101 protein-coding genes and 1 pseudogene (1 of these 102 running past the window's edge) are annotated in these 115,343 nt (G+C 68.8%); 66 read left to right on the top strand and 36 right to left on the bottom strand.

Going from position 1 to position 115,343, the window contains the following annotated elements; genetic code table 11:
• Together AB0N89_RS02065 and AB0N89_RS02060 are read left to right on the top strand one after the other, a co-directional pair.
• Positions 1–1,820 carry the 3' portion of a M36 family metallopeptidase gene (locus AB0N89_RS02065; RefSeq protein WP_364199229.1) on the top strand. 916 nt of this gene lie to the left of the window's left edge, so 1,820 of the gene's 2,736 nt are visible here — the last part of the coding sequence; its start codon lies beyond the left edge, outside the window; its stop codon occupies positions 1,818–1,820.
• 351 nt (positions 1,821–2,171) lie between these two features.
• Complete coding sequence (locus AB0N89_RS02060) at positions 2,172–3,587, top strand: MFS transporter (RefSeq protein WP_364199227.1); 1,416 nt, start codon at positions 2,172–2,174, stop codon at positions 3,585–3,587.
• Positions 3,588–3,639: 52 nt separating this feature from the next.
• Here the strand turns inward: AB0N89_RS02060 and AB0N89_RS02055 are convergent, their stop codons facing one another.
• On the bottom strand, positions 3,640–7,932 hold the full coding sequence (locus tag AB0N89_RS02055; protein WP_364199225.1) for a GH92 family glycosyl hydrolase: 4,293 nt from the start codon (positions 7,930–7,932) through the stop codon (positions 3,640–3,642).
• Between the two features lie 239 nt (positions 7,933–8,171).
• Here AB0N89_RS02055 and AB0N89_RS02050 point away from each other — a divergent pair, with 239 nt between their 5' ends.
• Positions 8,172–9,815 (top strand): tannase/feruloyl esterase family alpha/beta hydrolase, encoded by a 1,644-nt coding sequence (locus AB0N89_RS02050; RefSeq protein WP_364199223.1) that lies wholly within the window; start codon positions 8,172–8,174, stop codon positions 9,813–9,815.
• Positions 9,816–9,896: 81 nt separating this feature from the next.
• Here the strand turns inward: AB0N89_RS02050 and AB0N89_RS02045 are convergent, their stop codons facing one another.
• The 4 genes from AB0N89_RS02045 to AB0N89_RS02030 all read right to left on the bottom strand — a co-directional run bounded on the left by AB0N89_RS02045 (position 9,897) and on the right by AB0N89_RS02030 (position 17,159).
• Complete coding sequence (locus AB0N89_RS02045) at positions 9,897–10,559, bottom strand: ATP-binding cassette domain-containing protein (protein WP_364199221.1); 663 nt, start codon at positions 10,557–10,559, stop codon at positions 9,897–9,899.
• Entirely contained in the window at positions 10,559–11,251 is a 693-nt protein-coding gene (locus tag AB0N89_RS02040; RefSeq protein ID WP_364199219.1) for an ATP-binding cassette domain-containing protein, read from the bottom strand. Before AB0N89_RS02040 ends, AB0N89_RS02045 begins: the two co-directional genes overlap by 1 nt.
• Entirely contained in the window at positions 11,244–13,823 is a 2,580-nt protein-coding gene (locus AB0N89_RS02035) for an FtsX-like permease family protein (RefSeq protein ID WP_364199217.1), read from the bottom strand. Before AB0N89_RS02035 ends, AB0N89_RS02040 begins: the two co-directional genes overlap by 8 nt.
• 147 nt (positions 13,824–13,970) lie before the next feature.
• Entirely contained in the window at positions 13,971–17,159 is a 3,189-nt protein-coding gene (locus AB0N89_RS02030) for a BTAD domain-containing putative transcriptional regulator (RefSeq protein WP_364199215.1), read from the bottom strand.
• Positions 17,160–17,264: 105 nt separating this feature from the next.
• On the opposite strand from AB0N89_RS02030, the gene AB0N89_RS02025 reads away from it, so the two are divergent.
• Both AB0N89_RS02025 and AB0N89_RS02020 read left to right on the top strand, forming a co-directional pair.
• Positions 17,265–18,143: an NAD(P)-binding domain-containing protein gene (locus AB0N89_RS02025; RefSeq protein WP_364199213.1), complete on the top strand. Its 879-nt coding sequence runs from the start codon at positions 17,265–17,267 to the stop codon at positions 18,141–18,143.
• A 10-nt stretch (positions 18,144–18,153) separates the two neighbouring features.
• On the top strand, positions 18,154–19,014 hold the full coding sequence (locus AB0N89_RS02020; protein WP_364199211.1) for an NAD(P)-binding domain-containing protein: 861 nt from the start codon (positions 18,154–18,156) through the stop codon (positions 19,012–19,014).
• A 101-nt stretch (positions 19,015–19,115) separates the two neighbouring features.
• Here AB0N89_RS02020 and AB0N89_RS02015 read toward each other — a convergent pair whose 3' ends face one another.
• Positions 19,116–19,991 (bottom strand): LysR family transcriptional regulator, encoded by an 876-nt coding sequence (locus AB0N89_RS02015; RefSeq protein ID WP_364199209.1) that lies wholly within the window; start codon positions 19,989–19,991, stop codon positions 19,116–19,118.
• Between the two features lie 79 nt (positions 19,992–20,070).
• Here AB0N89_RS02015 and AB0N89_RS02010 point away from each other — a divergent pair, with 79 nt between their 5' ends.
• A complete protein-coding gene (locus AB0N89_RS02010; RefSeq protein WP_364199207.1) occupies positions 20,071–20,973 on the top strand; it encodes an EamA family transporter in 903 nt (300 codons plus the stop codon).
• Positions 20,970–21,590, top strand: coding sequence for an NAD(P)H-binding protein (locus AB0N89_RS02005; RefSeq protein ID WP_364199205.1), 621 nt, complete (start codon positions 20,970–20,972; stop codon positions 21,588–21,590). The genes AB0N89_RS02010 and AB0N89_RS02005 overlap by 4 nt, the downstream gene beginning before the upstream one ends.
• Here the strand turns inward: AB0N89_RS02005 and AB0N89_RS02000 are convergent.
• Complete coding sequence (locus tag AB0N89_RS02000) at positions 21,574–21,822, bottom strand: hypothetical protein (RefSeq protein WP_364199203.1); 249 nt, start codon at positions 21,820–21,822, stop codon at positions 21,574–21,576. The genes AB0N89_RS02005 and AB0N89_RS02000 overlap by 17 nt on opposite strands.
• A 60-nt stretch (positions 21,823–21,882) precedes the next feature.
• Between AB0N89_RS02000 and AB0N89_RS01995 the strand changes: the two genes are divergently transcribed.
• The 3 genes from AB0N89_RS01995 to rraA are packed head-to-tail and all read left to right on the top strand — an operon-like array spanning position 21,883 to position 23,543.
• Positions 21,883–22,482, top strand: a complete 600-nt coding sequence (locus AB0N89_RS01995; RefSeq protein WP_364199201.1) for a helix-turn-helix domain-containing protein — start codon at positions 21,883–21,885, stop codon at positions 22,480–22,482.
• A 45-nt stretch (positions 22,483–22,527) separates the two neighbouring features.
• On the top strand, positions 22,528–23,067 hold the full coding sequence (locus AB0N89_RS01990) for a hypothetical protein (protein ID WP_364199199.1): 540 nt from the start codon (positions 22,528–22,530) through the stop codon (positions 23,065–23,067).
• Entirely contained in the window at positions 23,064–23,543 is a 480-nt protein-coding gene (gene rraA, locus AB0N89_RS01985; protein ID WP_364199197.1) for a ribonuclease E activity regulator RraA, read from the top strand. The genes AB0N89_RS01990 and rraA overlap by 4 nt, the downstream gene beginning before the upstream one ends.
• A gap of 6 nt (positions 23,544–23,549) precedes the next feature.
• Here rraA and AB0N89_RS01980 read toward each other — a convergent pair whose 3' ends face one another.
• Positions 23,550–24,443, bottom strand: coding sequence for an NADP-dependent oxidoreductase (locus AB0N89_RS01980; RefSeq protein WP_364199195.1), 894 nt, complete (start codon positions 24,441–24,443; stop codon positions 23,550–23,552).
• Positions 24,444–24,513: 70 nt separating this feature from the next.
• On the opposite strand from AB0N89_RS01980, the gene AB0N89_RS01975 reads away from it, so the two are divergent.
• Positions 24,514–25,083 carry a helix-turn-helix domain-containing protein gene (locus AB0N89_RS01975; RefSeq protein ID WP_364199193.1) on the top strand — a complete coding sequence of 190 codons (570 nt, stop codon included), beginning with the start codon at positions 24,514–24,516 and terminating at the stop codon, positions 25,081–25,083.
• A 6-nt stretch (positions 25,084–25,089) separates the two neighbouring features.
• On the opposite strand, the gene AB0N89_RS01970 is transcribed toward AB0N89_RS01975, so the two are convergent.
• From AB0N89_RS01970 to AB0N89_RS01960, 3 genes are read right to left on the bottom strand one after another with little or no spacing between them, the layout of a single operon-like run.
• Positions 25,090–25,701 (bottom strand): class I SAM-dependent methyltransferase, encoded by a 612-nt coding sequence (locus AB0N89_RS01970; protein ID WP_364199191.1) that lies wholly within the window; start codon positions 25,699–25,701, stop codon positions 25,090–25,092.
• A 10-nt stretch (positions 25,702–25,711) separates the two neighbouring features.
• Positions 25,712–26,365, bottom strand: coding sequence for a cation transporter (locus AB0N89_RS01965; protein ID WP_364199190.1), 654 nt, complete (start codon positions 26,363–26,365; stop codon positions 25,712–25,714).
• Positions 26,362–26,694: a metalloregulator ArsR/SmtB family transcription factor gene (locus tag AB0N89_RS01960; protein WP_364199188.1), complete on the bottom strand. Its 333-nt coding sequence runs from the start codon at positions 26,692–26,694 to the stop codon at positions 26,362–26,364. The genes AB0N89_RS01965 and AB0N89_RS01960 overlap by 4 nt, the downstream gene beginning before the upstream one ends.
• A gap of 495 nt (positions 26,695–27,189) precedes the next feature.
• On the opposite strand from AB0N89_RS01960, the gene AB0N89_RS01955 reads away from it, so the two are divergent.
• The 4 genes from AB0N89_RS01955 to AB0N89_RS01940 are packed head-to-tail and all read left to right on the top strand — an operon-like array spanning position 27,190 to position 32,078.
• A complete protein-coding gene (locus AB0N89_RS01955) occupies positions 27,190–28,611 on the top strand; it encodes a family 2B encapsulin nanocompartment shell protein (protein WP_364199186.1) in 1,422 nt (473 codons plus the stop codon).
• Positions 28,608–29,996: a family 2B encapsulin nanocompartment shell protein gene (locus AB0N89_RS01950; RefSeq protein WP_364199184.1), complete on the top strand. Its 1,389-nt coding sequence runs from the start codon at positions 28,608–28,610 to the stop codon at positions 29,994–29,996. The genes AB0N89_RS01955 and AB0N89_RS01950 overlap by 4 nt, the downstream gene beginning before the upstream one ends.
• A 53-nt stretch (positions 29,997–30,049) precedes the next feature.
• Positions 30,050–30,913: a geranyl diphosphate 2-C-methyltransferase gene (locus tag AB0N89_RS01945; protein WP_364199182.1), complete on the top strand. Its 864-nt coding sequence runs from the start codon at positions 30,050–30,052 to the stop codon at positions 30,911–30,913.
• A gap of 25 nt (positions 30,914–30,938) precedes the next feature.
• Positions 30,939–32,078 (top strand): family 2 encapsulin nanocompartment cargo protein terpene cyclase, encoded by a 1,140-nt coding sequence (locus AB0N89_RS01940; protein ID WP_364199181.1) that lies wholly within the window; start codon positions 30,939–30,941, stop codon positions 32,076–32,078.
• Between the two features lie 66 nt (positions 32,079–32,144).
• Here the strand turns inward: AB0N89_RS01940 and ligA are convergent, their stop codons facing one another.
• The 3 genes from ligA to AB0N89_RS01925 all read right to left on the bottom strand — a co-directional run bounded on the left by ligA (position 32,145) and on the right by AB0N89_RS01925 (position 35,890).
• Positions 32,145–34,136 (bottom strand): NAD-dependent DNA ligase LigA, encoded by a 1,992-nt coding sequence (gene ligA, locus AB0N89_RS01935; protein WP_364199179.1) that lies wholly within the window; start codon positions 34,134–34,136, stop codon positions 32,145–32,147.
• A gap of 54 nt (positions 34,137–34,190) precedes the next feature.
• The gene (locus AB0N89_RS01930) at positions 34,191–35,288 is read right to left on the bottom strand and encodes an ionic transporter y4hA (RefSeq protein ID WP_364199177.1); all 1,098 of its coding nucleotides are present in this window, start codon (positions 35,286–35,288) and stop codon (positions 34,191–34,193) included.
• A gap of 65 nt (positions 35,289–35,353) precedes the next feature.
• Entirely contained in the window at positions 35,354–35,890 is a 537-nt protein-coding gene (locus tag AB0N89_RS01925; protein ID WP_364199175.1) for a helix-turn-helix domain-containing protein, read from the bottom strand.
• Between the two features lie 78 nt (positions 35,891–35,968).
• Between AB0N89_RS01925 and AB0N89_RS01920 the strand changes: the two genes are divergently transcribed.
• Complete coding sequence (locus tag AB0N89_RS01920; protein WP_364199173.1) at positions 35,969–37,420, top strand: aldehyde dehydrogenase; 1,452 nt, start codon at positions 35,969–35,971, stop codon at positions 37,418–37,420.
• A gap of 13 nt (positions 37,421–37,433) precedes the next feature.
• Here the strand turns inward: AB0N89_RS01920 and AB0N89_RS01915 are convergent, their stop codons facing one another.
• Complete coding sequence (locus AB0N89_RS01915) at positions 37,434–37,685, bottom strand: hypothetical protein (protein ID WP_364199171.1); 252 nt, start codon at positions 37,683–37,685, stop codon at positions 37,434–37,436.
• A 279-nt stretch (positions 37,686–37,964) separates the two neighbouring features.
• On the opposite strand from AB0N89_RS01915, the gene AB0N89_RS01910 reads away from it, so the two are divergent.
• From AB0N89_RS01910 to AB0N89_RS01885, 6 genes are all read left to right on the top strand, one after another.
• The gene (locus AB0N89_RS01910; protein ID WP_364199169.1) at positions 37,965–38,462 is read left to right on the top strand and encodes a hypothetical protein; all 498 of its coding nucleotides are present in this window, start codon (positions 37,965–37,967) and stop codon (positions 38,460–38,462) included.
• 368 nt (positions 38,463–38,830) lie between these two features.
• On the top strand, positions 38,831–39,751 hold the full coding sequence (locus AB0N89_RS01905) for a hypothetical protein (protein WP_364199167.1): 921 nt from the start codon (positions 38,831–38,833) through the stop codon (positions 39,749–39,751).
• Positions 39,752–39,813: 62 nt separating this feature from the next.
• Positions 39,814–41,643, top strand: coding sequence for a hypothetical protein (locus AB0N89_RS01900; RefSeq protein WP_364199165.1), 1,830 nt, complete (start codon positions 39,814–39,816; stop codon positions 41,641–41,643).
• Positions 41,644–41,859: 216 nt separating this feature from the next.
• Positions 41,860–43,557 carry a hypothetical protein gene (locus tag AB0N89_RS01895; RefSeq protein WP_364199163.1) on the top strand — a complete coding sequence of 566 codons (1,698 nt, stop codon included), beginning with the start codon at positions 41,860–41,862 and terminating at the stop codon, positions 43,555–43,557.
• Position 43,558: 1 nt separating this feature from the next.
• Positions 43,559–44,347, top strand: coding sequence for a hypothetical protein (locus AB0N89_RS01890; RefSeq protein WP_364199161.1), 789 nt, complete (start codon positions 43,559–43,561; stop codon positions 44,345–44,347).
• Positions 44,348–44,373: 26 nt separating this feature from the next.
• Positions 44,374–46,404, top strand: coding sequence for an AbfB domain-containing protein (locus tag AB0N89_RS01885; protein ID WP_364199159.1), 2,031 nt, complete (start codon positions 44,374–44,376; stop codon positions 46,402–46,404).
• Positions 46,405–46,467: 63 nt separating this feature from the next.
• On the opposite strand, the gene AB0N89_RS01880 is transcribed toward AB0N89_RS01885, so the two are convergent.
• The 3 genes from AB0N89_RS01880 to AB0N89_RS01870 all read right to left on the bottom strand — a co-directional run bounded on the left by AB0N89_RS01880 (position 46,468) and on the right by AB0N89_RS01870 (position 49,852).
• The gene (locus AB0N89_RS01880; RefSeq protein ID WP_364199157.1) at positions 46,468–47,943 is read right to left on the bottom strand and encodes a trypsin-like serine protease; all 1,476 of its coding nucleotides are present in this window, start codon (positions 47,941–47,943) and stop codon (positions 46,468–46,470) included.
• Positions 47,944–48,068: 125 nt separating this feature from the next.
• Positions 48,069–48,305, bottom strand: a complete 237-nt coding sequence (locus AB0N89_RS01875) for a hypothetical protein (RefSeq protein WP_364199155.1) — start codon at positions 48,303–48,305, stop codon at positions 48,069–48,071.
• A 716-nt stretch (positions 48,306–49,021) separates the two neighbouring features.
• Entirely contained in the window at positions 49,022–49,852 is an 831-nt protein-coding gene (locus AB0N89_RS01870) for a helix-turn-helix transcriptional regulator (protein ID WP_364199153.1), read from the bottom strand.
• 102 nt (positions 49,853–49,954) lie between these two features.
• Here AB0N89_RS01870 and AB0N89_RS01865 point away from each other — a divergent pair, with 102 nt between their 5' ends.
• Positions 49,955–50,227 carry an Atu4866 domain-containing protein gene (locus tag AB0N89_RS01865; protein WP_364199151.1) on the top strand — a complete coding sequence of 91 codons (273 nt, stop codon included), beginning with the start codon at positions 49,955–49,957 and terminating at the stop codon, positions 50,225–50,227.
• Positions 50,224–50,985, top strand: coding sequence for a glucose 1-dehydrogenase (locus AB0N89_RS01860; protein ID WP_364199149.1), 762 nt, complete (start codon positions 50,224–50,226; stop codon positions 50,983–50,985). Before AB0N89_RS01865 ends, AB0N89_RS01860 begins: the two co-directional genes overlap by 4 nt.
• Before the next feature lie 10 nt (positions 50,986–50,995).
• Here AB0N89_RS01860 and AB0N89_RS01855 read toward each other — a convergent pair whose 3' ends face one another.
• Positions 50,996–52,036 (bottom strand): DUF2891 domain-containing protein, encoded by a 1,041-nt coding sequence (locus AB0N89_RS01855; protein ID WP_364199147.1) that lies wholly within the window; start codon positions 52,034–52,036, stop codon positions 50,996–50,998.
• Positions 52,037–52,073: 37 nt separating this feature from the next.
• On the opposite strand from AB0N89_RS01855, the gene AB0N89_RS01850 reads away from it, so the two are divergent.
• Positions 52,074–52,757, top strand: coding sequence for a class I SAM-dependent methyltransferase (locus AB0N89_RS01850; RefSeq protein WP_364199145.1), 684 nt, complete (start codon positions 52,074–52,076; stop codon positions 52,755–52,757).
• A 1-nt stretch (position 52,758) separates the two neighbouring features.
• On the opposite strand, the gene AB0N89_RS01845 is transcribed toward AB0N89_RS01850, so the two are convergent.
• Positions 52,759–53,220, bottom strand: coding sequence for a nuclear transport factor 2 family protein (locus AB0N89_RS01845; RefSeq protein WP_364199143.1), 462 nt, complete (start codon positions 53,218–53,220; stop codon positions 52,759–52,761).
• Positions 53,221–53,307: 87 nt separating this feature from the next.
• Between AB0N89_RS01845 and AB0N89_RS01840 the strand changes: the two genes are divergently transcribed.
• A complete protein-coding gene (locus AB0N89_RS01840) occupies positions 53,308–53,886 on the top strand; it encodes a TetR/AcrR family transcriptional regulator (RefSeq protein WP_364199141.1) in 579 nt (192 codons plus the stop codon).
• Here the strand turns inward: AB0N89_RS01840 and AB0N89_RS01835 are convergent.
• The 3 genes from AB0N89_RS01835 to AB0N89_RS01825 all read right to left on the bottom strand — a co-directional run bounded on the left by AB0N89_RS01835 (position 53,867) and on the right by AB0N89_RS01825 (position 57,929).
• Positions 53,867–55,876, bottom strand: coding sequence for an acyltransferase family protein (locus AB0N89_RS01835; RefSeq protein WP_364199139.1), 2,010 nt, complete (start codon positions 55,874–55,876; stop codon positions 53,867–53,869). The two genes, AB0N89_RS01840 and AB0N89_RS01835, sit on opposite strands and share 20 nt — an antisense overlap.
• Positions 55,877–55,948: 72 nt before the next feature.
• Positions 55,949–57,235, bottom strand: a complete 1,287-nt coding sequence (locus AB0N89_RS01830) for an ArsB/NhaD family transporter (protein WP_364199137.1) — start codon at positions 57,233–57,235, stop codon at positions 55,949–55,951.
• Positions 57,236–57,395: 160 nt separating this feature from the next.
• Complete coding sequence (locus AB0N89_RS01825; protein ID WP_364199135.1) at positions 57,396–57,929, bottom strand: CBS domain-containing protein; 534 nt, start codon at positions 57,927–57,929, stop codon at positions 57,396–57,398.
• A gap of 194 nt (positions 57,930–58,123) precedes the next feature.
• On the opposite strand from AB0N89_RS01825, the gene AB0N89_RS01820 reads away from it, so the two are divergent.
• From AB0N89_RS01820 to AB0N89_RS01805, 4 genes are read left to right on the top strand one after another with little or no spacing between them, the layout of a single operon-like run.
• Positions 58,124–59,071 carry a HAMP domain-containing sensor histidine kinase gene (locus tag AB0N89_RS01820; RefSeq protein WP_364199133.1) on the top strand — a complete coding sequence of 316 codons (948 nt, stop codon included), beginning with the start codon at positions 58,124–58,126 and terminating at the stop codon, positions 59,069–59,071.
• A gap of 3 nt (positions 59,072–59,074) precedes the next feature.
• Positions 59,075–59,728 carry a response regulator transcription factor gene (locus AB0N89_RS01815; RefSeq protein ID WP_364199131.1) on the top strand — a complete coding sequence of 218 codons (654 nt, stop codon included), beginning with the start codon at positions 59,075–59,077 and terminating at the stop codon, positions 59,726–59,728.
• 13 nt (positions 59,729–59,741) lie between these two features.
• Complete coding sequence (locus tag AB0N89_RS01810; protein WP_364199129.1) at positions 59,742–60,197, top strand: NfeD family protein; 456 nt, start codon at positions 59,742–59,744, stop codon at positions 60,195–60,197.
• Positions 60,176–61,186 carry an SPFH domain-containing protein gene (locus AB0N89_RS01805; protein ID WP_364199127.1) on the top strand — a complete coding sequence of 337 codons (1,011 nt, stop codon included), beginning with the start codon at positions 60,176–60,178 and terminating at the stop codon, positions 61,184–61,186. The genes AB0N89_RS01810 and AB0N89_RS01805 overlap by 22 nt, the downstream gene beginning before the upstream one ends.
• 277 nt (positions 61,187–61,463) lie before the next feature.
• Here AB0N89_RS01805 and AB0N89_RS01800 read toward each other — a convergent pair whose 3' ends face one another.
• A complete protein-coding gene (locus AB0N89_RS01800; protein ID WP_364199125.1) occupies positions 61,464–62,462 on the bottom strand; it encodes a hypothetical protein in 999 nt (332 codons plus the stop codon).
• Positions 62,463–62,656: 194 nt separating this feature from the next.
• On the opposite strand from AB0N89_RS01800, the gene AB0N89_RS01795 reads away from it, so the two are divergent.
• The 6 genes from AB0N89_RS01795 to AB0N89_RS01770 are packed head-to-tail and all read left to right on the top strand — an operon-like array spanning position 62,657 to position 69,961.
• Entirely contained in the window at positions 62,657–63,658 is a 1,002-nt protein-coding gene (locus AB0N89_RS01795; RefSeq protein WP_364199123.1) for a LacI family DNA-binding transcriptional regulator, read from the top strand.
• A gap of 8 nt (positions 63,659–63,666) precedes the next feature.
• Positions 63,667–65,289, top strand: coding sequence for an FAD-dependent oxidoreductase (locus AB0N89_RS01790; RefSeq protein WP_364199122.1), 1,623 nt, complete (start codon positions 63,667–63,669; stop codon positions 65,287–65,289).
• A 22-nt stretch (positions 65,290–65,311) separates the two neighbouring features.
• Positions 65,312–67,450, top strand: coding sequence for a hydantoinase/oxoprolinase family protein (locus AB0N89_RS01785; RefSeq protein WP_364199120.1), 2,139 nt, complete (start codon positions 65,312–65,314; stop codon positions 67,448–67,450).
• The gene (locus tag AB0N89_RS01780; RefSeq protein ID WP_364199118.1) at positions 67,447–67,959 is read left to right on the top strand and encodes a hypothetical protein; all 513 of its coding nucleotides are present in this window, start codon (positions 67,447–67,449) and stop codon (positions 67,957–67,959) included. The genes AB0N89_RS01785 and AB0N89_RS01780 overlap by 4 nt, the downstream gene beginning before the upstream one ends.
• Positions 67,960–67,961: 2 nt before the next feature.
• On the top strand, positions 67,962–69,233 hold the full coding sequence (locus AB0N89_RS01775) for a transporter (RefSeq protein WP_364199116.1): 1,272 nt from the start codon (positions 67,962–67,964) through the stop codon (positions 69,231–69,233).
• Positions 69,230–69,961, top strand: coding sequence for an alpha/beta fold hydrolase (locus AB0N89_RS01770; protein ID WP_364199114.1), 732 nt, complete (start codon positions 69,230–69,232; stop codon positions 69,959–69,961). Before AB0N89_RS01775 ends, AB0N89_RS01770 begins: the two co-directional genes overlap by 4 nt.
• On the opposite strand, the gene aztA is transcribed toward AB0N89_RS01770, so the two are convergent.
• Positions 69,958–70,668: a zinc ABC transporter ATP-binding protein AztA gene (gene aztA / locus AB0N89_RS01765; RefSeq protein ID WP_364199112.1), complete on the bottom strand. Its 711-nt coding sequence runs from the start codon at positions 70,666–70,668 to the stop codon at positions 69,958–69,960. The two genes, AB0N89_RS01770 and aztA, sit on opposite strands and share 4 nt — an antisense overlap.
• 47 nt (positions 70,669–70,715) lie before the next feature.
• Between aztA and aztB the strand changes: the two genes are divergently transcribed.
• From aztB to aztD, 4 genes are read left to right on the top strand one after another with little or no spacing between them, the layout of a single operon-like run.
• On the top strand, positions 70,716–71,567 hold the full coding sequence (gene aztB, locus AB0N89_RS01760) for a zinc ABC transporter permease AztB (protein WP_364199110.1): 852 nt from the start codon (positions 70,716–70,718) through the stop codon (positions 71,565–71,567).
• Complete coding sequence (locus AB0N89_RS01755; protein WP_364199108.1) at positions 71,564–72,760, top strand: hypothetical protein; 1,197 nt, start codon at positions 71,564–71,566, stop codon at positions 72,758–72,760. The genes aztB and AB0N89_RS01755 overlap by 4 nt, the downstream gene beginning before the upstream one ends.
• On the top strand, positions 72,757–73,656 hold the full coding sequence (gene aztC, locus AB0N89_RS01750) for a zinc ABC transporter substrate-binding protein AztC (RefSeq protein ID WP_364199106.1): 900 nt from the start codon (positions 72,757–72,759) through the stop codon (positions 73,654–73,656). The genes AB0N89_RS01755 and aztC overlap by 4 nt, the downstream gene beginning before the upstream one ends.
• A gap of 27 nt (positions 73,657–73,683) precedes the next feature.
• Complete coding sequence (gene aztD / locus AB0N89_RS01745) at positions 73,684–74,850, top strand: zinc metallochaperone AztD (RefSeq protein ID WP_364199104.1); 1,167 nt, start codon at positions 73,684–73,686, stop codon at positions 74,848–74,850.
• Between the two features lie 181 nt (positions 74,851–75,031).
• Here aztD and AB0N89_RS01740 read toward each other — a convergent pair whose 3' ends face one another.
• Together AB0N89_RS01740 and AB0N89_RS01735 are read right to left on the bottom strand one after the other, a co-directional pair.
• Positions 75,032–75,667: a response regulator transcription factor gene (locus AB0N89_RS01740; protein ID WP_364199102.1), complete on the bottom strand. Its 636-nt coding sequence runs from the start codon at positions 75,665–75,667 to the stop codon at positions 75,032–75,034.
• Complete coding sequence (locus AB0N89_RS01735; RefSeq protein ID WP_364199100.1) at positions 75,664–76,839, bottom strand: sensor histidine kinase; 1,176 nt, start codon at positions 76,837–76,839, stop codon at positions 75,664–75,666. The genes AB0N89_RS01740 and AB0N89_RS01735 overlap by 4 nt, the downstream gene beginning before the upstream one ends.
• 171 nt (positions 76,840–77,010) lie before the next feature.
• Here AB0N89_RS01735 and AB0N89_RS01730 point away from each other — a divergent pair, with 171 nt between their 5' ends.
• From AB0N89_RS01730 to AB0N89_RS01660, 15 genes and pseudogenes are all read left to right on the top strand, one after another.
• Positions 77,011–78,093, top strand: a complete 1,083-nt coding sequence (locus AB0N89_RS01730; RefSeq protein WP_364199255.1) for an FtsX-like permease family protein — start codon at positions 77,011–77,013, stop codon at positions 78,091–78,093.
• Positions 78,090–78,773 (top strand): ABC transporter ATP-binding protein, encoded by a 684-nt coding sequence (locus tag AB0N89_RS01725; RefSeq protein WP_364199098.1) that lies wholly within the window; start codon positions 78,090–78,092, stop codon positions 78,771–78,773. Before AB0N89_RS01730 ends, AB0N89_RS01725 begins: the two co-directional genes overlap by 4 nt.
• Positions 78,774–78,928: 155 nt before the next feature.
• Positions 78,929–79,726, top strand: coding sequence for a hypothetical protein (locus AB0N89_RS01720; RefSeq protein WP_364199096.1), 798 nt, complete (start codon positions 78,929–78,931; stop codon positions 79,724–79,726).
• Positions 79,727–79,881: 155 nt separating this feature from the next.
• A complete protein-coding gene (locus AB0N89_RS01715) occupies positions 79,882–80,808 on the top strand; it encodes a universal stress protein (RefSeq protein WP_364199094.1) in 927 nt (308 codons plus the stop codon).
• A gap of 13 nt (positions 80,809–80,821) precedes the next feature.
• Positions 80,822–81,193 (top strand): annotated as a pseudogene (locus tag AB0N89_RS01710) (CBS domain-containing protein); the annotation flags it as partial.
• 80 nt (positions 81,194–81,273) lie between these two features.
• Complete coding sequence (locus tag AB0N89_RS01705; RefSeq protein ID WP_364199092.1) at positions 81,274–81,504, top strand: universal stress protein; 231 nt, start codon at positions 81,274–81,276, stop codon at positions 81,502–81,504.
• Positions 81,501–82,295, top strand: coding sequence for an HPF/RaiA family ribosome-associated protein (locus tag AB0N89_RS01700; protein ID WP_364199090.1), 795 nt, complete (start codon positions 81,501–81,503; stop codon positions 82,293–82,295). Before AB0N89_RS01705 ends, AB0N89_RS01700 begins: the two co-directional genes overlap by 4 nt.
• Positions 82,296–82,361: 66 nt before the next feature.
• On the top strand, positions 82,362–83,390 hold the full coding sequence (locus AB0N89_RS01695) for a hypothetical protein (protein ID WP_364199088.1): 1,029 nt from the start codon (positions 82,362–82,364) through the stop codon (positions 83,388–83,390).
• A gap of 38 nt (positions 83,391–83,428) precedes the next feature.
• Entirely contained in the window at positions 83,429–83,653 is a 225-nt protein-coding gene (locus AB0N89_RS01690) for a DUF3105 domain-containing protein (protein WP_364199086.1), read from the top strand.
• Between the two features lie 742 nt (positions 83,654–84,395).
• Positions 84,396–85,664, top strand: coding sequence for an aspartate kinase (locus tag AB0N89_RS01685; RefSeq protein WP_364199084.1), 1,269 nt, complete (start codon positions 84,396–84,398; stop codon positions 85,662–85,664).
• On the top strand, positions 85,661–89,725 hold the full coding sequence (locus AB0N89_RS01680; protein WP_364199082.1) for a Pls/PosA family non-ribosomal peptide synthetase: 4,065 nt from the start codon (positions 85,661–85,663) through the stop codon (positions 89,723–89,725). The genes AB0N89_RS01685 and AB0N89_RS01680 overlap by 4 nt, the downstream gene beginning before the upstream one ends.
• Positions 89,722–91,086, top strand: coding sequence for a diaminobutyrate--2-oxoglutarate transaminase family protein (locus AB0N89_RS01675; RefSeq protein ID WP_364199080.1), 1,365 nt, complete (start codon positions 89,722–89,724; stop codon positions 91,084–91,086). Before AB0N89_RS01680 ends, AB0N89_RS01675 begins: the two co-directional genes overlap by 4 nt.
• A 79-nt stretch (positions 91,087–91,165) precedes the next feature.
• Positions 91,166–91,987 carry a type I methionyl aminopeptidase gene (map, locus tag AB0N89_RS01670; RefSeq protein ID WP_364199078.1) on the top strand — a complete coding sequence of 274 codons (822 nt, stop codon included), beginning with the start codon at positions 91,166–91,168 and terminating at the stop codon, positions 91,985–91,987.
• Between the two features lie 168 nt (positions 91,988–92,155).
• Positions 92,156–92,506: a beta/gamma crystallin domain-containing protein gene (locus tag AB0N89_RS01665; protein WP_364199076.1), complete on the top strand. Its 351-nt coding sequence runs from the start codon at positions 92,156–92,158 to the stop codon at positions 92,504–92,506.
• A 134-nt stretch (positions 92,507–92,640) separates the two neighbouring features.
• A complete protein-coding gene (locus tag AB0N89_RS01660) occupies positions 92,641–92,790 on the top strand; it encodes a hypothetical protein (protein WP_364199074.1) in 150 nt (49 codons plus the stop codon).
• Positions 92,791–92,807: 17 nt separating this feature from the next.
• Here the strand turns inward: AB0N89_RS01660 and AB0N89_RS01655 are convergent, their stop codons facing one another.
• Complete coding sequence (locus AB0N89_RS01655; RefSeq protein ID WP_364199072.1) at positions 92,808–93,476, bottom strand: hypothetical protein; 669 nt, start codon at positions 93,474–93,476, stop codon at positions 92,808–92,810.
• Between the two features lie 272 nt (positions 93,477–93,748).
• Between AB0N89_RS01655 and AB0N89_RS01650 the strand changes: the two genes are divergently transcribed.
• Positions 93,749–94,114 (top strand): metalloregulator ArsR/SmtB family transcription factor, encoded by a 366-nt coding sequence (locus AB0N89_RS01650; RefSeq protein ID WP_364199070.1) that lies wholly within the window; start codon positions 93,749–93,751, stop codon positions 94,112–94,114.
• A gap of 291 nt (positions 94,115–94,405) precedes the next feature.
• Here AB0N89_RS01650 and AB0N89_RS01645 read toward each other — a convergent pair whose 3' ends face one another.
• The gene (locus tag AB0N89_RS01645) at positions 94,406–95,533 is read right to left on the bottom strand and encodes a helix-turn-helix domain-containing protein (RefSeq protein ID WP_364199068.1); all 1,128 of its coding nucleotides are present in this window, start codon (positions 95,531–95,533) and stop codon (positions 94,406–94,408) included.
• A gap of 121 nt (positions 95,534–95,654) precedes the next feature.
• Between AB0N89_RS01645 and AB0N89_RS01640 the strand changes: the two genes are divergently transcribed.
• Both AB0N89_RS01640 and AB0N89_RS01635 read left to right on the top strand, forming a co-directional pair.
• The gene (locus AB0N89_RS01640) at positions 95,655–96,245 is read left to right on the top strand and encodes a cysteine hydrolase family protein (RefSeq protein ID WP_364199066.1); all 591 of its coding nucleotides are present in this window, start codon (positions 95,655–95,657) and stop codon (positions 96,243–96,245) included.
• 125 nt (positions 96,246–96,370) lie between these two features.
• Complete coding sequence (locus tag AB0N89_RS01635) at positions 96,371–98,527, top strand: DUF6461 domain-containing protein (RefSeq protein WP_364199064.1); 2,157 nt, start codon at positions 96,371–96,373, stop codon at positions 98,525–98,527.
• 7 nt (positions 98,528–98,534) lie between these two features.
• Here AB0N89_RS01635 and AB0N89_RS01630 read toward each other — a convergent pair whose 3' ends face one another.
• Complete coding sequence (locus AB0N89_RS01630; protein WP_364199062.1) at positions 98,535–99,113, bottom strand: TetR/AcrR family transcriptional regulator; 579 nt, start codon at positions 99,111–99,113, stop codon at positions 98,535–98,537.
• Positions 99,114–99,209: 96 nt separating this feature from the next.
• Between AB0N89_RS01630 and AB0N89_RS01625 the strand changes: the two genes are divergently transcribed.
• The 3 genes from AB0N89_RS01625 to AB0N89_RS01615 are packed head-to-tail and all read left to right on the top strand — an operon-like array spanning position 99,210 to position 102,114.
• A complete protein-coding gene (locus AB0N89_RS01625) occupies positions 99,210–100,490 on the top strand; it encodes an NADH:flavin oxidoreductase/NADH oxidase family protein (RefSeq protein WP_364199060.1) in 1,281 nt (426 codons plus the stop codon).
• A complete protein-coding gene (locus tag AB0N89_RS01620; protein ID WP_364199058.1) occupies positions 100,487–101,185 on the top strand; it encodes a type 1 glutamine amidotransferase domain-containing protein in 699 nt (232 codons plus the stop codon). Before AB0N89_RS01625 ends, AB0N89_RS01620 begins: the two co-directional genes overlap by 4 nt.
• A 17-nt stretch (positions 101,186–101,202) precedes the next feature.
• Positions 101,203–102,114 (top strand): acetoacetate decarboxylase family protein, encoded by a 912-nt coding sequence (locus AB0N89_RS01615; protein ID WP_364199056.1) that lies wholly within the window; start codon positions 101,203–101,205, stop codon positions 102,112–102,114.
• Here AB0N89_RS01615 and AB0N89_RS01610 read toward each other — a convergent pair.
• Positions 102,059–102,931 (bottom strand): alpha/beta hydrolase, encoded by an 873-nt coding sequence (locus AB0N89_RS01610; protein ID WP_364199054.1) that lies wholly within the window; start codon positions 102,929–102,931, stop codon positions 102,059–102,061. The two genes, AB0N89_RS01615 and AB0N89_RS01610, sit on opposite strands and share 56 nt — an antisense overlap.
• 81 nt (positions 102,932–103,012) lie before the next feature.
• A complete protein-coding gene (locus AB0N89_RS01605; RefSeq protein WP_364199052.1) occupies positions 103,013–103,588 on the bottom strand; it encodes a TetR/AcrR family transcriptional regulator in 576 nt (191 codons plus the stop codon).
• A 223-nt stretch (positions 103,589–103,811) separates the two neighbouring features.
• Here AB0N89_RS01605 and AB0N89_RS01600 point away from each other — a divergent pair, with 223 nt between their 5' ends.
• From AB0N89_RS01600 to AB0N89_RS01590, 3 genes are read left to right on the top strand one after another with little or no spacing between them, the layout of a single operon-like run.
• Positions 103,812–104,264 carry a (2Fe-2S)-binding protein gene (locus tag AB0N89_RS01600; protein ID WP_364199050.1) on the top strand — a complete coding sequence of 151 codons (453 nt, stop codon included), beginning with the start codon at positions 103,812–103,814 and terminating at the stop codon, positions 104,262–104,264.
• Positions 104,251–105,210 carry a xanthine dehydrogenase family protein subunit M gene (locus AB0N89_RS01595; RefSeq protein ID WP_364199048.1) on the top strand — a complete coding sequence of 320 codons (960 nt, stop codon included), beginning with the start codon at positions 104,251–104,253 and terminating at the stop codon, positions 105,208–105,210. The genes AB0N89_RS01600 and AB0N89_RS01595 overlap by 14 nt, the downstream gene beginning before the upstream one ends.
• Positions 105,210–107,384, top strand: coding sequence for a xanthine dehydrogenase family protein molybdopterin-binding subunit (locus AB0N89_RS01590; protein ID WP_364199046.1), 2,175 nt, complete (start codon positions 105,210–105,212; stop codon positions 107,382–107,384). The genes AB0N89_RS01595 and AB0N89_RS01590 overlap by 1 nt, the downstream gene beginning before the upstream one ends.
• Positions 107,385–107,518: 134 nt before the next feature.
• On the opposite strand, the gene AB0N89_RS01585 is transcribed toward AB0N89_RS01590, so the two are convergent.
• The gene (locus tag AB0N89_RS01585) at positions 107,519–107,764 is read right to left on the bottom strand and encodes a bacterial transcriptional activator domain-containing protein (RefSeq protein ID WP_364199045.1); all 246 of its coding nucleotides are present in this window, start codon (positions 107,762–107,764) and stop codon (positions 107,519–107,521) included.
• A 92-nt stretch (positions 107,765–107,856) separates the two neighbouring features.
• Between AB0N89_RS01585 and AB0N89_RS01580 the strand changes: the two genes are divergently transcribed.
• Positions 107,857–109,191, top strand: a complete 1,335-nt coding sequence (locus tag AB0N89_RS01580; protein WP_364199044.1) for a class I SAM-dependent methyltransferase — start codon at positions 107,857–107,859, stop codon at positions 109,189–109,191.
• Here AB0N89_RS01580 and AB0N89_RS01575 read toward each other — a convergent pair.
• Genes AB0N89_RS01575 through AB0N89_RS01565 form a run of 3 tightly spaced genes read right to left on the bottom strand, consistent with a single transcriptional unit; the run spans position 109,175 to position 114,497 of the window.
• A complete protein-coding gene (locus AB0N89_RS01575) occupies positions 109,175–112,522 on the bottom strand; it encodes a molybdopterin-dependent oxidoreductase (RefSeq protein ID WP_364199042.1) in 3,348 nt (1,115 codons plus the stop codon). The genes AB0N89_RS01580 and AB0N89_RS01575 overlap by 17 nt on opposite strands.
• A 5-nt stretch (positions 112,523–112,527) precedes the next feature.
• Entirely contained in the window at positions 112,528–113,460 is a 933-nt protein-coding gene (locus AB0N89_RS01570; RefSeq protein ID WP_364199040.1) for an ornithine cyclodeaminase family protein, read from the bottom strand.
• 20 nt (positions 113,461–113,480) lie between these two features.
• Positions 113,481–114,497, bottom strand: a complete 1,017-nt coding sequence (locus AB0N89_RS01565; protein ID WP_364199038.1) for a proline racemase family protein — start codon at positions 114,495–114,497, stop codon at positions 113,481–113,483.
• A 55-nt stretch (positions 114,498–114,552) separates the two neighbouring features.
• Between AB0N89_RS01565 and AB0N89_RS01560 the strand changes: the two genes are divergently transcribed.
• Positions 114,553–115,230, top strand: a complete 678-nt coding sequence (locus AB0N89_RS01560; protein ID WP_364199036.1) for a GntR family transcriptional regulator — start codon at positions 114,553–114,555, stop codon at positions 115,228–115,230.
• Positions 115,231–115,343: the final 113 nt, after the last annotated feature.

Genomic DNA, 115,343 nt, shown 5'->3' with positions numbered 1-115,343 from the left:
CCTTCCGGTACAGGTTCACCGACTTCAACTCCGCCGTCGGCCCGCCGTGCTCGGCGGCGAGGCCGTGCTCCTGGGACCCGAAGACACCGGGCTCGTGGGCGAAGAACCGGGAACAGAACGCCGTGCAGGCGCTGGCCTACGTCGGGAGCTTCCACGACCACCTGGCCTCGTTCCCGATCGGATTCACCCGCCAGGCCGGCAACTTCGAGAAGGTCGACGGCGACGCCGTCCAGGTCCACACCCTGCTCGGCGCACAGACGCCGGGCTACTACGACAACGCGTTCATGGGCACCCCGCCGGACGGGCAGGCGCCGTTGATGGGGATGTTCCTGTTCCACGACCCCCGGGACCCCAACGACCCGTTCCTCGCGGCGAACTCCGCCGACGACGCCACGATCATCCACCACGAGTACACCCACGGCCTGTCCAACCGGCTCGTCGTCGACGCGCAGGGCAACTCGACGCTGAACACCTTCCAGTCCGGCGCGATGGGGGAGGCGTGGAGCGACTGGTACGCCTTCGACTACCTCGTCGGGCGCAACGCGATCAAGGACACCTCGGCGCCCGGTGAACTCCTCGGCGGCGACTACGTCAGCAACGGCGTCCCCCTCGCCCGCACCCAGCCGCTGGACTGCCCGGTCGGCGCCGGTGCGCCGCAGTGCCCCGGCACGCCCGGAGCGGGCCCCGGCGGGTACACCTACGGCGACCTCGGCCGGATCATCGGCGGCCCCGAAGTGCACGCCGACGGCGAGATCTGGGCGAGCACGCTGTGGGACGTCCGTTCCGCGCTCGGGGTGCCGCTGAGCCGCGCACTGGTCACCCGCGCGATGGAGCTCTCGCCCGCGTCGCCGTCCTTCCTGGACATGCGGAACGCGATCCTGCAGGCCGACACGGTGATCAACGGCGGCCAAGCGCACGCCAAACTGTGGAAGGCCTTCGCCGCCCGCGGCATGGGCTACTTCGCCGCGACGATCACCGGCGCCGACACCCAGCCTGCCGAGGACTTCTCCACCCCGCCGCCCGCGGGCACCCCGACCGGGACCGTGACCGGCAAGGTCACCAACCGCGAAGACGGAACCCCGATCGCGGGCGTCGCCGTCCGGTTCGGCGGGCACGACTCCGGTTTCGGCGGCTCGCTGTCCGCGGTCACCGACGCCGCCGGCGCGTACACCATCCCCGGTGTGCTTCCGGGCACCTATCCGAAGGTTTACGCCTCCGGAGGCGGCGCGGACAGCGAGACCCGCGCGGTCTCGGTGCGCTCGGGAACCACGAAGGTCGACTGGTCACTGAGGTTGAACTGGGCCTCCGGCACAGCCGGTGCCGCGGTCGCCGGGTTCAACGGTGTCGACTTCACGCCGTACGGCTGTGGCCCGGGTGACCTGGCGACCTCGTCGGTGCTTGGCGGTGGCGGCGGCTGGTCGACCGACAAGGTCGTCCGCCCCGACGGCACGGTCGAGACGCGGTTCGTGACGATCAAGCTGGGCAAACCGGTCAACGTCAGCGCCATCGAGATCGACCCGTCCAACACCTGTGGCGACGACCCGCCCGCCGCGGCCAAGGACGTCACCGTCGAGACCTCGGTGGACGGCACGAACTGGGTGAAGGCGGGCGTCGGCGACTTCAAACCCGCCGACCTGAACAAGCTCACCGCGCTCCAGCTCGCGCCGGGCAGCGCCACGGGGGTGAAGTTCGTGCGGCTGACCGTCTCGTCCAACCAGCTGTCGTTCTATCCGGACAAGACGTGCTCGCCGCAGCCTTCGACGGCCGGGTGTCTCTACCTGGACGTGCAGAAACTGGCAGTGCGGGGCGCTCCCGCCTGACACCGGATGTTGCGAAAGTGGCTTTCACAACCTTCAACGTCGCGAAAGCCACTTTCGCAACGCCGAGCCCACGGTGCGCGAAGGCGTGACTCGCGTGATCAGGAACGGAACTCGCGTGATCAGACGCCGAACACGGTGAACGTCCTCTGATCACGCGAGTCACGTCTCTGATCACGCATCATCGCCCTCTAATCACGCGAGATCGCCCAAGTGGTGACGACGCTTACTGTCCCCACCACTCACGAGTGTCGTATGATCACGGCATCGGGGTAGAAACGTGCTCGCCGTCGGCGGGCACACGTATACGCGGTATCGAATGATCCGTCACTCCTTCATCCCGAAGGAGTGTTCGTGACGCGTTCCCGCACCCTCGCCAAACCCCGCTCTCTGATCGAAGTCTGGCCCGCGCTCGCCGGTCTCTCGGCCGTGTTCCTGTTCGAGATGCTCGACAACTCGATCCTCAACGTCGCGTTGCCGACCATCGGCCGCGAACTCTCCGCCTCGGCGTCCACCCTGCAATGGGTGACCGGGGCGTATTCCGTCGTGTTCGGCGGTCTGATGCTGGCCTTCGGCGCGCTGGCCGACCGCGTGGGCAGGCGCAAGATCATGCTCATCGGACTCGTGCTCCTCGCGGTGGCGAGCCTGGCCACGGTGTTCGTCACCGTCGCGTGGCAGCTCATCGCCGTCCGGGCCGTAATGGGGGTCGCGGCGGCGATGACCACCCCGGGGTCGCTCGCCCTCGCGTTCCGCCTGTTCGACGACGACGTGCTGCGCGTCCGCGCCACCACGCTCATCTCGACCGTGGGCCTGGTCGGCCTCGCGCTCGGCCCCACCGCCGGCGGGCTCGCGCTTTCCGTCGCGCCGTGGCAGGCGCTGCTGCTGGTGAACGTGCCGGTCGCCGCGCTCGCGTTCGTCGGCATCCGGGGCGGCGTCCCGGGCGACGACCCCGCCGACCTGCATCGTGATCCGATCGACGTCGCGGGCGCCGTCCTGGGAACCGCGACGATCGTCCTCGCGCTGCTCGCCCCCACGCTCTTCGTCGAAGAAGGCGCAGCGTCGGTCCTGCCGTGGATCGTGGCCGTGGCCGCGCTCGTCGTCGGAACCGGCTTCGTCCTTCGCCAGAAGACCGCCCGGCATCCCTTGCTGGACTTGAAACTCGTCGCGCGCCCGCTGGTGTCCAGCGGTCTGGCCCTCAAGGCCGCGGCAGGACTCGCGACCGCTGGGCTCGGCTACCTCGTGACGCTGCACCTGCAGCTCGGCCTCGGCTGGGCGCCCGCAGAAGCGGCGCTCGGGATGCTGCCCCAGGTCGTCGTCCTGATCGCCGGCGGCGCGCTCGTCGCCCCGCTGATGCGCCGTCTCGGCCTCGCCAAAGCCGCCTGGTTCAGCGCCGCCGCGGTCGTGTGCGGGCTCGCCGTCTACACCGCTTTCGGCGGGTTCGGCTACGTCTGGATCGCCGTCGCGCTCGCCCTCGTCGCGGCGGGTATGCGTGTCGTCGGTGTCGTGGCCGGCACCAACGTGATGCGCGGCCTGCCCGAGAACCGGACCACGATCGGCGCCGCGCTCGTCGACACCGCCAGCGAGGTCACCACCGGGATCGGCATCGCGCTCAGCGGCACCATCCTGGCGCTGGTCTTCCCCGGCGCGCTGACCGAGGCCCGGCAGTCGGCCGACTTCCTGACCGCGACCACCTACGCGGGGCTCGCGCTCACCGTGCTGTCCGCGGCCCTCGTCGGCTTCGGCATCGTCCGCGGCCGCCGTCCCGAATAGCCATGAAGGCCCCCTTCGCGCTTGAAGGGGGCCTTCATGTCCTACCGGAGGACTACAGCTTCGCGCACTGCCCGGCGGCCGGGCCGCGGACGGTGTTCTGCAGGTCGTAGTCCGTCGGAGCGGGGGAGTTGGCCGAGCACGCCAGAGGTCCGCCGATCGTGCTGGAAGCCAGCACCGGCCCCTTGTTGCCCGTCAACGCCACCGGCCCGCCGACCTCGGTCAGCTCGATCGAGACCGGTCCGGTCGCCCCGGTGATCGCCACCGGACCGTTCACCTTCGTCCGGTCCAGCACGATCTGCGCCGCACCCGTCGCCGTCAGCGGACCGGAGATCGATCCGCCGCGGACGATGAGGCTCGCGCCCGCCGCCACCGAAACCGGACCGGACACCGTCGCACCGTCCACACAGGTCACCCCGCTCTGCACGGTCAGCGGACCCTTGCGCTCGCCGGTGACGGTCTGCGTGCACGCCGCGTCCGGTTTGCCCAGCACCTCGAACTCCGACAGCGACGCCTCCCCGCCCGTGGTCGCGGTGACCTCCAGCCGGTAGTAGGCGTAATGCGCCGGGTTCGCGATCTTGAACGGCTTGGTCTGCTGCCGCCACTGGAAGGCCTGGTCGGTCCGCTGATCCGCGACCGCCCACGTTTTCCCGTCGTAGGAGCCCTTCAGCACCCAGCTCTTCGCGTCACCGGCCCCCTTGCCCGACGTCAGCGTGTAGTACGAACCCGCCTCCTTCGTCGAGGGCACCTGGTACTGGATCGGCGCCTTGACCTTCGCCTCGGTCCGCGACGTGTTGTCGAAGAACGCGGCGTCCGCGCCGGAGACCGGCTTGGTCAGGTCGTGCACCGGCGTCGGCACCGCGTCGCCCTTGGTGATCGACTTCGGCGCGTCGTCGGGGCCGGTGCCCCAAGCCGACGGGTTCGGGCCCATGTCGAAGTCGAGCGTCCCGCCGTTCGCGATCGCCGAATGCGCCAGCGACGTCGACGACTGCGCCTTGCCGTTGACCTTCAGGCCCTGCACGTAGACGTTCTTCGCGCTGTTCTTCGGCGCGTTGACCACGATCTTCTTACCGCCGGGCAGGTTCACCGTCGCCTTGGTGAACAGCGGCGAGCCGATCGCGTAGTCCGAGCTGCCGACCTGCAACGGGTAGAAGCCCAGCATGCCGAACAGCCACCAGGCCGACTGCTCGCCGTTGTCCTCGTCACCGCCGTAGCCCTGACCGAGCTCGCTGCCGACGTACAACCTGGACAGCGCCTCGCGGACCTTCGCCTGCGTCTTCGACGGCTGACCCGCGTAGTCGTACATGTAGAGCGTGTGGTGCGCGGCCTGGTTCGAGTGGGCGTACATGCCCATCCGGACGTCCCGCGCCTCGGTCATCTCGTGGATGATCCCGCCGTAGCTGCCGAACTTCAGCCCCGTCTCGGGAGTGGCGAAGAACTCGTCCAATTTGGACGCGAGCCCCGCCTTGCCGCCGAACAGGTTCGCCAGGCCCTGACCGTCCTGCGGGACGGAGAACCGCATGCCCCACGCGTTGGTCTCGGTGTAGTCGATACCCCACACCTCCGGGTCGAACTTGTCCTTGGCCCGGGTGAACTTGCCCGCCGCGTCACGGCCCTGGAAGAAGCCGACACTCGGATCGAACACGTTCACGTACTGCGTGGCCCGCTCGGTGAAGTACCCGTAGTTGTCCAGGTACTCCTGCTTGCGCGGGTCGTTCGCCGGAGCCTCGTCGTAGAGCTTCTTCGACATGTTCGCGATGGCGTTGTCGTTGACGTAGCCCTCGATCGCCCACGAGAAACCGTGGTCCGCGGTGTTCGGCGCGTACCCGAGGAACGTGCCCTCGTCGATGCCCTTCCGGCCGACCGCGCCGTTCGGCGGGGTCACGGTGGCGTTCTTGACCGCCGAGTCGTAGGCCGACTGGACGTCGAATCCCTTGACACCCTTGAGATACGCGTCCGCGAAGGCCGCGTCCGAACTCGTGCCGGTCATCAGGTCGGCGTAACCGGGGGAGGACCAGCGCGAGATCCAGCCGCCGTCGCGGTACTGCTGCACGAAACCGTCGACCAGCTTGCCGGTGGTGTCCGGGCTCAGCAGCGAGTACGCCGACCACACCGTGCGATAGGTGTCCCAGAACCCGTTGTTGACGAAGAACTCGCCGTCGACCAGTTTCGCCCCGGTCTGCGTCGGGGTGTCCTGACCGGCCTTCGGTGACACCGGGCTCGCGTACTTCTTCACCGGCTTCTCAACTGTGCCGACGTTCTCGAAGCCCGAGTTCGGGTACAGGAACAGGCGGTACAGGTTGGAGTACAGCGTGATCAGCTGATCCTTCGACGCGCCCTCGACCTCGACGACCTTGAGCTTGTCGTCCCACAGCTTCTGCGCGTTGTCGGCGACCGACTCGACCGTCGCGTTCGGAGCGAGCTCCTGCTCCATGTTCTTCTTCGCCTGATCGACGCTGATCAGCGAGGTCGCGATCCGCATGTTCACCGACTTGTCGGCGCCCGCGTCGAACTTCAGGTAGCCGAGGACGTTGTCCCGCTTCTGGTCACCCGAACCGGTCGACAGCTTCGAACCGGCGGTCACCGGCTTGTCGAAGGTCGCGTAGACGAACATCCGCGTCGCACCGGCGGACAGCCCGCTCTTCACGTCGCTGTAGCCGGTGATGGCCCGGCCCGCCGGGTCGAGGGTGAGCCCGCCGTTGTTGTTGACGTTGTCGAAGATCAGGTTCGAGTCCGCACCGGGGAACTTGAAGCGGTACAGCGCCGCGTGATCGGTCGGGGCGACCTCGGCCTTGATCCCGTTCTCGAAATCGACGCCGTAGTAGTGCGCCCGCGCCGTCTCGTTGGAGTGCTTGAACGGCAGCTTCCGTGCCTCACGGTCCGGGTTCGGCACGCCGGACGCGGTCGAGGGCAGGAACTGGAAGGTCTGCCGGTCCGCCATCCACGGACTCGGCGCGTGGCTCGCGGAGAACGCCTGCAGTGCCGGGAGGTTCTGCTCGTTGTTGCGCGAGTGGTAGGAGTACATCCAGCTCAACGTGCCCGCGTCGGTCGTCGGGATCCAGAAGTTGAACCCGTGCGGAACCGCCGTCGCCGGCATGTTGTTACCCCGCGAGAACGACCCGTTCGACAGCGAACCGCGCGTGGTCAGCACGTTGTCGGACGGACGCAGGCTCGCCGGCGGCGTCGGAGTCGCCGACACCTTGATGTCGTCCAGCCAGCCCTGCAGCGACCCCGGGCCGGACGGGTTGTCGTACCCGACCAGGATCCGGTCGATCGTCTTGCCCTTCGCGACCACGCCGATCTGCGAGCGCACCAGGTTCCACTGGTTGGTGTAGAGCACCTTGCTCGCGCCCTGGCCCTGCGGCGAAAGCCCGAAACCGTACTGGTCGACAGCGCCGAGCTGGCTCAGGTAGGTGCCGTCGGTGAACGCCAGGTCCACCGCGACGTTCGTGCTCGGGTACTTCAGGTCACCGCGGATGAACTCCGGCTGCACCTTGTACGACAGCTCCGAGGTCGCCGCCACCGGGATGTCGACGTCGAAGATCTTGTTGTACGACCAGCCGTGCCCCTGCGCCTTGTGGCTGCCGGAGTAGCGGAACGCCCGCGTGCCGGTGAACCCGACCCGGTTCTTGTTCGTGTAGCCGCCGGTCGGGCCGCTGTCGGCGAAGCTCCGCATGTTCGGCAGCGCCGGCGGGGCCGGGTCCTCGTTGGCCAGCAGCAGCTCCGAGAGCTGCATGATGTCGCCGCCGTTGTTCTTCGTGATGTTCAGCCGGAAGAACTTGTACGCGGCACTCGCCGCGGGCAGGCGGTACTCCTTGGACTGGAACCGATCCGAGAACTTCTGCCCGGTCTGCTTGTCCAGCTCCGTCCAGGACTGGCCGTCGGTGGAGCCCTGGAGCGTCCAGTCCTGCGGGTCGCGGTTGTCGAAGTCGTTCGCCGAGGACAGCGCGTACCGCGTGATCGACGTCGGCTCCGACAGCGCGACCTGCGCCCAGCCGGTCGGGGTCCAGGCGAGCCACTTGGTGTCGGTCGAGCCGTCGACCAGGTTCGAGGCTCCCTCGTTCGGGGTGTTCTCGCTGTTGGCGGACGTCTCGGTGACCTTGCCGCGGATGTCACCGGGGATGGTGGTGGCGTTCGCGCCGTCGACACCGAAGGCCTTCGGCTTGCCTGACGGGTCGACGTCGACTGTGTCGCTCCACGTCGGCTGCGGTTCACCTTGTTCGAAAGAGGAGTAGAAGTCCGGCGGGGCTTCTTCGGCCGCGGCGGTGGCGGGCAGGGCTACCAGCCCGGATACCACGACCGTGGCGCTCAGGAGGGTGCAGACCAAGGGTCTGACGCTTCGGGGCATCGTTGCACCAATGCTTTCTCGCGGGGGCATGCTGGGCGCCGCACAGGCAGGGGACCGGTGGCGCCCAGAGAGAAAAACTCGGGTGTGACATCGATGTCAAGACACTCGGACAAACCTGGCCCGAACTGGACAACCCGGATGCCCTTGCGAGCCGTGCCGAAACACGGTGGACAACGCACAGCGGCCGGGCCAGGGTGAATGGGTCGACCAAGGCCGATCCTGGGAACTGGGGTGGGGAAATGCGGCGGTTGTCCATGCTGTGCGTGGCAGCGCTCATCACGGCAGGCACGATGTTCACGGCGCCGGCGGCCACAGCCGGTGAAACGACGTTCCGCCCGGTGCGCGGCTGCGCGGACCTGGTGCGGACCTACGACCTTCCCGGCGCTGTCACGCACGTCGAGACCGCGACCGTGGTACCGGCGACGGCGACCGAACCGGAGAACTGCGACGTCCGCGGCTACGTGGAACCCGCGGTGCGGTTCCAGCTGAGGTTGCCGATCAAGACGTACGCGGGGCGCTACCTGCAGTTCGGCTGCGGCGGGTTCTGCGGCAGCGTCACGGCTCCGCCGTTCACCGACTGCGGCCTGCCCCACGGCGGCGACGTCGCGGTCGGGGCCACCGACGACGGCCACGTCGGCACCACACCGAACGTCTTCGACGACGGCAAGTGGGCCGAGAACAACCAGGCCGCCCGCGACGACTTCGCCTTCCGGGCACCGCACGTGGTCTCGAAGGCGTCGAAGCGCCTGATCACGGCGTTCTACGGGGCTCCGCCGCGGAACTCCTACTTCAGCGGATGCTCCGACGGCGGCCGCGAAGCACTCCTGCTGGCGCAGCGCTACCCGCACGACTTCGACGGCATCGTCGCCGGCGCGCCCGCCGGATACTGGGACCCGCTGATCGGCGTCTACCAGACCTGGCTCGCCAAGGTGAACACCGGCGCAGACGGCAAGCCGATCCTGACCGCCGGGAAACTCCCGGCGTTGCACGCCGCCGCACTGTCCTCTTGCGACAAAGCCGACGGACTCGGCGACGGCGCCATCGACGACCCGCGCGCCTGCAACTTCGACCCGGCCACGATCGCCTGCCCGGCGGGCACCGACAACGCCGGCTGCCTCACCGCTGCACAGGTCGAGGCCACCAAGAAGATCTACGTGCCGCCGACGGACGAACGCGGCCGGAAGCTCTACCCGGGCGGCCAGACCGTCGGCTCCGAACTGTCCTGGTACGGCTGGATCCTCCCGGCACCGGAGTTCGGCGACGTCCCCGCCTCCTACGGGCTCGCCGACAACTACCTGAAGTACATGGCGTACCCGATCGGGACACCGCATTCGTCGGTCGAGAAGTTCGCCTTCACCGCGCGGGAATTCGACCGGCTGACCCCGGAAGGCATCCGCTCCAACGCGATGTCGACCGACCTGCGCGAATTCCGGCGCGCGGGCGGGAAACTCGTGATCTGGCACGGCTGGGCCGACCAGGCGATCCCCGCCGCGGGCACCGTCGACTACTACCAGCGGCTCACCCGCGCGAACGGCGGCCACGCCGCGACGCAGGATTGGGCGCGGTTGTTCATGGTGCCGGGGCTCTACCACTGCGCCACCGGCGACAAGCTGACCGAGTACGACCCGCTGAAGCAACTGGTCTCCTGGGTCGAGCGCGGCACCGCGCCGGACCGGACGATCGCCACCGGCCGTGACGCCGACGGCAAGGTCCTCCGCACGCGGCCGGTGTTCCCGTATCCGCTTCAGGCCAAGTACGACGGCACGGGAAGTATCGACGACGCCGCGAACTTCGTGCCTGTTGCGCCTTCGCGGCCTTCGCAGGATCTGGTGAGCTGGGCGGGGAACGACCTTTACGGCAAGGCCGGTCCCGTCGCTCCCTAGAGTGACTGGCCGCCAAATGTCATGAAAGGGTCGTTCAAGACGTTTTTCGTCTTGAACGACCCTTTCATGACATCCGGTGGGCTAGGAGAGAACGCCGTCCAGCAGCCGTACCCGCCGGTCCGCGATCCGGTGCACGTCGTCGTCGTGCGTCGCCACGATGACCGCAGCGCCCTCCTCGGCGCAGCGCCGCAGCAGCCGGAGCACTCGCGGCGTACTCCCGGCGTCAAGATGTGCCGTCGGCTCGTCGGTGAGCAGGACCCGGGGCCGTCCGCTGACCGCCCGGGCGAGCGCGACCCGCTGCTGCTGCCCGAACGAGACTTCCAACGGGTAGCGGTCGCCGAGGTCGCCGATCCCGAGTTCCTCCAGCAGCTCCGAAACCCGCGCGTGGATGTCCTTCGCGCTGGGCTTGGGCACGTCGGACCGCAGTCGCAACGGCAGCGCCACGTTCTCCGCGATCGTGAGCTCGTTCGCGAGACCGAGCGCCTGAGGCAGGACGGCGCAGGTGTGCCAGGCCGGTGCGCCCGCTATCGGGACGCCGTCCAGCAGGACACTGCCCGAGTCGGGCGAGTCGAAACCGCACAGCAGAGCCAGCAGCGCGCTCTTGCCGGAACCGGACCGGCCGGACACGGTGACCAGTTCGCCCGCGGCCACGCTCAGTTCGAGCCCACGCAGGACTTCGACGTCCCCGCTCGGGTGGGGGAACCGGCGGCGCAACCCGACGGCCTCGAGGGCGGGTTCCGCCATCACGGCACGACCTCCCGTTCTTCGACTTTTTCGAGCCTGCCCTTGTGCATCCGCGCGACGCGGCTGCCGAGTTCGATGAGCCGATCGTCGTGCGAGGCGACGATGACGGCGAAATCCTGACCCGCTAAGTACTTCAGGGTGTCGAGAACCCGGTCTGCCGACGCTTCGTCCAATTGGGACGTCGGCTCGTCGGCGAGGACGACGGTCGAGCGGCGCGCCAGGGTGCAGCCGAACGCGAGGCGCTGCTGCTGTCCGCCCGAGAGCGCGGAGATCCGCCAGGCGCCGGTCCCGCCGAGTCCCAGTTGGTCGAGGATGTCGTCGGGCAGGCACTCCGTCCCGGCCGATTCCGCCGCCGCGCGGAGATTGTCGGCGACGCTCAGGTACGCGAGCAGGTTGTCGGTCGGGTTCTGGAACACCAGGCCGAGGTGACTCCGCCGCAGCGCCCGCCGGTCACGGTGCCGCAGTTTGCCGGTTTCCGTTCCCTGGAAGGAGATCGTGCCCCGCACGGGCTGCTCGAACAGGCCGAGCGTTCGCAGCAGGGTGGATTTGCCGGACCCCGACGGCCCCGCCAGCACGGTGATCCCGCGTGCGGGGATGTCGATGGTGACATCGTCGACGCCGGTGACCGTGCCCGCGGGAGTCTGGTAGTCGACGCCGATCCCACGAAGCCGGAAGATGGGTTTCTCAGGCACGGATCAACTCCGCGGTCCGGGCGGTGCGCACCGAGCGCATCGCGATCCAGCCCGCCAGCGCGACGACGAGCACGCCGACGGCCAGCACGGTCAGGGCGAGCGGGGTCGGGTTGGGCAGCGCCGACCGGGGCGCCAGGAACGTCGCCGGGTCGAAGCGCGGCACCGACAGCCCCGCGACCGAAATCCCGCAGACGACGCCGATGACCACCGCGAGTCCGCTGAGCGTGCCCAGTTCCATCAGATGGCTCGCCAGCAGGGCTCGCGGGCGCATCCCCATCCGCAGGACCAGCGCGCCCGCGAGCGCGTTCTGCCGTCGGCGGACTTCGACCGCGACCAGCAGCGACAGCACCGCCACCACGCCGAGCACGGCGCCGAGCAGCGCCATGAACGAGAACGTCCAGGACACGACGTAGAACGGAAGCGCGTCGAGCGCCGACTCACGGGTGACGCGGTTGACCGCGGTGGCCACTCCGACGGACGTCAGCGCCTCGGTCACCTGCGTCATCGACGAGCTGGAGAGCAGGCTCCACTTCGGCACGGTGGTCAGCTGCGCGGCGGTGAGCGACTCCCGCGAGATCACGTACCCGGCCTTGGTGCCGATGATCGGGAACATCGGCATCTCGCCGACCGTCCTTGCCTCGGGGAGACCGGCGGCCAGCTGGGGCTTCTGCTTGGCGTCCGTCCCGATCCGGATCGCCGGGATACCGGGGCCGGGGCTCGACAGGCCGCTCAGCAGCCTGTCGACTTCGGCGCCGTCGAGCGGGCCGAGCGTGGCGCCGCGCCGGAAGGTCTGCGGATCCACGACCAGCACGACGTTGCCGGTGCCGGTCAGCTCGCCGACGATCGTGGTGTTGCCGGTGATCCCGGCGGGGAGCGCGACCTTCCCGGTGCCGACGACGCTTTCGGTGTCGACCCGGGTCTCGCCCCCGACGAAGATCGCCGACTTCGTCTGCAGGGCCTCTTCCTGGCCGCGGGCGATGCCGATCCCGGTCGCCAGGGTCCCGATGGCCAGCGTGCCGATCACGAGCACGCCGGTGACCGGTGCGCGGGCGCTGGCGAGCCGCCGGATCGCCAGTTGCAGCGCCGGCCGGGACCACAGCCGCGCGCGATGCGAGGCGAGCAACGCCAGCCAGGCCAGCCGCGCGGCGAGCAGGCCGACGGTGAGCACGACGAACACCGGATAGGTGAGCGCGAGCGGGTCGACCTGGGGGAGCGGGTTGCCGAGCCGGGATCCCTTGCCGTAGTCGACGAGCCGGGTCCAGCCGAGCAGGGCGACGCCGGCGGTCACCAGCTCCCACGGGAAGATCGCCAGGAGCTTCATTCCCTTGCGCCGTCCGGACCTGACCCTGCCGAGTTCGAACTCACGATGGGTGCGGAAGGCGATGACCCCGGCCAGCAGGGACAGCGAAACGAGCAGGATCACGGCTGCGACCAGCGAGCCCGCCAGCAACGCCCCATCGCCCAAATCGCCCGGTGGCCCGTAGACCCCGAGCAAGAGTCTGGCGAGCACCGCGCCCGCCGCGCCGCCGACGACGATGGGCAGGCCGAGTTCGGCCACGGCGAGCAGCCCGAGCGCTCCCGGCCCGCTGCCGCGGGCGGACAGCAGCCTCAGCTGCGGGTGACGGCGCTGGTACCACTGCAAGGCGACCGTGCCGATCCCGGCGCAGCCGACCAGGATGCTGATCGCCGCGAGCGGCAGGATCGAGATCAGGACGTTCGACTCGGCCTGGTTGCTGATCTCCACCGAGCGTTCGAACGGCAGCGACCCGACGATCGCGTCACCGAGACCGCGGGCACCCAGGTCCGCCTTGACGTCGGCGATGAGCGCCTTCGACCGTTCCAGCAGGTCCTCGGCCTCGCTGATGGTCTTGGGAGGAGCCTCGTAGAACGACATGTGCAGCGTGGCGAGCGTCGGGACGCCCAGGGTCCGGATCGTGTCGTCGAACGTCTTCCCGTCGGTGGCGAACATGACCGAGTCGAGCGGGTCGTTGGCGAGCCTGCTGACGACGGCGTTCCGCTGCTGCGAGCACCACCAGCGCGGCGCCGGGTCGGAGAGATCGCGGTACAGCCCGGTCACCGGAGGGATCGGGGTGCCTTGGACCTTCGGGACCGCCCCGGTTTTGATCCCCTCCGCCTTGGCCACGACGGTGCCGAGGAGGAGTCCGCCCGCGGCCGCCGTCCCGTCCGCCATCTCGATGTGGCCCGGGACCGCCTGGTCCCGGTGGGCGACGGTGACCTTGTAGTAGGGGACGCCGTTGAATTCGGTGCCGAGCAGGTACGGCGTGTAGCGGGAAGTGACCGGCGCGCCGAAACCGTGCGCCGGTGCGTTCCTGCGGACCGAGTCGATGACCTGCGGGGCGACCGCGGCGGGGACGTGGTCCTTGCTGAAGACCGGTCCGTAGTAGTCCGGGCACGCGAGGCCGGACTGGTACGTGACGGCCGCGCCGCCCGAGGCCGAGGCCTGCAGGACTGCGGCGGTGCCGAGGAAACAGGCCAGCAACGCCGTCACCGCGGCGATGATCAAAGTCAGAGGGCTGCTCAGTGCCGCCCGCGGAGCCGCTCGCCACGGCATTGTCACCCTGGGCCCGCCGGGAGCCCCCCACCTCACCCGCATGGATACGCACGCTACCGGTCAGCGCGGCTCGGCGACAGAAAGAAATCACTGTTTGTTGCCGACGTGAAGTAAGGCATGGTCCATTGTGGTGACCCGGGGACATGATTACTGACTGTCGGTCACCAAATGATCGATCGGCGTCGTCGCTCCCACCCCGCTCTCTTCGGAGAATGCGTTTTCTCCGAGCGCCTCGACGACGCTGCCGGTGATCCGGTCGACGTCGCCGCGTTCACCCTTCGCCAGGGGAGCGCCCACCGATTCGCGGGAGGCCGCGGCGGCACCCAGCAACCGCGCGGCCAAGTGGTACGAACCAGCGGCCGCGTGCGCCCCGGCGAGCCCTTCCAGGCCGAGAGCGATGGCGCGAGGATCACCGGTGTGGCGGGCGATCGCCAGGCCGTCCGAATGGAGCTGCTTCGCCTTCGCCGTGTCCCCAAGCTGCTCGGCGATGAACCCGAGCTCGGCAAGCACCAGCGTGCTGCCCGCTTCGGACTCCACCCGGCGATGCCAGTCCAGAATGGACAACAACCGCGCCTCCGCCTGCTCGAACCTCCCTCGCCGCCGCTCGCCGAGCGCCAGCCCGGTTTCGGCGTAGACCTCGCCGGGTTTGAAACTGTGCTCGACGGCCAACGTCCTGGCCCGTTCGTGGAACTCCGCCGCGCCGTCGAAGTCGCCGGTGAGCAGCGCCGTCCGGCCGAGCCAGGACAGCTTGTAGGCGACCTCCGGCCACAGCTCCAGTTCCTCCGCACGGCGAAGGCTCTCGCGGTGAACGCGGGCGGCATGGTCGTAGTCCCCGGCGATCGAGGCCAGCATGCCGAGCACGAACGACGCCTGCAGCCAGCCCCAGCGCTCGCCCAGCCCGTCGAAGATCCCGGCGCTCCGGGCGGCCATCCGGCCACCGCCGGTGAGATCGCCGCCGGCGATCAGGTGGCTCGCCCTGTCGCTCAGCGCGGCGGCGTTGCTCCAGTCGTCGCCGACGTCCCTGGCCGTCTCCAGCGCGTCGAGCGTGAGCTTCTCCGCCCGGCACAGATCGCCGACCGTGGACCACGCGTAGCCGAGAAACCACAGGGTCCTGGCCCGCGCCACGGGATCGACGATGCCTCGCATGACGTCCTCGTCCGCGCCCTCGGTGCAGGTGCCGTCGAGCACGGCGATGCCGCTGCACCAGCCCAGAGCCTGGGCGTACTCGTCACCAGCGGTGACCTCGGTGTCGAGCACCAGGTTCAGCGAGCGCCGGGCCTCGGTGAGCCGTCCGCGAAGGAACCAGAACCAGGTCGTCGCGTTCACCAGCCGCAACGCGAGCCGGTGCTCGCCCTGCCGCAGCAGAGTCTCCAGCGCGCGGCGGGTGTTGGCGCCTTCGGCGTCGAGCCTGTCCAGCCAGCGACGCTGTTCCTTGCCGCGCAGCCCGGCGTCGCCGCGTTCGGCCAGTTCGACGTGGAAACGGGCGTGCCGCAGGTGCAGATCGTCGAGTTCGCCCGCCTGCCCGGCATGGTCCAGGGCGTAGGCCGAAACAGACTCCAACAGCCGGAATCGCGGTTCACCGGATTTGCCCGGGCTGCTGACCACCAAGGACCTGTCGACGAGCCGGGACACCAGGTCCAGGACGTCGGCCGGGGCTATCTCGCCACCCGCGCAGACCGACTCGGCCGCGTCGAGTCCGCAGCCTTCCGCGTGGACGGCCAGCCTGCGCAGCACGATCTGCTCGGGCTCGCTCAGCAGGCTCCAGCTCCAGTCGATCATCGCGCGGAGGGTCTGCTGACGGCGCGGACCGCCGCGCCTGCCCGAGGACAGCAGGCCGAACCTGTCGTCGAGGCGGATGAGGAGTTCGTGCACGCCGAGCGTTCGGACCCGGGTGGCGGCGAGTTCGAGCGCCAGCGGGATCCCGTCGAGTGTGCGGCAGATCCGGGCGACCACGACAGCGTTCTCCGCGTCGAGCGCGAATCCCGGAGCGGCCGCCGCGGCCCGGGCGGCGAACATCCGGACCGCGCTCGACTCCAGGACGGCGGCGAAATCCGTCTCCTCGGGCAGTTCGAGCGGCGGGACCGCCCAGACGTGCTCCCCAGGCAGGCCGAGCGGTTCCTGGCTGGTGGCGAGCACGCGAAGCCGAGGCGCCGCCGCCAGCAGCCGCTCCACCAGCGCCGCGACCGGCTCGACGACCTGCTCGCAGTTGTCCAGGACGAGCAGGATCTCCCTGTCCCGCAGGGCGTCCGCCAGCGACTGCGTCAGCGTCTTGGCCGACGTGGCCTCCTCCCGGAGGTCCAGTACCGCCGTCAGGACCACGGCGACCAGGTCTTCGGGCGGGCAGGTCGGGCACTCGACGTTGTCCAAACCCGCCAGCTCGACCAGCCAGGTGCCGTCGGCCATCGCGAGTTTCGACGCGGCTTCGAGGGCGAGCCTGGTCTTGCCCACCCCGCCGGGGCCGGTGAGGGTGACCAGTCGTGCGTCGGTGACGAGCGCGCCGACCTCCTTGACCGCCGTCGTGCGGCCGATCAATTCGGTCAAGGACTCCGGCAGGTTCCCGCGCACCGGCTGGGCGGCGCGGACGGGTTCGAGATCCGGGCTCCGCGTGAGTACCGCCTGGTGCAGGGCCGCGAGCTCCGGCCCGGGTTCGAGGCCGGACTCGTCGCGCAGACGGGACCGCAGTTCGGCGTAGGTTTCGAGCGCTTCACTGTGCCGTCCGGCGGCGTACAAGGCGCGCATCAGCAGGCCGCGGAGCCGCTCCCGGAGCGGATGACGGGAGACCAGACCGGCCAGTTCCCCCGTCAGGACGCCGTGTTCGCCGAGCGCCAGCCGCGCTTCGGCTCGCTCCTCTTCGGCGAGCAACCTTTCCTCTTCCAGCCGCTGCGCGGCGGCGACGGCGAAGGGTTCGTCCTCGAATCCGGCGTACGCGGGCCCTCGCCACAACGCCAGCGCGTCCGCCAGCAGCGCGGCGCGGGCACGCGGATCGACCGCGTCACGGGCGCGGGCGGTGAGCGCTCGGAACCGGTGGACATCCAGGTCTCCGCCATCGACGGCGAGGACGTACCCGGCGGGATGATGCGTCACGATCTCCCGGGCGCCCGGCTCGGCCCGATCGAGCACGCGGCGCAGCTGGGAGACCTTCGTCTGCAGGGTGTTGGCCGGATTGCCCGGCGGATGCTCGCCCCACAGATCGTCGGTCAGCGACGACACCGACGCCGCCCTGCCCTCCCGGCTCAGCAGCCCGGCGAGCAGGAGACGGACCTTCGCCTCGGGCACGACGACGGGCTCGCCGTCGGTCGTCCACACGGCGAGTGGTCCCAGCACTCCGAAACGCACGAAACCGACGTTAGCGCGAGACACCGACAAGTTCGTGCGGCACCGTGCGTGAGGCCGTGCGCGGACCCGCAGCGATCCGTGCGCGGGCGGCGTCACGGTGGTCCCATGAGCGAACACGGCAAGACCCCGGTGACGGTACTGGGGCTGGGCGCGATGGGAACCGCGCTCGTGGAGGCACTACTGGCCGCGGGACATCCGGTCACCGCGTGGAACCGGACCGCGAGCCGCGCCGAGGGCGTGGCGGCCAAGGGGGCGGCGGTCGCGTCGACCGTGTCCGAGGCCCTCGCGGCGAACGAGATCGTGATCGCCTGCCTGCTCGACTACGACTCGGTGCACGAGGTCCTGGACCCCGCCGCGGCCGGGCTCGCGGGACGGCAGCTGATCAACCTGACCAACGGCACCCCCGGCCAGGCGCGCGAGATGAGTTTCTGGGCCGAGGAACTGGGCGCGGAGTATCTGGACGGCGGCATCATGGCCGTCCCGCCGATGATCGGCACTCCGGCGTCGTTCATCTTCTACAGCGGCTCGGGCGGCGTCCTGGCCCGGGCTCGGATGGCTCTCGACACCTTCGGCGGGGTCAACTACCTCGGCGCCGATCCCGGTCTGGCGCCCTTGTACGACCTCGCGCTGCTCAGCGGGATGTACGGGAACTTCATCGGCGTCATCCAGGCCTACACCTTGGTCGGCTCGGCCGGGGTCAAGGCGAGCGAGCTGGCTCCGGTGCTCCGCGGCTGGATGGAGGCGATGCTGAGCAGCTTCCTGGACCGCGCGGCCGAACAGATCGACAGCGGCGACTACGGGACCGGCGTCGTCTCGAACATCGCGATGCAGGCCGCGGCCTTCCCGAACCTCACGAAGGCCGCGTCGGAACAAGGCGTCAGCGCCGAACTTCTGGCCCCGTTGCAGTCGCTGATGGACAGGCGGGTCGCCGCCGGACACGGCGCCGAAGACCTGGTCGGCGTCATCGAAATCCTCAAGAAGTAAGGGAAACACAATGATCACACTGATCGGGCTCGGCCCGATGGGACAGGCCATGGTCCGCGTTCTCCTGGAGAACGGCCACGGAGTGACGGTCTGGAACCGCACCGCCGCCCGCGCGGACGGCGTCGTCGCGGCGGGTGCCGTGCGTGCCGGGACCCCGGCGGACGCGGTGGCGGCGTCGGAACTGGTACTGCTGAGCCTCACCGACTACGCGGCCATGTACGACATCCTCGGCAAGGCGGAGGAAGCGTTGGCGGGCAAGGTGATCGTCAACCTCAGCTCGGACACCCCGGAGAAGACCCGCGAGGCAGCCGAATGGGTCGAGGCCCGCGGCGCGAAGTTCATCGCCGGCGGCGTGATGGTCCCGGCCGAGCTGGTGGGCAAGGAGGAGGCGTACGTCTTCTACAGTGGCCCCACCGATGTGTTCGAGAAGCACCGCGACACCCTGGCGCTGATCGGGCGCGCGGATTTCCTCGGCGAGGACGTCCGGCTGGCGCAGCTGTTCTACCAGGCGCAGCTGGACATCTTCCTGAACTCGCTTTCGGTGTTCATGCACGCGAGCGCGCTGGTGCAGTCGGCAGGGGTCCCGCTGGAGAAGTTCGTCCCGTACGCCAAGGACAACTTCAGGATGATGGACTTCTACCTGGAGGCCGCGGCCGAGCACATCGAGAAGGGCGATCACCCCGGTGACGACGCCGACGTGACGATGATGGGCGCGACCGCCGATCACATCGTGCAGGCGAGCCGGGACGCCGGGATCGACGTGGCGCTGCCGGAGGCGGTCAAGTCACACTACGACCGGGCGATCGCCGCGGGACACGGGCGCAGCTCGTGGACCAGCCTCTTCGAGATCATCAAGGCGGATCGCAAGTAGGTGCCCGGTCCGTGAAGGCCTCCTTGAGGGACCCTGGGTCCCTCAAGGAGGCCTTCACGGACTTTGGCACCCGAGACAGGACACCCCTCAATAGAACCGGCCTAGCCGCTCACAACACCCAGAATCTCCAGGAAGGCCTTCGCCGCCGGAGTGACCGTGAAGCGGTTCCAGACGAGATGCTCGATCCGCGCGGGCGCGTCCATCACCGGCACGGTGACCACGCCCGTCAGGTTCGGCACGTACTTCGACGGCAGCAGCGCCACTCCCAGGCTCTGGTGGATGAGCCGCGCCATGAAGTCGGCGGCCGTCACCTCGAAAGCCACTTCCCGCGACACCTTCGCCGCGGCGAACGCCTGATCCGTCTGTGCCCGTCCCGCCGATCCCGCCGGGAAGTCGACGAACACCTCCGACGACAGCCGCTTCAAGTCCACTTCGGACTCTCCGGCGAGAGGATGACCTGGCGCTACAACGGCGACCAGCTCGTCCTGCCCCAGTTCGCGGGTGCTCACTCCCTCCGGCCGATCGGACACGGGCAAGCCGAGAAACGCGACCTCGATCGCGCCGTCCTTCACCTGCTCCACCAGGTGCCCGCTCGCACCGACCCGCAGTCCGATCCGGACGTGCGGGTACCGGTCGCGGAATGTCTGCAACGCGGACGGGACGTCGATCGCCGCGACGGTCGGGATGACGCCGACGGTGAGCCGTCCCCGGATCTCCCCGACAGCGGCGGCGACCTCCGAGCCCGCGCGTTCCGCGGCGTCGAGGCATTGGCGAGCGGCGGGGAGAAACGCCTCGCCCGCGGCGGTGAGGCGTACCCGCCGGCTCGTGCGTTCGAACAGCCGGGCGCCGAGTTCCCGTTCCAGCCGCGCGATCTGGTGACTCAGCGCCGACTGCACGACGAGGCACCGTTCCGCCGCGCGCGTGAAGCTGTTCGTCTCCGCCACCGCCACGACGTACCGCATCTGCTGAAGCTCCATGTATCCATCTTGAATCACGATGGATCAAGTGACAAACATGTGTTGGACTCATCGATCGTCAGCGCCGAAGCTGAGAAGTGTGAAAACGCTGACGACCACACCGCTCACCGCGGGACTCACCGGCACCGCGCTGACCGCGTTCGCTCCCGTGGTCTGGGGAACGACCTACGTGGTGACCACCGAACTCCTCCCGCCGGGACACCCGCTCTTCGCCGGGCTCATGCGCGCCCTGCCCGCCGGCCTGATCGCGCTGGCCGTCACCCGCACCCTCCCGCGCGGCACCTGGTGGCTGAAGGCCGCCGCGCTCGGCGTCCTCAACATCGGGATGTTCTTCCCCCTGCTGTTCGCCGCCGCCGAACGGCTGCCCGGCGGAGTCGCCGCCACCCTCGGCGCCGCCCAGCCACTCCTCGTCGCGGTCCTCGCCGTGGCCGTGCTGCGGCAGAGCCCGTCCGCATGGCGGTTCGCCTGGGGGATCGTGGGGATCGTGGGCGTCGGGCTGGTCGTGATCGGCCCCGCGGCGGGCTTCGACCTCGTCGGGATCCTCGCCGGACTCGGCGGCGCCGCGACCATGGCACTCGGCGTCACGCTCACCAAACGATGGGGTCGCCCGGCGGACGTCGGGCCGACCGCGTTCGCCTCGTGGCAGCTCACCGCGGGTGGACTGTTCCTGGTGCCGGTGACCTTCCTGGTCGAAGGCGCCCCGCCCGCCATCGACCTGGACGCGGCGCTCGGCTACCTCTGGCTCGGCCTGATCGGCGGCCTGCTCGCGTACGTCCTGTGGTTCCGCGGAATCACGTCCCTGCCGGTCACCTCGGTGGCCGTCCTCGGCCTGCTGTCGCCGATGGTCGCCGCGGTGCTCGGTGCCGCGCTGCTCGGCCAGTCGCTCGGGCTCGTCCAGCTCGCCGGTTTCGCGCTCGCCCTGGCCTCGATCGTCGCGGGCCAGATCACCCCGAAGACCAAGAAGGAAGGCGTCGTCCGATGAAGATCGCCGTTGCCGGAGCGTCGGGAATGACCGGCTCCCGTGTCGTCGCCGAAGCCGTTTCCCGTGGACACCACGTCACCGCGGTCTTCCGCCGCACGCCGCCGGAATCGCCGCATCCGGACGCCGACGTGGTTCGTGGTGACGTCGCCGACGTCGACCGGATGAGCACGGTCTTCGGGGGAGTCGATGCCGTCGTGGGCGCGACGAGACCGGCGCCCGGCGCGGAAGACACGGTCGCCGCCACGGTCACGGGCCTGCTCGACGCCGCCGCGGGGACGCGCGTCCTGGTCGTCGGCGGGGCCGGGCCGTTGCGCTCACCGTCCGGCGGGCTCGTCATCGACGATCCGGCGTTCGTGCCGCCGGAGTGGCGGACCATCGCCTCGGCCAGCACCGCACAACTCCAAGCGTGCGAGGCGCACGCGGGGGATTGGGTCTACCTGAGTCCGCCCGCGATGCTCGAACCCGGAATCCGGACCGGCGCCTACCGGCGAGGGACGACGACCATCCTCGCTGCGGTGGACGGATCGTCCCGGATCTCGGCGGAGGATCTCGCCGTCGCCATCGTGGACGAACTCGAGAATCCGGGAAGGGACCGGCATTTCACCGTCGGGTATTGAGCCGCCATTTCAGCTCGGGTGGATCACCTGGTGAGGGCGTCTCCGGACTGCGTTCGGCCTCGATCTGGATCTCGATGTTGGTCTTGTGCGCGATCGGATCCCAGATCTCCTCGATCGGCGCCAGCAGGGATTGGCTCACGCCGCGGTCGCGGGCTCGCACGGCGTACCAGGCGAACCCGGCCAGGAAGAGGGGAAGGCTGAGGAACGCGGCCACGGGGGCCAAGAACTCCATGCGTCGGACGATACAGTAACGTCGTGTTTCCAGAAACGTCTTGTTACTGAATGGCGGGCGATGACCAGGCTGACACGGGCCGAGCAGCAGCAACGCACCCACGAACACCTGCTGGACGCCGGACGTCAGGTCTTCCTGCGACGTGGTTTCCTGGCGGCGACGGTCGAGGAGATCGCGGCCGACGCCGGCTACACGCGCGGCGCCGTCTACAAGCACTTCGGCGGCAAGGAGGGACTGTGGCTGGCGATCATCGGGGCCGACGCGGACGGTCATCTCCGGGGTCTGCGGGAGGCTCTCGCTCGCGCCACCACCCGTGAGGAGATGATCGCGGCGCTGAATCCGGTCGACGTGGCGGACAAGGACGCGGCGAAGTGGAGCGCGGCGGCCGCGGAAGTGCTCGCCGCGACGGCGCAGCAGCCGGAGACCGCCGTCCTGGTCGCCGCCATCCAGCGTCGTCACGACGACGAAGTGGCGGCCCTTCTCTCCCGGCATTCCCGGCGCCTGCGCCTCGAACCCGCGCTGCCCCCGGACCAGATCGTCGTCATGCTGGGGGCGCTGGGGATCGGGCTCGCGCTGCGGCAGACGGTCGCCCCCGCGGCGGATCCCGCCGCCATCCTCACCCACGTGCTGGAAACGGCGTTCCCGCCGAAGGCAACGTAAGAGACCGGACGGACGTACTCCCCGTGACGAGCTGGGGAGGCTTCGATGCACACGTATCCGTTGCAAGAGGGCGAAGAAGTGCTGTGGGTCGGAGCGCCTCAGCGTCCGCGGAAGTGGTTTCCGGAGCACATACAGATGCTCGTGCTGGCCGTCCCGGCCGCCCTCCTGATCTTCTCTTGGGTGGCGGACTCGAGATGGCCCCCGTTGATCGGCCTGTTCGCCGCCTTCTTCGTCCTCTTCCATCAGCGTTTGAGCGACCGGCGATCACGGGACCGCGTCCTCTCGTACCTGGTCACCACCCAGCGGATCGTTTTCGTCGCCACTTGGCAATCCGGCACGGAGTTCCGGTGGGTCTGGCTCCGATACCTCCAGCTCGCACCCTCGGTGGAGGTGGACGAGACGGGCGTCGGCACGATCACGTATGGAAGCCGGTGGAGCCGCGCACGACTCAGGGGCAACGAACTTCGCGGCGCCTGGGCCCCGCCGGTGATGGAACTGCGGGCGATCCCCGACGCCCGGCGTGTGGCGGATCTCATCGAGCAGGCGCGAAACCGGCTGATCGCCACCTACACTCAGGCGCCGTGATCGATTCCTTCACCACAGCCGACCTCGTCGACGAACACGGCGAGCGGCTGCGCGTCTGCGACACCCAGTTCCGCCAGTTCGGCGGGCACCGGACGTTCTCGGGTCCGATCAGGACGGTCTCCTGTCACGAGGACAACGGCCTGGTCAAAAAGCTGCTGAACACACCGGGAGAGGGCTGTGTCCTGGTGGTCGACGGCGGTGGCTCCCTGCACAGCGCGCTCACCGGCGACATGATCGCGAAGTCCGCCGTCGACAACGGCTGGGCGGGCGTGGTCGTCCACGGCGCGGTGCGTGACAGCGCCGAGCTCGCCGGACTCCCGCTCGGCGTGAAGGCGCTCGGCACCAACCCGCGCAAGAGCTCCAAGGCGGGCGTCGGCGCCGTCGACGTCCCGGTCGGTTTCGGGGGAGTGACCTTCACTCCCGGCGACACTCTCTACTCCGACGACGACGGCGTCGTGATCCTTCCCGTAGCCTGATCCGGTTCAGACGACGATGACCCGGCGCCCGCGGGTGTGCCCGGCGTGGCTGTCGGCGTGTGCCGCCGCCGCGTCGGTGAGCGGGTAGGACTTCTCGACCGGGATGTGCAGCTTGCCCCGCGAGATGAGGTCGACCGCCTCGGCCAGCGCGTCCGGCACGCTCCCGGCGACACCGGAGAAGCGGACGCCGAATCCGGGGGCGCCGAGATCGGCGATGGTGATCACCTTCTGCGGGTCCCCGGTCAGCTCGACCAGCTCGCCGAGCACGCCCGACCCGGCCAGGTCCAGAGCCGCGTCGACCTGTCCGAGCCGCCGCACCCGCTCCACCCAGCCGTCGCCGTAGGTCGTCGCGACCGCGCCCAGGCCGCGCAGGTAGTCCTGGTTCGCGGCGCCGGCCGTGCCGATCACCGCGATACCGCGTTCGCGGGCGATCTGGAGCACCGCCGATCCGACCCCGCCGGACGCGCCGCTGACCAGCAGCGTCTGGCCTGGCCGCACCCCGACTTCGCGGACGACGCGCAGCGCGGTCTCGACCACGGACGGGTATCCGGCCGCCTCTTCGAACGTCAGGTCCTCCGGCATCTTGGCCCACGCGGACAGCACGGCGAACTCGGCGTACGTGCTCGAACCCTCGCCGAACACCGGGTCGCCGACCTCGATGCCGGTCACGCCTTCGCCGATCTCGTCCACTGTGCCGGCGGCGTCCAGGCCCACCCCGGACGGCAACACGGTCGGATGCGCGCCCAGGACCTGGCCCTCGCGGATCCGCCAGTCGACCGGGTTCACGCCCGCGGCCCGCACCGCGATGCGCACTTCGCCCGGTCCCGCATGGGGATTCTCGGCGTCGACCAGCCGCAGGACTTCCGGACCACCGAACTCGGTGAAGATCACTTTCTTCATGCGTCCGACCGTAGCACTAACGGTTAGTGTCTTGAAACCGTTGTTGTTTTGGATCTGCTAGCGTCGCCGCATGACCGCCCCGACCGGACGCCGCGAGCGCAAGAAGGCCGCGACGCGCCAGAAGATCGCCGACGCCGCCCTGCGGCTCTTCCTGGAACGCGGCTACGACGAGGTGGGAATCCGCGAGGTGGCCGCCGAGGCCGACGTCGCCGTCACGACGCTCTTCTCCCACTTCGCCTCGAAAGAGGCCTTGGTGTTCGAGCAGGACGCGGACTTCGAGCAAGGGCTCACGCGGGCGGTCACCGACAGGGCTCCGCGCGATCCGCTCATCCCCGCGCTGCGTCGTGAGATCCACGCGATGGTTCGGCACTGCACCGCGGACGGCGCCGCCCCGATCTGGCGGATGATCGACGGATCGCCCGCGCTGCGGGACTACGAGGACTCGATGCGGCTGCGACACGCGGAATCGCTGGCGACCGCCATCGCCGCCGATCCCGGATCGGCGCGGTCCGCGACAGCCTGCCGCACGATCGCGAGGTTCGTCATCGACGCCTACTCGATCGGCCGCGAGGCAGCCGATCCGGAGGCCGCGGTGGACGAGATCTTCCGGATGATCGAGGCGGCCTGGGAAGCCGCCTGACCTCGATCACTTGCGGGCGACGAGCCGTTCCACCAGACCGAGCTTGAATCGCTCCCGGTGTTCCACGGTCAGGCCGAGGTCGCCGAGCTTGCCGAGCGGACGCCGGAGGAAGTGTTCGCCCGCCATCGGCACCGTGACCTTCTCGGCGGCCCACTGGAGGCCGCGGATCACACGCGACGAACTCGCGACGTGGTCGAGCAGGACGAGCCGGCCATCGGGCCGCAGCACCCGCGCCATTTCCCGCAGCGCCTTCTCGTCGTCGGGGATTGCGCAGAGCCCGAGAGTGCAGACCACGGTGTCGAACGAACCGGCGTCGAAGGGAAGAGCGTGCGCGTCGGCCTGTTTCAACGTCACGGGATGGCCGAGGCGTTCGGCGCGGCCGCGGGCGATGGCGAGCATGCCGTCGCTGAGATCGATGCCGGTGAGCGTGACGCCGTCGGGATAGAGTGGCAGGTTCAGGCCGGTCCCGACGGCGACCTCGAGCACCTCGCCGGTGGCCCGGCCGCACGCCCACGCCCGCGAATCGCCGAAGAGCTTCCGGTCGAGGAACTGCATCTCGCGGTCGTACTTCTGGGATTTGTCATCCCAGTAACGGTTCCAGCGCGCTGTCCGGGTCATGGCGCTCCTTTCAGCAGCAATGCTCGCCGCGCCAGGCTTCGCGGCCTTCCTTGATCGCCACGGCGGCGATGACGAGCGCGACGAGCGGATCCGCCCAGTACCAGCCGAAGAGGCTGTTGAGCAGTAGCCCGACGAGCAGCACACCGGAAAGATAGGTACAGAGCAAGGTCTGCTTCGAGTCGGCGACGGCGCTCGCGGAGCCGAGTTCGCGTCCGGCGCGACGCTGGGCGTGGGACAGGAACGGCATCACGAGCAGTGAGACCGCCGCCAGCACGATGCCGACGGTGGAGTGCTCGGCCGGGTCGGCGCCGAACAGCGTCCGTACCGATTCGACGGTGACATACGCGGCCAGCGCGAAGAAGGACACCGCGATGACCCTCAGTGCGGTGCGCTCCCGGGCTTCGGGATCCTTGCCCGAGAACTGCCAGGCGACGGCCGCGGCGGACGCGACTTCGATGACCGAGTCCAGGCCGAAGCCGATCAGGGCGGTCGACGAGGCGACGGTGCCCGCGGAGATGGCGACGATCGCTTCGATGACGTTGTAGGTGATCGTCGCGGCGACCAGGAGCCGGACCCGGCGCGACAACACGGCGCGGCGTTCCGGGTCCACCATGGACTTCGGGGCGCAGCAGCCGTCGGTGCAGGAACCGCTCTCCACGCTCATCGGAGCACCCCGGCATCGTCCACACAGGGCTCGGCGGTGTCGACCGCGAGCACGACCTGGACCAGTTCCCGCAGCGCACGGGCCAGATGCGCGTCCGCCAGCTCGTAACGGACCTGCCTGCCTTCGTAGGTGGCCACGACCAGTCCGCAGCCCCGCAGGCAGGCGAGGTGATTGGACACATTGGAGCGACTCAAGCCGAGCTGCCCGGCCAGCCGGCCCGGATAGGTCACTCCGTCGAGCAACGCGACCAGGATCCGGCACCGGTTCGGGTCGGCGAGGGCCCGCCCCAGCCGGGCGAGCGCGGCGCCCTGGGTCTCACATGTCAGCACGGATCGGACAGTACAGCGTCCGCTGACATATCAGCAACGGCTGAACAATGAGCCGAGCGCATCAAGGGGAGCGGCCACCCGGGGACGGCTGACACGACGGAGTGTCCGGACGCGACCCTCCGTTCGGTGGCGGGCTGTCAAGTCAGCGCCGAACGCGGGCGCGGAGGTGACCCGAAAGAGGCGGCCCGCCCACCCCAACGGCCGCATCGCGGGCACCCCGGGAAATGTCCCGGCGGCTTCGCATGACACCTCAGCACAATCGCTGGACCGAATGTGTGCGGGCACAAAGGCGTCGAGTAATACCGACAAAAGCTTTCGCGACTATTGGGAAAAGTGGCATTCGGGTGGCCTTTCCGCATTACCTGAAAGTGCGCTTGTGCGGGCAAAACACCTTGCTATGTTGATCCCCGTGGAGCCGCACATCGGGGCATGACCGGCTCGCCACGGTTTGGGGATCTTGTTTGTTCACATGACTATCGAAGGGTGGACCTTGCTGTGACCGTGACCGAATCGGGCACTTCCGCCGAAGGTGTCCAGGGGCCGGAAAATCCGCAGCTGAGTTTGGGCCGGGCCGCCGCGCGAAACCTGGCGACCACGACCAAATCCGTTCCGCAGATGCAGGGAATTTCGTCCCGCTGGCTGCTGAAGTCGCTCGATTGGGTTCAGGTCAACGGCGGCGCCTATCGGGTCAACCGGCGACTCAATTACGCGGTCGGCGACGGACGGGTGACTTTCTCGAAGGCGGGCACCGAAGTGAGCGTGATCCCGGCCGAGCTGGGAGAACTCAAACCGCTCAAGGGATACGACGACGAAGAGGTACTCGTCGAACTCGCCCGTCGCTTCGAACAACAGGAAGTGGCGGCCGGCGAAGTACTCGTCGAATTCGGGCACCGGGCCGATCGGGTCTTCCTCATCGCGCACGGCAAGATCACCAAGACCGGCCCCGGTCATTACGGTGACGAGACCGCGCTGGGCGTGGTCAAGGACGGCGACTACTTCGGCGCGCAGGCCCTCGTCGACGACGACGGCATCTGGGAGTTCACCGCCAAGGCGGCCACCGCCTGCACCGTGCTCACCCTGACCCGCCAGGCCTTCGACCACGTACTGGAGCAGTCCGAATCGCTCCAGGAGCAGATCGCGCAGGCGTCGCAGGACACCGGACGCTCCAACGACTTCGGCGAGGCCGAGATCGACATCTCGTCCGGTCACGACGGCGAACCGCTGCTGCCGGGCACGTTCGTCGACTACGAGACCTCGCCGCGGGAATACGAGCTGAGCGTCGCCCAGACCGTGCTGCGGATCCACAGCCGGGTGTCCGATCTCTACAACCAGCCGATGGACCAGACCGAGCAACAGCTCCGCCTGACCATCGAGGCGCTGCGCGAGCGGCAAGAGCACGAAATGATCAACAACACGGACTTCGGCCTGCTCCACAACGCCGACTTCACCCAGCGCATCGCGACGCGCACCGGACCGCCCACCCCGGACGACTTCGACGACCTGCTCGCCCTGGTCTGGAAGGAACCCGGTTTCTTCCTCGCGCATCCGCGCACGATCGCCGCGTTCAGCCGTGAGTGCAGCAAACGCGGCATCTACCCGACCGGCACCGATCTCGGCGGGCACAAGGTGCCGTCCTGGCGCGGGGTCCCGATCCTGCCGTGCAACAAGATCCCGGTGAGCCAGACCAGCACCAGCTCCGTACTGCTGATGCGCACCGGCGAGAAGAACCAGGGCGTCGTCGGCCTGCGCCAGATCGGCCTGCCGGACGAATACGAGCCCGGGCTGAACGTCCGCTTCATGGGGATCTCGGAACAGGCCATCATCTCCTACCTGGTCAGCACGTACTACTCCGCCGCCGTGCTCGTACCGGACGCGCTGGCCGTCCTCGAAGCCGCCGAACTCGGCCGCGAAGGATGACCGCCACGACACCGGAGGCCGAGCGGAGGCTCAGTCTCGGCCCCGCCGCCGCGCGGAACCTGGCGACGACCACCAAGACGCGGCCGCAGATGCAGAGCATCACGCCGCGGTGGCTGCTGAAGATGCTGCCCTGGGTCGAGGCGACCGGCGGCACCTACCGGGTCAACCGGCGCCTGACCTACGCCATCGGCGACGGCCGGGTGAGCTTCACCAACGTCGGCACCGAGGTCCGGGTCGTCCCGCAGGAACTCGCGGAACTGGCACTGCTGCGGGGTTTCGACGACGAGGACACGCTCACCGCGCTCGCCGACCGGTTCGTGCAGCACGAGTACCAGCCCGGTGAGACCATCGTCAGCCACGGCTCCCCGCTCGACGAGGTCGTGCTGGTCGCGCACGGCAAGGTCGCCAAGGTGGCGCCGGGAGAGTACGGCTCCGAAGCCACCATCGGCAGCATGGCCGACGGTGATCACTTCGGTGACGAGATGCTCGCCGGCATCGACCGGAACTGGCCGTTCACTGTCAAGGCCGTCACACCGGTCATCGTGCTGACCCTGCGCGCCGCCGACTTCGCCGACCTCAACGGCCGGTCCGAGGCGATGCGCCGCCATGTCCAGGACATGCTGGCGCACAAGGGAAAGCCGCAGAACGCCAAGGGCGAGTCCGAGATCGGGATGTCGTCCGGGCACGACGGCGAGCCGCTGCTGCCCGGCACGTTCGTCGACTACGAGATCTCGCCGCGCGAGTACGACCTGGCCGTCGCGCAGACGGCCCTGCGGGTGCACACGCGGGTGACCGATCTCTACAACGAGCCGATGAACCAGTTCGACGAGCAGCTCCGGCTGACCGTGGCCGCGCTGCGGGAACGGCAGGAATACGACCTGATCAACAACCACGAGTTCGGGCTGCTGCACAACGCCGACCTCAAATCGCGGTTCCAGACCCGGTCCGGCCCGCCGACGCCCGACGACATGGACGAACTCGTCAGCCGTCGCCGCAAGACGAAGTTCTTCCTCGCCCATCCGCGCGCGATCGCCGCGTTCGGCAGGGAATGCACGCGTCGCAGCCTCTATCCGGAAGGGACCACGGTCGACGGCAAGGTGGTGTCCGCGTGGCGCGGGGTCCCACTCCTGCCGTGCGACAAGATCCCGATCACCGAAAGCGGCACGACCTCGATCCTCGCCATGCGGACCGGCGTGGACGACAACGGCGTGATCGGGCTGCACCAGACCGGCCTGCCCGACGAGTACGAGCCGGGCCTGAACGTGCGGTTCGACGGCATCACCGATCAGGCCGTCGCCACCTATCTGGTCAGCACGTACTACTCCGCCGCCGTGCTCGTGCCCGACGCGCTCGGTGTGCTGGAGAACGTCGAGGTCGCGCGTTGACCCCTCACCCCGCAACGACAACGAACAACAAGGCTCCAGAAAGGACCACCCACGTGACGATCGCCCGTACTCCCGCTCCCGCCAAGGTTCTGCGCACCGAATACCAGAAGTCGGTGGCGTCGTACTGGAACAAGGAGAAGGATCCGGTCAACCTGCGACTGGGCGATGTGGACGGGCTCTACCACCATCACTACGGCGTCGGCGAGGTCGACTGGTCGGTGCTGGAAGGCCCCGAGGACACCCGCGACGAGCGGATCATCGCCGAAATGCACCGCCTGGAGACGGCACAGGCGGACGTCCTGCTCGATCACCTCGGCGACGTCAAACCGGACGACTGGCTCCTCGACGCCGGCTGCGGGCGTGGCGGGTCCAGCATCATGGCCAACGCGCGGTTCGGCTGCCACGTCGACGGGATCTCGATCTCGGAGAAGCAGGTCGAGTTCGCCAATCACCAGGCGGACATCCGGGGTGTCGGCGACAAGGTGCGCTACCACTTCCGCAACATGCTCGACACGGGCTTCGAAACCGGCTCGCGCAAGGCGATCTGGAACAACGAAAGCACCATGTACGTGGACCTCCACGAGCTGTTCGCCGAGCACGCGCGGCAACTGGAGTTCGGCGGCCGCTACGTCACCATCACCGGGTGCTACAACGACGTGACCGGCGGCCGGTCGAAGGCCGTCGCGCAGATCGACCAGCACTACACCTGCAACATCCACCCGCGCAGCCAGTACTTCAAGGCGATGACCGCCAACGACCTCGTGCCGATCTCGGTGGTGGACCTGACGGCGGACACGATCCCGTACTGGGAACTGCGGGCGAAGTCGTCGGTGGCGACCGGGGTCGAGAAGCCGTTTCTCGACGCCTATCGCGAAGGCAGCTTCCACTATCTGCTCATCGCCGCGGACCGCGTCTGATCCCGCGAGACCATCGGAGTCACTGATGACGGAACAGGGTGCGCTGGCCACGCTGCTGGCCGGGCCTCGCGGGCTGGGTACGTCCGCCGCCCGGCTGGCGGCACGGCTGACCGCTGTTTCTCCGGCGGCGGAGGAGACTCCGCCGCCGGAGGCGCCCGCTCTCGACCCGGCGTACGCGTACCGGCCCTGGGGTGACGGCTCGGCGCCGCCGCTGTACGTCCCCGTCACCGAACGGATCAACGATCCGCTCGCCGACGAGGTCGACCGGCGGCTGGCCCTGTGGGCGGGGGAGTGCGGTTTCGACGAGGAGGAATGCGAGCAGATCGGAAAGGCGGGCTTCGGGAGGCTGGTGATGCTCGCCCACCCGGACTGCGAAGACCCCGACAAGCTGCTGATCTCCGCGAAGCTCAACGCCGCCTGGTGGGCCGCCGACGACCTCTACGCCGACGACACCTCGCTCGGCGCGGTGCCGGCGGAGCTGCCGCCGAAACTCGCGCTGGCGATGGCCGCCATGGATCCGGTGCCCTCGTTGGGCGAATTCAGCCGCGATCTCGACGAAAGGCTGCGATGCGACAGGGTTCTGGTGGCGCTGAACTCCGGAACGGAGTACCTGCGGCGGAACGGGACTGCCGCGCAGGTCAACCGCGTCTGTTATTCGACCTTCGCGATGTTCGTGAGCTGGTGCGCCTACGCGGCATGGCGCCACAGCGGGAAGTACCCGCCGGCGTGGGAGTACCTGGCCGCCCGGCAGCACGACAGCTTCTACACCTCGATGACGTTGATCGACGTCCTCGGCGGCTACGAACTGACGTCGAACCTCTACTACGACCCAAGGGTCCGCGAGGCGGCGATCCAGGCGGGTACGGCGGCGGTGCTCGTCAACGACGTGCATTCGGTCGCCAAGGATCTGGAGGACGAGTCGCCGCCCTGCAACGCGGTGCTGCTGATCGCCGACGACCGGAAATGCTCGATCGAGGAGGCCACGGCGATCACCGTCGAGCTGCACAACGACGTCGTCCGGGACTTCCAGGCGGCGCACGAGAAGCTGAGCGCGGTGCCTTCCCTTGAACTGCAACGGTTCATGCGCGGGTTGCGGGGCTGGATGGGCGGCGGGTTCGAATGGCACTCGACGAGTCCGCGGTATCGGACGAAAACCAGCACTTAGTCCTCTGAATGCGCTGGTTCACGACACGAACCCGCCGCATTCAGAGGACTAAACGCAGAAGAGAGGTCAAACGACGCCGGCCTCGATCAACTGGCCCCAGATCACCCCTTGGTCCACGACCTCGACTTCGAGCTTTTCGGCCTTGGTGAGCTTGCCTGCACCCACATCGGCACCGGTGATCAGCAGGTCGGTGTTCGCCGAGACCGACGACGCGATGGTCGCGCCCGCCCTTTCGCACAGCCGCTGGAAGGTCGGGCGCGGCACCTTCTCACCGGAGCGGGGGTCGCTGATCGACCCGGTGACCACGACCGTCTTGCCCCCCAGTGGCGCGCCGGCGGCGACGACCGGCGGGAGATCCTCTTCACGCACGTCCAGCGAGACGCCGACCTCGCGCAGCCGCTCGAGTTCGGGGCGCAGCCGGGTGAGGTGCTCGATCAGGGACGCGGCGACCTTCGGGCCGATGTCCTCCACGGCGACGAGACCCTCTTCGCCCGCGTCGGCGACGTCCTCCAACGAACCGAAGCCCGTCCGGCACAGCCGCGCGGCGGTGCCTTCGGATGCCATCGGGATCGCCAGGCCGATCAGCGCGCGGCGCAGGCCGACGGCACGGCTCGCGTCGATCGACTCGATCATGCGGGTGGCGGAGACGTCGCCGATGCGGTCGAACTCCAGGAGCTTTTCCTTGGTGAGGCGGTAGAAGTCCGACGGGTGCTCCAGAATCCCGGCCTCGGCGAGTCTTTCGATCCACACCCCGCCGATCGCGTCGATGTCCGCGGCCGCCCGCGAAGCCCAGTGGATCAGCCGCCGGACGGTCTGGGCGGGGCACGCGACGTTGGTACAGAACAGTTCCCGGCTGTTGCCCTGCTCGGTCAGCGGCTCCTCGCACGACGGGCACACCGACGGCGGCACGATCTCCCGCTCTTCGCCGGTGCGCTTGGCCGCGTCGAGGACGCCCGCCACGAACGGGATCACGTCACCGGCGCGGCGCACCAGCACCGTGTCGCCGATCTTGATCCCGCGGGCGCGGATGACCTCCTGGTTGGCCAGCGTCGCGCGGGTGACGGTGGTGCCGCCGACGAACACCGGCTCAAGCCACGCGACGGGCGCGATCTTGCCGGTCTTGCCGACGTCCCAGACGACGTCCGCGAGCACGGTGGTCTTCTCCTCGGCGGCGAACTTGAACGCCAGCGCGCCGCGCGGCGAGCTGGACCGCGTGCCGGCGGCTGCGTAGGCGTCCCGATCCGCCAGGCGCAGCACCGCGCCGTCGAGGTCGTAATCGAGGTCGTTGCGCTGCTGCTCGATGGTCGTGATGACGGCCTGCGCCGCTTCGGCGTCGTCACAGTGCCGCATGTCGGCGGCGGCGAACCCGAGCGTCCGCAGCGCGCCGTCGAGATCGGTGTCCGCGCTGTCGGGCTCGGTGGAGAGGTCGAAGGCGAAGAACTGCAGACGCCGCTCGGCGACGGTGGCCGGATCCTTGGCGCGCAGGGTCCCGGCGGCGGCGTTGCGCGGGTTGATCAGCGGCTTGTCCGGGTGGACCTTGTTGTACGCGGCGAAGGTGGAGCGGAGCATGACGGCCTCGCCGCGGACCTCGACCCGGCCGGGCGCGTCGACGTTGTCCGGGACACCGTCGGTCAGCGCCCGCACCAGCATGGTCACGTCGTCGCCGGTGGTCCCGTCGCCGCGGGTGACCGCCCTGGCGAGCCGCCCGTTTTCGTAGACCAGGGCCAGCGAGAGGCCGTCCAGCTTCGGCATGACGACCACCGGCTGCCCGGGGAAGCGGGTGAAGAACGCCTCGACCTGCTCGGGTTTGGTCGCCTTCTCCAGCGACAGCATCGGGCGCGAGTGCCGGATGGGCGCGTGCAGGACGGCGGGCGCGCCGACCTGATCGAGCGGGTTCGGATCCGGGGTCAGCTCGGGGTTGGCCTCGATGAGCCCCCGCAACTCGTCTTCGATCGCGTCGTAGTCGGCGTCGGCCACTTTCGGCGAGCCCCGGTAGTAGGCGTCGCGAAGGACGACGATCTGATCGGCGAGTTCTTGGATGCGGTCCCGAGCGTTCACGGGGCAGAGATTACCCGTGACCACCGACAGAACCGTGTCCGAAGAGGACTCGTGTCACGGGTTGATGGCGAGCACCAGGAACGAGGCCAGCAGCACCAGGTGAACGCCGCCCTGCAGCCGGGTCGCGCGGCCGGGGACGACGGTCAGCACGCTGACCGCGATCGTCAGCGCCAGCAACACGATGTGGGTCGCGCCGAGGCCCAGCAGCAGCGGCCCGTCCAGCCAGATCGACGCCAGCGCGATGGTCGGGATGGTGAGCCCGATGCTCGCGATCGCCGAACCGTAGGCGAGGTTGAGGCTCGTCTGCATCCGGTCGCGCCGCGCGGCCCGCGTCGCGGCGAGCGTTTCCGGCAGCAGCACCAGCATGGCGATCACGACGCCGACGAACGACTGCGGGAAGCCCGCGGCCCTGACGCCCGCTTCGATCGCGGGCGATTCGACCTTCGCCAGGCCGACGACGGCGACCAGCGCGACCAGCAGCAGTCCGAGGCTGGTCAGCGCGGCCTTGTTGCTCGGCGGTTCGGCGTGATCCTCTTCCTTCACGGAGCCCTCGCTGTCGACCGGCAGGAAGAAGTCACGGTGGCGAACGGTCTGTGTCAGCACGAAAAGGCCGTAGAGCAACAGCGACGCGACGGCGGCGAAGGTGAGCTGCGTGCCGTTGAAGGCCGGGCCGGGGGTGCTGGTGGTGAACGTCGGCAGCACGAGGCTGACGGACGCGAGCGTCGCGACGGTGGCGAGAGCGCCGCCGCTGCCTTCGGGATTGAAATGCGTTTCGCCGTACCGGCGCGCGCCGACCATGAGCGAAATACCCGCGATGCCGTTCATGGTGATCATCACCGCGGCGAACACCGTGTCCCGGGCCAGCGTCCCGGCTTCGGGGCCACCGGAGGACATCATCGTGACGATCAGCGCGACCTCGATGACCGTGACCGCGATCGCCAGCACCAGCGAGCCGAAGGGTTCCCCGACGCGATGCGCGACCACTTCGGCGTGATGCACCGCGGCCAGCACGGTCCCGCCGAGGGCGATCGCGACGATGGCGACCGGGATCGGGCCCAGGTCGCGGCCCCAGCTCAGCGCGAGGACGACTATGGCGAGCACCGGCATGACGGTGGTCCAGGACACGGGAAATCGTCTGCGCGAAGCTGCCATGACGTCACCTTCGCACACCCTGCGTGACCTTGCCCCTCCACGAGGGGCGCAGGGTGACGAACTTCTTAGTGGGCGCCGACGCCGCCCAGGAAAGTGCCGACGAGCAGGTCGGCGGCACGCGGGGCGTCCATGTCTTCGCGCGAAGCCAGATGGAGAAGCTGGATCAGCAGACGGCTCGCCCAGCCTTCGGGAATGTCCGAGCGGAGGAATCCCTCTTCCGTGGCCCGCTGGAGGAACGTGTCCACCTCGGCGGCGAGCCGGCTCCGACGGTCCTGGATGGACGGTTCGGCACGCATCCGGGTGAGCTCGACCGGCCAGGCGCGGTTGACCTCGACGATGCCTTCGGCATAGCGGTGCAGGGCCACGGGAACCGCGGTCTCGGTGAACCGGGCGGCGCGGACGACCTCCTCCACCGCGGTCAGCCGGGAGTCGTAGATGGCCGCCAACAGATCCTCACGAGAGGCGAAGCGCCGGTAGACCGTGCGCCTGTCGACACCTGCTTCGGCGGCGATCGCACCGATGCTCGCCGACGGGTCGCCCGCGAGCATCCGCGCGCCCGTGGTCAGGACGGCTTCGAGATTGCGTGCCGCATCAGCTCTCATGGCCGGGAATGTATCACGTCGCTGTGTCGTTAATCGCTATAAGTGCTACGTTGTTGTGACAGTTATAGAGGCGGAACGATGATCACGAAAGACAGGCTCTTCATCGGCGGCGAGTGGGCGGCGCCGAGCGATCCGGCACCACTGGACATCGTGTCCCCGCACGACCAGGCGGTGCTGGGTCGTGTCGTCCAGGCTCAGCCCGCCGACATCGACCGGGCCGTCGCCGCTGCCAGGACTGCCTTCGACGAAGGCCCGTGGCCGCAGGCCTCGCCCGAAGAGCGGATCGCCGTGCTCCGGCGGCTGAACGCGCTGAGGGAGGTCCGCGCGAACGAGGTCGCCGAGGTGATCTCGGCCGAGAACGGCTCGGCCCTCTGGTTCACCAAGGCCGGACAGCCCGGAGTGGGGCGCCAGGCCGTCTCTTACCTGAAGGCGGCCGAGGAGTTCGGCTGGGAGGAGACGCTCACGCCGTCGGATCCGAACGCGCCGTTCCGGTCGATCGTGCGCCGCGAACCGATCGGTGTGGTCGCCGCGATCATCCCGTGGAACTCGCCGTTCTCGGCGTCGATGGCCAAGATCGTCCCGGCACTGCTCGCGGGGAACACGGTCGTCCTCAAGGTCTCGCCGGAGAACTCGCTCAGCATGAGTCTGCTCGCGGACATGCTGGCGGAGGCCGGGCTGCCGTCCGGGGTGATCAGCGTGCTGCCCGCGCACCGGGAGACCAGCGAGTACCTGGTGAAGCACCCCGGCGTCGACAAGATCGCGTTCACCGGTTCCACCGCCGCCGGCCGCCGGATCGCGTCGCTGGCGGGGGAGCGGTTGAAGCGGGTCAGCCTGGAACTCGGCGGCAAATCCGCGGCCGTGATCCTGCCCGACGCCGTCCTGGGCGACGTCCTCGCCGGACTGAAGTTCGGATCCCTGCTCAACAACGGCGAGGCGTGCATCGCGCAGACGCGGATCCTCGCGCCGAGGAGCCGATACGACGAGGTCGTCGCCGGGCTCAAGGAGATGATGGAGTCCCTGCACGTCGGAGATCCGGCCGACGCGAAGACCTTCATCGGCCCGATGGTGCGGCCCGGCCAGCAGCAGCGGGTGCGCGACTACATCGAACTCGGCATCGCCGAAGGCGCGCGGCTGGTCACCGGAGGTTCCGGAATCCCGGCCGGACTGGACAAGGGCAACTACGTCACGCCGACGTTGTTCGCCGACGTCGACAGCACGATGCGCATCGCCCAGGAGGAGATCTTCGGTCCGGTACTGGTCGTCATACCGTACGACGACGAGGACGACGCGGTCCGCATCGCCAACGATTCGGAGTACGGGCTGTCCGGCGGCGTCTGGTCCGCCGACGAAGAGCACGCGCTCGCCGTCGCTCGGCGGATGCGCACCGGGACCGTCACCGTCAACGGGGCGCCGATCGGCTTCGACGGTCCCTTCGGCGGTTTCAAGGCCAGCGGCATCGGCCGCGAGTACGGCGCGGCGGGCCTAGCTCAGTACGTGGAGCTGAAGACCGTCACCGTGCCGGCCCGGTAACGGTCTCGAGTCGTCACGACTGGCGGGCGCCGGGGATGCTGATCGTGATCCGCTGGTCCTCGGCGACGATCCGCTGAAGCCGGAACCGGCAGAGGGCGTGGAACATCTCGCCCAGCGCCTCGGGGTCGATCCGGCCTTCAAGGTCGCGTCGGCTCGCGTTGAGGACCCGGCTGATCACGGCCGCGGGCACCCGGCCTCCGAACTCGCCCGTCAGCCAGACACCGATTTCGCCGATCTCCTCCGTGATCGTGCGCTGCGCGGTCATCAGCCGTACCCCTCTGCGTCGAAGTTCCGCCGGGCCCGTCCCGGTGAAATCGCGACGTGCGGGCGAAAACCCCATGACGGGAAAACCGCGAGATTGCTCTACTCGGCCTAATCGGACCTCGGTTGCACGGAACCGTGCAGCGGCCGGAGTGATCTCCGGGGAAACCCTGATGCGATCGACTTCCGTTTCTGCCAGCCTCGAAACTGACCATTGTGGACAGTCGGAGAGGAGGGCGCACGCGTAGTGGCCCCACCAAGGGATGAAGAAGTCGAGCAGTGGGTGGCGGAGTTGACGGCCTTCGCCGAGCTCTATCGGGCAGCGGAGACGGCGGGCTCGCCGGAAGCGGTGTCGCACGCCGGGTGGCACGCCGGAGCCAGACTCCGGGCGGGCAGCGCGGACGGCCGATTGCTGGCCTACAAAGATTCGGGCGTCGAGGCGGAGTGCGTCTTCCGGGAGGGGGAACGCACGCTCTTCCACATCATGAGCACCGGCTACGGGAGAGACACCACCGAACGCGGGTTCGCGGTGTGGAGCGAGCGACCGGGCGCGCTGGGAGCGATCGCCCCCGGGGTGACCCGGCTGGAGGTGACCGACGCGGAAGGCGCCGTGATCCGGGCCGACATCGTGGCCCACACCTTCGCCGTGGACGTGGACCTGGGGCCGGAGCCTCGGACGGTCGACGAGGTGTTCGCCCCCTGGGAGCCGCCGGAAGTGACGGTCCGGGTGTACGGCGAGGGCGACACGTTGCGCTACGAAGGTCCCTTGCTGACCAGGTGATCGATCGACGTCCTCGAGGGGCCACAGCCTCTCGAGGACGTCCCGGCCAGCGGGAACCCCGAGAATTCGTGCTCTGGCGGATCCGCGTGGGCCCGATTCCGCTGCAAAGGGCGCTCGCGACCATGGTTTTGTGTGCGGCGAGCCGTGGAAACTGTTCCTCCATTTGCATTCTTGTGTGGCAACTTGATCTCTGATTATCTCTGCGATCTGGGGATTGCTCACTGATCTGGGGGGATTGGCCGGTGCTCAAGCGAGCCTTCTTGTCGATATTCCTTGCCGCCTTGCTGCTGGTCTCTCAGGGGCCGGGTGCGCAAGCGCGGACCGTGGACCGGACAGCGGTCACCGAATCGGACCGAAATCTGGTTCTCATGTTGATGCTCTACGACCCGAGAGCGACCGTCCGGGCCGCCGCTACCACCGCGTACATCGACGACGCGCAGGACGATGCGATCGCCCGGTTCCTGGCGACGGATTACGCGTTCGCCGTGGAGCTGGCCCGGGAAAGCGACGCGACGAACCTCGATTTCGTGCGACGGGTACTCGAAACGTATTTGCCCGAATTCGCACCCGAGGTCCATGCGGCCGCGCAACGGGTCGTCAACGGCTCCCCGAGCGAACGCGAGGCGTTCGTACGCGTCGGATATGCGGCCGCGCAGGACCGGGATCGGCTCGCGCGGGAGAAATCGGGAGAGGCGAAACGCGCGATCATCGAGGCTGATCGCGCGTTCGTCCGCAACGTCGGACAGACCGATCCCGGTGAGCAGGTCCGCGCTGCCGCGTCTTTCGCGCTGCGCCCGGGAGCCGGTGACGGCGGCCTGGTCGAGTTCTTCGCCTACGGCTGGGCAGGCGGGGGACGCCTCGATCTGGACGTCCACCGCGCCCGCGCGGCGGACAACGACATCACTTGGAGAATGACCGCCACACGGTTGGCGAAAGAGGCCTTGGCAGCCGAGAAAGCAGCGTCGGAGGCCTCGGAAGAGGCCGCGGAACACCTTCGCGCGCAGGCCGCACAAGCGTGGCGCGCGGCGGCCGAGCAGACTGGGCCGGCGCGCTCAGCCTGGGCTGAAGCGGCCGAACTGTCCGCGCGGCAGGCCGAGAACTGGCGTGCCGTGGCGGCCGCAGCTCAGGCCGCGACCGGGCCGAACTGGCAGGCCATCGGCGGTCCCGCGGTGGGCAATGAGCAGCAATGGTCCGCGGAGCACGACTGGGCGGGCGAGCGTGCTCAGTACTGGCGGGATCTCTTGGCCGAAGCGCAGGCCGGGGAAACCCGGATGGCACGCGCTTCCTGAATCCGCAGAGCCGGAATTCCTTTCTTTCCTTCTTTTCTGACTGGGGGTTGATGATGCGTGCGTTGAGGCGGTCGAGCCGAAGATCGGTCCTCGTCCTGCTGTCCTTGGCCGTGTTCGCCGGGCTGGTGCAGCCCGCCGCGAGCGCTCCACGATCCACCTGGTCGACGGCGTCTGCCGTGACCGTGCGGTCGGACGAGCCGCGGCCGATGCCCGAGTCGTGGTGGAAGGACTGGGACGGCACGTCCGGCCAGGTGAACCTCGGCGACCCCAGACTGAGGCAGCTCGTCGCGGACAATGCCGAACTGCACGAGGACGTCGAGGTCAGGGAAGCGGCGACCGCCGCACTCGCCCAGGGCGAAGCCGGGATCTTCGAGTTCCTGTCGACCGGTCACGACGCCGCCGTGGCCAGGGCGACGGCACGCAAGCAGGAGGCCGCCAGACAGGATCGCACCGCGGTCGAGGCGATGGCGGGAACCGGTGGCCCGTACCTCGAAGCGGGGGTCAGCCGGGTACTCGCCGGTTCGGACGCCGATCGCTCGAACTTCCTCGCCTATGGCGCGGAGATCGAACGATCCCGAGACGAACAGGTGGTGGCGGACGCGCGGGAGAGGGCCGCGCTGTTGCGCTCCCGGACCGAGATGCTGGCCGGCGTCGGTGGGCCCGAAGTACGGACGGCGGCCCAGCTCGCTTTGTCCCAGGGGGACACGGCGATCGCCGCCTTCCTCAACGGCGGGTACCTGGCGGCATCCAAAAAGGACGCCGACGCGCGTGAGGCATACCTCCGTGAGCAGGAGGAACGCGCCAAAGCCGCCGAGCAGCTCACCGAGCTGGCCAAGCGGGCCGCGCGCGCCTCGACCGCCCGCAAGAACCTGCTCGTCGCGCACGGCAACGGGGTACGGGCCCTGGAATGGGCGGCCAACGCGATGATCGCGGCCGCCAACGAGGCTCGGCGCGCCGCGCAGATCCTGGCGGCCAACGAAGCGGGCGGAATCCATCCGCCGTCGGCGTTCGACGAGGTGAAACGGGAAGCGGCCCGTCAGCTGGACTCGGCGCAGCGCGCGGTGAACGACGCACGGCAGGCTTCGGCGACCGCGACGGTCGAGGCGAGCGTCCTCGTCGAGGTGAACCTCCCCTACGGCGCGAAGTGGGCCGAGATGGCCAGGGGAATGGCCGCGGCTTCGGAAGCCGCCGCCGGCGCCGCTCAGACCGCGCGACAGGCGATCGACGCCACGGCCGCGGTCGACGCCGCGCGGAACGCGCAGGAAAAGGCCGAACGGCACGCCGAAGAAGCCGCGAAATGGCGAACCCACGCCGAGGAACACGCCCGGTCGGCGGCCAGGATCGCCGAGGCCGCGCGTGTACAGGCGGTCGCGGCGCAGGACGCGGCGGCCCGGACCAAGCAGGCCCGGGTCGAAGCGGAGCAGGCCGAACAGGCCGCGTGGCGAGAGGCCGCGAAGGCACACGAAGCCCGGATGCGGGCCGATGACGAACAGCGCAAGGCAGCGGATCAACGCCGGATCGCCGAGCAGGAACGAACGAACGCGGCGAACGAGCGTGCCGCCGCCGAACGGGACGCGACGACGGCACGGACCAAACGAGGCGAAGCCGAACGTCAGGCCGGCCTCGCCCATGACGCGCGCGGGCGTGCCGACGAGCAGGACCGAGTGGCGCAGCGGACCTCGGACGCCGCGGTCGACGAAGAGCGCAAAGCCGCGGACGCACGCGGGCGAGCCTTCGCAGCCGAGCAGGCGAGACAAGCAGCCGAAGCGAGGGCGCAGGCGTTGGCGGCGGGAGCGGCGGCAGCCGCCGGTACCGGGTACGAACAGGAGGCGAAGAACGCCGCTGCCCAGGCCAGGACCGAGGCGGGACAGGCAGAGCAGGCCGCGCGATAGGCGAGAGCCGCGGCGGACGCCGCCACCGGCGCGGCCGTCAGCGCACGGACTCACGCGACCGAGGCGACCAGAGCCGCGGCTCGCGCCCGGGCCGCTGCCGACCAGGCCGCCTATCACGCCAAGGAGGCCGACAGGTGGGCGCGGGAAGCCGAGTCGGCGGCCGCGGCGACCCATTTCCTGGCCGAGCAGGCGAACGTCAAAGCCGCCGAAGCGACCGTGTTCGAGGTGAAGGCCGCCGAAGCCGCACGAGCCGCGACCCAGCTGGCCGAACAAGCCGCGGAGCAGGCATTCCTGTCCTTGCGCGCGGCCGAACGCACGAAGGCCGAGGCGGACGCGGCAGCGGCGGAGTCGGTGTCCGCCGCGACGCAGGCCGGCATCGCGGTCCAGGCCGCGCAGGGTGCGCGCGCTTCGGCGCAGGGCGTGATCGAGCGGGCGAACACCGCGGTCACGATCGCCGTGCCGTTCAGTGGTACCGATCTCGGCGCCGACTTCGTGCAGTGGGTGGCGGAAGAGGCTCGTAAGGTCGGCGCCGAGCAGGCGAATGCGGCCGAGCAGCGGGCGCTGGCCGCCCAGGAAGCGGCAAGGCTGGCGCGGGAGGCGGCCGACCGTGCCGCCGCCGAGGTGAAACCCGCGTACGAGGCCGCGGCCCAAGCCGCGGCCTCGGCAGGTGCCGCGGCCAGGTCGGCGGCGGACGCGCAGAAGGCCGCGGCCGATGCCGCGGCCGACGGCGCTGCGGCCAGGGCCGCGGGCGACCGCGCACGGCAGGCCGACGCGCAGGCGAAAGCGGACGCGGTGGCGGCGCGTCAGTCCGCTAACACCGCCGGCAACGACGCCGCCATCGCGGGTAAGGCGGCTTCAGCGGCCGAGGCGGACGCCGCCGCGGCCAGGGACGCCGCGACCCGGGCCGAGAAGGACGCGGCCGCTGCGCGCGACGCCGCGTCGAAGGCCGAAGCCGACGCCGAGGCCGCCCGGAAAGCCGCGGACGACGCACAAGCCGCCGCGGATCGCGCGTCCGATGCGGCTCGCAACGCCCAGGATTCGGCCACTGACGCGCAGAAGGCAGCGGACCGTGCGGAAGAGCAGGCTCGCCGGGACGAAGCCGAACGTCGTCGTCAGGTGTCCGGCCAACTCGAACCCGGTGAGCCGGATTTGACAGCCGACGAAGAGGAGATGCTGCTGGCGTCGGACGTTGGCGGGGACATCCAGGCCTACCGGGACGCGTTGCCCGCGGTGAACAAGACGATTCCCGAGTTCCTGCTGGAGGTCGGCGCCGAGGCCCTGAACGGTCTACTCGGCATCGACGACGCGAAGAAGTGTTTCGGTGAAGGAAACATCGAAAGCTGCATCTGGACGATCATCAACATCGGGAACTTCCTCGTCATTCTCGGGAAGCTGCCGGTCATCGGGAAGGCGATCGTCCGCGTGGTGGCCGGGGTGGCCAAGTACATCGAGGCGTCCGATCTCGGCCGCAAGGTGCTGGGCCGCGTCCGCTCGGTCTTCTCCAAGTTCCGGCTGGATTGCGTCGTCCAGATCGCCGACGAGGTCACGCCATCGAGGACGGCGGCGTCCCCTTCGACGGCCGAGTCCCGGATTCAGGCGAAGGTCTGCCTGATCAAGAAACCGAAGATCACCCACGAAAGGCTTCAGCACTCGTTCAAACACGCCGCGGAATGGTTCGGCCGTCCGACGACCCAGGCGGATTTCGTCGAGTGGACCGCCCTGATCGAGCGGGGAATCAAGAGCAAGAAGATCGTGCCCTGGAGCTCCGCCGGCACGCCAACATGGGCGATGATCAACCGGTTCGGCAACGACTGGTTCGTGGTACAGATCTTTCAGGACACGAATCTGCTCGCCACGGCCATCCGGCCGAATCCAGGCCAGCTGTCAGCGATGCTCAAGCTTCTGAAGGAGTGAGATGACCACGTTCCGCCGGGAGCTGACCCCCGCCGGGTCGCATCTTTCGCTGGCGGTCTACTCGAGACGGAAGAGCACCGAATCCGTCTTCGCGACGGCGCTGGAGCTCGTCAGAGGGAGTGTCGAATCCGACTCCCGGTATCTGGAGACCGCTCCGCGCCGAGTGCTGGACGACGAGACGGTGGATGTCCAGGAGGTCCTCACCGAAGTCGATTTCGGCGAAAACAGTGTTCCCGCCGGGCTCACGGTAGGGGACGACCGATTGCCGGTCCGCGCTTACGTCCGCACGAAACGGTTCGGGCCGATCGTGGTTGAGCGAGTGATGGTCTTCGACCGCACGCTCAGGGAACGGCAGGCGGTGGAGGCGCACCTGGCCGACGAGGAACTCGGGATTCCGGCCGAACACTGGTCCGGCAAGGACCGGCGCCGGGCGGAAGCGCGCTACAGCTGGGCGAGCGAGCTGTTCAGGCGGATGTGCGTGGCCACCGACGCGCTCTACGGGCAGCTGGTGAACGAAGCCACGTTGCCGACCCCGGCGCAGATCCTCGACGGCATTCCGGTGGAGGGCGCGGTCTTTCTCTCCGCCGAGGCCATCGGTTCTTCGCAAGAGTTCATCGAAACGATGAGGGCCCGATACGGGCGGGACGTGGCCACCGAGCTCGACAACGGCGTGCTGCTGGACGGACTCGTCCCGTTCGGGAAGACCGGTGTGACCTATCGGAACTCGCGGGAGTTCACCGCGGAGATCACCGGGTTTCTCGCGAGAAGGCTTCGCGCTTTGGCGCGATGAGAGTGTCGAACGAAACTGGAGGGGCTTTGAGGAGAGGAACACTGGGCAGAGCCGTGCTGCCCGTCGCCATCGCGCTGGTCGTCGGGATGACACAGCCGTCGACGGCCACCGCGGTACCCGTGGCAGGCCAGCAGATACAGGCCGTGCCTGCCGCGTCTCAGCAAGAAAAAGCGAAGGCGCTCACCGAACTGGGGATCGAACCGACGCCGGCGCTGCTGAGACTCACCGACCGCAACTTCGTCTTCGAGGTCTGGAAGATCGCCACCGGTGCCGAGGTCCGGGCGTCGGCCGAACTCGCCATGGTGCCGTCGAATGATGACGCGTGCACACAGTGGATCAAGACCGGGGCAAAGGAGGCTCGGGCCCGCGATCGGGCCAACGAGCAACGGGACGTCGAAACGGCCCGGCTGGCCCTTGAGCTCAAACGCAACGGGGCGGCGGCCATCTACCTCACGGTCGTGGAGTACGACGTGTTGCTGCGCAGCTACCGGGACTTCGTGTACTGGCTCTGCGAGCGAGCTCCGGGGCCGAAGGTGAAGCAGGCCGCCTGGGCGGCGTTCGAAGGAACCGAAGAAGCGCAGAAGGAGTTCCTGCGCGTGGGCATCTTCGAGATGCACGCCCAGGACCAACAGGATAAACGAGACGCCGACCAGGAGAAGTCGGAAGCGGAAAAGGCGGTCGAGGCGTGGAACGCCACCAAGTCCGCGGCCGCGGCCAGGGTCGGACTGGTGCCGAACGCGTCACTGCTGGTGCTGCCGGACGACGGGTTCATCTGGGAGATCTGGGAGCGCAGTACTCAGGGCAGCGAGGTCTACTTGGCCGCCACGAACGCCGTGCGGAGCAAGGATCCGGCAGTCTGGAAGGAATTCATCCAGTCCGGCGTCCACGCCGCGTACGGCAAGGACCGGCAGAACACGCTCGCCAAACGCGACGAGGACAACCGCCGCCGGGCCCAGCAGATCGGCGCCAAGGCGACCAACAGCATGGTCCGGCCCGCGCTCGCGGAGGCGGCAAGGGTCGCGCTGGCAGGGACGCCGGACGACGTCGAACGGTTCCTCGCGGTCGGCCAGCACCAGGCGCTCGGCCAGTCGCTGGGCGCGGTCAAGGCAGGTAACCGGGGTTCGTACATCAGCGAGCCGAACGGCGCGGTCGTCCCCGCCACCACGCAGCCCACTTTCGCCTGGAAGATCATGCCCGGGCTGGCCGACCCGAACTGCGTGTCACTCGAGTCGCCCACCCGCCCCGACTTCTACGTGATGCAGTCCGAAGGAGAGGTGTACGTCAGGCCCAGTGACGACACCGACGGGTTCCGTCGCAACGCCACCTGGTGCGCACGTCCAGGGGCGCTCATCGGCGCCGGTGTGTCACTCGAATCCGTGGGCAGGCCGGGTGCCTTCCTCCGGCACAAGGGTGGTCTGGTGGCCGGGAAGAACGGCCCCTACTGCGTGCCGACCGGACCGCCGCAGCCTGGGCAGCTGCCTGGCGAGATCTGCCAGAACAGGGACCATCCCGACTACTTCGCGGTGGAGGCGACGTGGACGATCGACGCCCCGAAACCGCCGGAAACGACCGAAATCACTCGTCGGTACCTCAATGACGATGCGATTCACGCGCGGCTCGGCAACCCCGTCGCCGCGGAAGAGGTCGACGGCGCGGTGCGGTTCCGCGACTACGCGAAGGGCAGGCTCTACTGGAGCGCGCGGACCGGCGTCAAACAGCTGGAAGGTTTGATCCTCGCCGAGTACCGCCGGATCGGCGCGCACCGGGCGGCGAACTTCGGGCCGCCGACGACCGACGAGACCGGCACTCCCGACAAGGTGGGCCGGTACAACCACTTCGTCGACGGCGGGTCGATCTACTGGACACCGAACACCGGCGCGCATGAAACCTACGGGCCGATCAAAGCCAAGTGGGCGTCCCTGGACTGGGAGCGGTCCTATCTGAAGTACCCGACCAGCGGCGTGGAAACCGTGGGTGCGATTCAGCGGCAGCTGTTCCAGGGCGGACGTATCGAATACGATCCGGCGACCGGCAAGACCACGGCTTATCGGCCGTAAATCACGTGAAGGCCCCCTTCATCGCGTCGAGCGCGGTGAAGGGGGCCTTCACGTACTAAGGGATCAGCCGTTCGGAGTCGTGATCACGGCGAATTTGGATCCCTGGCCGGCGATCCGCTCGCTGAGATCGGTGGTGATCGTCTCGATCGGCGCGTAGTTGTTCAGCTCACCGGCCTGGCAGGGGCCCGAGCGGGACTGCTGGTTGCCAATCAGGATGCCCAGCGCCGCGTGGTCGGCCTGGCTGAACAACGGGCCGCCGCTGTCGCCCGGGCGGGCGCACAGGTCGGTGTTGATGCCGACGTCCGTGGACAGGACCCGGCCGCAGCGGGTACCGACGAGATAGCCGGCGCCCGCGCCACTGTCGACGGAGTCCGGGTAGTTCACCGCGCTCGACGCCGTCCCGGAAGCACAGACGACGTAGCCCGCCTTGATGTCGGCGAGCTTGCGGGCGCCGGTGATGTACTCGTCGACCGAGGTGGCCTGCTGGCCGCACGGGGTGTCGGAGTTGCTGTCCATGCCGCCGTTGCGGCAGTACTTGAGCACCCGGTTGCGGCCGGTCTGGCCTTCGAGCCACTTCGTCGACGCCGCGTCGTTGACGTACGGCAGCGCCGCGTAGTCGTACGGGTAGGAACTCTTCTCGATGCCGTGCTGCTGCAGGACGTCGTTGCCGTTGTGCTGGGTCGGCGTGTTGTTGGTCTTCGTCCGCATGCAGTGGCCCGCGGTCAGGACCCAGCCCTTGCCGGGGAAACCGCCGCCGGTGGACCGCAGGTTGAAGGCGCTGGTGCAGCCGCCCCAGGTGCCGTCGTCGCGCTTCATGTCCAGCCGGAGGCCGCCGCGCATCGGGCCGTAGTTCGTGCAATAGAGCGGATGACAGAAACCCAGGTCCACGTTCGGTGTGGACAGCGCGTTCGGGTTCTTCAGCACACGGGAGACGACCAGGCCGGATTCCGCCGCCGCGGCCTGGCGCGCGGTGTTCACTTCGGCGGTCACGACGTCGCCCGCGGCGCGGACGGCCGCCTTCTCCTGTGCCACCCAGTCGCGTTCCCACAGCACGACGCGGTTCTCGGACTCGCTCACCGACGGCAGGTAGACCGCTTCCGGTCCCGCGCCGACCTTGGCCGCGACACGGTTCTTCGCCGCCGTGAGCTGCCGCAGCGAATGCTGGACCTGTTGCGTGCGAACCTCGGCACGGTCCGGCATCGCCTTGAGGTAGGGCTCCGCCGCCGCGGGTTCGGTCATGGCCACGACCAGCTGGCCCTTTTCCTGGTCGAGCCACATTCCGCCGTATTCGGCGCCGCGATCGCGCTGCAGCAGCTCGTCCAGTTTGCCGCCGTCCGTCTGCAATTCCAGACGACGCAACGCTTCCTGCTCGTCCACCCGGTAGTTTTCGACCAGGTATCGCACCGACTCCCGCACGGAAGCGGGGTCGAGCGAGGTGTGGAACGCCTGTACGGTGCCGGCCGACGCCGAGCCGCCCAGTGCCGTGGTCGCTGCCAGCACCGAAACGGCAAGGGCCCCCAGTCTTCTAGCTCTCCGCACGAGATCTCCTCACATGTCGGGGACTTCGCGATCATTTAACCGGAGGACGCCGACAGGCCGTGGAGGGTTTCCGGCATTGCCGGGCACCCCGTGCCGACCAAACGGACGGCACGGGGCAAAACGCGCTACAGACTGGGCTCTCGCCGCTGCTTTCCTTGGCGGGCTTTGACAATCCAGGCGCCGAAAAGGGTCAGCAGGCCGACACACGTGCCCGCCGACGCGCCGACTTCCGGAGTGCTGATCTTGATGAGACCGACGACGATCGCGCCGCCGATCATCAGCAGGAGGCACATGCGCAAGGTCGGGGCCCAGCCGGCGAGAACCGTCATCGCGAGGCAGAGCCAGCTGTCGCGGGTCTGCACTTTGCGGTGGCGTCCCGGAGTCCTCAGGAGTGGCCGCGCCGCACGGATCATCTCCGCGGACGTGGCGACCCGGCGAGGTGGCTCCTCGACGTGCTCGATGACGACTTTGACCCGTCGGGGTGGGCTGCTGTCTGGTGTCTTCGCATTGTCAGGCTGTAAGGTCACGGCGTCCTTTCCTTGTTCTGGCGAGTGAGCGAACGGACATCCGCGTGGCCTCCTGTTACCGCAGGGGGCCACGCGTGCGTTACCGGTTCTTGACCCGGCAGAGAACATCTTGGCGAAAGCAGACTGTGACCGTTCAGTAGTACTGCGTGTGTCGCGCTGAACGGTATGCCTGCGTCGCTCAACGGTCTGGGTGACTTCGAAAGCTACTCAAGGTAGTCGGCGGCGCCGAATGGACGAGTGCCGTCAAACCGGCTCGCCGGTCCGAAGACTTGCCTCGGCCGCGTCGGACCAGGTCACCGCGAGATGCGCCGCCGCAGTGATCCGCGCAGGTGGAAGAGCATCTTGCCGAAGTCGTGCGCGAGGGTTCCGAAGTATGAGAAATACTGAGCGCAACCGGTGGGTACGGTCAACTTCGGCCGGCTCCGAGCATTCGTGCTCACGGTGAGTTCACCCGATCGGCGGGGCGGGCGGTGGCAGCTGCGTCATCCGGCTCACCAACAGCGAGTGACTGCTCTGATCGAGTGGTCACACGCCGGACACATCCTCGAAGGTCAGGCGTCGGCCGTGCGCGTGGCGTGAAGACTGCTCAGCAACGCGAGAGCGTGGGCGCTCGGGGTGGCGGGTTCGGCGTGGTAGATGATCAGCTGCTGGCCGGGAGCACCGCGTACGTCGAACGCCTGGTAGGTGAGGGTGAGCGGCCCGACGTCGGGATGCACGAGATGTTTGGGTTCGCGGGTCTTGCCGCGTACCTGATGGGTCTCCCACAGTTCACGGAACCGCGTGCTGCCTTCACTGAGCTCCGCCACCAAGGCTCGCAGGCCGGGTTGTTGCGCGGGGAAGCCCGTCGCGACTCGCAGGTTCGCCACGGTCGCCTGCGCCGTCCAGTCCCAGCGCGCGTAGAACAGCGGGGCCGCCGGGTCGAGGAAGGTCATCCGGGCGAGGTTGTCCGCCACCCGGAACGGCGAGAAGAGCGCGTCCGCGAGGGCGTTCGTGGCCAGGACGTTCAGGACGGGATCGAGCACGAAGGCGGGAGTGTGCGGATAGCCGTCCATGAGCTGACGCAGTTCTGGGCTCACCGCCCTGGATGTCGGCGCGGAAATGTCCTCCGGTGTCGCCCCGGCGAGCCGGTACAGGTGCTCACGAGTGTCGGGATCGAGATCCAGCGCCCGGCAGAGCGCGTCGAGCACCTGTGGCGACGGGCGGGTTTCACGTCCCTGTTCCAGGCGCGTGTAGTAGTCGGCGTTCACCCCGGCCAGTACGGCCACTTCTTCGCGGCGCAGTCCGGGCACCTTGCGGCGGCCGGAATAGACGACGCCCGCGTCTTCGGGGGTTCGCGCCGCACGGCATGAACGCAGGAACGCCCCCAGCTCACCGTTGCCCATGACGCCAGGGTAGGTCGCCCGCCTGGCGCGTTGCCTGGGTGTGCCACACCCAGGCAACGCGCGTCCTGCCATCGGTTCCCGTCGCCGCCGACGCTGATCGGTATGACAAGCGACATCGACGTGGTCGGCATGTGGGTCACCGCGGACGGCCACATCCGGCAGGAACTGCGCGCGGACGGGCGCTACGACGAAGCGCGCGGCAGACGCCGCAGCGCCTACACCGGTCGCTACACGGTGACCGGAAGCCATCTCGACTACGTGGACGACACCGGGTTCACCGCGACGGGCGACATTCGCGACGGCGTGCTCTACCACGAGCATCTCGTCCTGTATCGCGAGTCCACCGCAAACCACCGAGGGCAGGTGCGGCGATGAGCGTGCGCCGTGAACTGGCGGGCAAGGTCGCGTTGATCACGGGCGCGACCGGCGGCATCGGACAGGCGACCGCGGAACTGTTCGCCCGCGAAGGTGCCCGCCTGATCGTCACGGACCTAGCCCAGGAGACCGTGGACGAGCTCGCCGCACGCCTGGCGGCCGAGGGAGCCGACGTGCTGGCGGCCCGGTTGGACGTCTCCTCGGCCGAGAACTGGAGCGAGGTCGTCGAGCTGACCCGACGCCGTTTCGGCGGCCTCGACATCCTGGTCAACCTCGCCGGCATCGTGGACTGGCCCGGCATCGAGGACACCACCCAGGACGCCTGGGAACGGGTGATCGCGGTCAACCAGACCGGCACCTGGCTGGGCATGAAGACCGCGATGCCCCTGCTGCGCGCCTCCGGTAACGCCTCGATCGTCAACACCTCCTCGGTGCTCGGCCTGGTCGGCAGCGGGGCGGCCGCCGCGTACCAGGCGTCCAAGGGAGCGGTGCGGCTGCTGACCAAGACCGCGGCCGTCGAGTACGCGACCCGCGGCGTGCGGGTCAATTCGGTACATCCTGGTGTCGTCGCCACCCCGATGATCCAGGATCTGCTCGACGAACAGGGCGACCGGCAACCCGACATCGCGCGCACCCCCATGCGTCGCGCGGGCGTCCCCGCCGAGGTCGCCTCGGCCATGCTCTTCCTGGCGGGCGACGGATCGTCGTTCGTCACCGGGACGGAGCTCGTCGTCGACGGCGGCCTCACCGCCTACTGACCAACTCGGCTCAACTCAGTAGGAGGAGCGCGTAGTAGGCGAGGAAGTGCTCGACCATGTACGCGCCGCCTGTGGTCTGCGCGAGTGAGGCATGGGTGTGCGTGCGCGCGGTTTCGAGCAGGTCGGGGATTCGCGCGTCGTCGGCGGAGAGGGACTGCGCGAGGCGGTGCCAGCACCAGGCGCGGTGCAGGTTGAGGCCGTGCAGGTGGGCGATCTGCCCGTCGGAGGTGTCGGACACGATCGCCGGGGTGAACAGCGTCGCGGGTTCACGGTCGGCGATTCCGGGCAGGAACCCCTGCAGCCAGTCCGCGAACTCGGCCGGAGACAGCAGGCGGGTCATGAGTTCGGCTTCGGCGAGGGCGGGGGAGAGGAAATCGGCTCCGGACGGTTCCCAGGAGCCGGGGTAGTCGCGGTCGGAGCCGAACCACCGCCGGGCGGTCTCGGTGATGACCAGACGCAGCCGCGGGTCGCCTTGATCGGCCAGGTGGCCCGCGTACGGCAGGGCGCGGGACAACCCGAAAGCGCCGTTTTCGTGTATGCCGTACCGGATCGGATAAGTGGCCCGTGGCAGCCAATCGAGGTAGCGGGTCACGAACAACGCGCTCAGCTCTCGCAGGTTCGCCGACCAGCGTGCGGCGTCCGGGTCGTCCCAGGTGGCGGTTTCGAAAGCGAGTTCCAAGAGTGCCGACCAGCCATAGGGGCGCTGGGTGTTGCGATGCTCGTCGGGCGTGAAGAAGGCGACTTCGCCCGCGAGTGCCTCGGCGGTCAGGTGTGCGTCGAGGACGCCGCGGATCTCTTCGGCAGGCACGAGTTCGGGGTGATGACGCAGCAGGCGCACGAGCACCCAGAACATCTCTACGCAGGAATGCCAGTCGAAACTGCCGTAAAAGCACGGATGCGACTGTTTCGGGGCGGGGATGGCCACGCCTTCGTGATGCCAGTGGCTCTCGTGGTGCGGAAACTCGCGCACGACGTTGGTCAGTGCCGTCCTGGCCAGATCCCCGGCACCTGTCGCGAGTAGTCGGCTTCGTTCGCTTTCCCATTCGTTCATGGACTCGAGGATGCCCGAATCGATCTACGATGGAGCGGTGGACGAACGACCGATCACCACCGCGCAGGTCAATTTCCGCCGGGTCGCCGAAGAACTCGAAAGCATGGGGACCCAAGATCGTTTCACCTACATCTTCCGATCCCGATTGTGGAGCTCCTCCTCGGTGTCCGGGCCGGGCTCCGAGTCCGTCCAGACGCGGGAACTCAGTGAACGGCTGCCGGTACTCCTCGAACGTTTCGGCGTGCGCACCCTGCTCGATCTGCCGTGCGGGGACTTCGGCTGGCTCAGCGAGGTGGACCTCGACCTGGACCGGTACATCGGCGCCGACATCGTCACCGATCTGGTCGAGGCGAACGCCGCCCGGTTCCGGGACGATCCGGTGCGGGAGTTCCGGACCCTCGACCTGACCGGCGATCCACTGCCGGCGGCCGATCTCGTGTTGTGCCGGGATTGCCTGGTGCACTTGAGCTTCGCCGACATCGAGCGGGCGCTGCGCAACCTTCGGCGAAGCGGCTCCCGGTACCTGCTGACCACGACTTTCACCGAGCTGAGCACCAACAACGACATCGTGACGGGGGATTGGAGGCCGGTGAACCTGTGCCGGGAACCGTTCGGGTTCCCGGAGCCACTGGCCGTGCTGGTCGAGGGCTGCACCGAAGAGGACGGCGCCTACGCGGACAAGTCCTTGGGGCTGTGGGAGATCGCCACGATCGTGGACTGACCTACCGCAGCGGGAAATCGACCCCGTGCTCCTCCGCCGGACGCGGACCGTGGATCCGTCGCTCGCTTTCGGGGATCGTCACGTCGTTGATGCTCGCCTCGCGACGGCTCATGAGTCCGTGCTCGTCGAACTCCCACAGTTCGTTGCCGTAGCTGCGCCACCACCGGCCGGCCGCGTCGTGCCATTCGTACTGGAACCGGACGGCGATCCGGTTCCCGGTGAACGTCCAGAGGTTCTTGCGCAGCGCGTAGTCCTGTTCCCGTTCCCACTTCGCGGTCAGGAACGCGACGATCTGCTCACGTCCCTGGACGAACGTGTCCCGGTTCCGCCACACCGAATCCGGGGTGTAGGCCGCAGCGACCCGGCGAGGGTCACGGGTGTTCCAGCCGTCCTCGGCGGCTTGGACCTTCTTCAGCGCCGTCTCCCGCGTGAACGGCGGGTAGGGCGGGCGATCTTCCGGCACGTCGGCCTCCTCGGGTTGAGAACGTGCGTTCTCTATGTCTGACGGCTAGAGTAGGGAACGTACGTTCTCGACGTCAAGGGAGTCCCGATGCCGGCCGCCGTCACCGACGAGCAGAACCGGGTGGATCGCGAGTCGCTGCTCGATGCCGCCGAGAAGCTCTTCTACGAGAAAGGCATCCAGGCGGTCGGCATGGATCAGGTCCGGGCGGCGTCCGGTCTCTCATTGAAACGGATCTACCGGTTCTTCGAGGCCAAGGAAGACCTCCTCGTGGCGATGCTTCGGCGTCGTGATCGGCGATGGAGAGCCAGTCTGGCCGACCGGGTGGAGGAAGTCGCGGATCCGCGCGAGCGGGTGCTCGCGATCTTCGACTGGCTCGCCAGCTGGTTCGCCGAACCCGGTTTCCGCGGCTGCGCCTGGATCAACGCCCACGGCGAGCTCGGTCCTTCGTCCGAAGCCGTCCTGGCCGAGGTGCGGGCGCACAAGCAGGCGTTTCACGACCAGATCGACGCTTGGGTGCGAGCCACCGGAGTGGCGGTGACCGAACCGGTCTACCTGCTCGCCGAAGGAGCCATCGTGACGGCGGGTATCAGCGGCGATCCGGCTCCGGCCCGTCAGGCGCGCGACGCCGTCGCGGCACTGCTCGGGATCACCAGCCGAGGGCGCTGATCATCCCTCTTTCCAGTACGGGGGAGAGCGTGGTCATGAAGCTCGCCGTGACGTGATTGTCGTCCATGTACACCAGCACGTTCCCCACGACGGGACGGCAGAGCTCCCGGCCGCAGAAGTAGTCGCTGAAGTCGAGCAGGGAGACGTTCGCGGGGATGTCCGTGAGCTTCTCGTACGGTGGGTCGGCGAGCAGCTTCTTCCGGGGAACACTGCATTCGGGCGCCTTGAGACCGTTGGCTTCGATGCAGCTGGGCGGGGAGAACCCGGGACGGGGACTGTCGCGGATCGCCACGACCGGGATCCCGGCGCGATCGAGGACCTTCCACTGGTCGACGAAACCCTGTGGCGTCTTCTCGGTCGGCCCGACCCGGACGTCGCGAGTGGACAACGCCAGGACGGCGTCGGGGCGCATCGCGAGGATTTCCTTCTGCGCCGCGGAGTTCCACGCGAGACAGCCCGCGTCGCCCGGCATCGCGTCCGACGTCGTGGAGAACGGGCAGGCTCCCTTGAGCATGAAGGTGACCTGGTAGCCGTTCTTCTCCGCCATCGGTTTGATCGCGGCGAGGTACTGCTGCATATGCGAGTCCCCGACAGCGACGATCTTCTTCGCCGGAGTCCCCTCCGGACGCGAGGTGCAGACCTCGAGGATCTGGTCGAACCGCGAAGGGGTGCACTGCGCGTCGGCGATGCCGCCCCAGTCGTTCGGGACGGCGATCAACGGCGGCACGGCTTCCTTGCCGGGCACGGGTTTCTTCGGTGTCTGCGGGTCGCGCGCCATCGCGCCGGGGTGATGGTCGTCGTCGAGCGCGATCGAGAAGTCGGCCTTCTTGGCGCTCACCACCTGCCACGTGCTCGCGACCAGCAACACCGGGAGCAGCGCGAGCACGGCGAACCGGTACGAGCCCCAGCGCGTCCGCTCGCCGACGGCGGACTTCCGCACCGGCTCCTCGACGAGCCGGTAGGTGGCGGCCGCCAGGACCAGGGACAGCCCGATCACGAACGCGCCGCCGAGCAGACCGACGGCCTCACGCTTGCGGGCGATCAAATAGAACAGCAGGACCGGCCAGTGCCATAGATACAGCGAGTAGCTGAGGTTGCCGAGGTAAACCAGCGGCCGGGACGAAAGGAACCGGTCCGCTCCCGCCCGGCTGGCGGTCGCGCCGGCGATGATCACCAGCGCGGCGGACACGGTGGGCCACAGCGCCGCCCAGCCGGGGAACACCTGGCCGACGTCGAGGATCATCCCGCAGGTCACGAGGCCGACGACGCCGATCCAGCCCAGTAGGACCCGGACCAGCCGGGGAAGCACGAACCGGTCGATGGCGAGGGCGAGCAGCCCGCCGAGGGCGAACTCCCAGACCCTGGTCAGGGAGTGGAAGTAGGCCAGCGGCTGGTTCGTCGCGGTCAGGCGCACGGAGTAGGCCAGGGACACGGCGAACAGCACGCCGAGCGTGATCGCGACCGTGCCGTTCAGGGAGCGGCGCAGCCGGGTGGCGGCGAACGCCACGAGCCCGATCAGCAGCGGCCACACGATGTAGAACTGCCCCTGGATGGACAGCGACCAGTAGTGCTGGACGACGCTGGCGGTGTTGTGCTGGGCGAAGTAGTCGACAGAGTCGGCGGCGAGCCGCCAGTTCTCGACGTACAGCGCCGAGGCGAAGACCTCCTTGATGGTCTGGAACCACCGGTCCTGCGGGAGCAGCCAGATCGCCAGGGCGAGCACCGCGAGCAGGACGGTCAACGCGGCCGGGAACAGTCGTTTGATCATCCGGCCCCACAGCGGGCGGAATTCGATCCGGCCGCGCCCCGCGGCCCGGACCAGCTGGCCGGTGATCAGGAACCCGGAGATCAGGAAGAAGACGTCGACGCCGCCGGAGATCCGGCCCAGCCAAACGTGGTACACCACGACCAGCAATGCCGCGACCGCACGCAGTCCCTGTAACTCGGGCCGATAGCGGCGGCGCGTTTCCGCTGCTTCGGCGGTTGCCATACGCGTTTCCTCACTGATGGTCGGACGTCCTGGCAGCCTAGGTGGTCACTCTGGGTGATTTCGTTCCCGCCATCAGGTGAAGTATCGCAACCATACGTAAACCCACGCCATCACCGTGCTCAGCACCGTCACGACGATGCCGTACTTGGTGAACTGCCAGAACGTGATCCGATGACCGGAACGGGCGGCGATACCGAGGGCGACCACGTTGGCGCTGGCGGCGACCGCCGTGCCGTTGCCGCCGAAGTCGGCCCCGAGCGCGAAGGACCACCAGAGCGCCTGCCCGGTCTGCGGGTCGGGGATGTCGGCGACCATGCCCTCGACGATCGGGCTCATCGTCGCGACGTACGGGATGTTGTCGAAGAAGGCGCCCAGGACACCGGAGCCGAACAGCAGCGCGGTGGCCGCGACGAAGTGATTGTCGCCGAAGCCCTGGATCACCCAGCTTCCGATGGTCTCGATGACCCCGGTGTGCACGAGCCCGGCGACCATCACGAACAACCCCATGAAGAACACCAGGGTGCGCCATTCGACCTCGCGCAGGACGTCGCCGACGTCGGCCTTGGTGACCAGGAGCATCAGCCCGGCGCCGACCATGGCGATGACGGCCGGATCGAGGTGCGCGACGGCGTGCAGGCTGAATCCGGCGACCACGATCGCGAACACGATCAGGCAGCGGCGGAGCATGGCGGGATCGGTGATCGCCCGCCGTTCCTGCAGCGCCATCACCGCGGCGACGTGCTCGGGGTTGTACTGGAACGAAGACCGGAACAACACCCTGGTCAGCAGCACGAACACGGCGAAGATGATGACGACGACGGGCGTCATGTGCACGAGGAAGTCGGTGAAGGTGAGCCCGGCGCGGCTGCCGATGATGATGTTGGGCGGGTCGCCGATCAGCGTCGCGGCGCCGCCGATGTTGGACGCCAGCACCTCGGCGATGAGGTAGGGCTGCGCGGGGATGCGGAGGCGGTTGCAGAGCACGATCGTCACCGGCGCGACCAGCATGATCGTGGTGACGTTGTCCAGGAACGGCGACGCGACCGCGGTGATGCCCATCAGCATCACCATCAGCCGGTACGGCTTCCCCTTCGCCTTCTTGGCGGACCAGATGGCGAGGTAGTCGAAGATGCCGGTCTGCTTGACGATGCCGACGATGATCATCATGCCGAACAGCAGGAAGATGACGTTCCAGTCGATCCCCGCGTGCTCGGAGAAGAACACCTCCGCGCCGGGGATCAGCTGGAGGACGGCCATCAGCGCCGAGGCGATGAGCACGACCTTGACCTTGTCGGCCTTCTCGGTGGCGATGAAGTAGAAGGCGACGAGGAAGATCGCGAGGGCGAGGACGGCGCTCACCGGCGGCACCCCGGGGGCCCGGCCTGTCCGGTCGTGAGGTGACAGGCGCCGCGATGGCGGACAGGTGACGACGAGGGCGCGAACGAGCGCACGGAACCGACCTTTCGGACGTGGGGTGCGCGGGCGGAGGGGCCCGCGAAAAGTGCCGGACGGGGTGCGGCTAGTCGCCGATGCCGAACACGGCGAGACCGGTGATCAGCCGTTCGAGGGTGACGGCGCCGATCAGGACGCCGTGGTCGTCGACGACCGCGACGAGCGGACTGTGCTGGCGGGCCATGAGCGCCGCGATCTCCAGCAGGGTGGCGTCGGCGCGCACGATCACCGGTTTCACCGCGCGGTGCTGGGCGCAGTCGCGCACGGTCAGATTGCCGAGCTCGCGCCAGAACCGGTCGGCGTGTTCCTCGTCGACGGCCCGGACGAGCGCCGGATCGTCCTGATAGGACCCGGGGACGGCGAGGCGCAGCACCTGCGTTCCCGGGAGCACCATGCGCGGCCGCGACACGTTGTCGACCACGATCAGTCCCGGCAGCCTGCTGACCGCCATCACCCGGATCGCCTGCGTCACCGGATCGTCCGCGGTGACGGTCGGCACGGTGACCGCGATATCGCTGGCGCGCATGGCATCAACCCATTCGGCGTTACTGGTCAGGGGTTCGCCTTCCCCGGTCTTCGAGCCGGTGACCACGGGGTTCACCTCGGTTCCCTGATCTCGGTGCTGGGACGGGAAACAGTCTTTCGGCGCCTCTCACCGGGAACCATCGGTGCCGACACCCATTTACGACGGGGGACACCATGTACGCGGATGGGTGTCACCCCGGATGGACACGGCCGTGGCGCGCCCGGCAACCTGGCGGTAGGCGATCACCGCGAGCGAGAAGGGAGCGTGTCGTGTCCCTGTTCTGGCGGATTTTCCTGCTCAACGCGGCCGTGCTGCTCGTGGCGATGCTGCTGCTCCTGCTCGGCCCGGTCACCGTCTCCACGCCGGTGCTGTTCACCGAAGCGGTGATCATGTTCGGCGGGCTCGCCGCGATGCTCGTCGCGAACGCGGTGCTGCTCAGGGTCGGGCTCGCCCCGCTGAAGCGGCTCACCCGCGCCATGACCACGACCGATCTGCTGCGACCGGGACCGCGTACGGCGGTCACCGGGCACGGCGGGATCGCCGACCTGATCGAGACGTTCAACAGCATGCTCGACAGGCTGGAAGCCGAACGCGGCGACAGTGCGGCGCGTGCCTTGACCGCGCAGGAAGACGAACGCCGCCGGGTCGCGCAGGAGTTGCACGACGAGGTCGGCCAGACCCTCACCGCGGTCCTGCTGGAGCTGAAACGGGTCGCCGACCACGCGCCCGCCCCGGTCCGGGACGAGTTGCGGCAGGTGCAGGAGACCACCCGCGGCAGTCTCGACGAGATCCGCCGGATCGCGCGGCGGCTGCGGCCCGGCGACCTCGAACAGCTGGGGCTGATCAGCGCGTTGAAGGCGCTGACCACCGAGATCTCCGGGCACAGCGACCTGACGGTGCGCCGCCGATTCGACCCGGACCTGCCGAACCTGGGGGAGGACGCCGAACTGGTCGTCTACCGGGTCGCGCAGGAGGCCATCACCAACACCGCCCGCCACGCCGGCGCACGGAACCTCGAACTCTCCCTCACCCGGACCGACGACGGGGTCCGGCTGCGGATCCGCGACGACGGCCGGGGGCTCGGCACGGCCGTCGAAGGCGCGGGCATCCGCGGGATGCGGGAACGCGCCCTGCTCGTCGGCGCCGAACTCGTCGTCGGTCCCGGCCCACAAGGCGGCACCGAGGTCCGCCTGCACGTTCCGACCGGGAGCCGATGACCCATGCCACCGACCACCCGAGTGCTGCTGGCCGACGACCACTCCCTGGTCCGTCGCGGCGTCCGCCTGATCCTGGACAACGAACCGGATCTGACCGTGGTCGCCGAGGCCGGCGACGGCGCCGAAGCGATCGAGCGCGCCCGCGCGGACCGTCCCGACCTGGCCATCCTCGACATCGCGATGCCGCGGCTGACCGGGCTCCAGGCCGCGCGGGAACTGTCCCGGCTCCAGCCCGACCTGCGGATCCTCATCCTGACCATGTACGACAACGAGCAGTACTTCTTCGAGGCGCTCAAGGCAGGCGCTTCGGGCTATGTGCTCAAGTCCGTCGCCGACCGGGACCTGGTGGAAGCCTGCCGCGCGGCGATGCGCGGCGAGCCGTTCCTCTACCCGGGCGCCGTCAACGCCCTGATCCGCAACTACCTCGACCGCGCCCGCGACGGCGCCGAACTGCCCGCCAAGGCCATCACCGACCGGGAGGAGGAGATCCTCAAACTCGTCGCGGAAGGCCATTCCTCCAGGGAGATCGCCGATCTGCTCGTCATCAGCGTCAAGACCGTCGAGCGGCACCGCGCCAACCTGCTGCACAAACTCGGGCTGAAGGACCGGCTCGAACTCACCCGCTACGCCATCCGCGCCGGGCTCATCGAGCCGTGATCGGAGGTCGCTCATGGACGACTGGGTCATCTGGCTGATCTTCGCCGTGATCCTCGGGGTCGCGGAGATCTTCAGCGTGACCGCGGCACTCGGTGTGCTCGGCGGAGCCGCGCTCGTCACCGCGGGCGCCGCCGCCGTCGGATTGCCGCTCACCGGCCAGCTCCTGGTGTTCACCGTCGTCTCGACGATCGGTGTGGTGCTCGTCCGGCCGATCGCGCTGCGGCAGTTACAGCGTCCGCAACGCGAAAGGTTCGGATTCGACGCCCTCATCGGGAAACCGGCCACCGTCCTGACGGAAGTGTCCGAACTGGACGGCCGGGTCCGGCTGGCCGGAGAGGAATGGACCGCCCGGGCCTTCGACGGGACGCTGGTGATCCCGGCCGGAGAGGTCGTGGACGTCATGGAGGTCCAAGGAAGCACTGTCCTCGTCTACCCACGGGAGGGACCATGGAAATCTCCGCCGCCCTGATCGCGACCATGGTGGTCGCCCTGCTCGCCGCCGTCACGGTGCTGCGGACCGTGCGGATCGTGCCGCAGGCCCGCGCTCGCAACGTGGAACGGCTCGGCCGCTACCACCGGACGCTGTCGCCGGGACTCAACTTCGTCATTCCCTACATCGACCGGGTGTACCCGAAGATCGACCTCCGCGAGCAGGTCGTCTCGTTCGAACCGCGGCCGGTGATCACCGAGGACAACCTGGTCGTCGAGATCGACACCGTGCTGTACTTCCAGGTCACCGATCCGCGCGCGGCCGCCTACGAGATCGCCAGTTTCCTGCAGGCCGTGGAACAGCTCACCGTCACGACCCTGCGGAACGTGGTCGGCTCGATGGACCTCGAACGCACGCTGACCTCTCGCGACACCATCAACAGCCAGCTGCGGGGCGTCCTCGACGACGCGACCGGCAAATGGGGACTGCGGGTGAACCGCGTCGAGATCAAGGCCATCGATCCGCCGGCGACCATCAAGGACGCCATGGAGAAGCAGATGCGCGCGGAACGGGCGAAACGTGCCGCGATCCTGGCTGCCGAAGGGCAGCGGCAGTCCCAGATCCTCACCGCCGAGGGCGACAAACAGGCCGCGGTCCTGCGCGCGGAAGGCAACCGGACGGCGGAGATCCTGAAGGCGGAAGGTGAGGCCCGCGCCATCGATCAGGTCTTCCAGGCCGTACATCGCAACGACGCCGACCCGAAACTGCTGGCTTACCAGTATTTGCAGACGTTGCCGCAGCTGGCTCAAGGCGAAGGCAACAGCTTCTTCGTCATCCCCAGCGAGGTGACTTCGGCGCTGCAGAACGTTTCGCGTGCCTTCGCCGAGAACCTGCCGCGGTCCGCTGCCGTGCGGGAGGCCGACGTCGGCGACGCCCCGGCTGCCGCGGCTCAGGAGGACGCCGCCAAGGCAGCCGAAGCCGTCGCCGATGCGGTGGCCGTCGCGGTGGCGACCGAGAAGACCTCGTGAGTGGTGACGCCTGTGGGCAAAGGCGGCGTCGTGTCCGAGCCCAAGGTGTGTAAAAGCGTGACTCGCGTGATCAGGCGGCGAACACGGTGAACGTCGTCTGATCACGCGTGTTCGCCGCCTGATCACGCGAGATCGCCCATTTCATCCGGACGTTGGTGCCGGCTGTGTGGAATCAGGGACGTTGAACGTCCCTGATTCCACACGCCTCTCACCCTGAGTAACGCATGCGCTCTCGTCGCCCGCGTCGACCGGACCGTCCTCGCCACTCCCGAGGCCCTCAGACGGCGCGGGCGATCGCGATCGAGCCGGCCAGGCGTTCGCCCGCCTCGTAGAACATGTACTCCTTGCCGTTCATGGTCCCGAACGACGGCGCCGCGCAGCGCCCGTTGTCCGGCGCGCCCGAAAGCGGGGCGTGAAAGACACCGAGGTGCTTCCGCTTGCCGAAGTCCTTGCCGACCTCGGTGATGAGCATGTTGCCGCCGGCTTCGATGTTCTCGTGGTAGATGACGTACGTCGAGCCGCCCCGTTCGACGATGGTCGGGGCACCGATGTTGCTCGCGCCGACCTCTTCGGGGCGGATCAGCGGGGTCTGCGAGAAGGTCCAGTTCCGGCCGTCGGCGGACCAGCCCCAGCTGATCGCGCGGTGGTTGGACTTGTTGTTGCTCATGAAGACCATCACGTACTTGGCGCCCTTCGCGGGCAGGCTGTGCTCGAAAACCCGCGCGTACGAGGTCTCGGTGGTACCCGCAGGCAGCATCGACGCCGAGAGCACGACCTTGTCGTAGGTGAAGTGGATGCCGTCCTTCGACCGCGCGAGCCGGGTCGTCGTGTTCTCGCCGTGGAAGTACAACCACAGCTCGCGCGCGTCCTCGTTCCACAGCACGTGTGACGAGGAGACGTGCGAAACGTCGTAGTGCGGACTCCAGGTCCGCTTCACGATCGGGTTGTTCGGATACTCGGTGAAGGGACCTTCGAGGCTGTCGGCGTAGGAAAGGCAGATGCCGCCCGGAGCGTCGTGCGGGGCGTAGTAGAGGTAGTAGCGACCCAGCGGGTTCGCGACCCGGCCCGCGACACCGCGGATGCACGGGAAGATCAGTTCGCCGGTCGGGTTGTACTTCAGTTTGCTCTTGTCGAACGCGGTGCGCAGGAATCGGTACTCCGGGAAACCGGCCGGTGCGGCGGAGGCGGATCCGGCGCCCAGGACGGGCATCGCGGCGAGGCCGATACCCACTCCGGCGGCTCCGCGCAGAGCCGCGCGTCGGGACAGCTCGGTCATGCGGACACTCCTTTTCGTCGGCGTTGACGTGCTTGTCCAACCATTCGGACGGCTCCCGGGGACCGTCAAGGAGCTAATACGTATTAGTCCTGCTCAGCGGCGGTACCGGACAGGATGAGCCGCTTTCCTTGCTTTCGCCGGATCGCGGACAGATGCTCGGCTAAACCGCATTAGCCCACCCGGAGGAGGGGGAAATGACCACAGGACGTCGTCCGCCCCGGCAAGCGGACATCGCCCGCATCGCCGGGGTGTCGCAGGCGACCGTCTCCGTGGTGCTCGGCGGCAACCGCACCGTGCGGATGGCCGAATCGACCCGGCGCCGGGTGATGGAGGTGGCGCAGAACCTCGGCTACGTGCCGCATCCGGTGGCGACCCGGCTCGCGCGGTCGCGGTCGAACCTGCTCGGCCTCTACACCTTCCGCAGTGCTTTCCCGACCGACGAAACGGACACCTACCACCCGATCTTGTCCGGAGTGGAGGAAGAGGCGGCCAACCTCGGCCAGGACCTCATCCTGTTCACCGGCACCAGCGGCCCCGGGGCGCGGCAGGAGGCCGCGATCCGCCGTACCCGGCTGGGCGACGGCTGCCTGTTCTTCGGCAGGCACGTACCGGAAGGGCCGGTGTCACGGCTCGTCGACGACGGGTTCCCGTTGGTCTACATCGGACGGCGCCCGGAACTGGGCGGCCGGATCCCGTACGTCGGCGCGGACTACGTGACGGCGTCCGCCCTCGTGCTGCGACGTCTGCTCGACCTCGGACATCGCGAGATCCGTTATCTGCGGGAGGCCGATGAAGCACCTTCGTCGGAAGATCGGCAGCGCGGCGTCCTGCAGGCGGCCCCGAAAACCGGCGTCGTCCGGTTGCAGGGCGCGGAATTGACCGCGACGACCGTCCGGGGCTGGCTCGCCGAAGGGGTCACCGCCGTCGTGGTCGAGGGGACCGACACCGGCACGGCGTACCGGGCCGTACGGGGTGCGATCGACGCGGCCGGACTGTCCACACCGGACGATCTCTCGCTGGCCGTGCTCGGCGGACCGCCCGGCGTGAGCGGGTTCGAGGTCCCGATGCGGGAGATGGGCAGGCGCGCGGTGCGGTTGCTGGTCGACCTCGTGACAGACAAGAAGACCGTGCGGCAGCAGCTGCTGCGGTGCCCACCGGTGGACGGCGCCCACGTCGGCCCACCACGATCCCGATAGGACCAACCATGCTTGAACTCGGCACCGAGATCCTCGTCGCGGGCGGCGGGGTGGGTGGCGTCGCCGCCGCGCTCGCCGCCGCTTCGGCGGGGCATCGCGTCGTGCTGACCGAGGAGACCGACTGGCTCGGCGGCCAGTTCACCGCCCAGGCGGTCCCCCCGGACGAGAACCCGTGGATCGAACGCTTCGGCGGCACGGCCTCCTACCGCGCGTTCCGCGAAGGCGTTCGTGACTACTATCGGCGGCACTATCCGCTGCGCGCCGAGGCGGCCGCGTTGACCGACCTCAACCCCGGCGCGGGCCGGGTCAGCAAGCTGTGTCACGAGCCGCGCGTGGCGCTCGCCGTGCTGGAGTCGATGCTGGCGCCGCACCGGGCCGCCGGGCGGCTCACCGTTCTCCTGCGCCATCGGCCGGTCGCCGCGGAAGTCACCGGTGATCGTGTCGACGCCGTCACCTTCGAAGGTCCCGGTGGGGAGCGCACCACGGTGCGCGCGGAGTACGTGCTCGACGCGACCGAGAACGGCGACCTGCTGCCGATGACCGGCACGGAGTTCGCGATCGGCGCCGAGGCGCAGTCCGACCACGGCGAACCGCACGCCCCGGACCAGGCCGACCCCGGAAACCTGCAGGGCATCACCTATTGCTTCGCCCTGTCGCACCACGCGGGCGAGGACCACACGATCGACCGGCCGGAGATGTACGGCTTCTGGCGCGAGTACGAGCCGGACTTCTGGCCCGGACCGCTGCTCGGCTTCCTCGCCCCGGATCCGCGTTCGCTGGAGCCGGTCGGCCGCACCTTCGCTCCGAACCCGGACACCGATCCGCTGGCCGTGAGCGCCGACCAGAGCGCCGACGCGGGCGACAAGGAACTGTGGGGTTTCCGCCGGATCCTCGCCCGGAAACTGCACCGGCCGGACGCCTTCGACTCGGACATCACGCTGGTGAACTGGCCTCTCAACGACTACTGGCTGCGGCCCGCGGTCGAGATCGACGGCGTGAGCACCGCCGAGGACGTCGCACAGGCGCACCACGAGGCCAAACAGCTCTCGTTGTCGGTCCTGTACTGGTTGCAGACCGAGGTGCCGCGGCTCGACGGCGGCACCGGCTTCCCCGGACTGAAGCTGCGCCGGGACGTCGTCGACACGGACGACGGCCTGGCCAAGTCCGCGTACGTGCGGGAAGCACGGCGGATCCGGGCCGTCACGACGATCGTCGAACAGGACGTCTCGCTCGACGTTCTCGGACCGACCGGCCGCAAGCGCCGCGAGGATTCCGTCGGCGTCGGCAGCTACCGGATCGACCTGCACCCCTCGACGTCCGGCGACACCTACGTCGACGTGCCGAGCGTGCCGTTCGAGCTCCCGCTCGGCGCGTTGCTGCCCCGGCGGATGCGGAACCTGCTGCCGGCGGGCAAGAACATCGGCACCACCCACATCACCAACGGCTGTCACCGGCTGCACCCCGTCGAGTGGAACGTCGGCGAGGTCGCCGGCCACCTCGCCGGATTCGCGCTGCGTGGCGGCGGCGAACCGCACGCCGTCCGAGAGGACCCGGCGCGGTTCGAGGAGTTCGCCCGAGTGCTGGACCGCGCCGGCGTCGAACGCCGCTGGCCCGAGGTCCGCGGTTACTGACCCTTTCCCCAGGAGGTGGACGATGACGTCCCAGCCCACTCCGGTCCGCGTCGGCATCGACGTCGGCGGCACGTTCACCGACGCGGTCGCCGTCGACGCGCGCACGTTCGAGCTGCTCGGCCAGGTCAAGGTCCCGACCAGCCACGACCATGAAGACGGTGTCGCCCACGGCATCCTCGAGGCACTGGAGAAACTCCGTGCCGATGTCGGGATCGGCGCGGAGGACGTCTCGTTCCTCGCGCACGGCACCACCCAGGCGACCAACGCGCTGCTGGAAGGCGACGTGGCGACGGTCGGGATCGCCGGTGTCGGCACCGGTTTCGACGCTTTCGCCACCCGGCGGCTCGGCGCGTTCGCGAAAATGGAACTGGCGCCGGGGCGGAAACTCCCGGTGCGGTTCGCGCCGGTCCACGCCCTGTCCGACGCCGGGGCGGCGGTCGACGACCTGGTCCGGCAGGGGGCCGAAGTGGTCGTCGCCGTCGAACCGTTCAGTGTGGACGATCCGGAGGGGGAGCGGGCGGTCGCGGCCGCCGCGCGGGAGCGGGACGTGCTCGCCACGGCCACGCACGAGATCACCGGTCTGTACGGGCTCACGAAACGCGCCAGGACCGCGGTGCTGAACGCGGGGATCATGCCGCGCATGGTGTCGACCGCCGACCTGGTCGAGGCGAGCGTGCGGCGGGCGGGGGTGACCGCGCCGTTGATGGTGGTGCGGGGCGACGGCGGGGTCATGTCGCTGCCGGAGATGCGACGCCGTCCGCTGCTGACGGCGTTGTCCGGGCCGGCCGCGGGGGTGGCGGGCGCGTTGATGGGGGAGAAGCTCAGCGAAGGGCTGTTCCTCGAGACCGGCGGGACGTCCACCGACATCAGCGTCGTCCGCCGCGGGCGGGTGCTGGTGCGCCACGCCCATCTCGGCGGGCACGAGACCTACTTGCCCGCCCTCGACGTGCGCACGATCGGCATCGGCGGCGGTTCGCTGATCCGGTTCTCCGGTCGCGCGGTGACCGACGTCGGACCGCGCAGCGCGCACATCGCGGGTCTGCCTTACGCCTGTTTCGCACCGGCGTCGGCGTTGGCCGGAGCGAAGCTGATCACCGTCTCGCCGCGGCCTGACGATCCGAGCGATTACGTCGCACTGGAAGCGGTCGACGGCAAGCGGTACGCGCTCACCCTGACCTGCGCGGCCAACGCGCTCGGCGTCGTGCCAGCGGGTTCTTACGCGCGTTCCGAGGCGGAATCCGCTCGACTGGCGCTGACCCCACTCGCCGATGCCATGGCTGCCTCGGTCGAGGAAGCCGCACGCGCTGTGCTGCGTCAGGCGGTGAAGCCGGTGCGGACGGTCGTCGACGAGCTGATCCGGGAGTACCGGCTGGAGCAGCCGACCCTGGTCGGCGGGGGCGGCGGGGCGGCCGCGGTCACCCCGTTCCTCGGCGAGGATTCCGGGCACGACTGGCGGATCGCGGCGCACGCCGAGGTGATCAGTCCGCTCGGTGCCGCGCTGGCCCTGGTCCGGGAGTCGGTCGAGCGGATCGTGCCCGGTCCGTCCAATGCGGACGTTCTCGCCGTGCGGACGGAAGCCGAGGCCGCGGTCGTCGCGCAGGGCGCCGATCCGGCGGGCGTCGAGGTCGACGTCACCGTCGACCCGCAGCGCAACCTGATCCGCGCGGTGGCCACCGGCGCCACCGAGCTGCGCACCAAGGACCGGGCGTCCACAGTGGACGACGAGGCGGTCGGAGCCGCTGTCGCGCGCAGCATCGGCGTCGGACCCGAACGCTTGAGTCGAGTCGCGTCCACGGCGCACCACCGCGTCTTCACCGCCTCGGCCCGCCGGCACGGGGTGTTCGGCCGCTTCACCAAACCGGTCCAGCACGTCAGGGTCGTCGACGGCGAGGGCGTGATCCGGCTGCACGGCGCGGGCGCCGTCGTCGAGACCTCCGACGTCGGCGCGGCCCAGGCCCGGCTGGCCACGCTCGCCGATCAGCACACCCGCTACGGCGACGGCGGTTCCCGCGCTCCGGCGGTCTGGCTGCTGGTGGGACCCAAGATCGCGGACCTGTCCGGCGTGCTGGACCGGGACCAGTTGCTCGCGCTGGCCGGAGCCGAACTGAAGACCCGCGCGAGTGACGAGCCGGTCGTCGTGATCCTCCAGGACCGCCGATGAACGACGTCGAGCTGGCCGTTGACCTGCTGCGGGCGACGCCCACCCACGAGAACCGGTCCGAGGACCAGCTGCGCGCTTGGGCGGAGATCGCGCTGGCTTACGGCGACGAACTGGCCGCCGGGGCCGATTCCGGCGACATCCGGGTCGTGGAGCGGGAAGGCGGCGTCAGCGAACGTGAGCTGGTGCTCGCCGAGCACCAGCGCGGCACCGTCGTCGTGTACACGGAAGCCTTGCGCCGGGTCGAAAAACTGGCTCGGGCACGCGGATGGCCGGTCACCCGCGAAGCACTCCGCCGAGCCGCCGTCGCTCACGAACTCGCCCATCACCGGCTCGACGTACGCGAGTTGAACCGGCGGCTCGGGCACACCGCGCTACAGCTCGGCCCGCTGCGCCTGCGCGGACACGTCGCCGGCGCGGAGGAGATCACCGCGCATCGCTTCGCCCACCACCGCAGCGGTCTGGCCGTCAGCCCGCTGCTGATCACCACCGCGCTCGCGGGAGGGAACTGACCATGGGAATCGCGATTCTTGTCCTGATGGCGGTGGGCGTCGTGCTCATGCTCACCCGAGTGCTGCCGACGGCGTTCGCGCTGGTGCTGCTCGCGCTCGGGATCGCCGTGCTCGCCGGGGCGCCGTTGACCGGGGCGAAGGACAGCATCCTGACCGGGGTGCTGCAGACCGGGTCCGCGACGCTGGCGTCCACGATGATCGCCGTCCTGCTCGGCTCCTGGCTCGGCACGCTCATGGACGAGACCGGCATCGCCGGGACGCTCGTGCGCAAGATCGTCGAGTTCGGCGGCGAGCGGCCGTCGGTCGTCGCGCTCGGCGTGTTCGCCGTGTCGATCCTGTGCGGCAGCATCACCGGCTCCGCCCCGGCGGCGATGCTCGCCGGTGTCGTCGGCATCCCGGCGATGATCGCGGTCGGCGTCAGCCCGGTCGCCGCGGGCGGAACGGTGCTGATGGGCATCTCCGCCGGGTCGCCGCTCGAACTGGCCGTATGGCAGTTCCTGTCCGACGCGCTCGGCGCGCCGGTCTCCGACGTCAAGTCGATCATGATCAAGCTGTTCCCGATGGCGCTCGTCGTGGGCATCGCGTACGTGCTCATCCAGACGCGTCGCGGCGCCCGGCACACCTGGGCGGTGAAGCTGGACCGGCCGAAGGCGCGCGTGCGTCGCGGCGACGCGCCCTGGTACGCGCTCCTTTCGCCGCTCGTGCCCATCGTCCTCGCCCTCGAATTCGCGGTACCGATCGTTCCGTCGCTGCTGGCGGGTGTGGTCTACGCGCTCGTGACGACGACCGAATGGGGCGAGCTCAGCGGACGCGGGCTGCGGTCGCTGTACAAGGCTTTCGACGTCGCGGCGCCGCCGATCGCGCTGTTCGTCGCCATCGGGATGCTGCTGGCCGCGGTGAAACTGCCCGGCGCGAAGGGCGCGCTGACCCCGATCGTGGCGGCGATCAGCCCGTCCGGGGTGGTGTGGTTCGTCGTGGTGTTCGCCGCGCTGGTCCCGCTGTGCCTGTTCCGCGGGCCGCTCAACGTGTTCGGCCTCGGGGCCGGTGTCGCGGGAGTGCTGGTCACCGGCGGGATCTACCCGCTCCCGGCCGTCGTCGGGCTGATGGCCTCCTACAACCAGGTCTTCAGCGTTTCCGACCCCACCAGCACCCAGACGGTGTGGGCGTCCCAGTACGCCGGGGTTCGGCCCGAGCGCGCGATGGTCTCGACGTTGCCCTACACGTGGCTCGTCGGTTTGGGCGGCATGGTGCTCACGGCGGTGCTCTACCTGTGATCACGACGTCCGACGGTCTCAGTCTCGACTGCGTCCGGCACGAGGGCGGGCCGGAGACCGTCGTGCTCGTCCACGGGATCACCGCGGATCTCGACGAGAACGGCCTCTTCACCACGCTCGCGCCAAGGCTCGCCGCAGCGGGTTTCATGGTGCTGCGCTTCTCTTTTCGCGGGCATGGCCGCAGTGACGGACGGCCGAGGGACATGACGATCGCGGGCGAACTCGCGGACCTGCGCGCCGTGGTGGACTCGGTGGGCGGGCCCGTTTCGGTGGTGGCTTCGAGCTTCGGCGCGGTGAGCACGACGCTGTCACTGGCGTCGCTGCCGGTGCGCGAGGTCGTGCTCTGGCAACCGGTGCTCGACCTGCGGCGGACGTTCCTGGAGCCGGAACTGCCCAGGGGGCGTGCTCTGTACTCGGACCGGACTTCTTTGACAGACAGAGGTTTCCTGGACATCGAGGGCCGGTTCGAGCTGGGCGGCGCGCTGTTCGAGGAGTTCGCTCGGCTCGATCCTCAAGCTGCGTTCCTGACGTCCGAGGTACCCGCCCTCGTCGTCCACGGTTCCGCGGACGAGCACGTCTCCCACGACATCGCCCGCGAGACCGCGTTCGCGCGGCCCGAGACGAGCTGGCACGCGCTTGCCGGCGTGGGTCACGGGTTCGGGGAAGCCGCGGAGGAGGCGATCGAGGTCACTGTGCGGTGGCTTTCGTTGCCGCATTCAGAGGACTAAATGCGGGTTCGGAGGCCCCAGGCGGCGGCCACGCGGTCCGGGGTCAGGACCGACGCCGGAGGGCCTTCGCCGACGAGGCGGCCGTCCTGCAGCAGAAGGCAGTGGTCGGCTCGGCCCGCCACTTCGAGGTCGTGCGTGACGCGCACGACCGTCGTGCCGTCGGCGAGTGCGGCGCGGAGTGCTTCGTCGATCAACCCACGGGCACGCAGGTCCAGCCCGGCCGATGGCTCATCGAGCAGCAGCAGCGCGGAGTGCTGGGCCAATCCCTGTGCCACCAGCGCCCGCTGACGCTGCCCGCCGGAGAGCGTGCCGATCAGCCGATCCGCGATCGCAGTGATGTCCAGTAGCTCCAGGCATTCTCCGACGATCTTTCGGTCCATCTTGGACAGACGCCGCCATGGGCCGCGGTGCGCCCAGCGCCCCATCGTGACAGTGGCTCGCACGGTGATCGGCAGCGACTGCGACACCTCGCTCTGCTGGGTCACGTAGGCGACGCGACCCGGGTCTCGGCGCGTCACCGATCCGCTGGTCGGTGGCAGTACACCGGCGACGAGGTTGAGCAGTGACGACTTGCCGGCGCCGTTCGGGCCGGCGATCGCGGTCAGTCGTGCGGCGGGTACCTGGGTGCTGATCCCGCGCAGCACCTCGCGGGGCCCGTAGTGCGCGTGCGCGCGGTCGATCGTGAGTGCCGCTGTGTCCGGGGTCATCGCACCTCCTTTAGATAATGACAATCATTACCACTATAGTGTGACGCGTGGAGTGGTTGCTGATCCCCTTCGAGGTGTCGTTCGTGCAGCGTGCGCTGGTGGCGGGGGTGCTCGTCTCGGCGGTGTGCGCCGTCGTGGGGACCTGGGTGGTGTTGCGCGGCATGGCCTTCATCGGGGACGCCATGTCGCACGGGATGCTGCCCGGGGTGGCGATCGCCTCGCTGACCGGCGTGAACCTGCTGATCGGGGCCGCGATCAGCGCCGGGGTGATGGCGCTCGGTGTCACGGCCCTCGGGCGTTCGCGGCGGTTGTCCGAAGACACCACGATCGGCTTGCTCTTCGTCGGCATGCTCGCCACCGGCGTGATCATCGTGTCGCATTCGAGGTCGTTCGCGGTCGATCTCACCGGATTCCTCTTCGGCGACGTGCTCGCCGTCGGATCCGGTGATCTCGTCGGCCTCGGGATCACCCTGGTCGTCGTGGGTGCGGTGGCTTTACTGGGGCACCGCTCGTTCACCGCGCTCACGTTCGACGTCCGGAAGGCGCACACGCTGGGCCTCCGTCCACGCCTGGCCAACGCGGTGCTGCTCGGGCTGGTCACGCTGACGATCGTCGCGTCGTTCCGCGTGGTGGGCACGTTGCTGGTGTTCGGGCTGCTCATCGCCCCGGCCGCGGCGGCGCTGTTCTGGTCGCGGCGGATCACCACGATCATGCTCATCGCGGCGGCGCTCGGCATCGTCGCCACTGTCGGCGGCCTGCTCGTGTCCTGGCATTGGGGCACCGCGGCGGGCGCGACCATCGCCGCCGGCGCGGTCCTGTTGTTCTTCCTCTCCGCCCTTTTGTCATTCGTACGACAGCGATTCCGTTCCCTGACCCCGGAGATCGAGAGCTCACGATGAAACTGAAAGCAGTGACGGTGATCGTCGCGGCGCTGACCTTGGCGGCGTGCGGCGGGGAGCAGCCGAAGGAGGTGACCGCGGAGGTTCCGCACGGCTACGTCGAAGGAGCCGAAGAGGCGGCCGAGGCCCAGTCGCGGCTGATCGTCGCGGACGCCGGAACGGGTGCCGTGCGTGTGGTTGACCTGATCACCGAGGAGGTGCACGAGACCGGTCAAGTCGACGGAGTGCGCGCCCTGACCACTGACGGCCGTTTCGGCTACCTGACCGCGCACGACGGGACGGCCCGTGTGATCGACAGTGGTTCCTGGATGGTCGACCACGGCGACCACGTCCATTACTACCGGGCGAAAGTCCGAGACGTCGGCGTGGCGCCTGGCAAGCAGCCCCTGTCGGCCTACAGCGATCCCGCTGTCGCCGCGCTGTCCTATTCGGACGGTACGACGACGTTGCTGGACAGGGCGCAGCTCGACAAGGGAGCCGTGGCGGAACTCGGGAAGATCACGCGGGAACCGCATGCCGCCGTCGCGATTCCTTACGGCGGACACGTCCTGGCTTCCGTGGCGGAACCGGGAAAGCAACTGGGGCGCGGAGTGCGCGTTCACGACCGTCAGGGCAAAGCCGTGGCGGAGATCCCTGAGCCGTGTCCGGATCTGCAGGGGCAGGCGGTGACCCGGCGAGGCGTCGTGTTCGGTTGCGCGGACGGCGCGTTGCTCGTGACCGAAAAGGACGGTGTGTTCACCGGCTCGAAGATCCCGTACCCGCGCAGTGTCGACGCGCAGGAGCGCGCGACCGCGTTCTTCCACCGTCCGGGCGCCGCGACTCTCGCGGCACGCGCGGGGGAGGCCGCCGCGTGGTTCCTGGACATCGGCCGGCGCGGTTGGCAGTACGTCGAGACCGGACCGGTCACCGCGGTGAGTGCCGTGGGTGAGGGCGGCCAGCTGCTGGCCCTGACCCGGGACGGAACGCTGCGTTCCTTCGACGGCAACGGAAAGGAACAGGCGGCGGTCCCACTTCTGACGCCGGAAGCAGCCGCTGCCGACGGTCCGTCCATCCAGGTCGACACGACCCGCGCCTACGTCAACAACCCGCTCTCGGCCGACGTCTACGAGATCGACTACAACGACAACCTTCGTCGTGCCAGGACGTTGAAGGTCGGCGGCAAGGCAAGCCACATCGTGGAGACCGGGCGATGAAGCGCCGGGTAATCGCACTGTGCGTCGCGGCGTTACTCGCGGCGGCGGGCTGTTCCGGAAGTGGCGGGAAGAGCACCTCGGTCGTCGTCACCACGAACATCCTCGGCGACATCACCCGCGCCGTCGTCGGCGATCAGGCCGAGGTCACCGTGCTGATGAAGCCGAACGCCGACCCGCATTCCTTCGGGATCTCCGCGCAGCAGGCGGCCCAGGTCGAACGCGCCGGTCTGATCGTCTACAACGGGCTTGGGCTCGAAGAGGGCATGCTGCGCACGGTCCGCACCGCCGAGGAGAACGGTGTACCTGCACTTCCGGCGGGGGAACGGGCGAACCCGATCAGCTACGCGGGTGACAAGCCGGATCCCCATTTCTGGACGGATCCCGCACGGGTGCGCGACGCGGTGAAGGCGATCGCCGACGAGGTCGTCGCTCACGTCGGCGGTGTCGACGAGGCGGTGATCCGGGCGAACGCCGACCGCTACAGCGCGGAGATCGCCGCACTCGACACGATGATGACGCAGAAGTTCGGCGGAATCCCGCCCGAGCGCCGGAAACTCGTCACCAATCACCACGTCTTCGGGTATCTGGCGCAGCGGTACGGATTCGAAGTCGTCGGTGCGGTGATCCCCGGCGGGACCACGCTCGCGTCGCCCAGCTCCTCGGATTTGAAGGCACTCGCCGACGTCGTGCGCAAGGCCGGAGTTCCTGTCGTCTTCGCCGATTCCTCGCAGCCGGACCGCCTCGCGCGGGTTCTGGCCGAACAGGCCGGCCTGCACGTCGCGGTGACCTCGTTGTTCTCGGAATCGCTCAGCGAACCAGGCCAGGGCGCGACCACCTACCTGGAAATGATGCGCGCCAACACCGAATCGATCACCACTGGTTTGACCCGTTCCTGACCCGGAACAGACGAAAGGCACAAGGAAATGGCACGAAAAGCCCGATACGTCGCGTTGATGGCGACGACGGTGAGCACCCTCGCGCTCGCCGCCTGCGGGACCGAGCAACCCGCTGCGGAACCTCAGAAGGACGCGGCGCCCGCCGTCGCGGACCCGGTGGCCGTCACCTACGACGGCGGGATCCTCCTGCTCGACGGTAAGACCTTGAAGGTGGCCAAGGACTTCCCGCTGGAGGGCTTCAACCGGATCAACCCCGCCGGGAACGACCGGCATCTCATGGTCTCGACGTCCACCGGGTTCCGTGTCCTCGACGCCGTCGGCGCCGTGCTGACGGACACCGAGGTGAAAGCGAGCAAGCCCGGTCACGTCGTCCGGCACGCCGGCAAGACCGTGCTGTTCGCCGACGGGACCGGCGAGGTGACGGTGTTCGATCCGAAGACGATCGGCTCCGGAGCGTTGCCTTCACCGCAGCACAAGACGCCGGAGGCGCATCACGGCGTGGCCGTCGAGCTCGCGAACGGCGAACTGGTCACCACGGTCGGGAACAAGGACAAGCGGTCCGGAATCGTGGTGCTGGACAAGGACAAGAAGGAGATCACGCGCAACGAGCAGTGCCCCGGCGTGCACGGTGAAGCCGCCGCGCGCGGCGAAGCGGTCGTCGTCGGCTGCGAAACCGGTGCGCTGATCTACCGGAACGGTGTCATCACCAAGGTCACGAGCCCGGACCCCTACGGGCGGATCGGCAACCAGGCGGGCTCGGACGTCTCGCCGATCACCTTGGGCGACTACAAGGTGGACAAGGACGCCGAGCTCGAACGCTCGAACCGCGTGTCCCTGATCGACACGGAGAAGGCCACGCTCAAGCACGTCGACCTCGGGACCAGTTACACGTTCCGGTCGCTGGCCCGCGGCCCTCAGGGCGAGGCCTTGGTGCTGGGCACCGACGGCCAGATCCACGTGATCGACCCGGTGTCGGGTGTGGTGACGCGGAAGATCGCCGTGCTCGGTTCGTGGCAGGAACCGCTGGAATGGCAGCAGCCGCGTCCGGCGATCTTCGTCCGGGGCGGAACCGCCTACGTGACCGATCCCGGCAAGAAGGAGATCCACTCGGTCGATCTCGCCTCCGGCACGAAGACCGCGACCGGCACGCTTGCGGGCACGCCGAACGAGGTCAGCGGAGTGCTCGGCGGGTAAAGGCTCGGGTTCGGCCGAACGGGACCTGGTACCCGGATTCTGGCCGCGCTTGATCGCAGGGACTGTCCGTGAAGGCCTCCTTGAGGGACTCTGGCTCCCTCAAGGAGGCCTTCACGGACCTGATGATCGTCAAGTTCGCCTCAGGGTCGAGCGCCTCGATTTCTCCATCGTCGACCCCCGGTCAGCGGCGGATGAGACCGAGGTCGGTCGCGGTGGCGACGGCGGCGGTGCGTGAGTCGACGCCGAGTTTGGTGTAGCTGCGGGCCAAGTGGGACTTCACGGTGCCCTCGGTCAGGTGAAGCCTGTCGGCGATCGCCCGGTTGGACAGGCCGTCGGCCACCAGGACCAGCACCTCGATCTCTCGCAGGGTCAGCGCCGCGGTCGGCATCCGCATGCGGCTCATGAGCCGGTCGGCGACGGTCGGGGCCAGCGTGGTGCGTCCTGCCGCGGCGGTGCGTACGGCGGCCGCCAGGTCTTCGGGCGGGGCGTCCTTGAGGAGGTAGCCGGTGGCGCCCGCTTCGATGGCGGGCAGGGTGTCGGCGTCCGAGTCGTAGGTGGTGACGATCAGCACGCGCGGCGCGTCCGGGCGTGCGGTGATCACCGCGGTCGCTTCTGCGCCGGTCATGCCGGAGCCGAAGCGCAGGTCCATCAACACGACGTCGATGTCGCCTTCCGCCGCGCGGGCCACCGCGTCCTCCGCTGTCGCGGCTTCGGCCGTCACGACGAGACCGGGTTCGGTTTCCAGTACGGCGCGCAGCCCGGCTCGGACGATCGGGTGGTCGTCGGCCAGAAGGAGACGGATCGGGGGTTCGGTCACGGACGTTCCTTGGGCTCGACGGGCAATCGCACGGACAACGTGGTGCCGTGGCCGGGGACGGAACCGACGGTGAGCGTTCCGGCCAGTGCTTCGGCCCGTGAGCGCATCGCGGTCAGGCCGAAGCCGCTGTGTTCCGAGTCGAAGCCGATCCCGTCGTCCACGACGGCGAGCGTGACGTACCCGCCCAGGTAGCTCAGGGCGACCTCGGCGGTGGACGCCTCGGCGTGGCGGACGGTGTTCGCGAGCGCGGCCTGGCCGATGCGCAGCAACGCGACCTCGTGCGTGGTGGGCAACGGCACGGGGGTGCCGCTGAGGTGGAACCGCGCGGTGATCCGGTGCCGGACGCTGGTGGTGGCGCACAGCCGTTTGAGCGCGTCGGTCAGCGTGGTGCCGTCGAGCGCGGGAGGGGCCAGGGCGACGACGAAACGACGGGCTTCGGCGAGGTTGTCCGCGGCCGCCTGGCGGGCTTGCTCCACGTAGCGGGCGGCGGTCCCGGCGGTGTCGGGAAGTGTTCTTTCGGCGGCGACCAGCAGGAGCTGGATACTCGACAGCCCTTGGGCGAGGGTGTCGTGGATCTCGTGGGCCAGCCGCTCCCGCTCGGCGAGCACGCCCGCCTCGTGCTGGACTTCCGCGAGGTCCGCGTGGGCGGCGGTGAGCTCCTTGATCAAGTTCCGTCGCCGTTCGCTTTCGCGGTACAGCGCCTGGTATCCCCAGACGACGGCGACCGCCACCGCGGCGCCGAGGACCGGGCCGATCGCCGCCGCCGGGACGAAGGCGCCCTGATGGGCGGCGAACGCCGTGATCGCGGCCAATGCGGTCGCGATCACCGCGACCAGCCCTTGGCGACGCGACAGCAGGTGCAACTGCAGGAAGTACAGCGGGAAGGCGACCCATACGCCGTCCGGGGTCAGCGCCAGCAGGGCCAGCCACACGACGCCCACCGCGAGCAACCACCACGCGGCGGCTCGCCGCGACGTCTTGACGCTGGGCAGGAGCGGGCCGACCGCGTACACCGCGCCGCAGGCCAGCGCGGTCGCGACGACCGCCGCCGCTCGCGGTGCGTCGGCCGCCACCGCCCGCACGGCCGCCAACGCGAGCAGGGCGAAGAGCAGCAGGTGCAGACACCAGGTCAGCACCCTGCTGGTCGGGGTCAAAGCGGGCGTGGTGATCACAATGTGTCCAGGCTACGGAGCCAGATCGGGGCACGCCTCTATCCAAAGGTAGAGGCGGCGTGCCGCCTTCCGGTTCGCGAAGTGTGGTCTCCGGCCAGATGTCTCTGCAGGGGGTCGGCGGCGATCGTGGAGAGGTACCAGCCCGCCCCGCCGAAAGGACAGACCGGAGCCGTGTTCGTCGCCTGGAGAGACCTGAGATTCGCCAAAGGGCGATTCGCCCTGATGGGGGCCGTAGTCGTGCTGATAACCCTGCTGGTAGGCCTGTTGTCGGGGCTCACCGCGGGGCTGGGCGAGCAGAACATATCCGCGATCACCGGGTTGCCCGCGGACAAGATCGTCTTCGCGGCACCTGGCGACGGGCAGAACCTTTCCTATGCCAATTCCGCTCTCACCGAGACACAGCGACGGCAGTGGGCCGAGACCCCGGGTGTCACCGGCGCCGAGCCGCTGGGCATCGCCACCACCAAGGCCACGGCGGGCAACCGCAGCGCCGGGATCTCCGTGTTCGGTGTCCGGGCCGGTTCGGCGCTCGCTCCGGACAGCGATGTGATCACAGGTGACTCGGTGGTGCTGTCGACGTCCGCCGCCGAGGATCTGGGCGTCCGGAGCGGGGACACCGTCTCCGTGGCCGGGCGTCCGCTGACGGTCGCCGCGGTCTCGGGGGACGCCTGGTTCAGCCACACCCCGGTGGTGTGGGCCGGCCTCGACGTGTGGGCGAGAACGGCGCCACCCGTGGGCGGCACGCCGAGTGCGACCGTGCTCGCGCTGACCGCCGCCGAGGACGTTGACGTCGCCGCCACCGACGGCGCCTTGGGCACCAAGACGGTTTCGAAGAGCGACTCGTTGTCCGCGATCGGTTCCTACACCTCCGAGAACGGCTCGCTGCAACTGATGCGAGGCTTCCTGTTCGCCATTTCCGCACTCGTGATCGGTGCGTTCTTCACCGTCTGGACCATCCAGCGCAGAGGCGACATCGCCGTTCTCAAGGCATTGGGGGCCGGCACCGGTTTCCTGCTGAAGGACGCGCTCGGCCAGGCCGTCGTGCTTCTCGTCGGCGGCACCGCAGTCGGAACAGGTCTCGCCGTCGGCCTCGGCGCTCTGGTCGCAGGCTCCGCCGTTCCCTTCCTGCTGACGCCGGCCACCGTGCTCGTTCCGGCCACCGTGATGATCCTGCTCGGCGCGCTGGGAGCCGCCCTTTCCGTCCGCCGCATCACCTCCGTCGACCCGCTGACCGCATTGGGGAGTGCCCGATGAGCCTGAACCTGACCGGCGTCACCCTCACCTATCCCGACGGCGACTCCCGCCTCACCGCCCTCGACGACGTCACGCTCGATGTTCCGGCGGGTGCGCTCACCGCGGTCGCCGGGCCTTCCGGCTCCGGCAAGTCGAGCCTGCTCGCCGTCGCCGCCACCCTCATCACCCCGGACGACGGGACCGTCACCGTCGACGGCACCGTGACCACCGGCCTGACCCGGGGCGAGCTCACCGAACTGCGCCGCCGCAGGATCGGGATCGTCTTCCAGCAACCCAATCTGCTGCCCTCGCTCACGGCCGTCGAACAACTTCAGGTCATGGCGCGGATCGACGGTCGCTCTCCGGCCAAGGCACATGGCGCGGCGATGGACCTGCTCGACGCCGTCGGGCTCGCACCGCAGGCGCGACGACGTCCGCATCAGCTCTCCGGCGGGCAACGGCAGCGGGTGAACATCGCCCGCGCGTTGATGAACGAGCCGACCGTGCTGCTGATCGACGAACCGACTAGCGCCCTCGACCACGAACGCGGTGCCGCGATCGTCGAACTGATCACCCGGCTCACCCACGATCGCGGCACCGCCACCGTTCTGGTCACTCATGACCGTTTCCATCTCGGCGCGGTGGACCGGATCGCCGAAGTCCACGACGGGAGGCTGAGCATGCCCGCATCGGTGACCTGAGTTTCGTGATGCCTTCGGTGGCAAAAACCATCTTGTCCGGCGGTAGGGGAAAGCGGATAGTGGAATCCGTGGCGTGTCTCGATGCGGCTGCCGTCTGGATGCCGCGCGACAGCGATCCGCCTGGAGTGATGTCGGGCGACAACGGGACTCAGCGGATGTCGACTGCCGTGAATGGGCAGCCGATCGACATTGATGCCCTCCTGACGCATTTGCGCGACCGGGCGACGTTGGAGCACGCGGCCGGAGTTCTGATGGCGCGGTACGAACTGGCCGACGCGCCGACGGCGATCCAGGCGTTGCGAACCGCCGCCCTCCGCCATCACGTGGGGTCGAACGCTCTGGCCAGGGCGTTGCTCGTCGCGCCTCGACCGTGGGCAGACGGTCGTTGGTTTCCGCCGCGGGTGTGGCGGAGCGCGCCGGAACTCGACTTCCTGCCCGCGTCGTCCGCGATCCGGCCGACGGGTCTGCTGTGGGCGGCCTTGGACCGTGTGACCGATCGAGCCCAAACCGCCCAGGGCGACATCCAGTCCGTGACCACGAATCGGACGGGCCTGAAACTGGAGCGAGCCGAAGGATTCTCCACGGAATTCTTCCAGCACTTCGCCCATGTGGAAGGCGATGCGACCGCGTGCGGTATCGCCTTGCGTGTCCGTGAACCGATCACGGTCGCCGACGTCACCAAGTCGAGCATTTTCGATCGACCGGCGCTGGAAGCCCTCGTCGACGAGAACGTCCGGGCCGTGTACAGCGTGCCCCTGTCCGGACCGAACGGGTGTGAAGGCGTGGTTTCCGTTCACTACCGGCGCTCCGGACAGGGGCCGTCGAGGGCGACCCGCGAGGAACTGTCCCGGATCGCCTTCCAGACGGCGGCCTGGCTCCACTGGTACCGCCGGACAGCCACGCTCGACGCTCTCGAAGACCTCCACCACCATCGGGGCCGTTTCCCCGGCTGATTCCCGCCGATAGGGACTTTCGCCCTTTCGTGCCGGGCTACACCGGCACGGGAACGGGACCGACGGCCGAGGGCCGCGGGACTTCATCCTCTGCGATCACACCGCTCCGCCGTTCGAGACTTGGGGCCGTCGAACCCACGTCGAGAGGAGCAGGGATGCCGGGCGCCACCGAAGGGGCGATCGTCGCCGGGATCGATGGGTCCCCGGCCGCGAGGACGGCTGCGTTGTGGGCGGCGGACGACGCTTCACTGCGCGGATTGCCGCTCCGGCTCGTCCACGTCTATCGGGTCCCGGTCGCGAAGATGCCAGGGGTCCTTCCTCCGGAGGAAACGATCCGCGTGGGGTTCGCGCACCAGGGCCAAGAATGGATTTTCCAGGCACGGGAAGCGATCCTGGGCCGGTTTCCGGAGCTGCCCGTCGAATCCGCGGTCCGGGAATGGAGCGCGGTGCCCGCGCTGATCCAGGAATCGACGACGGCGACGATGGTGGTGCTGGGGTCACGAGGGCTGGGCGGGTTCACCGGGCCGTTGATCGGCTCCACCGCGGTCTCGCTCGCCCGGCACGGCCATTGCCCGATCGTCGTGGCCCGTGGACGGCGGCCCGACGATCCCTTGCCCGAAGACAGCCGGATCGTCGTCGGCACGGACGGTTCTCCCACCAGCGAAGCCGCCCTCGGGTTCGGTTTCGACGAGGCGAGGCTGCGCGACGCCGGGCTGACCGTCGTCCGGACCTGGTCCGAGGTGGTGGACCACGGCGCGGTCCGGCCGCATCTCTTCGACGTCGATCCGGCGGAGATCGAGGCGGAAGAGCGGAAGTCGGTCGAAGAGCAAGTGGCCCCTTGGCAGGACAAGTACCCGGATGTTCCGGTCGAGATCGTCGTGCGCCGGGGGCGCCCCATCCGCACCCTGCTCGAATTCGGCACTCGGGCACGCCTGGTCGTCGTCGGCTGCCGGGGACGAGGCGGATTCGAGGGGATGCTCCTCGGCTCGACGAGCCAGGCATTGGTCACCCATTCGGAGTGTCCCGTCGCCGTCATCCGGCCCGCGGTGCCTGTCGAGTCCGGTGCCGTCGCACGAACCTGAGGTGGGAGACGACATGCGGGCAAGGGATCTGATGACGAGACCGGTCGTCACCGTCACACCGGAGACGGCCGCCAAACGCGCCGCCGAAGTACTGACCGAACACGGTTTCACCGCCCTGCCGGTGGTGAACGACGACGACCGCTTGATCGGCATCGTGACCGAGGCGGATCTGATCCGCGACCGGTTCCCCGAGGACATCCGGTCGGAGGGGCGTCCGGACGGCCAGGCCGTGCCGGGAACCACCGTGGCCGAGGTGATGACGACACCGGTGACCGGGATGAGCGCCGGGGCGGATCTCGCGGAGGTCGGCAGGGCCCTGCTCGACGGGAAGATCCGCGCGATGCCCATTGTGGACGGTGCGAAGGTGGTGGGGATCCTCACGCGCGCGAGCTCTTCCTGCGGTCCCTGGAGAAGCACATCAATCGTGTCGCCGTGGAGTTCCCGCACGTCGTGTCGGAGTGCCTCGTGGTCAAGGGGCGTCCTGGCCGGGTGCTGATGGAGTACGGCGAGCGTGCCGGGCTGATCGTGGTCGGGACGCGTGGTGACAGCGGGTTCGGGGGGCTCCTGCTCGGCGCGGTCAATCAGGACTCGTCGGTGCGCGCGCCGTGTCCGATCGCCGTCGTCCGTCCGGGGGTGGTTCCGGCGTTCGGCATCCGGTACGAGGAACCGCTTTCGGTGGAGGGAGAGCGAACGTGACCCGGACGAAAGTGACACCGGACGTCCACGTGACGGTCCGCGGCGACCTTCCGCCCGCGCTCGCCGAACGTGCCGGGCGCAAGGTGAAGCGGCTCTTCGGGCTCACCCGTCGTCCTGTCCTCGCCGCGTCGGTACGGCTGAGCGGACACGGGAATCCCGTGGTCGCCCAGGCGAACCTCGACGTGGGCGGACGGCGGCTGCGGGCCCAGGTCGTCGCGCCGACCGCCGAAGAGGCGATCGAACGCCTGGACGGGAAACTGCGGCTTCAGCTGGAGCGGAGCGCCCACTACTGGGACGCCAGACGCGGGCGGCGTCCGGACGTCGACCCCGGCGAATGGCGCCACGACTCGCCCTCGGGCAGACCGACGCGGTGGTTTCCCCGGCCGGAGGGCGAACCGGAGATCGTCCGGCGCAAGACCTACTCGCTCGGTCGTTCCACTGTGGACGAAGCGTTCTTCGAGATGCACCTGCTCGACTACGACTTCCATCTGTTCACGGAATCGGGGACGGGGCAGGACAGCGTGCTCTACCACGCCGGGCCCACTCTGCACCGGCTGGCGCAGTCGACGCCGCCGGGGCCGCACCTCCTCAGCCCGTTCAGGCTCGCGGTGACCGTCAGCGGGCGACCGGCACCGGTCCTGACGACGACCGACGCGATGCATCGGCTCGGCGTGCTCGGCTTGCCGTTCCTCTTCTTTCTCGACCTCGACCGGGCTCGCGGCAATCTGCTCTATCGCCGGTACGACGGCCACTACGGCCTGATCACCCCTGCCGTCGAGAAGACCGGCTAACGAAACAGCGCGGTGAGTTCGATCCTGCTGGAGATGCCGAGCTTGTCGTAGACATGGGCCAGATGGTTGTCCACGGTCCGGACGGACAGCCGCGGCCAGCCGCGCGATCTCGCGTTCCCTCGGGGTGAGCTGCTGGGTACCACCGCCGTTGTCGAGCCCCGGGGTTCGTGCGGTCGGGCAACATCGCGCCAGCTCGCGTGCTCTCGCGAAGGCCACGCCCGCCCGTCGTGCCTGCCCCGCCTCCTGAGCCACTCGCCCCGCCGCTGTCAGCATCTCGGCGGCGAGCAGGGGAGCGGGCAGCGTGGCGAACGCGTCCGCCGCGGCGAGCAGAGCGGATTCGTCGCTTGCCGCCAGTGCCGATGCGGCGTCACGGTAGACGCCGGCGAGATCGCCCTCGACGACCTCCGCGAGCACCTTCAGGCGTTTCCCCACTTGCCTCGCCGCGCCGAATCGCGCGGCCTCGTACAGTACGACCGCTTCCATGCACGAAAGCCCGGCTTCCCTGGCGATCTCCGCGCCGCCGAGCGCGATCTCGGCGGCGCCTCGCACGTCACCGCGGACGGCGGTGACCCACGCGCGATGAGCTTCGGCGTGTGGCCGGAACAGTCGTTTGATCGCCGTTCCCGAGCCGTCCGCGGAGGCCTTGTCCACGAGTTCGACGGCTCCGCTCATCGCCAGTGTCCCGGCGAGGGTCATCTCGTGCAGGTGGAGGCTGCCGGTCGGGTCCTGCACCGTCTCGATGGCGACGGTTTCGCGCAGCGAGGTGACGGCGGCGCGGAGCTCCCCGCGCAGCTGCGAGATCAGCCCGGACAGCGCCGACCAAGCCGCGATGAGGCCGGGGTCGCCGACTTGCACAGCGGACTGACCGCCTTTTTCGGCGACGTCCCGCGCCTCGGAAAACCTGCCCGCGAACGACAACGTGTATCCCTCGGCGAGCCGGAGAAATGGCAACCCGGTGCGGACCAGGTCGTCGTGACGCTCCGCCAGCCGTTGACCCTCGCGTGCGACGGAGAGCGCCGTGGAAGCCTTGCCGAGCATCGCGTAGGCGTTGACCGCCGTGGTGAAAGCCGGCGAGTTTCCCAACTCGACCGGTAGCCGCCTCCAGACGGTGCGGGCGAGCGGCGGCTCATTACGTGGCCTTTCCGAGCACTCTGATCAGGGGAAAACACCACATTTTGCTCAGTCCGTACCACGGACAGCCCGCACACGTGGTGGCGACCGCGTGGGGAAGGGAACTCGCCGTGGACGATCCCGCGGCACCACGGATCGCGCGATTCGCCGATGTTTATCGTGCGGGTCCGCAGTCGGTCGAGAAAGGTGCACCGTGCGACGGTGGCATCGGGAACCCATTGCGTTAGGTGCGAATCCGTTCTTTCGCGGCGTATCCTGCGGCAAGTCCCATTGGTGGGGTTTGTGATCGCTGAACCGGTTTCCGGCATTGTTCGCTAGACACCGACCGCGTGGTCTCGCACAAAAATGCCATCCCGGTCAGCGGGGCGTTCTCATCCGGTTCGACAGCGTGTGGGACGGACTGCAAACGACGCGGGGTGGCGCAACTCGACCCGCATTATGGGATTCGACCGCCCGAAGACGTGGTGTGACCGTTCCTGAACGGCGTCGAGGTCCGGGGTGACTCGACTCTGAACGGCGGGGAAAATGCTGGGTTTCGTCCGCATAGGGCGTCATGGCCCCTTTGACGGGTTTCTCCCGGCTGGTGGAGCGGTAAAAGGATCTCGCAACTTCCGATGGGTGGTTAAATTCATTCCGCCTCGCCCGGCGACTGTTTTCTCGAATTTCGAAGTAAATCCTAACGCTTCATTCGTCTGCTCTAATTCCATCGAAGTGGGCTGTTCGTACGTATGCCCTTGCGCATTGTCGCCGACTTATGTCGTGCGAACCCCATGATTGACCTTTCGTACGGATGGAGGTACCCGTTCAAAGTTTCTCGCACTACTTTCCAATGCTGTCATCCCGACTGCGCGACGCGCTTGGCCCGCTCGCTGCAGTGCAACCCGTGAATGCGTCTATTCGCGGTGGGCTGATTCGAGGACGGCTCTGTCCAAATGTAAACCCAGCCATAACGGCGTTCTATTAAGGAAAATGGTGAATTCGACCCAAGATCTTGAAGTCAGCTTGGACCCGCCTTTACGCAAGGTACGAACCGAGGGGCTGGTCGTACGAAAATACGGCGGATCGTCGCTCGCCACACCCCGGATGGTGGGTGATGTGGCCACCGAGGTGGCATCGCTAGTCGAGGCGGGGGCTCGGGTGGTCCTGGTGGTTTCGGCCATGGGGGACACCACCGACCGGCTGGTCGCCTTGGCCGGGGAGTTCGCCGAGCCACCGTCTCCACGTGAACTCGACCAGTTGATGGCGACAGGCGAACAGGTCTCGGCGTCGGTGCTCGCCATGGCTTTGGCCGAGCGCGGTGTCGAGGCCGTTTCGCTGTCCGGAGACCAGGCCGGAATCGAGGTGAGCGGCGAAGCGGGGGCGGGAACGATCGTCCGGATCGACCCGGACAAGATCCTCGCCCGGCTGCGTGACGTGCAGGTCGTCGTGGTCGCCGGCTTCCAGGGCCGTGACGCGCGCGGCGAACTGCTGACCCTGGGCAGAGGCGGCTCCGACACGACCGCGGTCGCGCTCGCGGCCGCGCTCGGCGGTCCCGAATGCGAGATCTGCACCGACGTCCACGGCGTGCGCACTGCCGATCCTCGGATCGTGCCGGACACCAAACCCGTCGAGGAGATCTCCTACGACGCCATGGTGGAGCTCGCCGGGGTCGGCGCCCGGGTGCTGCACCCCAGATCCGTCGAACTCGCGCGCCGTCACGGGGTGGCCGTGCGGGTGACGCATTCCTCCGATCCCGGTCCTTCGACCGTTGTCACGGCGGGGGAATCGCCGCTGGAGGGCACTCCCCGCGTCATCGGCATCGCCCACGAACGCGACGTGCGGCTGGTCCGGGTCGAGGTCGCGGGCTCCAACCCGGATCAGTACGCCCGCGTGCTGACGACGCTCGCCGGATGCGGTGTGAAGCCGGAGAACCTGAGCTGGCCCGATCCCGGCGAACTGCGCTTCACCGTCCGGGGTTCGGAGCCGCTCGGACAGCCGATCACGGAACTCGCGATGGAACTGGACGCTCGTTCCACGGTTTTCGAGGAGCTGGGCTCGGTTTCCGTCGTCGGCACCGCGTTGCTCGATCCACCCGGTTTCTTGCCCGAGCTGCTGCGGGTCCTCGCCGATCACCGGGTCACGGTGCCGGCGATGACGACCTCGCAGTCCCGCCTCACGGCGGTGATTCCCGCCGACGCCGTCGATGCGACCGTCCGTGCCCTGCACGAGTCGTTCGGCCTGGCGGAGGACCGGACATGAGCCCGTACGGCCAGCCGTCGGGTCTGTTCACCACCGACGGCCTGGTCCTGACATGCGACGGCCACGAACAGCGGGTTCGCTGGCACGTCGGCGATCGATTCGAGCAGTTGTACGAGCGGCTCTGCGACCGGTTGCACGCCGACGGCCTGGACGACCGCCTCGCGGTGGACACCGGGGAAACCAAGCTCACCTTCGCCGGACTGGACGAGCAGGCCAATCGCCTCGCCCGTCACCTGCGAGCGCACGGGGTGCTTCCCGGTGATCGGATCGGGCTGCTGTTCGACGAACCGGTCCATCCCTACATCGCGATGCTGGCGGTGCTCAAGGTCAACGCGGCGTATGTGCCACTGGACGCGGGCTTTCCCGACGACCGGCTGGGTTACATCGTCCAGGACGCGGGCGTCCGGCTGGTGCTGTCGATCTCCGGTCTGCGCGACCGGTTCGAGCCGGGCAGCGTCGACCTGCTCTGTCTCGACGACGACGCGGACCGGATCGCGGCCCTGCCGGGAGGGCGGCTCAGCCCTGCCGAGAAAGGCGCTCCGGCGGACGAACTCTGTTACATCGTCTACACGTCCGGCTCGACCGGGCGGCCGAAAGGCGTGACGATCGACCACGCCGCGATCTGCAACTTCGTCAGTGTCGCCGCAGACGTCTACGGCATCCAGGGCACCGATCGGGTCTACCAGGGAATGACGATCGCCTTCGACTTTTCGGTCGAGGAGATCTGGGTTCCCTTGATGTGCGGCGCGACGCTCGTGCCGAAACCCGGCGGTACCAGTCTCGTCGGCCATGAGCTCCTCGAGTTCCTGCGGGACAACAGGGTCACCGCGCTGTGCTGCGTCCCGACCCTGTTGGCGAGCCTCGACGAGGATCTGCCGTTGCTGCGGTTCCTCCTGGTGTCCGGTGAGGCGTGTCCCGAGGACCTCGTCCGCCGCTGGTATCACCCGGACCGGCGATTCCTCAACGTCTACGGCCCGACCGAGGCCACGGTCACCGCGACCTGGTCGGTGCTGAGACCGGATCGGCCGGTGACCATCGGGGTCCCCCTGCCGACCTACTCCGTCGTCATCCTGGACCCGGATGAACCGAGAGCACTGGCCGCGGGGGAACTGGGGGAGATCGGCATCGCCGGGATCGGGCTCGCCGGGGGCTATCTGAACCGGCCGGACCTGACCGAGCGCGCGTTCATCCCGGACTTCCTCGACATCGGGCACAACCCGTCGCACCGCATCTATCGCACCGGTGATCTGGGCAGGATCACCCCGGACGGCGAGATCGAGTACCACGGCCGGGCCGACACGCAGGTGAAGATCCGCGGCTACCGGGTCGAGCTCACGGAGATCGAATCGGTCCTGCTGCAGATACCCGGGATCGCCCAAGCGGTGGTCGAGACCCATCACCCGGAGGCCGGTACGACCGAACTGGTCGCCTACTACAGCCTGCGCCGCGACAGGGCGACCGTCGACGCCGGAGAGCTGCGCCGACGTCTGGGAGAGCTGCTGCCGGGCTACATGGTGCCCGCCTATCTCGAACAGCTCGACCACATTCCCCTGACGCCGGCGGGCAAGGCGGACCGGAAGAACCTTCCGGCTCCGACCAATCCGCGAAGAACGGCGAGCGACGTCGACTACGTGGAGCCGGCCACCGAGACCGAACGGCACCTGGCCGAGGCCCTGGGACGGGTCCTCGGGATCGAGCGGATCTCGGCGACGGGACACTTCTTCGACGACTACGGCGCGGACTCGCTGCTGCTGGCCAAGTTCTGTACCCAGGTGCGGGAACGCGGCGAAGTCGCCCCGTTGTCGGCGAAGGACGTGTACCTCAACCCGACCGTTCGCGGTCTGGCCGGATTGGCGCCCGCGTCACCCGAAGGCGCGGTCGCCCTTGCCGAGGAACCGCGCCGGGCGTCCACCACGGCCTATCTCCTTTGTGGACTGTTCCAGCTCGTCGTCTTCCTCGCCTACGCCGCGGGCGCGGGCTGGATCCTGGACAAGGGGTTCGCCTGGATCGCCGCGACGACCGGGATCGTCGACATCTACCTGCGTGCGGTCGGATTCGCGTTCGTCGCGTTCGTCGTGCTGTCGGTGGTACCGATCGTGGCGAAGTGGACGATCGTCGGGCGGTGGAAACCGGGGGAGATCCCGCTGTGGAGTCCCGGCTATCTGCGCTTCTGGACGGTCAAGACCCTGATCAGGTTCAGTCCGCTGATGCTGTTCATCGGCACCCCGTTGTACACCTGGTACCTGCGGGCGCTCGGCGCGGACATCGGCAAAGGGGCCTTGATCCTGTCCCGGAACCCACCGGTCTGTACCGATCTGCTCAAGGTCGGCGCGGGCGCCGTCATCCGGAAGGACGCCTTCTTCTCGTGCTACCGCGCCAGGGCCGGCTGGATCCAGACCGGCATGGTCACCCTCGGCGACCACGCGTTCGTCGGCGAGATGACCGTGCTCGACATCGACACCGCGCTGGGGGACGACGCGCAGCTCGGCCATTCGTCGTCCTTGAACACCGGACAGAGCGTGCCCGACGGCGAGTCCTGGCACGGCTCGCCCGCCCGTCTTTCCACAGTGGACTATCGGGCACTGGGAACGGTGGCGCGCGGCAGGTTCCGGTCGTTCGCCTTCTGCGTGTCCAGCTTGCTGCTCATGCTGCTGGTGACGCTTCCGGCGACCCTGGGTGGTTCGGATCTGGTCGTCGACCGCCTGTTCACCGCGACGGCGGACTTCACCAGCTGGGCCTTCTACCGGGATCAGATCGTCGGTTCGGCGTTGCTGTACTTCGGGGGGACCCTCGCGGGCCTGGCGTTGGTCCTCACGGTCCCGCGCCTGCTCAACCTGTTCCTCCGGCCGGACCGGGTCTACCCGTTGTACGGCGCGCATTTCGGGATCCAGCGGCTGATCGCCCGGCTGACGAACCTCCGCGCGTACACCTATCTGTTCGGTGACAGCAGTTTCATCGTGTACTACCTGCGCGCTCTGGGGTACGACCTGTCGAAGGTCCACCAGACCGGATCGAACTTCGGGGTCGAGGTCAAGCACGAGACGCCGTTCCTCACCACGGTCGGCACCGGGACGATGGTCTCGGACGGCCTGTCGATGCTGAACGCGGACTTCTCCGCGTCGTCGTTCCGGTTGCGCCGGACCGCCATCGCACCGGAAGCCTTCCTGGGCAACGAGATCGCGTTCCCACCGGAGGCGCGAGTCGGCCGCAACGTCCTTCTGGCCACCAAGGTCCTCGTGCCCCTGGACGGACCGATCCGGGAGAACGTCGGCCTGCTGGGATCGCCGGCGTTCGAAATCCCCCGGAACGTCCGCCGCGACAGCGGGTTCGAGCACCTCAGCACCGGCGAGGGCCTGCGCCGGAGCCTGCGGGCGAAGAACCGGCACAACATCGGCACCATCTTCGTCTACATGCTGGTGCACTGGCTCCACCTGCTCGGCATCACCCTCGTCGGGACGGCGGCCAGCATCGCGCACGACCGGTTCGGCCCGCTCGCCGTCGGCGGCGGCATCGTGGCCTCGCTGCTGTTCACGGTCGCGTTCTTCATCCTGGCCGAACGCGCCGTGCAGGGCTTCCGGCCGTTGCGACCGCGGTTCTGCTCGATCTACGACCGGGTGTTCTGGCGGCACGAGCGGTACTGGAAGCTCAGTCCCGCGCGCTTCCTGGCGTTGTTCAACGGGACGCCGTTCAAGGCCTTCCTCTACCGCTGCCTCGGTGTCCGGATCGGACGTCGCGTCTTCGACGACGGATGCGCGATCCCGGAACGGTCCCTGGTGAGTGTCGGCGACGACTGCACGCTCAACCTGCACACCGTTCTGCAGTCGCACTCGCTCGAGGACGGCACGTTCAAATCCGACTACATCTCCGTCGGCCCGGCCTGCACGATCGGCACCGGTGCCTTCATCCACTACGGAGTGACGATGGCGGAAGGCGCGATCGCCGAGGCGGACGCGTTCCTGATGAAGGGCACCACGGCCCCGGCACGCACGTGCTGGCAGGCCAATCCGGCGGTCGAGCTCGACACGGCGGAAGTCATCACCGCGGCAAGGAGGCTGCCATGACCTACACCCACACCGCGAGACCGGCGCCGCGGGTCGACGGCGACCTGCCGGGTCCGCGCTCGGCCGAATTCCTCGAACACCAGCGACAGTGGGAGTCCAGCGCGCGGGCCTATCCGCGCAACCTGCCGATCGCGATCGCGGGCGGGGAGGGCAGCTACATCCGGGACATGGACGGGAACGTCTTCCTCGACTTCCTGGCGGGCGCGGGGGTGCTGTCCCTTGGGCACAACCATCCCGAGCTGGTGCAGGCGGCCGCCGACCAGCTGTCGGTGCTCACCCACGGCCTGGACTTCCCGACGCCGGCGAAACGCGAGTTCGTCGACGCCCAGCTGTCCATGCTGCCGCCGGAGATGCGCTCGCGGATGCGGATGCACTTCTGCGGTCCGGGCGGGGCCAACGCGGTGGACGCCGCGATCAAGCTCTGCAAGACCGCGACCGGACGCGGCGACCTGGTGACCTTCCAGGGCGGGTTCCACGGATCGAGCCACGCGGCGATGGCGTTGACCGGGCTCGTCGCCCAGAAACGGCCGATCGCCAACGGGGTGCCCGGGGTGCACTTCTTCCCGTACTCCTACTGCGCCCGCTGTCCACTGGGCCTCGCGCGGGAGACCTGCGCGACCAACTGCGTCGGTATGTTGGAGCGGTCCTTGCGCGATCCCAACGGCGGCATTCCGCTTCCCGCCGCCGTGATCCTGGAGATGGTGCAGGGCGAGGGCGGGGTCATCCCGGCGGACCGCGACTTCGTGCGGCGCGTCCGGGCGCTGACCGCGGAGCTGGACATCCCGCTGGTGGTCGACGAGGTGCAGACCGGTTGCGGCCGCACCGGGACCTGGTTCGCGTTCGAGCAGTACGACATCGAGCCCGACGTCATCATCGCCTCGAAGGCCTTGAGCGGGATGGGGTTGCCGGTGGCGGTCATCCTCTACGACGAACGGCTGGACGGCTGGGCGCCCGGTGCGCACACAGGCACGTTCCGGGGTAACCAGGCCGCGTTCGCGGCGGGTACCGCGGCCGTCCACATCGTCCGGCGCGACGACGTGCTCGGCAATGTCCGTGATCGCGGGCGGCAACTCGAAAGACGGCTCGGGGTGCTGCGAGATCATCCTTGGGTCCGTGAGTTCCGCGGCCTCGGGCTGATGTGGGGGATCGAGCTGGCCGATCCCCGTGACGGGAGCCCGGCGAGTGGGTACGCGCGCGCCGTCCAGGCGTACGCGCTGCGGCACGGGCTGATCGTCGAACTCGGCGGACGCGACGACGGCGTGATCCGCCTGATGCCCCCGTTGACGGTGAGCGAGGAGGAGATGGAGTTCGCCTGCACGATCCTGCTCGACGCCGTGGAGCAGTGCGTCGTGGGCCGATAGGCTCGACGGGTTGGTATTATCATACCGCCCCGTGCTACGGTGCCGGTATGATAATACCAACCCTGGACGCGAGGCTTCCGTGATCGAACTGAAGACGCCCGACGAGATCGAGCGCATGCACGTGACCGGGCGTTTCGTGGCCCAGGTGCTCACCGAGGTCGGCGGGCTCGCCGACGTGGGTGTCAACCTCATGGACCTGGAACACCACGTACGCGGCATGATCGAACGGCGCGGGGCCGAGTCGTGTTACTGGGACTACGCGCCTTCCTTCGGCAAGGGTCCGTTCCGGAACGTCATCTGCCTGGCGGTCAACGACGCGGTCCTGCACGGCCTGCCCCACGACTACACGCTGCGCGACGGCGACGTGCTCACCGCGGACTTCGCGGTCAGGATCGACGGCTGGGCCGCCGACTCCGCGCGCACGGTCATCGTCGGGACGGCCGCCGAGGAGGACCTGCGGATCGTCCGCGCCACCGAGGAAGCGCTGGAAGCGGCGATCGAGGCGGCGCGTCCCGGCAACCGGCTGGGTGACATCTCGGCCGCCATCTGGGCGGTCGCCCGTGATCACGGCTATCCGGTCAACACGGAGTTCGGCGGCCACGGCATCGGCCGCACCATGCACGAGGAGCTCCACGTTCCCAACAAGGGCAAAGCGGGCCGTGGCATGAAGCTCCAGCCGGGACTCACTCTCGCGCTCGAACCCTGGTTCGCCCGCACGACCGACCGGATCGTCTTCGACCCCGACGGCTGGACCATCCGCTCGGCCGACGGCTCGCGCGCGGCCCATACCGAGCACACGGTGGCCGTCACCGAGGACGCCCCTTTGGTGCTCACCCGTCGCGAGCAGGAGAACCCGGCTGCGCGGACCGGGCCCGGACAATTGTCCACAAAGGATTCTTGAGCCTCTTCGGGTGAGCCCCGGCGCCTTCCTGTCTTTTCGGTCAGTGACGGGCGCGCAAGAGGCAGTGTCACGGACTTTTCGTTCCTCGCCGTTCTGTCGTGGATGCGCTCGCTCGTGCCCGATGAACGAACGGGCGATCATCCCTGCGAGGAAGGAAATCCAGTCACCATGCGAAAGAGTCTCAAGAGGCTTTCCGTCGTCGGTGCGGCCGCCCTCGGCCTGCTCGTCGCGATCCCGGCGAGCCCTGCCTTCGCCATCGGTGAGGTCGCCTGCGGCAACAGGGACGACTTCGTGAAGCTGGACATCTCGTTCGGCAACGGCATGGGGACCAACAAGTGCTTCGCGAACGCCGGCGTCACGGGCACGAACATAGGCGGCGTCTACAACGTCAACTCGGGCAACAACAAGGTGACGGTCAACTACGAGCGCAACGGCCGGTACGAGTCGTCGACCCTCGGCTACTGGCAGGGTGTGGGCTTCTCCGGCACCGTCCGCGTGTACGAGGTGCGCATCTGGTGACAGCCCGACAGTGGCGGGTCGGGCGCCACGGTGGCGGGAAATTCGGTCGAAAACGCTGAATACGACCCGTCACCATGGCGCGGCCGTTAGAGTGAACGGTCGCAGTAGTCGTCACTCTAGAGGAGCAGCAGTTCATGATCGCCGAGAGTGCGAATCAGCAGAGCGTCACCTTCCCGCAGGAAGCGACGCCGATCTTCGACCTGGTCGCGAAGATGGTGTCGCGGACGCGGACCGAAGACCAGCAGGAACTCGACCGCGAAGCCGGTCTCGCGACCTCGGCGTAGCGGCGGGCTCGCCGAGCTCATTCGGTGGAGGTGCCCGCGGCGTCGGCGCGGAGTTCCGCGGCGGTGCGGCGGGCGTGGGCCAGGCCGTCCAGGATCCACTGCGGCGGCTGCCTGTCGTTGGTCGCGATCCGCTCGTAGGCGGCGACCAGCCTTTCCGCGATCTTCAGTCGCGTGTCCGTGGCCGCCGGTTCGCGTTCGGTCTCGGTGCCGTCCTGTGCGGACGGGATCGTGACGAGCGCGAGGCGCGCGGCCTGCGGGGGAGTCTCGGCGGGCGCTTCGGGTTGCTGCTGCTCCGGGACCGGCACGCGGCGCAGCCGGAAGGACGTCCGCGCGGTGTGTCCCGGCACGCCTTCGCGGCGGGCGTCCTGCGAGGGGAAGGGATCCGCCCGGAACCGCGCGACCGCGGGCCAGTACCTGCTCCGCGCGGATTGCGGTGTCGCGTCGTCGAGCGACTTCGCGATCTCCTGCCAGGTCTTTCCGTCGAGCCTCGCGGCGACCACGGCCGCGTCGAGGATCTGCCGCGCCATCCCGATCAGGCCGGCGTGATCCAGTGCGGCAGGCGTGTCGCGATCGGCTGTCGCGTCCGCCCGGGCGGTGTTCACGGCGAGATCGGCCAGCTCCGCCGCGCGTGCGGCGAGCACCAGATGGGCCCGGTTGGCGGCGGGGACCGGGTGGCGTGTCGTCACCGTTCACTCCTCGTGCCAGGCCGGGTGGCGCTCGCGGAATCCCGCATGCCGTGGCTCACAGGTTCTCTCGCCTTCTCTGGGTGTGCAAACTTGCATAATTATGCAACTAAACGGTGTGTGCTGGGGTTGAAGAAAAACGCAGGCTATGCCCTGATCGGGTGCGGTAGCCGTCGTTCCGCGCGGGGTGTTGTTTCGCGGGCGGTGTGGTCGGGCACGATTGTTGTCATGCGGACGGCCGGACCGATCCCTCCCCGGGTGGCGGAGGGATACCGATGAGCAGACCCCTGTATCAAGTGAAGGCGGAATTCTTCAAGACGCTGGGGCATCCCGTCCGGATCCGGGTGCTCGAACTCCTCAGCGAGCGGGACCATCGCGTCTCGGAACTGCTCGCCGACCTCGGTATCGAGCCCGCCAACCTGTCCCAGCAGCTCGCGGTGCTGCGCCGGGCCAGGCTGGTGGTGCCCCGCAAGGACGGGACGACCGTGTCCTACTCGCTGACCAGCCCGTCGGTGGCCGAACTGCTCGCCGTCGCGCGCGGAATTCTCACCAGTGTCATCACCGGTCAGCTGGAATTGCTCGACGATCTGCAGAATTCCAGTGCGGCTCCCGAGGAAGCGAATTCACCGGAAACGCGGTGAATCGTCACGTGGATTGCCGTTGCGTGCGATCGTCGTCGCTGTCCTGACCGTTATCGGCATGCTTCCCGGTCAATTCGGAATCGCCGTCGCCGCCCCGAGAGGTCGCCCTCCTCGTTTCCTCGACCAGCGAGTCGAAGATGGGGGTCCCGCACAGCTCCACATGGTCCTCCGTCGTGACAGTCCGTCGTGCTCGGTCATCTTGCCCTGGAGCGGGTTGCTCGATCCAGTCCCTCCGGGCAATGCACTCGATTGAGCTCACCCTCAGGGGTGAGCTATTCACTCACGGGAAAATCAAGTGTAGGACACGGCGTCGCCCGCGTGCTTTCCAGACTCACGGCGGCCTGTTTGCGGAAATGACGCTTCCGGTTCCCCGTCGGAGCGGGAAAGGGATTTCCTGATGGTGGCCGATCGGTTCAGCGCGTGATCGACCTCGGCCGTCGCGGGAATTCCCGATTTGGCCGTCTCGGTCGGCCCGGCGAACTCGACGCGGTAGCGGGTCGGGGTGGTGCCCAACGCCGTGGCGAAGTGCTCCCGCAGTCGGGCAGGGGTGCCGAAACCGGACTGCGCGGCGACGGCGTCGACACCGAGCGTGGTCGTTTCGAGGAGGTGTCGTGCCCGTGAAAGACGTTGTGCGACCAGCCAGTTGTGAACGGTGGTCCCGGTCCTCGCGCGGAAGGCGCGGGTGAAGGTGCTCCGGCTCATGTGTGCTCGCGAGGCGAGCCCGTCGATGCTGTGCTGCGTGTCCAGGTGGGACTGCGCCCAGCTCATCACCCTGGTGAGCGGATCCTCGTCCGGAGCGGGTACCGGGAGTTCGATGAACTGGGCCTGGCCGCCGGGGCGGTGTGGCGCGGCGACGATCCGGCGGGCGACGCGGTTCGCGACGACCTGGCCGGACGTGCGGGCGAGCAGGTGAAGACAGGTGTCGATTCCGGCGGTCGCGCCCGCTCCGGTCACGACGTCGCCTTCGTCCACGTACAGCTCTTCGGGGCGGAGTTCCACGGAGGGGAAGCGCCTCCGGAACGTCTCGATCCATTTCCAGTGGGTGGTCGCGGCGCGGCCGTCGAGGATGCCGGCGTCGGCGAGAGCGAAGACGCCCAGGCAGAGCCCGACGACGAGCGCTCCCCGTTCGTGCGCTTTGCGCAGGGCGTCGGACACGGGGGCGGGCGTCGGGGTCTCCGGAGTGGACCACCACGGCACGACGACGATGTCGGCCTCCTCAAGCGCGTCGAGGCCGGCGGGAACGTCGATGGCGTAGCCCGCGCTAGTGGGCAGGCTGCCCGGCTCCAGCGCGACGACCGTGAGCGGCCATGGCTCCATGTCTCCCGCGGGCAACTCCGGTCCCCACACCAGCGACGGTACGGCGAGGTGGAACGGGCTGATTCCGTCGAAAGCCAGGACGGCCACGCGCGGAGCGGTCATCGGGTCTCTCCTGTCGCGGATGTCGGCCGATCTCGACCATGGCTGACCCGAAACCGCATCTCGATATCGGATCGGGTCAGCCATCATGGTAGCCGTACCCACCGAAAGCGAAGGAAACACGATGACCAGCACCACTCTCCGCGAAATCAGCACCCTGCCGACGACTCCGGCGGCGCTCTCGGACGCGACGGTGATCCTCGTCGACTACCAGAACACCTACACCCGCGGCGTGATGGAGCTCGACGGCTGGGAGGCGGCGCTCGACGAGGCCGCGACCCTGCTCGCCCGTGCGCGGGCCGAGGGCGCCACCGTCATCCACGTCCAGCACGACGGCGGCGAGGGCAGCCCGTACGACCTCAAACAGGACATCGGCCAGATCCACGAACGCGTCGCCCCGGCCCCTGGCGAGCAGGTCGTGGTGAAGACCGCGCCGAACTCGTTCGTCGGGACCGAATTGGGCGACCTGGTCGACGCCGCCGGGCACCAGAACGTCGTCGTGGCGGGATTCATGACCCACATGTGCGTCACCTTCACCGCGGAAGGCGCGTTCCTGCGCGGAAACGCCCCGACCGTGGTGGCCGCCGCCTGCGCGACGCGCGCGCTCCCGTCCGTCGCCGGATCCGTGACCGCCGAGGAGCAGCACCGCGCCGCTCTCGCCACGATCGGCGACCTCTACGCCGTCGTCGTCCCGTCCTCGGCGGAACTCGGCTAGGACCCGCTTCGGCCGATTCGCGCCTGGGAAGATCGACGAGATCTTCGTGCCGGAATCGCTCGACACGGAAATCTGTCGGTGCGCCCCGCTACCGTGCCCACGTTGTCGAACTGGGGAGGGCGGGCATGGAGGGACAGGCAGCGGCACAGGCGGGGCTGGCGGACGCGCTCGTGCCAGTGGTCACGGATCTGATTCCGTTGCTGCGCGGGCGGATTCCGCGTGATCCGGCGGCGGCGCTCGGCAGGCTGGGCGCGCCGGAGGCGAAGCCGGGCGCGTTCGGTGTCGTCGCGGGTCGGCCGGTGACGGGCTCCCGAGACTCGTCGGTGGCGAGCCGCCTGAGTTCGCTCGGCGCCCCCGTTTCCGAACGGCTGCTCGGTGCGCTCGAACTGACCTTGGACGCTTTGACGGTCGTCGTCCCTGATGAAGTGAAGGCGGCGGTTCCGGGGCCGGACGCGACGCCGACGAGCTTCGCCTTCGGAATGGCGAGCGGGCCGAACGCCGCGACCGACCTCGCGATCCGCCTGCTCGATCAGTTGCGGCCGGGAATCTCCGGCCTGGTCGTGGTGCTCGTCGCGGAGCTGGCGGGGCACGAGGCCGTGGCTCCGTTGCTGGCGGCCGCCCCGGAACTCGTCGGCGAAGAAGAACTGGCCGCGGCGCACGGGGCGGTGCATCTCGCTTTGGCCGTCGCGGTCGCGGTGACGGTGCTACGGCGTGTGGAAGCTCCGCTGGTCGCGGGGACGGCGGCCGCGGTGGTCGGTGTCGCTCTGGGCGCTGTCGCGGCTCTGTTGGCCGAAATTCCGATGCCGCCGGCGTATGCGGCGGCGTTGCTGGAGAAACGCCGGGCCGAGTACGTGCTGCCGGTTCGGGCGTCGTGTTCGGTGGAGGTGCGCGACCACCGCTTCACCCTGGCGGAGCGTTCCGTCGTCGGCGAGGCCGACTTCAGCGGGAACGGTCTGGCCGTCGCGGTCCCGGGTGGGATCGCCGTGCGGACAGGTCTCGATGAAGGGCAGATGGGGGTTTCGATGCGGATCCTCGAAGGTCCACCGGACGAGCTGAACGCCGACTGGTGGGACGAGGTCGTCGAGATCTCCTGGAGAGCCGAGCGAGGCGACGCAACTTTCGGCGAGGGCGGTTCGTATGCTTCGCGAACGCCGCCGTGGCCTGGCGACTTTCGCGTCCGGGTGCACGCGATCGGCAGGGACGGCGATGAGCAGGAGCGCTATGAACTCCTGCTGTGGCAGGCACCTCCGGGGCCGGAGATCGTGCACAAGCGCAGTGACAAGCTCGGTCACGTCGTCCGCGGCGAACCCGTCCCCGACATCGAGCCGCCACCGGAAGCCGCCTACCGGTGGATCGGCAAGAGCCCGCTGGGCGAGGCGGCGACGGTCACGCTGGTCAGAGGGGCATCGCTCGCCGACGTGCTCCGCGGTTTCGGTGCGGATCCGGCCGAGCCGGAGTCCGCGCTGGAGCTCTCAGAGGATCTCGATCTCGACCCCTGGGTCTCCGTGCTGGCCGTCGACGGTGGGGTGCTCGCGGTCGAGTTCAATGGCTACCAGGGTTCCTTCCCGAGGGTGCTGGAGCCGGTGTCGCAGGCGGGTCGGACCGCGAGCCTGTTCTGGAACATCAATGGCGTGACCCGGCTTTCCTTCGCCGACAACGGGAATGTCGTCACGTCGTTCGAGCTCGGGCATGCGGTGGAGAGCGAAGATCCCGCGGCGAACGAAGCGTTGTCAGACCTGGATTTCGACAGCTACCGCGACAGCCTGGAGAAAGGTCTTGTCGCCGTCGAGCGCTACACCGGGTGTCGGCTGCGGAAGGAGGACGTCCGGCGGATGGAACAAGAAGACGTCGCGTATCGCATCCTGCCGCGACTGCCCGAGTTGTACCCCGAGGCGAGGAGACCGGACGGTTCGCGAGCGTTCCCCGGGAACGGTCCCTTGGGTGCCGAAACCGATGGGCTGGCTTTCGCGCCCGCGAAAACGCTTCGGGAGCTGGCCTGGCGAGCGGCGTCAGCGGCCGCCGAGCACGCCGGCGTCGCCGAAGAACCCGTCATCGCCACTGCGCTCGCGGAGCGTCGTCTGAGCCCTGAGGCGGAGCATCTCGCCAGGCGAGCGCAACTGCGGGAGGGCAGGGAACATGCCTGGTTGTGGCAGGCGATCCACAACGCCACCAACCCGGACGCGCTGGCCGCCGCGATCAACGCGTTGTCCGCGGCGCGGTACGGAGCCGGGCCGGCGGGGGAGAACCTGCTGGAGCACGCTCGGCGAGTGGCCCGGGGCTAGGCGCTGGTCACCTGCTCACGGACAAGAGGGCACGGACGGCGGCGCGGACGCGGTCGGCGGCCTGTTCGGGGGTGGCGGCGTCGAGTTTGCCGTCGAGCTGCAGGAACGCGAGACCGTGGACGACGGCCCAGACCGCGATCGAGAACGCGTCCGGATCGGCGTCCGGGAACACGCCACCGACGATGCTCTTGAGGTAGCCGTTGATGGCGGCGGTCGCGGCGGCACGGTCTTCGTCGCCGGGGTCGCAGGGCTCGGTGAACATCACCTTGAACAGTGCCGGGTGATCGATGGCGAACCTGACGTAGGCGACGGCGATCTCGACCAGGTCTTCGGGCGTCTCGGGAGACGGGTGGGCCGCGGCGAGCTTGACGGCGAGTTCGCGGTAGCCCTCGGCCGCGACGGCCGAAGCGAGGGCGTCGCGGTCCGCGAAATGCCGGTACGGGGCCGTCGCCGAGACACCGGCGCGCCGCGCCACCGCCCGAAGCGACAGGCTCGCGTCCCCGGTTTCCTCAAGTAACTCCCGCGCCGCGCGGATGCAGGCGTCTCGCAGGTCGCCGTGGTGGTACGACGCGTTCGCTTGCGACACGGATCACCCTCCTTGATGTTTACAGTGCACACATCCTCTGGTTAATGTGAGCACTGCACACATCGTAGGCGAGGGAGATCCGAGAGGAGAAACGGGATGACGAGCGCGCTGTTCTCGCCGTTGCGGCTGCGGTCCGGCCACGTGCTGGGCAACCGGATCGCGAAGGCGGCCATGGAGGAGAACATGGCCGGCGACGGCCAACTACCCGGCGACTCCCTGCTGGAGTTGTACCGGAGCTGGGGTCAGGGTGGCGCCGGGCTGCTGATCACGGGAAACGTCATGGTGCACGCCGAGGCGCTGACCGGCCCCGCCGGCGTGGTACTCGACGCCGCGGCCCCCTTGAAGCCGTTCGCCGAGTGGGCGGCCGCGGGCAAGGCCGATGGCGCCGCGATGTGGATGCAGATCAATCACCCCGGCCGCCAGGTACAGGCCGACATGCCCGGCGTCGTCTGGGGTCCGTCCGCGGTCGGTGTCGACCTCGGACGGCACAGCAGCCGCTTCGGCCGCCCCAGTGCGATGACCCCGGAGCAGATCGAGGCCACCGTCGCGAGGTTCGCGGTCACGGCAGCCCGAGCCGAAGAAGCGGGGTTCGACGGCGTGGAGATTCACGCCGCACACGGCTACCTGCTGTCGCAGTTCCTCTCGCCGCTGGTCAACCGGCGTGACGACCGATGGGGCGGCTCGCTGCCGAACCGGGCCCGGATGCTGCTGGACGTCGTGCGTGCGGTGCGCGAGGTCGTCTCGCCGTCGTTCGCGGTCGCGGTGAAGCTCAACTCCGCGGATTTCCAGCGCGGTGGGTTCGACGCGGACGACGCCCGCGAAGTGATCGCGATGCTCGAACCGCTCGGTGTCGACCTGGTCGAGCTGTCCGGCGGCAGCTACGAGAGCCCGGCGATGTCCGGCCGTCCCGCGGACACGCGCACCCAGGCCCGGGAAGCCTACTTTCTCGATCTGGCCCAGGATCTGGTCAAGACGAGCCCGTTGCCGCTGATGCTGACCGGCGGCATCACCCGCCGTGACACCGCCGAACGCGTCCTCGACGGCGGTGTCGCCGTGGCGGGGATGGGTACCGCGCTGGCCGTCACCCCGGATCTGCCCGGCCGGTGGCGGCACGGTGGCGAGACCGTGCGGAACCTGCGCCCGGTGACCTGGTCGGACAAGGCGCTCGCGTCGGCCGCGAGCATGGCGCAGGTCCGGCACCAGTTGCGCCGTATCGCCCGCGGTCGTCGTCCGGCGCCCGGTACTCACCCGGCTTGGGCGCTGCTCGCCGAGCGACGCCGCCAGCGGAAGGCGTTGCGCGGCTACCGCGCGTGGCTGTCCACAAGGGAGCACGATGTGGACGTCATGCCCGAAGTGACAGGAAAGGCGAAGCGATGACGAAAGTTCTGTTCGTGATCTCGGCCGCGGACCGCTGGACGCTCGACGACGGTACCGTGCACCCATCGGGGTACTGGGCCGAGGAAGTCGCCGTGCCGCACCGGATCTTTTCGGAAGCGGGCTGGGAGATCACCGTCGCGACGCCAGGCGGGAAGGCTCCGACGCTCGATCAGCTCAGCCTCGGTGTCGCCGGCGGAATGCCGGGAAAACGCCGCGAGGTGAAGGCCTACCTCGACAGTATCGAGAGCACGCTCGCGCATCCGGTCGCGCTCGACACGGTGGACGCGAACGAGTTCGACCTCGTGTTCTATCCCGGTGGTCACGGCCCGATGGAGGATCTCGCCTACGACGCCACTTCCGGCGCGCTGCTGGCCGAGCGGCTGGCCTCCGGGAAACCGCTCGCCCTGTTGTGTCACGCACCGGCCGCGGTCCTCGCGGCGACCGGCGCCGACGGCACGTCACCTTTCGCCGGATACCGGATGACGGGACTGTCCAATCGGGAGGAACTGCTCAACCGGTTCGCCAAGAAGGCGCCGTGGTTGCTGGAGGACCGGCTGAAGGACGCGGGCGTCGAATACTCGAAGGGCCTGGTTCCGTTGCGTCCCCACGTCGTGGTCGACAGGAACCTCTACACCGGACAGAATCCGCAATCCTCGAAGGACTTGGCCACCCGGCTTCTCGCCGACGTGGACTGAACCACAGGAGTTCACTGATGGCAGCGACACACCAGGAAATGATCGACGTCGAACTGGGCGACCGGACGGTCCCGGTCCCGAAAGGCGGCCTCTACGACCGGTACCGGATGAACACCGAACTCGACGAGATCGCGCGCGACCCACGGGTCCCCGGCGTCGACTTCTTCCGGCGGTTGCCGAAGACCAGGGTCGATTCGCGCATCGGCTCCACGCTCACGCCGAACTTCTACTACCGGATCTCGACGGCCCGGCTCACGATGATCGCCCGCTCCCGGGCGATCCGCGCCCGCCTGCCCCGCGAACTGGCCCCGCTGGAGATCGCTCCGGGCTTCGGCCTGGTCTCGGTGATGCTCTTCCGCTACGACGTGTGCGACATCGACTTCTACACCGAAGCCGCGGTCGGTATCGCCGTCAGGCCCGCCCGCCACGGCAAGCTGGGACTGGTCGACCTCGTCGCGGGGCTCAAGAACGATCACCTCGACACGTATGTGCTTTCCTTGCCGGTCAGCACCGAAATCGCCCAGGTCCGCGGCCACGACGGGTACGGATTCCCCAAGTGGGTCACCGGGCTCGACGTCGACATCGACGCGAACCACACCGCCGCGCGGGTCGCGAACGACGCCGGCGACACCGACATCTCCCTTTCGGCGAACACGCCGGCCCAGTCCACCTACCCGACGGGAACCCGGGTCTCGGCGCTGACCTCGTACACCACGATCGACGGCGCGTGGCATTCGACGCTGAGCCAGACCAACGTGCTCTCCGCCGGGACAGCGCGCTTTCCTCGCGACGTGGGCCTCCACCTGGGACAAGGGCGCATGGCTGACGACGTGCGCACGCTCGGCCCGACCAAAACCGTCCAGTTCGACGTCGTCACCGAAGGGCAGCTGGCCCTGCATCTTCCCTCGCCGATCTCGGTCCGGAGCTGAAGAAGTCGGCAAGGGCGCGGGCGATCGGCCCAGGGGAGTTCTCGGTGGGGAGGTGGCGCGCGCCCGGTACCCGGACGAGTGTGGTTCGCGGGATCTCCGAGGCGAACTTTTCCGCGTACTCCACTTTTTCGAAGGCGTCGTCCTCGCCCCAGACCAGCAACTTGGGCGTCGAGGATCGTCGCAACGCGGGGACGAGGTCGAGGGTGTAGTGGCTTTCGGCCGCGCCCGCCATGGCCAGCCAGGAGCGACGGCAGCGCGAATCGGCCCACGGCTCCAGATACTCCGCGATCAGGTGCTCGGTGGCGGCCTCGGCGAGGTCGGCCGTCACTGCCTGGCGGCGGGCGCGGAGGAATTCGTCGGCGGTCGTCGTCCGTTCCAGCAGCCTCACCACATGCGGTGCCGGCCAGGAGTCGTAGGTGACCGAGTTGACCAGGGCCAGCCGGGAGATCTCCAGCGGCCCCTTGGCGAGGAAATGCTGGGCGACGGCCCCGCCGATGTCGTGTCCGGCGACGTCGATCGGCTCGGCGAGGTTCAGCGCCGCGGCGAACCGCGCCACCCACTCGGCGAGCGCCGGGACGGTCGCCGTTTCCAGGGTGAGCTCGCCGCCCGCACGCCCCATACCGGGAAAGTCGACGGCGATGGGCCGCAGCCCCGCGTCGGCGAGTCCGTTCAGGATGGGAAGCCATACGCGGCTCCAGTGAGTTCCGTGCAGCAGCAGGACGACCGGACCGTCCCGTCCGGCGGTCAGGTAGCTGATCGTCTCGCCGTCGACCCGGACCGTCGACCGCATGACGCCTGCTTCAGTGCCCTTGTCCATGAGACCACTGTGGATCGGGACCGATTCCCGGGTCGAGGGGCCGGAAAGACATTCATCGTCGCATTCCTGCCAGGGATCCGGTCAGGACCGGCGGGTGCCCATCCCGCGCCACAGGAGGTCGAGCAGGCTCGTGACGTCGCGCCGCCACTCGCCGTTCGGATCGAGGTACAGCAGCCCGCCCAGGCCACGCAGGACGGTCTCGGGCTTCAGGTCGGCTCGGACGGTGCCGGCGTCGACGTTGGCTTTCAGCAGCGTGAAGACCGCGCCGACCATCGCCTCGTAGGCTCCCGCGGGCAGCTCACTGCGGGAGCTGCCCGCGGCGCGCAGGGCGTCGGCCAGTCCGCGTTTGGTCATCATGTAGTGCGCCAGGTGGTCGGTCGCCCACGTGCGGAAGGCCTGCTCCGGTGCGTGCTTCTCGAGCAGGATCGGCACGATGTCGACGAGCTGGCGCACCTCGCGCTCGTAGACCGCCAGGATCAGGGCCTCCGGGGTCGGGAAGTGGCGGTACACCGTGCCGACGCCGACTTCGGCCTGCTTCGCGATGGCGTTGAACGAGAGCTCGCCTGATCCGGCCAAGGACTTCGCCGCCGTCGCGAGGATGCGCTCGTGGTTGCGTCGGGTGTCCGCTCGCCGGGGATTCACCGATCCCGTCGTCATCGCCTCTCCTGTCCGCCGATCCCGTTCTCCGGTGAATGTAGCCGACGGAACCGGGGACCTGGAGCGACTCCAGGAGACTGCCTCGACATTGCGGAGTGGATTGCGTTCCGCTAACTTGAAAATCGAAGCGGATGAATATCCGGTTCGCTCCCGAACGCGACCCCCACCACCTCAACCTACGCCGTCGGGCCCTTGGCCCGCATGACCGGCGGAAAGAGATTCAGTGGACATCTCACTCGAAGTCAACGGCCACACGGAACGGCTGAGCGTCGATCCCGGGGTGACCCTGCTGGACACCCTGCGCGAGCGGCTCGCCGTCACGGGCCCGAAGAAAGGCTGCGACCGAGGGCAGTGCGGTGCCTGCACGGTGCACGTCGGCGGACGGCCGGTGCTGTCCTGCCTCACTCTGGCCGCCACCGTGAAGAAGCCGGTGACCACGGTCGAGGCTCTGTCCACAGAGGACGGCCTGCATCCGGTCCAGCGGGCGTTCGTCGACCAGGACGCCCTCCAGTGCGGATTCTGCACCTCCGGGCAGATCATGTCGGCGGTCGCGGCCGTCGAGCAGAACGTCGAGGACGTCCGCGAGTTCATGTCCGGCAACCTCTGCCGATGCTCGGCCTACCCGAACATCGTCGCGGCGGTCGAGCAGGCGAGGAGGGCCGATGCGTCCCTTTGAGCTGCTCGCACCCGAGACCGTCGAGGACGCGATCGCCTCGCCCGGTACGTATCTGGCGGGCGGGACCACCCTCGTCGACCTGATGAAACTCAATGTCCTCACCCCCCAGCATGTCCTGGACATCAACGCGGTCCCGTTGCGCGGCATCGACACCGCCGACGGACTGCGGTTCGGCGCGCTGGAGCGGATGAGCGACATCGCCGGACACCCCGGCGTGTACCCGGCGATCTCCCGCGCGCTGCTGCTCAGCGCCTCCCAGCAGATCCGGAACATGGCCAGCATCGGCGGGAACCTGATGCAGCGCACGCGCTGCTCGTACTTCCGGGACGTCGCCATGCCGTGCAACCGGCGGGAGCCCGGCAGTGGCTGCCCGGCGATCTCGGGCGCCAATCGGATGCACGCCGTGCTGGGCACGAGCGATTCATGCGTGGCGACCCACGCCAGTGACGTGGCCGTCGCCCTGGTCGCTCTCGACGCGCGGCTCCGCTTGATCAGCGAGAGCGGGACCCGCACGGTCGAACTGGGCTCGTTCTATCGCCTGCCCGGTGACACCCCCGACGTGGAGACCGACCTGCGCCCCGGCGAACTGATCGCCGAGGTCGTGGTCCCGCGCCTGGATTGGGCGTCGAACTCCACTTACGTCAAGGTCAGGGACAGGCAGTCCTACGAGTTCGCACTGTGCTCGGCCGCGGTCGCGCTGCGGGTCGAGGACTCGCGCGTGATCGACGCCCGGGTCGCGGCCGGTGGCGTCGCGACCGTGCCATGGCGGCTGCCCGCCGTCGAAGAGGCCTTGCGCGGCGCGCCCGCGACCGTCGCCGCGTTCGACGAGGCGGCGGCGCTGGCCACCGAGGGTGCGCGTCCGTTGTCCGCGAACGGATTCAAACCGTCGCTGCTGCGCCGGACCATCGTCCGTGCACTGCTCGAACTGACCGAGGGGAGCCGCTGATGACCAGCCGGGTGGACGGGCCGCTGAAGGTCACCGGCCGGGCCGATTACGGGGCGGACCACACCTTCCCCGGATTGGTTCACGGGTACGTCGTGCTCAGCACGATCGCGCACGGCGAGATCGAGGCGATGGAGGTCACCGCGGCGAAGGGCGCTCCTGGCGTGCTCGGCGTGTATTCGCCGTTCGATCCGCTGGAGTTGCGCACACCGGCCACGGCGGTCCTGGGCGAGACCTGGGTTCCTTTGCAGAACAGGGAAGTCGCCTACTACGGGCAGCCGATCGGCTTCGTCGTCGCCGAGACCTACGAGCAGGCCCGCGACGCGGCGATGCTGGTCGAGGTCACCTATCGGTCCCGGCCCGCGCTGACGTCGTTGGAGGACGGCCTCGACTCGGCCGAGGACGCGCCCGAGTCGAGAGGGGTGCCGTCGTCCCTCTCGGTGCTCGCCCCCGGGGTCGAGTCCATCGAAGACGCGCTGGCCGCGAGCCCGGTGGTCGTCGAAGCCACGTACAGGACCGCGACCCAGAACCACGCACCGATGGAACCGCATTCCGCGGTCGCGGTGTGGGGGCCCGACGGTCTGACGATCCACAGTGGCAACCAGGGATCCGACATCCAGGCGATGGAGCTGGCCGCGGCGCTGGACGTGAAGCCGTCCGAGGTGCACGCGGTGAATCCCTTCGTGGGCGGAGCGTTCGGGGGCAAGGGCCGGACGTCCACGCCGGCGTTCCTGGCCGCGGCGGCGGCGAGGGCCCTGGACAGGCCGGTGAAGGCGGCGCTCAGCCGCGAGCAGGTCTTCACCGCGACAGCGGGGCGCGCCGCGACCGTGCAGAAGATCGCCCTCGGCGCGGAGCACGACGGCACGCTCAACGCCCTGCGTCACGACTCCTGGTGCAGCACGGCGGCGGACCGGTCGTTCGTCGAACCGACGTCACACGGCACTTCGCGCGAGTGGTACGCGACCCGGAACCTGGCCATCAGCCAGAAGATGGTGCCGCTGCACATCCCGCCGACGACGTTCATGCGGGCGCCGGGCGAGGCACCCGGGTCCTTCGCGCTGGAGAGCGCGATCGACGAACTCGCCGCGGCGCTGAAGATGGACCCGATCGAGCTGCGTCAGCGGAACAACTCGAACGCGCCACCCGGCAACGATCTGCAATGGTCGAGCAAACACCTCGACGAATGCTTCCGGATCGGTGCGGAGCGCTTCGGCTGGGCGGATCGTTCACCGCAGGGGAAGACCGACGGGGACTGGCTGGTGGGAATCGGCACGGCCACCGCAATGTTCCCCGCGCTGCGGTTCCCGGCCACGATCGAGATCACCCTGCTGCCCGACGACACGGCCGTCGTCGCGACCAGCGGGGCCGATCCGGGAACGGGACTGCTGACCGTCCTTTCCCTAGTGGGTGGGGAATCACTCGACATCTCACCCGATCGTGTGACGCCGCGCCTCGGTGACTCGACGCTGCCGCCCGGTGGCATGTCCGGTGGTTCGACGGCCACCGCGAGCGCGGGATCGGCCATCATGATCGCCGCCGCCAAGGCGATCGACGACCTGCTGAAGCTGGCGGCCGCGCCGGGAGCGCCGTTCGAAGGCCTCGACGTCTCCTACGCGGACGGCGAGGTGCTCGGCGAAGGCCGGACGATGACCTTCGGCGAGCTGCTGCGGGCGCTGAACCGCCCGTCGCTTTCGGTGGCCGGTTCGTCCGCGCCCGGCGAAGAGCTGTCGAAGCATTCCTTCAGCTCGTTCGGTGCGCAGTTCTGCGAGGTCCGTGTGCACAAGTGGACGCGGGAGATCCGCGTGTCCCGCATGCTCGGCGTATTCGACGCCGGCCGGATCATCAACCCGACGGCGGCGCGCAGCCAGATCGTCGGCGGCATGATCTGGGGTGTGTCGGCCGCCCTGCACGAGGGGCTGGAGATCGAGGCCAACGGGCGGTTCGCCAACGGTGACTTCGCGAGCTACCTGATTCCGGTCAACGCGGACATCCCCGACGTCGACGTCCACTTCGTCGAGTACCCGGACACGCTGCACAATCCCGTCGGCGCGAAGGGCCTCGGCGAGATCGGCACCGTCGGGATGGCGGCGGCCGTCGCGAACGCCGTTCACAACGCCACCGGCATCCGCGTGCGGCACATCCCCATCCAGATCGAGGACCTGCTCGAGGATTCGTAGGGTCTCGGGTACCGGCCGAAGTACGTCGTGTCCGGGTGAGTTGGGCGATCACGTGTGATCAGGCGGCGAACTCGCGTGATCAGAGGACGTTCGCCGTCTGATCACGCGAGTTACGCCCTCGCTCACCCGAACGGCTAGCGCGACGTCATGTGCGGCAAGAGGTGACGGAGGGCCTCGGAAGGCTCCAGTCCCAGTTCCTCCAGCAAAGTTCGCCGGCACTGCAAGTACTGGTGCTGCGCGGCCGCGCGGTTGCCGGCGGCGAGGTGCGCGTCGATGAGCGCCTGATGCGCGCTTTCCCGCAACGGCTCGGCGCGCACGGCCGCCAGACCGGCGGCGACGGCCTCGCCGTATCGGCCGGCCGTGGTCAGCCGTTTTGCCATCGCCTCCAACGCGTACAGCCGCAGCTGGTGGTACTGCTCCTTCCTTGGCGGCCGGGGGATGGGAACGGGCGACCGTGTGTTTCTTGTGCGCGATGTCCTTTTTCAGCACCGCGAACTTCGGGTCGCTGCCCGGTCCTCTGGCCAGCCTCGCGGCCACCGCGCCGTTGCCGACCTTGTCCTGTGACTCCTTCTGGGAAGGGTCCGCCGTCGGCTTCTTGTCACCGGCCCGCAACGCGGCCAGCGCCGCGGCGTTGGACGGCGGCACCCGAGCCGGTTTCCGTTGTGGTGGGCGCTCTTTCACCCTCACCGGTGCCGTGGCCTTGGCCGTCGTCACCCTGGGGCGCTTCGCACGAGCCCTCGGCGGCGGTGGCATGCGACAGCTCTCCTCCCGCTACGGGAACCTCGGACAGCGTCGCAGCCCGCCGTCACCAAGGCGTCGCGGAAACGTCCTCGGCGGTGATAATCGGCATGTCATTCCTCGACCACGAGAACCGGGGCCGAACACGATGTCCGCGAGGCAAGACGGAGACAGCTGGGATCTGGCTTCCAGCGTCGGTGCGACAGCCACCATGGCCGCGACGGCCAGAGCGATCGCGACTCGCGCGGATCGTTCGCTGATCGACGATCCGTTCGCCGAGCCGCTCGTCCGGGCGGTGGGCGTCGATCTCCTCACCCGGCTGGCGGCCGGCGAAGTCGCGCCCGGCGAGCTGGTCGAGCAGCTGTGGATCGACGTCGCCAAGATCCGCACCAAGTTCTACGACGAGTTCTTCCTCGACGCGACGAACGCGGGAATCGCGCAGGTCGTGATCCTGGCGTCAGGCCTGGATTCCCGGGCGTACCGGCTTCCTTGGCTCGCCGGGACCGTGGTCTACGAGCTCGACCAGGCGCAGGTCATCGAGTTCAAGACGCGCACACTCGCGGAGTTGGGGGCCGAACCCACCGCGGACCGGCGAGCAGTCGGGGCCGATCTCCGTGAGGACTGGCCCTCGGCACTGCGCGCCGCCGGTTTCGACCCGGCCCGGACGACGGCGTGGAGCGCCGAAGGGCTGCTGGGCTATCTCCCGCCCGAGGCACAGGACAGCCTGCTGGACACCATCACAGAACTCAGCGCCCCAGGAAGCCGGATGGCCACCGAAAGCAAGCCCAACCCTCGGCCGGGTGAAGAGGACAGGACAAAAGAACGCCTGGACAGCATCTCCGAGCGTTGGCGTGAGCACAGCGTCGACACCGACATGACGCGGCTCCGTTATTTCGGCGAACGCAACGAAGCAGCGCCGTATCTGGCCGAACTCGGCTGGACGCTGGCCACAGCCAGCATCCGAGAGCTGTTCGCTGTCAACGGTCTTCCGGCCTTGGAGGATGGAGGCATGCGCTTGGGTGACACGCTCTACGTCAGCGGCACGCTGGGCGCTAAGCGTCCAGCGTGACATCGGAGGTCGGTACCGACTGGCAGGTCAGGCAGTGGTCGTCGGGGAGGCCGTCCGGCGGCGTGACGAGATGGGCGGTGGTCCCCGCGAGCACGGAAACCGCGCAGCTCTCGCATTGGCCGAGGCGGCAACCGCTGGGCAGGGACAGCCCGCTCTTCTCCGCGAACTGCAGGAGCGTCCCGTCGGTTTTGCGCCAGACCTCTTCGCGACCGGAACGAGCGAACCGCACGGTCGCCGTCGCGTTGTCGGCGATGGTCACCGACGTCGGGGCGGCTTGGAACTTTTCCGCGAAGATGTCCGAGCGGGGCACGCGGCGGGCCAGCAGACCGGAGGTCACCTCCTCGATCATGGATCCGGGACCGCAAAGGTAGAAGCGGGCCCTTCGGTCGACGAGCGAAGCGTCGACGCTGTCGGCCGACACCCGTCCACGGACGTCGTAGGTATCGCCAGGTTCCGGTTGGCTGTAATGGTCGACGACGCGCACCGTGCGGAGACGTTTCGTCAGGGTGTCGATCCGTTCGCGGAAAGCATGGCTCCCGGAGTTCCGGTTCCCGTAGTGGAGAACGATTTCCGGCGCGCTACCGGACTCGTTCGCAAGTGTCTCCAGGAGGCTGAGGAAAGGCGTGATCCCGATCCCGGCGGCGATCAGCACCAGGGGCTGCCGGTGGCCCGGCGGCAAGGCGAACATGCCGGAGGGCGGTGACACCAGCACCCGGGCGCCCGCCTGGAAGCGTTCGTGGACGAGCGGCGAGAACTGTCCATCCGGCAACCGACGGACGGCGACGCTGTAGGCGGTGCGGGCGGTGTCGCGGGCGGCGGCTGTGAGCGAATAGCTGCGCGTCACCAGCGGTTCGTCGGCCGAGGCCAGGGTGATGTGCTGGCCGGGACGGAAGTTCGGCAGCTCGCAGCCGTCCACCGGGCGCAGGTCGAGCGTCAGGATGTCGTCCGTTTCCAGCGCCGCGCGGTCCACGATGAACTCGCGCTCCGCGGTCCACGGCGCCGGCCCGATCGGCCGGACGTCGCAGGCTGTCGAGCGGAGCGCGACCGAGCCGCTGATCGGGTCCCTGGTGTCGTCGCCGATCAGCAGGTTGTAGTTCGCCCCGCCGTCGCCGAGCGGGTCCGAACCCGGCAGCGCGAGATCGGGAGCCGATTGCCACCAGCCGTATTCGGCCACGACGACGTCGGGGTGCAGCGCCGGATCGATCCGGGCGCGCATCGCGACCGTCGCGGCGAGGGTCTTGATCTCGACCCACTGACCGGTGACTATGCCGCGGTCGTTCGCGAGTTCGACGCTGAGATCGACGGTCGGCTCGGGTGACCGGCGCCGCAACGAGGAGATCCCGTGATGCTGGCTGTGGCAGAAGTACCCGTTCTTCGCGCAGGTCAGGATCAAGGGGTACCGCGTGTCCACCTCCGGCGTGCGGGCGACCGGGACCGGCGACTGACCGTGCTCGGCGAGACGTTCGGAATACAGCTCGACCCGCCCGGTCGGAGTGGCGAAACCGGCGACACGGCCGTCGCGTTCTTCGGCGTACTTCCGGAATCCGGTCGGCAGCGGCACATCGACACCGCCCGACTCGTCGCGGAGCCGCTCCGCGGTGAGCTCCAGCGGAGCGAGCTGGTGGTCCCAGCCGGTTTCGATCCGTCCGCCGAAGAACTCTTCGGCCATGCCGAGACGGGCAGCGAGGTCGAAGACGAACTCGGTGTCCGAACGGGACTCGCCGACCGGTTCGATCATGCGTGGCCGGAGCTGGACCCGTTCCTGCGCCGACGGGGTGATCTCGAAACCCGCTCTGAAGGCTTCGTGCTCCCAAGGAGTGTTGACGGGCAGCAGAAGGTCGGCGAAGCGGGAAGTCGGGTTCTCGAAGAGATCGAGGTGCACGGAGAAGTCGAGGCTTCGCAACGCCTCCGCGGTCCTCTGTGGATCGGGCTGCGACAAGAGAAGGTTGCCACCGAAGGAGACCAGAGCCCGGACACGGTACGGATCACCGGCGATGGCGGCCTGGCAGAAGTCCCGGGAGTTGATCCATCCCTGCGACGGTGGTCCGATCGGGAAGTTGTTCAGCCCCAGGGCCTTTGCTCGTTGCCGTGGGTCGAGCTGGTCGTGCGATGTGACGGGATTCGTCGGCTGCTTGGGCAGCACGACGTTGCCACCGGGAGCGTCGTAACTGCCGGTGAGGGCGTACAGGGTCGCGATCGCCCGCTCGGTCTGCGTCGCGTTCGCGTGCTGCCCGATCCCGGTCCACGCGGCGTACGAAACACTCTCCGCGGCAAGGAGTTCATCGACGAACGCCGCGATGGAGGCGGCGTCGATCGTGGTGGTGGCGGCTGTGCGGTCGAGCGGCCAATCGGCGCACGCCTGCGCGTACAGAGCGAAACCTGGGACGCATTCGACGATCCCGTCTCGCGTCGGTACGCGCCTCGTCCCGTGCAAGGCGAACTGCTCGGCCTTCGAGGACAGGACGGTCGTGTCGACAGGCTCGGCCGCGCTCGTCGTCTCGTTCCACGCGACGAAACCGGCGAGACCCGGTTCGAGGTCGGCGGCCCGCAGGAATCGGCCGGTGTCCCGCCGCACCAGGAGTGGCCCGTTGGTCCAGCGCCGGACGAAGTGTTCGTCGTGTCCTCGCCGGTTCAGGAGCTGATGGGCGACACCGAGGGCGAGGGCGTCGTCCGTGCCGGGCTGGATCCGCAGCCAGAGGTCCGCCTGCAGCGCACCGGTGGACCGGCGAGGATCGACGACCACGAGCCGTGCCCCGCGCGCCTTGGCCTCGGCCAGCGCGGCGGACTGCGCGAGCCACGACTTCGCCGGATTGTGACCCCACAGGATCGCCAGGTCGGTCCTGGCGTAGTCGGGCCCCGGGAGGGCGCTGCCGAAGGTGAAGGCGTGGGCGAAATCCTTGTGCCAGTTGCAGATTTCGGTGCTGTACAGCGTGTTCGGGCTGCCGAACAACCTGATGAACCGCTCCACCCAGTCGATCGAGTCGGACATCGGCGTCCCGCTCGGCGAGGTCACGGAGAACGCGACGGATTCGGCGCCGCTTTCGGCCCTGATGGTTCCCAGCCGGTCGGCGATCTCGGCCAGCGCCTCTTCCCAGCCGATCTCCGTCCACTGTGGATCGGCGGCGGATTTGGGCGTCGTCCGCCGCAGTGGCCTGGTCAGCCGCTCGGGGGAGTGGACCAGCTCGGGAGCGGCGCGGCCCTTGGGGCACATCGCGGCACCGGTCGGATGGACGGGATCCGGGCGGACACCCGTCATCATCCCGTTCTCGATCGTGTAGATCGCGCCGCATCGTGAGCGGCACAGAGTGCAGTAGCCTCGAACGTCGGCCATAGGGCTCACTTCGCCCGGTCGAGAAAGGCTTCAGCGAGCAGGTTGGCGATCGCCCAGTCCTGCATGGCCACCCCGACGCTCTTGAAGACCGTCCGGCCGGCTCGTGCTCCCATTCCCGTGGCCAGCGCGTCTCCCAGCTCGACGAGGTCGTCCTCGGTGATGGCGCCCGTCCCGAGAGCGTGGATGATCTCCCCGGCTTCTTCGAGGATCGCTTCTCGTTCGTCGATCACGACGGTCGCGCCGGCGAGCAGCCCGTCGGGGAGTTCGCGCATGGTCGGGCGGAAGGCGCCGATGGCGTTGACGTGCGCGTTCGCGGTCAGCGACGTGGGGGAGAACAGCGGAGTGGTCGACGTTGTCGCGCAGCAGACGATGTCCACACCGCGGACCGCCTCGTCGGCGTCGGCGACGCCGAGGACGGTGTCGATCCGCAATTCGGCACCGAGGGCCTTGGCGAGCGTGTCCGCACGGTCGAGGCTGTGGTCGACGACCCTGAGTTCGGTCAGCGGCCGTACGGCGTGCACGGCGCGGACCTGATCGGGGGCCTGCCCGCCGGCACCGATGAGAGTGCAGGTCCGGGCCTCGGCCGGGGCGAGCAGATCGGTGGCGACGCCGACGATCGCACCGGTCCGGATCCGGGTCACGTCGGCTGCGTCGGCGACGAGATGACGTCCGTGGCCGAGTTCGCTCCACACGACGGTTCCGACGATGGCAGGCACGCGGTCGGTGAAGTTGAGGCTCAACGTCTTGATCATCGCCGAGGCGGTCGGGCGGTGGTGTGTCGACATCACGAGGAACGCGCCGTCGCGCAACGCGGTTCGCGTCGGCATCTCGAATTCGCCGCGACGCAGCGCGAGAAACCCGTTTCGGACCGCGTCGATCGCGGCGGACATGGGGACGGCGGAACGGATCTCTTCCGGGCCGACAGTGACGACGTCCATGAAGTCCTCCTGATCATTCGTCAGCGCAGTACGAAACCCGGGACGAGGTCGTCATCGGGGTCGACGACGAACCGGTGGTCGCCGGTGTGGAACGCTCGCCCCGACACGACAGGGATCACCGCGTCACGTCCCTCGACCTCGGTCGTGCCGGCCACGCGAGCGCGCCAGGTGGAACCGACGATCGACGAATGGACGAGAGTGTGGTGGTCCGCCAGCCGTCCGGACGCGTGCAAAGCCGCCACGCGGGACGCGGTCCCCGAACCGCAGGGTGATCTGTCCACCTGACCGTCGGCGAAAACGGTCACGTTGCGCTGGCTGAGGTCACCGTTCTCTTCGACGCCGAGTTCGTCGAAGAAGATCACGCCGTAGATCCCGCTGAGCCTCGGATCGTTCGGGTGGTCGGCGTACGCGCCGGCGTTGAGCCGGTTCTTGATCTCCCGGCCGAGTTCGATCAGCTCGGGGAGCGAGGCCTTGTCGACGGCGAGACCGAGGTCGGCCGCGGACACGTGGGCGTACATCGCCCCGCCGAACGCGATCACGCAGTGCGCCGTGCCGCGTGACGCCTGAACGACGACGTCGTCGTTCAGGAGATAGCTCGCGACGTTGACGAAGTCGACCGAGGTGACCCTGGAGCCGACCGTGGTGACGCGCGCGGTCACTCGGCCGGAGGGAACGTCGATCACCACGTCGGTGACGCCGCCGGGATCGGCGGGCACCAGACCGGTCCGCACCGCCCAGGTGCCGAGACACATCGTGCCGTGTCCGCACGCCGCGGAGAAGCCGTCCTTGTGCCAGAAGAGGACGCCGAAGTGGGCCCCCGGGTCGTCCGGCGCCACGACGAAGCCGCCGTACATGTCCGCGTGCCCGCGCGGTTCGGAACAGAGCAGCCGCCGGAGTCCGTCGATTTCGGGGTCGGTCGTGGCCGCGACACGCTTCTCCGCGACCGTCGGAGCGTCCGGTTCCGCCAGTTCGGTGACGATCCTGAACGGTTCGCCTCCGCAGTGGTAGTCCACTGCGAAGTACTCATCGCTCGTCATGCGACCTCCCGTCGAGTAGTATGTGACATTGTACAGTCGCGGTGGAGGGATTTCGATGGCTGAAGACGAGTTCGCAGGGCTTCCCCGGGTCAGCGGCCGCCGCAACCTGCGGGACGAGGTCATCGAGACCCTGCGCGGCGCTGTGATCTCGGGCGGGATGCGGCCCGGCGTCGTCTACTCCGCGCCCACGCTGGCCGAGCGGTTCGGCGTGTCCGCGACGCCGGTGCGCGAAGCGATGCTCGACCTGGTCAAAGAAGGTCTCATGGAGACCGTGCGGAACAAGGGTTTCCGCGTCACCGAGCCCACCGAGCACGAACTCGACAACTTCACCGAATTGCGTGCCCTGATCGAGGTGCCCACCGTGCGCCGGATCGCCGAGTCCGGTGTCGACCCGGACACGTTGAGGCGTCTCCGCGAACTCGCGGCCGCCGTGGAGCGGGCGGCTGCCGCGAACGACCTCATCGGACACGTCACGGTGGACATGGAGTTCCACCTCGCGCTGCTCGGCCTGGCGGGCAACGAGCACCTCGTCGACGTCGTCCGGTCGCTACGGGCCCGATCGCGGATCTACGGTCTCAAGGTGCTGGCCGAACGCGGACGCCTGATCCCCTCGTCGCGCGAACATTCCGAGCTCGTCGATCTGATCGAAGCCCGCGACGCGGATGGTGCCGAGGATTTGATGCGTCGCCACATCGGACACGTGCGCGGTATCTGGGCCGCCGGCTGGTCGTGAGTGGCGATTCGGGTTAGGTGGGGAAAAAGGAAAACCCAACAACCCCCCCCCCCCCACAGGAGCCGCCCCGGCGGTTGTAAAAGCCCGCGCCCCCCCCCCCCCGCCGCCCGCGC

Origin of the sequence: Amycolatopsis sp. NPDC089917, assembly GCF_040684635.1 — a bacterium.
GTDB lineage: Bacteria > Actinomycetota > Actinomycetes > Mycobacteriales > Pseudonocardiaceae > Amycolatopsis.
Note: the sequence above shows the minus strand (reverse complement) of the source record. Positions and strands in the feature narration are given on the sequence as shown.

Bases quoted from the DNA above. Each gene is read 5' to 3' on its own strand.
- AB0N89_RS02055 (WP_364199225.1), bottom strand. From the start codon at position 7,932: ATGCCCCGAAGCGTCAGACCCTTGGTCTGCACCCTCCTGAGCGCCACG.
- AB0N89_RS02050 (WP_364199223.1), top strand. From the start codon at position 8,172: ATGCGGCGGTTGTCCATGCTGTGCGTGGCAGCGCTCATCACGGCAGGC.
- AB0N89_RS02045 (WP_364199221.1), bottom strand. From the start codon at position 10,559: ATGGCGGAACCCGCCCTCGAGGCCGTCGGGTTGCGCCGCCGGTTCCCC.
- AB0N89_RS02035 (WP_364199217.1), bottom strand. From the start codon at position 13,823: ATGCCGTGGCGAGCGGCTCCGCGGGCGGCACTGAGCAGCCCTCTGACT.
- AB0N89_RS02025 (WP_364199213.1), top strand. From the start codon at position 17,265: ATGAGCGAACACGGCAAGACCCCGGTGACGGTACTGGGGCTGGGCGCG.
- AB0N89_RS02020 (WP_364199211.1), top strand. From the start codon at position 18,154: ATGATCACACTGATCGGGCTCGGCCCGATGGGACAGGCCATGGTCCGC.
- AB0N89_RS02015 (WP_364199209.1), bottom strand. From the start codon at position 19,991: ATGGAGCTTCAGCAGATGCGGTACGTCGTGGCGGTGGCGGAGACGAAC.
- AB0N89_RS02005 (WP_364199205.1), top strand. From the start codon at position 20,970: ATGAAGATCGCCGTTGCCGGAGCGTCGGGAATGACCGGCTCCCGTGTC.
- AB0N89_RS02000 (WP_364199203.1), bottom strand. From the start codon at position 21,822: ATGGAGTTCTTGGCCCCCGTGGCCGCGTTCCTCAGCCTTCCCCTCTTC.
- AB0N89_RS01995 (WP_364199201.1), top strand. From the start codon at position 21,883: ATGACCAGGCTGACACGGGCCGAGCAGCAGCAACGCACCCACGAACAC.
- AB0N89_RS01990 (WP_364199199.1), top strand. From the start codon at position 22,528: ATGCACACGTATCCGTTGCAAGAGGGCGAAGAAGTGCTGTGGGTCGGA.
- AB0N89_RS01980 (WP_364199195.1), bottom strand. From the start codon at position 24,443: ATGAAGAAAGTGATCTTCACCGAGTTCGGTGGTCCGGAAGTCCTGCGG.
- AB0N89_RS01975 (WP_364199193.1), top strand. From the start codon at position 24,514: ATGACCGCCCCGACCGGACGCCGCGAGCGCAAGAAGGCCGCGACGCGC.
- AB0N89_RS01970 (WP_364199191.1), bottom strand. From the start codon at position 25,701: ATGACCCGGACAGCGCGCTGGAACCGTTACTGGGATGACAAATCCCAG.
- AB0N89_RS01965 (WP_364199190.1), bottom strand. From the start codon at position 26,365: ATGAGCGTGGAGAGCGGTTCCTGCACCGACGGCTGCTGCGCCCCGAAG.
- AB0N89_RS01950 (WP_364199184.1), top strand. From the start codon at position 28,608: ATGACCGCCACGACACCGGAGGCCGAGCGGAGGCTCAGTCTCGGCCCC.
- AB0N89_RS01940 (WP_364199181.1), top strand. From the start codon at position 30,939: ATGACGGAACAGGGTGCGCTGGCCACGCTGCTGGCCGGGCCTCGCGGG.
- AB0N89_RS01930 (WP_364199177.1), bottom strand. From the start codon at position 35,288: ATGGCAGCTTCGCGCAGACGATTTCCCGTGTCCTGGACCACCGTCATG.
- AB0N89_RS01925 (WP_364199175.1), bottom strand. From the start codon at position 35,890: ATGAGAGCTGATGCGGCACGCAATCTCGAAGCCGTCCTGACCACGGGC.
- AB0N89_RS01920 (WP_364199173.1), top strand. From the start codon at position 35,969: ATGATCACGAAAGACAGGCTCTTCATCGGCGGCGAGTGGGCGGCGCCG.
- AB0N89_RS01915 (WP_364199171.1), bottom strand. From the start codon at position 37,685: ATGACCGCGCAGCGCACGATCACGGAGGAGATCGGCGAAATCGGTGTC.
- AB0N89_RS01905 (WP_364199167.1), top strand. From the start codon at position 38,831: ATGTTGATGCTCTACGACCCGAGAGCGACCGTCCGGGCCGCCGCTACC.
- AB0N89_RS01890 (WP_364199161.1), top strand. From the start codon at position 43,559: ATGACCACGTTCCGCCGGGAGCTGACCCCCGCCGGGTCGCATCTTTCG.
- AB0N89_RS01870 (WP_364199153.1), bottom strand. From the start codon at position 49,852: ATGGGCAACGGTGAGCTGGGGGCGTTCCTGCGTTCATGCCGTGCGGCG.
- AB0N89_RS01865 (WP_364199151.1), top strand. From the start codon at position 49,955: ATGACAAGCGACATCGACGTGGTCGGCATGTGGGTCACCGCGGACGGC.
- AB0N89_RS01860 (WP_364199149.1), top strand. From the start codon at position 50,224: ATGAGCGTGCGCCGTGAACTGGCGGGCAAGGTCGCGTTGATCACGGGC.
- AB0N89_RS01855 (WP_364199147.1), bottom strand. From the start codon at position 52,036: ATGAACGAATGGGAAAGCGAACGAAGCCGACTACTCGCGACAGGTGCC.
- AB0N89_RS01840 (WP_364199141.1), top strand. From the start codon at position 53,308: ATGCCGGCCGCCGTCACCGACGAGCAGAACCGGGTGGATCGCGAGTCG.
- AB0N89_RS01835 (WP_364199139.1), bottom strand. From the start codon at position 55,876: ATGGCAACCGCCGAAGCAGCGGAAACGCGCCGCCGCTATCGGCCCGAG.
- AB0N89_RS01815 (WP_364199131.1), top strand. From the start codon at position 59,075: ATGCCACCGACCACCCGAGTGCTGCTGGCCGACGACCACTCCCTGGTC.
- AB0N89_RS01810 (WP_364199129.1), top strand. From the start codon at position 59,742: ATGGACGACTGGGTCATCTGGCTGATCTTCGCCGTGATCCTCGGGGTC.
- AB0N89_RS01805 (WP_364199127.1), top strand. From the start codon at position 60,176: ATGGAAATCTCCGCCGCCCTGATCGCGACCATGGTGGTCGCCCTGCTC.
- AB0N89_RS01800 (WP_364199125.1), bottom strand. From the start codon at position 62,462: ATGACCGAGCTGTCCCGACGCGCGGCTCTGCGCGGAGCCGCCGGAGTG.
- AB0N89_RS01795 (WP_364199123.1), top strand. From the start codon at position 62,657: ATGACCACAGGACGTCGTCCGCCCCGGCAAGCGGACATCGCCCGCATC.
- AB0N89_RS01790 (WP_364199122.1), top strand. From the start codon at position 63,667: ATGCTTGAACTCGGCACCGAGATCCTCGTCGCGGGCGGCGGGGTGGGT.
- AB0N89_RS01785 (WP_364199120.1), top strand. From the start codon at position 65,312: ATGACGTCCCAGCCCACTCCGGTCCGCGTCGGCATCGACGTCGGCGGC.
- AB0N89_RS01780 (WP_364199118.1), top strand. From the start codon at position 67,447: ATGAACGACGTCGAGCTGGCCGTTGACCTGCTGCGGGCGACGCCCACC.
- AB0N89_RS01775 (WP_364199116.1), top strand. From the start codon at position 67,962: ATGGGAATCGCGATTCTTGTCCTGATGGCGGTGGGCGTCGTGCTCATG.
- aztA (WP_364199112.1), bottom strand. From the start codon at position 70,668: ATGACCCCGGACACAGCGGCACTCACGATCGACCGCGCGCACGCGCAC.
- AB0N89_RS01755 (WP_364199108.1), top strand. From the start codon at position 71,564: ATGAAACTGAAAGCAGTGACGGTGATCGTCGCGGCGCTGACCTTGGCG.
- aztC (WP_364199106.1), top strand. From the start codon at position 72,757: ATGAAGCGCCGGGTAATCGCACTGTGCGTCGCGGCGTTACTCGCGGCG.
- aztD (WP_364199104.1), top strand. From the start codon at position 73,684: ATGGCACGAAAAGCCCGATACGTCGCGTTGATGGCGACGACGGTGAGC.
- AB0N89_RS01725 (WP_364199098.1), top strand. From the start codon at position 78,090: ATGAGCCTGAACCTGACCGGCGTCACCCTCACCTATCCCGACGGCGAC.
- AB0N89_RS01720 (WP_364199096.1), top strand. From the start codon at position 78,929: ATGTCGACTGCCGTGAATGGGCAGCCGATCGACATTGATGCCCTCCTG.
- AB0N89_RS01715 (WP_364199094.1), top strand. From the start codon at position 79,882: ATGCCGGGCGCCACCGAAGGGGCGATCGTCGCCGGGATCGATGGGTCC.
- AB0N89_RS01685 (WP_364199084.1), top strand. From the start codon at position 84,396: ATGGTGAATTCGACCCAAGATCTTGAAGTCAGCTTGGACCCGCCTTTA.
- AB0N89_RS01680 (WP_364199082.1), top strand. From the start codon at position 85,661: ATGAGCCCGTACGGCCAGCCGTCGGGTCTGTTCACCACCGACGGCCTG.
- AB0N89_RS01675 (WP_364199080.1), top strand. From the start codon at position 89,722: ATGACCTACACCCACACCGCGAGACCGGCGCCGCGGGTCGACGGCGAC.
- AB0N89_RS01665 (WP_364199076.1), top strand. From the start codon at position 92,156: ATGCGAAAGAGTCTCAAGAGGCTTTCCGTCGTCGGTGCGGCCGCCCTC.
- AB0N89_RS01660 (WP_364199074.1), top strand. From the start codon at position 92,641: ATGATCGCCGAGAGTGCGAATCAGCAGAGCGTCACCTTCCCGCAGGAA.
- AB0N89_RS01650 (WP_364199070.1), top strand. From the start codon at position 93,749: ATGAGCAGACCCCTGTATCAAGTGAAGGCGGAATTCTTCAAGACGCTG.
- AB0N89_RS01645 (WP_364199068.1), bottom strand. From the start codon at position 95,533: ATGACCGCTCCGCGCGTGGCCGTCCTGGCTTTCGACGGAATCAGCCCG.
- AB0N89_RS01640 (WP_364199066.1), top strand. From the start codon at position 95,655: ATGACCAGCACCACTCTCCGCGAAATCAGCACCCTGCCGACGACTCCG.
- AB0N89_RS01635 (WP_364199064.1), top strand. From the start codon at position 96,371: ATGGAGGGACAGGCAGCGGCACAGGCGGGGCTGGCGGACGCGCTCGTG.
- AB0N89_RS01625 (WP_364199060.1), top strand. From the start codon at position 99,210: ATGACGAGCGCGCTGTTCTCGCCGTTGCGGCTGCGGTCCGGCCACGTG.
- AB0N89_RS01620 (WP_364199058.1), top strand. From the start codon at position 100,487: ATGACGAAAGTTCTGTTCGTGATCTCGGCCGCGGACCGCTGGACGCTC.
- AB0N89_RS01615 (WP_364199056.1), top strand. From the start codon at position 101,203: ATGGCAGCGACACACCAGGAAATGATCGACGTCGAACTGGGCGACCGG.
- AB0N89_RS01610 (WP_364199054.1), bottom strand. From the start codon at position 102,931: ATGGACAAGGGCACTGAAGCAGGCGTCATGCGGTCGACGGTCCGGGTC.
- AB0N89_RS01605 (WP_364199052.1), bottom strand. From the start codon at position 103,588: ATGACGACGGGATCGGTGAATCCCCGGCGAGCGGACACCCGACGCAAC.
- AB0N89_RS01595 (WP_364199048.1), top strand. From the start codon at position 104,251: ATGCGTCCCTTTGAGCTGCTCGCACCCGAGACCGTCGAGGACGCGATC.
- AB0N89_RS01590 (WP_364199046.1), top strand. From the start codon at position 105,210: ATGACCAGCCGGGTGGACGGGCCGCTGAAGGTCACCGGCCGGGCCGAT.
- AB0N89_RS01585 (WP_364199045.1), bottom strand. From the start codon at position 107,764: ATGGCAAAACGGCTGACCACGGCCGGCCGATACGGCGAGGCCGTCGCC.
- AB0N89_RS01580 (WP_364199044.1), top strand. From the start codon at position 107,857: ATGTCCTTTTTCAGCACCGCGAACTTCGGGTCGCTGCCCGGTCCTCTG.
- AB0N89_RS01575 (WP_364199042.1), bottom strand. From the start codon at position 112,522: ATGGCCGACGTTCGAGGCTACTGCACTCTGTGCCGCTCACGATGCGGC.
- AB0N89_RS01570 (WP_364199040.1), bottom strand. From the start codon at position 113,460: ATGGACGTCGTCACTGTCGGCCCGGAAGAGATCCGTTCCGCCGTCCCC.
- AB0N89_RS01565 (WP_364199038.1), bottom strand. From the start codon at position 114,497: ATGACGAGCGATGAGTACTTCGCAGTGGACTACCACTGCGGAGGCGAA.
- AB0N89_RS01560 (WP_364199036.1), top strand. From the start codon at position 114,553: ATGGCTGAAGACGAGTTCGCAGGGCTTCCCCGGGTCAGCGGCCGCCGC.